This is a genomic window from Prosthecobacter sp., assembly GCF_044226605.1.
Classification (GTDB): Bacteria; Verrucomicrobiota; Verrucomicrobiia; order Verrucomicrobiales; family Verrucomicrobiaceae; genus Prosthecobacter.
Genome location: NZ_JBGAGS010000004.1, coordinates 1 through 115,343, shown reverse-complemented (window position 1 = coordinate 115,343; position 115,343 = coordinate 1). Strand labels below are relative to the sequence as shown.

64 protein-coding genes, 1 tRNA gene and 2 pseudogenes (1 of these 67 running past the window's edge) are annotated in these 115,343 nt (G+C 60.5%); 27 read left to right on the top strand and 40 right to left on the bottom strand.

Annotation, left to right across the window (positions count from 1 at the left end; genetic code table 11):
• Together ACILSO_RS06540 and ACILSO_RS06535 are read right to left on the bottom strand one after the other, a co-directional pair.
• Positions 1 to 1,313: the 5' portion of an aldehyde dehydrogenase family protein gene (locus tag ACILSO_RS06540; RefSeq protein ID WP_395736571.1), read on the bottom strand. Its footprint begins 118 nt before the window's first position; only the first 1,313 of its 1,431 coding nucleotides appear in the window; the start codon lies at positions 1,311 to 1,313; its stop codon lies off the left edge, out of view.
• A gap of 87 nt (positions 1,314 to 1,400) precedes the next feature.
• Complete coding sequence (locus ACILSO_RS06535; RefSeq protein WP_395736570.1) at positions 1,401 to 2,426, bottom strand: lysophospholipid acyltransferase family protein; 1,026 nt, start codon at positions 2,424 to 2,426, stop codon at positions 1,401 to 1,403.
• 177 nt (positions 2,427 to 2,603) lie between these two features.
• Between ACILSO_RS06535 and ACILSO_RS06530 the strand changes: the two genes are divergently transcribed.
• Together ACILSO_RS06530 and leuS are read left to right on the top strand one after the other, a co-directional pair.
• The gene (locus ACILSO_RS06530; RefSeq protein WP_395736569.1) at positions 2,604 to 3,605 is read left to right on the top strand and encodes a M20/M25/M40 family metallo-hydrolase; all 1,002 of its coding nucleotides are present in this window, start codon (positions 2,604 to 2,606) and stop codon (positions 3,603 to 3,605) included.
• Between the two features lie 126 nt (positions 3,606 to 3,731).
• Positions 3,732 to 6,299 carry a leucine--tRNA ligase gene (gene leuS / locus ACILSO_RS06525; RefSeq protein ID WP_395736568.1) on the top strand — a complete coding sequence of 856 codons (2,568 nt, stop codon included), beginning with the start codon at positions 3,732 to 3,734 and terminating at the stop codon, positions 6,297 to 6,299.
• A gap of 258 nt (positions 6,300 to 6,557) precedes the next feature.
• Here leuS and ACILSO_RS06520 read toward each other — a convergent pair whose 3' ends face one another.
• A complete protein-coding gene (locus tag ACILSO_RS06520) occupies positions 6,558 to 7,043 on the bottom strand; it encodes a hypothetical protein (protein ID WP_395736567.1) in 486 nt (161 codons plus the stop codon).
• A gap of 182 nt (positions 7,044 to 7,225) precedes the next feature.
• Between ACILSO_RS06520 and ACILSO_RS06515 the strand changes: the two genes are divergently transcribed.
• The 4 genes from ACILSO_RS06515 (at position 7,226) to ACILSO_RS06500 (ending at position 13,250) form a co-directional block, all read left to right on the top strand.
• A complete protein-coding gene (locus ACILSO_RS06515) occupies positions 7,226 to 8,200 on the top strand; it encodes a glycosyltransferase family 4 protein (protein ID WP_395736566.1) in 975 nt (324 codons plus the stop codon).
• A 203-nt stretch (positions 8,201 to 8,403) separates the two neighbouring features.
• Entirely contained in the window at positions 8,404 to 9,198 is a 795-nt protein-coding gene (locus tag ACILSO_RS06510; protein WP_395736565.1) for a hypothetical protein, read from the top strand.
• Between the two features lie 183 nt (positions 9,199 to 9,381).
• Positions 9,382 to 11,553 carry a 1,4-alpha-glucan branching protein GlgB gene (gene glgB / locus ACILSO_RS06505; RefSeq protein WP_395736564.1) on the top strand — a complete coding sequence of 724 codons (2,172 nt, stop codon included), beginning with the start codon at positions 9,382 to 9,384 and terminating at the stop codon, positions 11,551 to 11,553.
• A 152-nt stretch (positions 11,554 to 11,705) separates the two neighbouring features.
• Positions 11,706 to 13,250, top strand: a complete 1,545-nt coding sequence (locus tag ACILSO_RS06500; RefSeq protein ID WP_395736563.1) for a beta strand repeat-containing protein — start codon at positions 11,706 to 11,708, stop codon at positions 13,248 to 13,250.
• 33 nt (positions 13,251 to 13,283) lie between these two features.
• On the opposite strand, the gene ACILSO_RS06495 is transcribed toward ACILSO_RS06500, so the two are convergent.
• Positions 13,284 to 15,074 (bottom strand): serine/threonine-protein kinase, encoded by a 1,791-nt coding sequence (locus ACILSO_RS06495; protein WP_395736562.1) that lies wholly within the window; start codon positions 15,072 to 15,074, stop codon positions 13,284 to 13,286.
• A gap of 196 nt (positions 15,075 to 15,270) precedes the next feature.
• Between ACILSO_RS06495 and ACILSO_RS06490 the strand changes: the two genes are divergently transcribed.
• Entirely contained in the window at positions 15,271 to 15,822 is a 552-nt protein-coding gene (locus ACILSO_RS06490) for a glutathione peroxidase (RefSeq protein WP_395736561.1), read from the top strand.
• Between the two features lie 110 nt (positions 15,823 to 15,932).
• On the opposite strand, the gene ACILSO_RS06485 is transcribed toward ACILSO_RS06490, so the two are convergent.
• The 7 genes from ACILSO_RS06485 to ACILSO_RS06455 form a co-directional block, all read right to left on the bottom strand.
• Positions 15,933 to 17,219, bottom strand: coding sequence for a PDZ domain-containing protein (locus ACILSO_RS06485; protein ID WP_395736560.1), 1,287 nt, complete (start codon positions 17,217 to 17,219; stop codon positions 15,933 to 15,935).
• A 39-nt stretch (positions 17,220 to 17,258) separates the two neighbouring features.
• Positions 17,259 to 17,732, bottom strand: coding sequence for a hypothetical protein (locus ACILSO_RS06480; protein ID WP_395736559.1), 474 nt, complete (start codon positions 17,730 to 17,732; stop codon positions 17,259 to 17,261).
• The gene (locus tag ACILSO_RS06475; protein ID WP_395736558.1) at positions 17,729 to 18,304 is read right to left on the bottom strand and encodes an RNA polymerase sigma factor; all 576 of its coding nucleotides are present in this window, start codon (positions 18,302 to 18,304) and stop codon (positions 17,729 to 17,731) included. The genes ACILSO_RS06480 and ACILSO_RS06475 overlap by 4 nt, the downstream gene beginning before the upstream one ends.
• 100 nt (positions 18,305 to 18,404) lie before the next feature.
• Positions 18,405 to 19,373: a prolipoprotein diacylglyceryl transferase gene (gene lgt, locus ACILSO_RS06470; RefSeq protein WP_395736557.1), complete on the bottom strand. Its 969-nt coding sequence runs from the start codon at positions 19,371 to 19,373 to the stop codon at positions 18,405 to 18,407.
• 111 nt (positions 19,374 to 19,484) lie between these two features.
• Positions 19,485 to 20,354: a D-hexose-6-phosphate mutarotase gene (locus ACILSO_RS06465; protein ID WP_395736556.1), complete on the bottom strand. Its 870-nt coding sequence runs from the start codon at positions 20,352 to 20,354 to the stop codon at positions 19,485 to 19,487.
• 10 nt (positions 20,355 to 20,364) lie between these two features.
• A complete protein-coding gene (gene cdd, locus ACILSO_RS06460) occupies positions 20,365 to 20,751 on the bottom strand; it encodes a cytidine deaminase (protein ID WP_395736555.1) in 387 nt (128 codons plus the stop codon).
• Between the two features lie 59 nt (positions 20,752 to 20,810).
• Positions 20,811 to 23,396: a CehA/McbA family metallohydrolase gene (locus ACILSO_RS06455; RefSeq protein ID WP_395736554.1), complete on the bottom strand. Its 2,586-nt coding sequence runs from the start codon at positions 23,394 to 23,396 to the stop codon at positions 20,811 to 20,813.
• A 91-nt stretch (positions 23,397 to 23,487) separates the two neighbouring features.
• On the opposite strand from ACILSO_RS06455, the gene ACILSO_RS06450 reads away from it, so the two are divergent.
• Complete coding sequence (locus ACILSO_RS06450) at positions 23,488 to 24,498, top strand: heparan-alpha-glucosaminide N-acetyltransferase domain-containing protein (RefSeq protein WP_395736553.1); 1,011 nt, start codon at positions 23,488 to 23,490, stop codon at positions 24,496 to 24,498.
• A 178-nt stretch (positions 24,499 to 24,676) separates the two neighbouring features.
• Here the strand turns inward: ACILSO_RS06450 and ACILSO_RS06445 are convergent, their stop codons facing one another.
• On the bottom strand, positions 24,677 to 27,787 hold the full coding sequence (locus ACILSO_RS06445; RefSeq protein ID WP_395736552.1) for a PVC-type heme-binding CxxCH protein: 3,111 nt from the start codon (positions 27,785 to 27,787) through the stop codon (positions 24,677 to 24,679).
• A gap of 136 nt (positions 27,788 to 27,923) precedes the next feature.
• Here ACILSO_RS06445 and ACILSO_RS06440 point away from each other — a divergent pair, with 136 nt between their 5' ends.
• Positions 27,924 to 28,442 carry a hypothetical protein gene (locus tag ACILSO_RS06440; protein ID WP_395736551.1) on the top strand — a complete coding sequence of 173 codons (519 nt, stop codon included), beginning with the start codon at positions 27,924 to 27,926 and terminating at the stop codon, positions 28,440 to 28,442.
• 45 nt (positions 28,443 to 28,487) lie between these two features.
• Here ACILSO_RS06440 and ACILSO_RS06435 read toward each other — a convergent pair whose 3' ends face one another.
• From ACILSO_RS06435 to ACILSO_RS06420, 4 genes are all read right to left on the bottom strand, one after another.
• Positions 28,488 to 30,662: a CHASE2 domain-containing protein gene (locus tag ACILSO_RS06435; RefSeq protein WP_395736550.1), complete on the bottom strand. Its 2,175-nt coding sequence runs from the start codon at positions 30,660 to 30,662 to the stop codon at positions 28,488 to 28,490.
• Positions 30,663 to 30,873: 211 nt separating this feature from the next.
• Positions 30,874 to 32,628, bottom strand: a complete 1,755-nt coding sequence (locus tag ACILSO_RS06430) for a ShlB/FhaC/HecB family hemolysin secretion/activation protein (protein WP_395736549.1) — start codon at positions 32,626 to 32,628, stop codon at positions 30,874 to 30,876.
• 28 nt (positions 32,629 to 32,656) lie between these two features.
• On the bottom strand, positions 32,657 to 37,939 hold the full coding sequence (locus ACILSO_RS06425; RefSeq protein ID WP_395736548.1) for a beta strand repeat-containing protein: 5,283 nt from the start codon (positions 37,937 to 37,939) through the stop codon (positions 32,657 to 32,659).
• 38 nt (positions 37,940 to 37,977) lie between these two features.
• Positions 37,978 to 38,934, bottom strand: coding sequence for a FecR domain-containing protein (locus tag ACILSO_RS06420; protein WP_395736547.1), 957 nt, complete (start codon positions 38,932 to 38,934; stop codon positions 37,978 to 37,980).
• A gap of 249 nt (positions 38,935 to 39,183) precedes the next feature.
• On the opposite strand from ACILSO_RS06420, the gene ACILSO_RS06415 reads away from it, so the two are divergent.
• From ACILSO_RS06415 to ACILSO_RS06380, 8 genes are all read left to right on the top strand, one after another.
• Entirely contained in the window at positions 39,184 to 40,980 is a 1,797-nt protein-coding gene (locus ACILSO_RS06415) for an ArnT family glycosyltransferase (RefSeq protein WP_395736546.1), read from the top strand.
• Positions 40,981 to 41,205: 225 nt separating this feature from the next.
• Entirely contained in the window at positions 41,206 to 42,339 is a 1,134-nt protein-coding gene (locus ACILSO_RS06410) for a tetratricopeptide repeat protein (RefSeq protein ID WP_395736545.1), read from the top strand.
• Between the two features lie 224 nt (positions 42,340 to 42,563).
• Positions 42,564 to 43,727, top strand: coding sequence for a hypothetical protein (locus tag ACILSO_RS06405; RefSeq protein WP_395736544.1), 1,164 nt, complete (start codon positions 42,564 to 42,566; stop codon positions 43,725 to 43,727).
• 264 nt (positions 43,728 to 43,991) lie between these two features.
• The gene (locus ACILSO_RS06400; RefSeq protein WP_395736543.1) at positions 43,992 to 46,490 is read left to right on the top strand and encodes a DUF1592 domain-containing protein; all 2,499 of its coding nucleotides are present in this window, start codon (positions 43,992 to 43,994) and stop codon (positions 46,488 to 46,490) included.
• Positions 46,491 to 46,510: 20 nt separating this feature from the next.
• Entirely contained in the window at positions 46,511 to 47,101 is a 591-nt protein-coding gene (locus ACILSO_RS06395) for a hypothetical protein (protein WP_395736542.1), read from the top strand.
• An 88-nt stretch (positions 47,102 to 47,189) separates the two neighbouring features.
• Positions 47,190 to 48,449 (top strand): DUF1552 domain-containing protein, encoded by a 1,260-nt coding sequence (locus ACILSO_RS06390; protein ID WP_395736541.1) that lies wholly within the window; start codon positions 47,190 to 47,192, stop codon positions 48,447 to 48,449.
• 42 nt (positions 48,450 to 48,491) lie between these two features.
• The gene (locus ACILSO_RS06385; RefSeq protein WP_395736540.1) at positions 48,492 to 48,758 is read left to right on the top strand and encodes a hypothetical protein; all 267 of its coding nucleotides are present in this window, start codon (positions 48,492 to 48,494) and stop codon (positions 48,756 to 48,758) included.
• Between the two features lie 33 nt (positions 48,759 to 48,791).
• Positions 48,792 to 49,166, top strand: coding sequence for a hypothetical protein (locus ACILSO_RS06380; protein ID WP_395736539.1), 375 nt, complete (start codon positions 48,792 to 48,794; stop codon positions 49,164 to 49,166).
• A gap of 54 nt (positions 49,167 to 49,220) precedes the next feature.
• Here the strand turns inward: ACILSO_RS06380 and ACILSO_RS06375 are convergent, their stop codons facing one another.
• Together ACILSO_RS06375 and ACILSO_RS06370 are read right to left on the bottom strand one after the other, a co-directional pair.
• Positions 49,221 to 50,474 (bottom strand): MFS transporter, encoded by a 1,254-nt coding sequence (locus ACILSO_RS06375; protein WP_395736538.1) that lies wholly within the window; start codon positions 50,472 to 50,474, stop codon positions 49,221 to 49,223.
• Between the two features lie 151 nt (positions 50,475 to 50,625).
• On the bottom strand, positions 50,626 to 52,041 hold the full coding sequence (locus tag ACILSO_RS06370; protein WP_395736537.1) for a tetratricopeptide repeat protein: 1,416 nt from the start codon (positions 52,039 to 52,041) through the stop codon (positions 50,626 to 50,628).
• 604 nt (positions 52,042 to 52,645) lie between these two features.
• Between ACILSO_RS06370 and ACILSO_RS06365 the strand changes: the two genes are divergently transcribed.
• Positions 52,646 to 73,888, top strand: coding sequence for an autotransporter-associated beta strand repeat-containing protein (locus ACILSO_RS06365; protein ID WP_395736536.1), 21,243 nt, complete (start codon positions 52,646 to 52,648; stop codon positions 73,886 to 73,888).
• 67 nt (positions 73,889 to 73,955) lie between these two features.
• Here ACILSO_RS06365 and ACILSO_RS06360 read toward each other — a convergent pair.
• Both ACILSO_RS06360 and ACILSO_RS06355 read right to left on the bottom strand, forming a co-directional pair.
• Positions 73,956 to 74,030 (bottom strand) — tRNA-Arg (locus ACILSO_RS06360).
• Between the two features lie 74 nt (positions 74,031 to 74,104).
• Positions 74,105 to 75,004, bottom strand: a complete 900-nt coding sequence (locus ACILSO_RS06355) for a sterol desaturase family protein (RefSeq protein WP_395736535.1) — start codon at positions 75,002 to 75,004, stop codon at positions 74,105 to 74,107.
• 211 nt (positions 75,005 to 75,215) lie between these two features.
• Between ACILSO_RS06355 and ACILSO_RS06350 the strand changes: the two genes are divergently transcribed.
• The 6 genes from ACILSO_RS06350 to ACILSO_RS06325 all read left to right on the top strand — a co-directional run bounded on the left by ACILSO_RS06350 (position 75,216) and on the right by ACILSO_RS06325 (position 82,349).
• Positions 75,216 to 76,613 (top strand): hypothetical protein, encoded by a 1,398-nt coding sequence (locus tag ACILSO_RS06350; protein ID WP_395736534.1) that lies wholly within the window; start codon positions 75,216 to 75,218, stop codon positions 76,611 to 76,613.
• 83 nt (positions 76,614 to 76,696) lie between these two features.
• Entirely contained in the window at positions 76,697 to 78,109 is a 1,413-nt protein-coding gene (locus tag ACILSO_RS06345; RefSeq protein ID WP_395736533.1) for a hypothetical protein, read from the top strand.
• A gap of 162 nt (positions 78,110 to 78,271) precedes the next feature.
• Positions 78,272 to 79,315, top strand: a complete 1,044-nt coding sequence (locus tag ACILSO_RS06340; protein ID WP_395736532.1) for a zinc-binding dehydrogenase — start codon at positions 78,272 to 78,274, stop codon at positions 79,313 to 79,315.
• A gap of 9 nt (positions 79,316 to 79,324) precedes the next feature.
• A complete protein-coding gene (locus tag ACILSO_RS06335; protein ID WP_395736531.1) occupies positions 79,325 to 80,509 on the top strand; it encodes a GNAT family N-acetyltransferase in 1,185 nt (394 codons plus the stop codon).
• Positions 80,506 to 81,684 (top strand): hypothetical protein, encoded by a 1,179-nt coding sequence (locus tag ACILSO_RS06330; RefSeq protein ID WP_395736530.1) that lies wholly within the window; start codon positions 80,506 to 80,508, stop codon positions 81,682 to 81,684. Before ACILSO_RS06335 ends, ACILSO_RS06330 begins: the two co-directional genes overlap by 4 nt.
• 107 nt (positions 81,685 to 81,791) lie before the next feature.
• Entirely contained in the window at positions 81,792 to 82,349 is a 558-nt protein-coding gene (locus ACILSO_RS06325; RefSeq protein WP_395736529.1) for a GNAT family N-acyltransferase, read from the top strand.
• Here the strand turns inward: ACILSO_RS06325 and ACILSO_RS06320 are convergent.
• The 11 genes and pseudogenes from ACILSO_RS06320 to ACILSO_RS06270 all read right to left on the bottom strand — a co-directional run bounded on the left by ACILSO_RS06320 (position 82,274) and on the right by ACILSO_RS06270 (position 103,582).
• Positions 82,274 to 82,717 carry a hypothetical protein gene (locus ACILSO_RS06320; RefSeq protein ID WP_395736528.1) on the bottom strand — a complete coding sequence of 148 codons (444 nt, stop codon included), beginning with the start codon at positions 82,715 to 82,717 and terminating at the stop codon, positions 82,274 to 82,276. The genes ACILSO_RS06325 and ACILSO_RS06320 overlap by 76 nt on opposite strands.
• A 185-nt stretch (positions 82,718 to 82,902) precedes the next feature.
• Positions 82,903 to 83,424: a hypothetical protein gene (locus ACILSO_RS06315; protein WP_395736527.1), complete on the bottom strand. Its 522-nt coding sequence runs from the start codon at positions 83,422 to 83,424 to the stop codon at positions 82,903 to 82,905.
• A 151-nt stretch (positions 83,425 to 83,575) separates the two neighbouring features.
• Entirely contained in the window at positions 83,576 to 84,631 is a 1,056-nt protein-coding gene (locus ACILSO_RS06310; RefSeq protein WP_395736526.1) for a Gfo/Idh/MocA family protein, read from the bottom strand.
• Between the two features lie 157 nt (positions 84,632 to 84,788).
• Entirely contained in the window at positions 84,789 to 99,305 is a 14,517-nt protein-coding gene (locus tag ACILSO_RS06305) for a choice-of-anchor tandem repeat GloVer-containing protein (RefSeq protein ID WP_395736525.1), read from the bottom strand.
• A gap of 484 nt (positions 99,306 to 99,789) precedes the next feature.
• Positions 99,790 to 100,281: a 50S ribosomal protein L9 gene (gene rplI, locus ACILSO_RS06300; RefSeq protein ID WP_395736524.1), complete on the bottom strand. Its 492-nt coding sequence runs from the start codon at positions 100,279 to 100,281 to the stop codon at positions 99,790 to 99,792.
• 146 nt (positions 100,282 to 100,427) lie between these two features.
• Positions 100,428 to 100,679 carry a DUF4404 family protein gene (locus ACILSO_RS06295; RefSeq protein ID WP_395736523.1) on the bottom strand — a complete coding sequence of 84 codons (252 nt, stop codon included), beginning with the start codon at positions 100,677 to 100,679 and terminating at the stop codon, positions 100,428 to 100,430.
• 145 nt (positions 100,680 to 100,824) lie between these two features.
• Positions 100,825 to 101,169, bottom strand: a complete 345-nt coding sequence (locus tag ACILSO_RS06290) for a response regulator transcription factor (RefSeq protein WP_395736828.1) — start codon at positions 101,167 to 101,169, stop codon at positions 100,825 to 100,827.
• Positions 101,170 to 101,262: 93 nt separating this feature from the next.
• Positions 101,263 to 101,604 (bottom strand): annotated as a pseudogene (locus tag ACILSO_RS06285) (adenylyl-sulfate kinase); the annotation flags it as partial.
• A gap of 170 nt (positions 101,605 to 101,774) precedes the next feature.
• Positions 101,775 to 102,332 (bottom strand): NUDIX domain-containing protein, encoded by a 558-nt coding sequence (locus ACILSO_RS06280; RefSeq protein ID WP_395736522.1) that lies wholly within the window; start codon positions 102,330 to 102,332, stop codon positions 101,775 to 101,777.
• 101 nt (positions 102,333 to 102,433) lie between these two features.
• Positions 102,434 to 103,096 (bottom strand): hypothetical protein, encoded by a 663-nt coding sequence (locus tag ACILSO_RS06275; RefSeq protein WP_395736521.1) that lies wholly within the window; start codon positions 103,094 to 103,096, stop codon positions 102,434 to 102,436.
• 117 nt (positions 103,097 to 103,213) lie between these two features.
• Positions 103,214 to 103,582, bottom strand: a complete 369-nt coding sequence (locus ACILSO_RS06270) for a hypothetical protein (RefSeq protein WP_395736520.1) — start codon at positions 103,580 to 103,582, stop codon at positions 103,214 to 103,216.
• Between the two features lie 127 nt (positions 103,583 to 103,709).
• Here ACILSO_RS06270 and ACILSO_RS06265 point away from each other — a divergent pair, with 127 nt between their 5' ends.
• Positions 103,710 to 103,880 carry a hypothetical protein gene (locus ACILSO_RS06265; protein WP_395736829.1) on the top strand — a complete coding sequence of 57 codons (171 nt, stop codon included), beginning with the start codon at positions 103,710 to 103,712 and terminating at the stop codon, positions 103,878 to 103,880.
• Between the two features lie 32 nt (positions 103,881 to 103,912).
• Here ACILSO_RS06265 and ACILSO_RS06260 read toward each other — a convergent pair.
• A pseudogene (locus tag ACILSO_RS06260) lies at positions 103,913 to 104,002 on the bottom strand (DUF2752 domain-containing protein); the annotation flags it as partial.
• Between the two features lie 159 nt (positions 104,003 to 104,161).
• Entirely contained in the window at positions 104,162 to 104,674 is a 513-nt protein-coding gene (gene aroQ / locus ACILSO_RS06255; RefSeq protein WP_395736519.1) for a gamma subclass chorismate mutase AroQ, read from the bottom strand.
• 195 nt (positions 104,675 to 104,869) lie between these two features.
• On the opposite strand from aroQ, the gene mnmA reads away from it, so the two are divergent.
• On the top strand, positions 104,870 to 105,991 hold the full coding sequence (mnmA, locus tag ACILSO_RS06250; RefSeq protein WP_395736518.1) for a tRNA 2-thiouridine(34) synthase MnmA: 1,122 nt from the start codon (positions 104,870 to 104,872) through the stop codon (positions 105,989 to 105,991).
• Positions 105,992 to 106,050: 59 nt separating this feature from the next.
• On the opposite strand, the gene ACILSO_RS06245 is transcribed toward mnmA, so the two are convergent.
• Positions 106,051 to 107,034 (bottom strand): tetratricopeptide repeat protein, encoded by a 984-nt coding sequence (locus ACILSO_RS06245; protein WP_395736517.1) that lies wholly within the window; start codon positions 107,032 to 107,034, stop codon positions 106,051 to 106,053.
• Between ACILSO_RS06245 and ACILSO_RS06240 the strand changes: the two genes are divergently transcribed.
• On the top strand, positions 107,017 to 108,291 hold the full coding sequence (locus ACILSO_RS06240; protein ID WP_395736516.1) for an NAD(P)/FAD-dependent oxidoreductase: 1,275 nt from the start codon (positions 107,017 to 107,019) through the stop codon (positions 108,289 to 108,291). The two genes, ACILSO_RS06245 and ACILSO_RS06240, sit on opposite strands and share 18 nt — an antisense overlap.
• A 278-nt stretch (positions 108,292 to 108,569) precedes the next feature.
• On the opposite strand, the gene ACILSO_RS06235 is transcribed toward ACILSO_RS06240, so the two are convergent.
• From ACILSO_RS06235 to ACILSO_RS06210, 6 genes are all read right to left on the bottom strand, one after another.
• Positions 108,570 to 109,349, bottom strand: coding sequence for a hypothetical protein (locus ACILSO_RS06235; RefSeq protein ID WP_395736515.1), 780 nt, complete (start codon positions 109,347 to 109,349; stop codon positions 108,570 to 108,572).
• A 250-nt stretch (positions 109,350 to 109,599) separates the two neighbouring features.
• Positions 109,600 to 110,058, bottom strand: a complete 459-nt coding sequence (locus ACILSO_RS06230) for a VOC family protein (RefSeq protein ID WP_395736514.1) — start codon at positions 110,056 to 110,058, stop codon at positions 109,600 to 109,602.
• Positions 110,059 to 110,169: 111 nt separating this feature from the next.
• The gene (locus ACILSO_RS06225) at positions 110,170 to 111,117 is read right to left on the bottom strand and encodes a helix-turn-helix transcriptional regulator (RefSeq protein ID WP_395736513.1); all 948 of its coding nucleotides are present in this window, start codon (positions 111,115 to 111,117) and stop codon (positions 110,170 to 110,172) included.
• Complete coding sequence (locus tag ACILSO_RS06220; protein ID WP_395736512.1) at positions 111,114 to 111,674, bottom strand: hypothetical protein; 561 nt, start codon at positions 111,672 to 111,674, stop codon at positions 111,114 to 111,116. Before ACILSO_RS06220 ends, ACILSO_RS06225 begins: the two co-directional genes overlap by 4 nt.
• A gap of 18 nt (positions 111,675 to 111,692) precedes the next feature.
• A complete protein-coding gene (locus ACILSO_RS06215; RefSeq protein WP_395736511.1) occupies positions 111,693 to 113,387 on the bottom strand; it encodes an ABC transporter permease in 1,695 nt (564 codons plus the stop codon).
• An 11-nt stretch (positions 113,388 to 113,398) separates the two neighbouring features.
• Positions 113,399 to 115,072, bottom strand: a complete 1,674-nt coding sequence (locus tag ACILSO_RS06210) for an ABC transporter substrate-binding protein (RefSeq protein WP_395736510.1) — start codon at positions 115,070 to 115,072, stop codon at positions 113,399 to 113,401.
• Positions 115,073 to 115,343 lie beyond the last annotated feature (271 nt).

Below are 115,343 nucleotides of genomic sequence, written 5' to 3'. Positions count from 1 at the left end.
CCGCACTCAAGAAGGTCGCTGATGAAAGCAGGATCCTGCGTGATGGCGGTGACGATGAGCGAGTAGCCGATGCGGCCCAGCACTTCGCTCTGCGGCATTTCGAGCACGCTGGCGTAAGGGCAGAGGAACTCGCGGTTGGCGAGCGGGTGCTTGTTGTCAGAGCACCAGATGATGGAGGGGCGCAGGAAGGTGCCGCCTTCATACTCCACTTTGCGCGGGCCGTCGCGGAACTTGGCGGTCATGTCCTCGGCACCGGGAATCTGCAGGTCGCTGTCGATGGCGCTGTCGATGTAGTCGGCCATCTTCACATTCGCAAAACCGGAGAGGCGGGCGTTTTCATCGTCCGAGGAAGTGGGCTTCACAGGCCCCAGGCGCTCGGCCAGGGCGGTGGCGATTTCCTTGCCGTACTTCGGCACGATGACGGCGGAGGCGTTGATGCAGGAGCGGCCGCCGTTGTCGCTGATGGAGGCGACCATGACATCGAGGTAGTCCTTCCAGTTTTCGATCTTGTCCTCGCCAATGATGATCTTGCTCCAGCCCGGGCCATGCACCTGCACGGCGGGATTGCCTTCGTACATCTTGGCCATGTTCACATCGCCGAAGACGAGGTTGCGGCCGCTGAGCTTGACGACTTCGCCACTGCCTTCGTGGTCGGTGGGGTAGAAGCCGAAGGCCTCAGGAGGAGCGCCGGCGGCGATAAAGGCCTGGATCAAACGATACGGCGTCCATGGCTCCTCACGGCCTGGCTTGATGACCACGGGGATCTTCAGCGCGATGGCGGGCAGCCAGAGGGAATTCACCGCCGGGGAGTTGCTCGGCATCACCAGGCCGAGGGACTTGGTGGTTGGGAAGTAGGACACGGGGCAGCCGGACTGCGTGCCAAAGCCACGATCGATCACACTGAGATCCAGGCCGCGGGTGAGGCCGTTGAGGATCACCTTCATGTTGGTCAGCGCGTAGTGCAGCTTGGCCATGTTGCGCTTCACCATGATGTGCGGCAGGCCGCTGGTGCGGGAAAGCGTGGCGATGTATTCCTGAGGGGTCTGCGTGTGGCCTTTGTCGCCAAGGGGAAGGGTGCCATTGAGGAAAAGCTCGCCCGCCTTGGCGGTGATCTCGATCAACTGCTCGACGGTGAACTTCTTCAGCGCAGCACGGGCCTCGCCGATCCGCGCCAGATCTTTGCGCACGATGCCGGCATTCACCTGGCTGATTTCGGCGCAGACCTCGCCGGTTTTGTGGTCTTTGACCTGTACCTTGTCGAGCGACTCATAAGGGCGGCCTTTGCGAAGAGCAGGGAGATGGGGGATGGACATTGGCAGGTTGATTTTAGGGAGGCGTGAGGATTACGAGCACCACTCACGCGGAGCAATGGAAAAAACTGGCATCTGCGGCGAAGTCTTTCAGGCGTCTGCTTTACGTGACGGAGCACCCGTTGAAGCGGCGGACGCCACATCCTCCTGCGGCAGGAGTTCGGGCGGCACCATCTGCACCAGCGCTTTGGAGTAGTTTGAATAGAAGGGATAGTCAGGGTGCGGCACGCCCGGCTTGCCCACGGGGCGGTAGCGCCACTGCTTGTACATCCAGAGCCAGCACTCCGGGTGTTTGCGGATCTCCTGCTCAAAGATGTCCCAGATGCGCTGAGTAACCTCGCGTGTGTCATCCTCGGGCTTGGGCTCGATGGCCTCAAACAGGTGCGCCTCATAGCGGCCGTCCGGCAGCGGGCGGCAAACGCCGGTGATGATCGAAAGCCCCAGGCGCTTGGCCAGCTCCACGTGCAGGGTGGGCACGGACGTCCACAGGCCGTAGCACTGGATGGCCGTGGCCGCCCGGCCCGGAGTGATGCTCAGGTCTGTTAGCAGGCCCGCGTGCCCTTTGCGCTTGAGGGCCTTCATCAGTTTGATCATGGCATTGTCCTGCGAGATGAAGGTGTGCCCGGACTGCTCGCGCAGCCTTTTAAAGAGATGCGTGATGGCCGGGTTTTTGAAGTCCTGCGCCACCACGGTGAAGGGGAAGCCACGAAAGCCCCAGACCTGGCTGACGAGCTCGAAGTTGCCGAAATGCGGCGTCACCCAGACTCCGCCGTTCTGGCGCGCTTTTTCTTCAGACGGCAGATCCGTGATGATGTCGAAATGCTGCTGCCATGTCTCCGCCGTAAGGCTGGGGGACCAGAACAAATCCACAAAGGTGCGGGCGAAAACCTCATAGGAGCCGCGAGCGATGCGCCGCCGCTCCGCCGGAGAGTATTCATCTCCAAAGGCGCAGCGCAGATTGTCGAGGGCCGTGGCACGGCCGCGTGCGTCCAGCCAGAAGGCCAGCGTGCCGAGTACACGTGCCAGCACCATGAGCAGATGACGGGGCAGGCGCGGCAGCAGCCAGACGGCCAGGTCCAGCAGCTGAATCTCAAAAAAGTATCGGAGCTTTTTCACGGATTGAATGGAAAAGAGTCTTCCCGTGTTACGACGGCGCATGGCCGCGTTCAACTTGAATAGCAGCGCTCCATGCGGCTCTCACCCGGCGGATTTTGGCACGATTTCCCCCGCAAGAAATATGGGCGCTCCTTCACGTGGCATTTGGTGTTTGCATAAAATGCGTTACGATGACGCATGCCTTCCCCCAACCTTAGCAGCATTCTCAAGCGACTTCTCAAACAGCCGACGGCTCCATTCCATGAATACCATGTGCGTGCGGAGATCGAAGCGCTGCTCAAGGACTGCCCGAACGTGAAGCTGAAACACGACAAATTTGGCAATCTGCTTGCCACCTATAAGAACGGCAAATCCAAGAGCAAACCCACCTGGGTGTTTGGCGCGCACATGGATCACCCGGCCTTCATCAAGCCTCCTGGCAGCACGAAACGTGATGAGTGGGATTTTCTGGGTGGTGTGGGCAAGTCCGAGGTCGACGCCGGCGTGAAGCGTGGCCTGCGCAAAGTCAAAGGCCAGATCGCCACCTGGAACTTTCCGGTGAACATCACCAACACACGCATTGAGGCCACCGCCTGCGACGACATCATCGGCTGTGCTGCGATCGTGATGACGTTTCTCGAGCTCGCCCGCCTGAACATCCAGACCACGGTGCATGCGGCCTTCACGCGTGCGGAGGAAGTGGGATGGCTCGGCGCCTGGCATCTGGCCCAGAACTGGCCTTTCGGCCCCGACAGCGTGTTTCTCTCCCTCGAAACCAGCCGGCCCGTCAATGGCGCTGTCATGGGTGGCGGACCGATTCTGCGCGTGGGTGACCGCGTCTCCATTTTTGACAATGAGGCCATGGCAGTGCTCATCACCACCGCCAAGGAGCAGGGCATCCGCGTGCAGCGCTGTCTGCTGGACGCTGGTGCCTGCGAAGCCACTGCTACGCAGGCCTCCGGAGTCCGCAGCGTGGGCATCTCCCTGCCTCTGGGCAACTACCACAACCTGAACGACGCCCGCCAGATCGTGCCTGAATTTGTGATGATGGACGACCTGAAGTCGATGATCGACCTCCTGAAAGCCCTGGTGGCCACGAAGCACGACGGCATCGGTGAACGCACGATCCGCGAGCGCGTGGAACTGCGCATGCAGGAGCATGAGGCGCACCTGAAGGCGGGATCGAAGCTGTTTAAGTAGGAGGGGAAAAGTACTCGTGGGCTCTAGCTCGCTCCGGATTTGGGGGAAAGCGCCCCCAGAATGAGCTAAAGCTCATGAGTACTTTATTTGACCTCTCCCCGACCCTCGCCTTGTTTCGCGCCCCCTATGAGCAGCGAGCAGCGCAAAGCCTTTCCATTCTCCGAGTTTGAACCGAAGTGGCAGGACGTGTGGGAGGCCAAGAAAGCCTTCCGCACGCCGAACCCCGGCGATGCCGATTTCGACGCCTCGAAGCCGAAGTACTTCGTGCTCGACATGTTCCCCTATCCCAGCGGCGCGGGTCTGCATGTGGGCCATCCGGAAGGCTACACCGCCACGGACATCATCGGCCGCTTCAAGAAGATGTCCGGCTACAATGTGCTGCACCCCATGGGCTGGGATGCCTTTGGCCTGCCTGCGGAGCAGTATGCCATCAAGACCGGCACGCATCCGCGTGTGACCACGGAGAAGAACGTGGCCAACTTCACCAAGCAGCTCAAGAGCCTTGGCTTTGCCTATGACTGGGACCGCGAGGTGAACACCACCGATCCCGGCTATTTCAAATGGACGCAGTGGATCTTCCTGAAGCTCTACAACTCCTATGTGGGAGATGACGGCAAGGCGCATCCGATTTCCGAACTGGAAGCCAAGGGCCTGAGCCGCGAGGAGATCGACTCGCGTCGTCTGGCTTACGTGTCTTCCGCGCCGGTGAACTGGTGCCCGGAGCTGGGCACGGTGCTGGCCAATGAAGAAGTGGTGGATGGCAAGAGCGAGGTCGGCGGCTTCCCTGTGGAGCGCCGCCCCATGCGCCAGTGGATGCTGCGCATCACCGCGTATGCCCAGCGCCTCATTGATGAACTGGACGGCCTCGACTGGCCGGAGAGCATCAAGCTGCTGCAGCGCAACTGGATCGGCCGCAGCGAAGGTGCCGAAGTGAAATTCAAGGTGGCCGGCAGTGAGGAGACGATCACCGTTTTCACCACACGCCCGGACACGCTGTTTGGAGCCACCTACATGGTGCTGGCGCCGGAGCATCGCCTCGTGGACTCGCTGGTCTCAGAAGAGCAGGGGACCGAGGTGGAGAAATACCGCGAGAAGGCCGCCCGAAAGAGCGACCTGGAGCGCACCGAACTGGCCAAGGAAAAGAGCGGCGTCTTCACCGGCGCGTATGCCATCAATCCCGTCAACGGCGAGCAGATCCCCATCTGGATCGCCGACTACGTCCTCATGGGCTACGGCACCGGCGCCATTATGGCCGTGCCTGCGCATGACGAGCGTGACTTTGAATTTGCGCAGAAGTTTGAGCTGCCAATCAAGCAGGTGGTGCAGCCACCGGAAGGCAAGGACTGGCAGGGCTTTACCGAGCATGGCATCGCCGTGAACAGCGGTTTCCTGGACGGCCTGACCACACCCGAAGCCAAGAAGAAGATCGCCGCATGGCTGGAAGAAAAGGGGCTGGGCAAAGGCACCATCAATTTCAAGCTGCGCGACTGGCTCTTCAGCCGTCAGCGCTACTGGGGCGAGCCCTTCCCGATCGTGTGGGAAGACGGCAGCCACCGCAGCATTCCTGAAAGCGAACTGCCGCTGATGCCGCCGGACCTGGAAGATTTCAAGCCCACCGGCACGCCGGAGCCGCCTCTTTCCAAAGCCACCGACTGGGTGCAGTACTCCGCCACCGCCAAGCGCGAGCTGAACACCATGCCGCAGTGGGCCGGTTCCTGCTGGTATTACCTGCGTTACTGCGATTCCAAGAACAGCGAACGCTTTGTCGGCGAGGCTGCAGAGAGCTACTGGATGGGCGGTGGCAAGCCCGGTGGCGTGGACCTCTACGTGGGTGGCACCGAGCACGCCGTGCTGCACCTGCTGTATGCGCGCTTCTGGCACAAGGTGCTGTTTGATCTTGGTTATGTCACCACACCCGAGCCCTTCCAGCGTCTGGTGAACCAAGGCCTCATCCTGGGCGAAGACGGTCAGAAGATGTCCAAGTCTCGTGGCAACGTGGTCAATCCCGATGACGTCGTGCGCGACTACGGCGCCGATGCACTGCGTCTGTATGAGATGTTCATGGGCCCGCTGGAGCAAGTGAAGCCCTGGAGCATGAAGGGCGTGGAAGGCGTGTATCGCTTCCTGGCCCGCGTGTGGCGTCTGGTCATGGAAGTGGATGACGAAGGCGTGTGGAGCGTCTCCGCCGCGCTGCAGGATGTGCCCGCCAACAAGCAGCTTACCAAAGCGCTGCACGAGACCATCAAGAAGTGCGGTGAGGATATTGAGAAGCTCAGCTTCAACACCGCCATCAGTACGATGATGATCTGCACCAACGCTTTCGTCGGCGCGGAAGTAAAACCCGCTGCTGCTATCGTCACCTTCCTCAAGGTGCTGAGCCCCTTTGCTCCGCATCTGGCGGAAGAACTGAATGCCCGCATCGCCAGCAAGTTCCCGGCTCTGGCCGTGCAGGGCCTGCTCAGCGACGCCACCTGGCCCGTGTATGATCCCGCCGCCCTCATCGAGGACGAGGTGGAAATCGTCTTCCAGGTGAATGGCAAGCTGCGCGACAAAGCCCGCGTGCCCGTTCAGGCCACGAAGGAGGAGATCGAAAAGACCGCTCTGGCCAGCTCCCGCGTGCAGGAGTTCATGGAAGGCAAGCCGCCGAAGAAGATCATCGTCGTTCCCGGCAAACTGGTGAACATTGTGGTTTGATACCATGCCCCAGAAAGCCGGTTCTGCCTGCAGGTTGCAGCAGACCGGTTTTCAAACATGCACAGCCCTCCGGTCGTAGGTCGGTCGTGTTTGGCGTCGAAGTTATTCCATCCTCCACCGCTCCCTCCGCCAAACCGCCCGACTGCGAGGACGTTCGTACGCCTCAGAGATTGCAGCGAGCTCGCAGACGGGCGGGCTTACGCCACGACCGCCCTACGTCCAAGCCTGCGCTGCTCAGGCCATGCTCTCAATCCTGCACTATCTCAACTTCGGCTGTCCAATCCCCAGCGCCTTCAGCTCCGCGCGCACGGCATCCAAGTCCTCTGGAGATACCATCAGCATGGTGTAGGTGCCGCTGGCACTGCAAACAATGAAGGCGGGCTGGAGGCCGGTCTTCACCACGGAGTTGAGCTGGGCATCCATGTCCTTTTCGTTGGCGAAAGTGAATTGAGAACAGGGGCCCTTCAGCTTGACCTTGCTTGAATAGATGCCGCGGGACTTTCCGCCCTCATTTTCAAAGTAAATGATCTGTTCGCCCTTGCGCTGCATCGCCGCTGTGTGAGCACCAAACTCCGCGAAGGGCATCCATGGAGAGAAAAGCTTCTCGCGCTCTTTGCCCTTGGAGCCCTCCACCTTGGAAGGGTAGGTCATGTGAACATCATCCTTGTCTTTGGCATGCGTGCTGGGCAGCACGACGAGCGCCATAGAAAGTACAATCCGGACAACAGAGGTCGTTGCGTTCATGGTGGGTAGTCATAAGTGATTGGCCGGAATCTTGTCAAGCACCCCGGGGAACTATTGCCGCCAGAAACGGGCCTCGTGCGGTGAACTTCCCAGATATTACACTCTGTGTTGAAGCATGAAGAGCAGCCACTTAAGCATTCCTGCATTTGCGCAGAGGTGGCATTCGCGCTCCTGTACCCGGCATGCGCATCGCCATCCTTCATTATTCAAAACCGCCCGTCATCGGCGGAGTGGAGAGGGTCATTGGTGAGCAGGCGGCAGCACTGCGAACGCAGGGACACGACGTGGAGATTTGCACCCGCGCGGACTGGTGTGTGGATGGCTGGGAGGCGGTGATCGTGCACAATGTCTTCACCATGCCTTTTGACCTGGCTTGGACGAAGGAATTAATCAAGCTCACCCGGTCTCGGCCAGACATTCGGTGGATCAATTGGGTGCATGATGTGCGGTGGTCGGCCCAGGTTCCGAAAGCGGCGCACGTGGCGGTTTCGGAGCATCGGCGGCGGGATTATGCGAAAGTCACGAAGGAGCCGATCCATGTCATTCCCAATGGCTGCGACTCCAGCGCCGTGCTGGGGCTCACCGATCGGGTGCGTGACTTAAAGCTCGAACACGAAGGCCTGGTGCTGCTGCAGCCCACCCGCTTTGTACGGCGGAAAAACATTGAGTGCGGGCTGCGGCTTCTCACAGAGCTGCCGGAGGCGGTTTACCTCGTCACGGCAGCGCCGGATCCGCATCAGAAGGATGGATTGAAGTATTTCCGTGAACTGAAGGGACTGGCCAAAGAACTCGGTGTGCACCGGCAGGTTCGCTTTCTCGGTGAGACGAAAACTCTCACCGATCACGATGTACGCAGCCTCTACCACATGTCAGACCTGCTGTTTTTTCCCAGCATCGAGGAAGGCTACGGACTGCCCCTGATCGAGGCCGCACTGCATGGAGTGCCTGTGTTTTGTTCGCACATTCCTGCGCACCGGGAAGTTGCAGTGGGGGCCACTTTTTTCAAACTCACTGCCGAACCCAAAGGTCTGGCGCGGAAGATCAAAGCTCATCCTGGCGTGAAAGTCCGGCAGCAGCAGCGACAAATGATGGTGCGGCTGGCGTGGCCACGAATCGTGAAGGAAATGCTGGAGCCATTGCTTTTTTCCAAGGGATAAAACGATTCCGAGCGGAAGGCCTCCCGGCATCTGTGTTATAGCGGTTTTCGCTCGTTGATCGGAATGGAGGCTTCAGAACAAAAAGCTCCTGTTACCCCGATAGCGGGCGAAGCCTACTTAGGGCAAAAACATTCGGTGTGAAAAAGGACGGTTTCATATCCAATACGACTGCTCAATTCCACAGGCAGCAATCAGCGCGGTGCGTGCAAAACGCCGTCTCCATTTACACAACCGCCTCGAATTATGTCCGAAACACCCGGACGGGCAACCCACGAATTCACCTCTACTCGCTGAGGCCGAGCCACTTTACGGAAGAGCAGAAGGTCCTGACAACCACCCAGTCGGTGTCCCAATCTTTGGACGGCCCCGCGGTGGTGGGTGGAGAGACCACCGATTTTTCCAAATTTGTCATTTCCAGCAAATCTATCCGGGAACAACTGCCGGTGCTTGTGGGGAACAAAGCAGTGGCCAGCACCACGCCAGACCCCACCTTTGACGGCGTCATTCCCAATTCATCGCAGACGCGGGTGAACGACATCCTGCGCAAGAAGGGATTGCTTTACGAAGTTGGAACCTTTGGCACCTGGGCTTCCGCTTTCCTGAAGGGGCGCAGCCTGGCGGATCAGGCCAAGGGAGCGGACCCAGACAAGGACATGCTGAACAATTTTGCAGAGTATGCATTCAATCTGAACCCGAACGCTTCGAGTGCTCTGAAGCATTACCAGGTGAGCCAGCTCGCAACCAATGTCGCGGACGGAAAGAATTATCTTCAGCTTTCATTCACACGCCGAATTGTTAGAACCGAGATCAGTTATATTGTTGCTGTCTCGGATAATCTCTCGACCTGGGACAGAACGCAGCTTCAAGTTCAGCAGGTCGGGGCGCCGCAGTCCAATGCCGACGGCATTACCGAAGTGGTGACCTATCGCTTGCTGGCGCTGCCTGAGGTCACCGCTCGTAAATTCATGCGTATCGAGATCACTGATCTCGCCCCTTGAGGGGTCTCCATGTTCGATCATTCAGGAGGATGGGGACGCTTCCATCCTCCGAATTTTTTGAATTGGCGGCGGCTGAGCGCCCGAGGTCTGTGCTCACGCTGATCCGGCTGCCTTGGTCATGAATTGTAGCTGGGACGCTAGAGCCGTTGCTTTCTGGCCGAAACGCTCCATGAATGAACATAAATGAGCCCCCATTCCAATAAAACTGAGATCGAATCCGTGCTGTCTGCACGACATCAAAATGTGTTCGCCTTTTTAGGTGCGCACGACATTGGAGAGGGCAGGCAGGTGGTGCGCATCTTGCAGCCCCACGCCAGGGAAGTCGCGGTGTTTGCCGGCAATGAACGCGTGACGGCCGAAAAGTTGCACAAGGACGGCTACTTTGAGGCGGTCACCCCCAAGGGGCTGTATGAGCTGGAAGTGACACCTTTTGAGGGCGAAACCACCCGCGTGAGTGATCCTTATTCCTTTGGCCTGCTGCTGGGAGAGCAGGACATGTACTACTTCCGTGAAGGCACGCACCAGCGCCTTTGGGAGGTGCTGGGAGCACGACTGAAAACCATCCATGGGGTTTCAGGCTGCCAGTTTGCTGTGTGGGCGCCGAATGCTCAGCGTGTGTCCGTCGTGGGCGACTGGAACCGCTGGGACGGCCGTGTGAATGTGATGCGCAACCGCATTGAAGCCGGCATTTGGGAAATCTTCATTCCCGGTGTCTCCGAGCTGACGCACTACAAGTTTGAACTGGTGGACAAGAATGGACACCTCGTCTTGAAAAGCGATCCCTATGCGGTCTTCGCCCAGCATGGCACGCAGACTTCCAGCCTCGTTTTCGATCTTGAGCGCTATCGCTGGTCCGACAATGATTGGATGCAGGCCCGGCCCAAGCATGAACTCTACCACTCGCCCATGAGCGTCTACGAGGTTCATTTCGGCTCATGGAAGCGCAAAGCAGAGCAGGGGAACCGCTGGATGTCGTATACAGAACTGGCGGACGAACTGATCCCGTACGTCAAAAACCTGGGATTCACCCACATTGAGATCATGGGCATTGCCGAGCATCCATTTGACGGATCGTGGGGATATCAGGTCACCGGCTATTTCGCACCAACCAGCCGTTTTGGAAACCCGGATGAATTTCGCGAGTTTGTGGACCGCTGCCATCAGGCCGGACTGGGCGTCATCCTCGACTGGGTACCAGGACATTTCCCGAAGGACTCCCATGGTCTGGCCAAATTTGATGGCACCGCGTTGTACGAGCATGAAGATCCGCGCCTCGGAGAGCACCAGGACTGGGGTACGCTCATCTTCAACTATGGCCGGCATGAGGTGAAAAATTTTCTCATTTCCAACGCCCTCTACTGGCTGGAACAGTTCCACATCGATGGTCTGCGGGTGGATGCGGTGGCATCCATGCTCTACCTCGACTATTCACGCGAGCCGGGGCAGTGGGTGCCAAATCACCTCGGAGGACGGGAAAATCTGGAGGCCATCTCCTTCCTGCGCGAGCTGAACACCGTGTGCTATGCCAAGCACCCTGGAACTTCGATCATTGCGGAGGAAAGCACGGCATGGCCGGGAGTTTCAAAGCCTGTGAGCACTGGAGGCCTGGGTTTCGGATTCAAATGGAACATGGGCTGGATGAACGACAGCCTGCGTTACATGGCGCACGAGCCGGTGCATCGGAAGTACCACCACGGAGAGGCCACCTTCTCCATGATTTACGCCTTCGATGAGAATTTTATCCTCGTGCTCAGCCACGACGAAGTGGTGCATGGCAAGGGCTCCCTCATCAACAAGATGCCAGGAGACCGCTGGCAGAAGTTTGCCAATTTGCGCATGTTCCTCTCGTGGATGTGGATGCACCCGGGCAAAAAGCTTCTTTTCATGGGCGGTGAGTTTGGCCAGTGGAATGAGTGGCGGCATGATGGCAGCCTGGACTGGCATCTTTTCCTTGGGGAGGAGCACAGCGGTCTGCAGAAACTGGTCAAAGACCTGAACCACCTCTACACCAGCCGCCACGCTCTCCACGCAAAAGATCATGAGCCCGGAGGCTTCCATTGGCTCGATGCCAACGATGCTGACAACAGCATCTTCGCTTTCGTCCGCACTTCGCCTGATGGGGACAAAGTGACGGTGCTCGTCAATGCCACACCGGTGAGCCGGATCGGCTACCGGGTGGGAATGGCCGAGGCAGGCACCTACCGTGAACTCCTCAACAGCGATGCGGCCAATTACGCAGGTTCTGGCGTCAGCGCAGGCGCAGGGTTCCAAGCCCAAAATGTGGCGTGGCAGGGGCAGCCCTGGAGCGTCGTGGTCGATCTCCCGCCGCTTGGCACGCTGGTACTGGGCAGATGAGGCGGGAGGTTCTTTTCCAGCCGCTTTTGCATTTAAGTCTTGCCCCACGTGAGGCATTGGCGCTAGCATTGTAGATTCGCGTCCCTAATCAAGGATTCATGAGCTTAATCGCCGTCACCCATTCAGCATTCACGGTCTTGCCCTCCCGCGCCATGCGTATTGCCGTTTGCCTGCTCGGAGCAGGGATGTTGCTGCTGCCTGCTTCCTTGGTTCGAGCTCAAACCGCCACGTCGGATCCTTCCGACCCGACGACTTCGGGAGCCACGATCACCTTGAATAACACTTCGGGGATCGGACTCAATGGAACCATCCAGCTTGGCGGCACGCTTACGCTGACAAGCGGCAGTTTAAGCATTGGCACGGTCGCAACGGCAGCAAATACGACGACCACAAACGCGCAGCAGGTCATTGATCCGTTGTCCGCTGGGGGAGTGCTGACGGTGAACAGCGGAACGGTCGCAGTGGCCAGCACGACGACAAACACACTGAGCGTGATTGATCCGCTGACCCTTGGCGGCACGCTGACTTTGGCGAACGGCACTGGCGTCTCCACGACCACGGCGACGTCCGGCACTCTGCAGGTTGCCAGCGGATTGACTCTGACCGGAGCCACGACCATTTCAGGCATCAACAACGCCACGATCGGGACCGCTGGCACTTTCAGTGGCACCAGCTCGCTCACCAGCAGCGTCAACCTGGGCATGCTCACTTTGAGTTCCGCGACAACCGCCTCGTCCATCGTGGTCAATGGCTCCACGCTGGGAACAATGACCTCCGGCACGCTCACGCTGAACAGTGGTGGAGTCGTGGATCTCACCAGTCTCTATGCTTCGGGACTTAACCTGACGATGGGACTGATCAGTGGCGGCTCCAGCGTCCTCACGCTCGCGACCACGAGTTCGGGAGTTTCCATTGGCATCGGCGGCACTTCGACGACTGCAGGAAGCGGAGGCGTCACCGTGACCGCCCTGGGCAGCCTCCCCGCGGGGAACACTCCCACCAGCGCCACATTCACCACGCCTGCGGTCTCTCTCATCGGGGTCGGCAATCTAGGTGCACAGAGCATCGCTGAGCGCGGGGTGATCTACTCCCTGACTTCGACCAGCAGCACGCCGACATTGGGCGGGGCCGGCGTGGTGAAGGTCGTGCATACCGGTACCGCTACGAGCGGCGGCAGCTTCAGCCTCACAGCGGCAGGACTTGCGGCCAGCACCACCTACACCTACCGAGTTTACGCCACGGACAGCAGCGGTGGCACCTATCTTTCGCAGCCTGCCACCTTCACCACTCCCAGCGTGCTGCAAAACTGGCGGCAGACCTACTTTGGCACTACCAAGGGGGCTGACCATGCTGCCGATAACGCCGATCCCGACGGCGATGGACTGCCCAATTTGATGGAATTCGCGACGGGTAAAAACCCTACCACGGCGCAAAACACGGCGTCTCCGGGCTCCACTTCGGTGAATGCTGGCGCCCTCGAATACACCTACACGCGCAGCCTGGATGCCGTGGCCTCTGGCGCCACCTTTACCGTCGAGTGGAATGACACCCTCAATCCCGCCGATTGGAGCAGCTCAGGTGTCACGGAAAGTGTTCTTGCAGACAATGGTGTCGTGCAGCAGGTGAAAGCCACCCTGCCAGCCAGCGCCACGGGCAGACGGTTCGTGCGGCTGACAGTGCTGCCACCAGCGCAGTGAGTCCGTGCTGCTTTTCTTCCCGGTGCTCAGGGTTCAATCCAGCTTCAAGGTGTTCACCAGTTCTTCCGCGTCACCTTCGGAGACAAGCACTTCCACATTGCGCAGGACGACGTTGTTGGGAGAAAGCTTGATGGCTCCCTCCGTCAAAGTGGCGTCCTCGATGGCATCGACCACCTTGCCATTCCAGACGGTAGTGATGCGCTTGCCGACGGCCCACAACTCCAGGCGGCACGGCGGGTCGAAATTGACCCTCGTCTTGGGGTAGCTGCTGAGGGTGCGCCGCTGCTGATTTTCGAACTGTATCCACTGAATGCCTCGGGAGGTGAGAAGCACGCCACCTGAGTTTTTGTCTGGCAGGGCCACCAAGTAATAGCCGCCGTTTTCAGGAGTGTCTCTCACCGTCAGCAGGGGCCACTCGCGTGAGCCAGGGCGCAGCTCACAGCGGATGGCGCAGTCGGTCAGGCCAGCCCCCACCTGAAGCACCTGCGTGCCCTGAATCCAGCCGTCCGGGTCTTCCCAGTCTTGGAACACCCGTTTCCACACATGCGCCGGAGGAGCCTGGGGAAGGGGACGTTCGGGTGCGGCAGGTGATTGCGCGGAGGCACCGCCAAGGTGGAAGCCACCCCGATGGAACGCCATGAAGACACCGATGCCCAGACCGATGCATGCGATGCCCATCACTGTGATGGTGGAGAACAGCCGCGGCCTTCGCGCGGTGCCCCGTTCGCGATCCTTCGGTGTTTCACGTCGTGCCACGGGTGCCATCGATTCTTTAGCGGCGGCTGGTGCGGGGGCGGCACGAGGGCTGCCGCTGCGTTTGTCAGGCACCCGAGACTGCTCCACGCGCACCTTTTCGACATCCGTCTTGATCTCGATGGCGCTGTTGTAGCGAAGTTCGCGGTCAGTCTGCATCGCTTTGTCCACGATGGCGTCAAAGCGGCGGTCCACCTGCGGCAGCAGGCTGCTTGGCAGCATGAAACGACCGCGCGGGATCTTGCCGGTGAGCATCTGGTACAGCATCACGCCCACGGCGTAGAGATCCGCGCGCTGATCGATCTTCATGCCTGGAATCCATGCTTCCGGCGCGATGAAATCGGGAGTGCCCATGGCCATGTGCGTGCCGGTATGCAGCGTGGTGTCCTTGTGCACCGACTTGGCCAGCCCAAAGTCCGCGACCTTCACACGGCCGCGTTTGTCGATCATGATGTTGGAGGGCTTGATGTCCCGGTGGATGATGCCTTCCTCATGGGCGAAGGCCAGGGCCTCACAAACAGCCACGATGATGTCGATGGCGCGCTGAGGCTCCAGCAAACCTTCACTGGCAATGAGGTGGGCCACGTCCGTGCCCTCCACAAACTCCATGACGAAGTACAGCAGGCCGCCCTCGGTCTCCCCGGCATCATAGACCGGCACGATGTTGGGGTGGGAGAGGCGAGCCATGGCCTCGGCCTCATGTTTGAAGCGTTCGGAAAACTGAAGGTCCCTCACTTCGGCCTCCCGCGGCAGCACCTTGATGGCCACCGGGCGTTTCAGGGTTCTTTGAATGCCTTGATACACCGCGCCCATGCCACCGCGGGCGATGAACTGGCTCACTTCATACTGCGGGAGCGTCTGCTGCAGGATCTCCACACTGGGCGGCACCCAGTCCCGCGATGGTGCCGGTGTGTCGTTGTCGATCCTCCTGGGGCCTGGTGCCGGAGGAGCCACAGGAATGGTGTCAGCCAGCATCGGCTGGGCCATTTCCGCGGGCTTGGCGATGGCGCGATTTTTCAACGCGGCCAGCGGAGAGATCTTCTTGGGTTTGGCGTCGGGAGAGTCTGGCATGATCGTCGCGCGCGGCGTCAGCGGAGCTTTACAGCCTCCTTTCGGTGCATGGCAATGGATTCATGAGTTTTGGAGGAGGAAACCTGCAAGTTCGAATCGCGAGGAGGGATTGCGGAAAGGGACGCCTGTTGTCCACTCCACTGGAAAAACAAAGTTGCCGCAAAAGAAGCAGGGGCGGCGGCGTTGGTTTCGGCCCATGAAACTTCTCACCCTCGCCTCCACGCTTCTCCTTGCTGTCGCCCTCAGTGCGGCAGACGCCCCGAAATCTGTGTACGATGTGCCGTTGAAGGACATCGACGGCAAAAACACCTCCCTGAAGGACTACAAAGGCAAGGTGATGCTGATCGTGAACGTCGCTTCCAAGTGCGGCAACACGCCGCAGTACAAGCAGCTCGAAGCACTCAACCAGGAATTCAAGAAGGACGGCCTGGCAGTCCTCGGCTTCCCCTGCAACGACTTCGGCGGCCAGGAGCCGGGAACCAATGACCAGATCAAGGAATTCTGCTCCTCCAAGTACAAGGTGACCTTCCCGATGTTTGACAAAGTGGCGGTCAAAGGCGCCAACAAGTGCGAGCTCTATCAGGTGCTCAGCGGCCCGACCTCTCCATTTCCTGGAGATGTGAAATGGAATTTCGGCAAGTTCCTCGTCGGCAAGGATGGCAAAATCCTGAAGCGCTTTGAACCCAAGGTGCAGCCCGATTCCCCTGAAGTGACCAGCGCCATCAAAGAGGCACTGGCAGCGAAGTAGGCATCCTTTCGCGACGGAAATCCGTCGCACACGATCTAAACAAAAACGGCGGCAGCTCACTGAGCTGCCGCCGTTTTATTTGAAGGAAGAGCTGCAGGCTCCGCTCCAACTCAGGCCGAAGTGGTCTTGGCTTTCACCTGCGGAGAGACCGACTTCTGCGGGACGCCGCCAGGCGCGGCAGGGGTGGGATTGCCGGGAATGTTCAGGCCCTGGCCAGGATTGATTTCAATATGGATGCCGCTGGTGGCACCGTTCATCGAGCGCAGCTTGTCGCGAAAGCCCTGTGGGACGGCGTTGCGTTCGTCATCTGTGTTCACGGGCCAGCTCTGTTCCGGGCCGTTGGCAGGACGAACGGTGAAGGTGGACTTGCCGTTTTCCGTCTTCAGCGTGTACTCGCCGGAGTCATCTCGCTGAGTGACGTTGGAACTGGACTGGCTGAAACTGAACTGCGAACTGTTGCCGCCGGGTATCACGGTGACGCCGACTTGGGGCATGGGAATGTTGTGTGGCGGCATTGGGTTGCCGTTGTTGGGCTGGATTGGCTGCTGCGCACCAGCTCCAGGAAGGTTCCAAACGGGAGGCTGTGGCATCGGGCCTCTCTGCCCGCCAGATTTCGTCCAATCCTGCAGGCGCTGCTGATAGTCGCGCATCTGCTCCTGAAACCGCTGCGCCTGCTCTCGCATGGCATTGCCTTGCTGCTGCAGCCCGCGCTGATCATGGCCATGGAACATTTCGCCATGGGGGAAGGGATTGCCGTTCGGCGGAGGCGTCCGGCCATTGAAGGTGTGCTGCTGCTGAGGAGGCTGGTGCTGCCGGGGATTATTCGGGGCGATCATGTGCTCGCCCAAGGTGACGGATACCTGGGTTTCCTTGCCGCCGGAGATGACACCCATCTGCACCACATCGCCCTTCTTCTTGGCGTGCACCAGGGACATCAACTGGTCCATGTTCACCAGCTTCTGGTCTTCAAACTTCACCAGCACATCGTACTTCTTCAAACCCGCCGCCTGAGCAGGCGAGTCCGTGATGACTTCATCGACCATCAGACCAAAACCGTCTGCCAGGGAAAACTGGGCACGGAGCTCCGGCGGGACATCGCTCGTGAGCACACCGAGGTAGGCCACCGGCTTCTGATTTTGATTCTGCGCCTGCCCTTGCCCTTCCTGCGGCATGCCGTGCTTGTTGTGGCCTTGATGACGGTCCGCCCGGGAATTCCAAACCTGGGTCTCGGTTTTCGTCGTGCCGTTGGAGTTGCCTGTGGCCGTGGCGTTTCCGCTGGCACTGGCGTTTCCTGAGGCTGCAGCGTTCTTTTGAACTTCTGCCGTGGGATCCGCCTGCTGGGCACACAACGGTGCCGCACTGAGACAGGCGATCATAAACGTATGTGGTAGTTTCATGGCTGGGCGAACGGGGCTGGCTTGCTGACGTCGGGCGTGTTATCTAAAGGATGCAGGAAGGAAAAGCTGAGGCTGGCTTTGGATGTCCATGGTCGTCTCTGCGGCATAACGCGGATCCACCCAAGTCTGGAGTTCACGGGAGATCACGAGGGCACGCTTCTCGTTGCCACGGTTGCGGCTGTGATAAACGCCGCTGTCTCTGACGTCATCCAGTTCATGGGACGTAGTAACGACGGGCGCCTCGGCCGGAGTCACCGAGGCCAGAGCGCCGGCGCTGCCCTGCTGCTGCGGCATGTAGCTCATGATGGCGATGGCAGCGGCGGCCCCCATGGCAGCCCAGCTGGCAGATGTGACCCAGCGCGGCAGCCGCCTGGACTGACGCCGGGTGCTGAGCCAGCTCATGTCGAGCTTCAGCTCTTCATCGACACGTTGCCGAAGGGCGGGGGATGCTTGTGCAGGGGAAATTCCGCGCAGCAAGTTTTCGAGTTGGGCTTCGTCTATATCGTTGTTCATGAGAGTGCCTGGGTGGGTGTGGAAAAGGGGATGATGTTGACGGCGGGGGCAGTGGAACTGCCGAGAAGATCGACCTTGAGATGGGCGAGCTTTTTGTGCAGTGCCTGCAAGGCGTAGCGGTAGCGGCCAGCCACGGTGTTGATGGAGTCACCTGTCATGGCGGCGATTTCATTGAAGGTCAGGTCACCCCAGAGCTTGAGCGTGACGACTTCCCGCTGGTCTTCAGGCAGGGCTTGCAGCGCCTTCTCGACGATGGCAGCGGCTTCCTTCTGTTCGGGCAGGGGGTCAAAGGTGGGGGTATTTTCTCCCGCCACAGCAATCTCCGACTTGGCCTCCCGGTTCACCCGGCGGTGGTCGGAGCGGCGCTGATCCAGCGCGATGGTGCGGACGGCGGCATACAGAAGCGGGATGTGCGCGGAGTCTCCCTCCGGAAAACGCCGCCACCAGCGTACAAACGCCTGCTGCACCACGTCTTCCGCATCGGCCTTCGAGTCCACGAGCTGGCGCGCATACAGCACCAGCTGCGGTGCAAGCTGCTCAAAGGTTTGTTTCCAGTCAAAGACAGGTTCCATGCAGGGTGGGGGAAAGGCGGGCAGGGACGGCTGAAGATGCGCTCTTCAACCTGCCTAACGCCGCCGGGCTTATTTTTTGGGGTTTAAAAAACAAAAAAGTTCAGCTCTGGGCTGCCGCCGCAGGGCCGGGGGGGCTTTTGCCCCACTTCAAACCATAGCCTATAAACAGGCCTCCCACAATGAACATGAAGGTGGAGAAGAACTGCCCCTTGGTCAGTCCCAGCACCAAAGCAGAACCGCTGTCTGGCTCCCGCACGAACTCCAGTGCGATGCGCGCGATGGCGTAAAGGAAGAAGAACAGGCCGGTGATGATTCCCTGACGAAGGCGTGGGAAACGCAGGCGGAGGAAGATAAGGATGGCACTGAGAAGCAGGCCCTCCCCAAGCGCCTCATACAGCTGGGAAGGATGGCGTGGGTGCAGAACGGTCTCCAAGTCAGGAAGCCGGTCACTGTTTTGCTCAAAGTAAGCGATGATGTCCGGGCTGTGCTGCAGACCACGGTTCCGGATTTCATCCAGCAAGGCCTGGCTGCCGCCCTGAGCCACGAAATCCTCATGCGTCAGCTCCGTCGGAAACTTCCACGCCCAAGGCACCGTGGTCACCCGGCCGAACAGCTCTCCGTTGATGAAATTGGCGATGCGGCCCAGAAAAATGCCCAGAGGCGCGCCGCACACGATGGAGTCGCCGATGCCGGCCCAGGAAATCTTGTGTTTCCACGCGTACCAACCGCAGAACAGAGTGGTGCCTGCGATGCCGCCATGGCTGGCCATGCCGCCCTGGTTGATCAGGAAAAACGTCCAGGGCTCATGAATGAACCCGTCAAAATTATACAGCAGCATGTAGCCCAACCGCCCGCCCAGCACGAGGCCAAACAGCGACACCATTGTGATGAAGTCCGCCACGGCATCCGGCTTGATCTCGGAGAGACCGCGCTTCGCGAGAAAATACATGACCCGGTAGGTGAGGTAAAATCCCAGCACATAAGCGAGTCCGTACCAGTGGATGGCGATGCGGTCTGTGAAGCGGATCACAAACGGACTGAGGTCGTGCAGATAGTAGGCGAAAAACATGGATGGAAAGGCATGAACGGGAGTGGCTTCAGCACAAGGAGCAAAAGCACGGCAGGGCCAGCCTGCCGATTCCTTTACCCGGGCTGAGACGAGTGCTTCGCGTGGAGGCTTTTAGAGCTTGCGCACTTCGATGCGCTGCATCAGCAGATGCTCCTGGCCGGGCTCGATGGTGACGACGTCCTCCCCGGCATTGGCCGCTTCGATGCATAGAAACATGGGATAGGCCTCGTCGGGCAGATCGCTAAGGCGCTTGGATTTTTCGATCCACGGATTCCACACCACGGTGGCCAGGCTGCCTGCTTTTTCGAGCACCAGTTCGCGACCCCAGACGGGATCGTGCACGATGACCGTCGCATCGGAGATGTACATGCGGTCCACTTCCTGATCGATGACAACGGTGCCCTGCTGCGGGCGCTTTTCCGGAGACAGGCGCCCTTCGACGTAATGCGTGCCATGAAGCCCGTGGACGGCGATTTTGGTGACGTCCTCCACGTTTAGGTAGGTGTGCAGCGCGCCGGTCATGCTCCAAGGGCTGCTGCCAGTATTCGTGGCCTGCAGCGTGACCTGGAGAGATGCCCCCAGGTGGACGTGCAGGCGCAGGGCAAAGGAATGGGGCCAAAGTGCCTTTGATTCCGAGGAATCTGAAAGCTTGAGCACAATATCCACCCCGGCTGTCGTTTCACGGGCCACATCCACCTCCCACATCTGGGTGCGGACAAAACCATGGGCAGGCTTGCTGCTGTCGGTGGGATGCGGTCCAAACCACGGCCAGCAGATGGGAATGCCGCCACGAATCGGCTTTCCCGGCTCCAAGACAGCCTCGGCGCTCATGTAGAGCACGGGGTCATGCCCGTCGGGAATCCAGTCGGTCACGTGCGCACCATTCAGGGCGATGCGGCCTGTCACGGCAGAGTGCTCGATGACGAGGATGGGGTAGCCAGCGGGTTCTTCTATGAGAGTAACGGAGGGAGGAAGTGTCATGCGCGGGCATTCATAACCTGAAGCTCGCCGGCAGCAACTCCGCCATCGTCAGGCAGACCGGTTTTCCATCCCGCAAGAACCACACCGGGGTGTCCGCCGCGGCGAATTCGCAGATCACCTGCCGGCAGGCGCCGCAGGGGGGGAACTCCGCCCCCAGCGCGATCACCGCCAGTTCCGCGATCCGCATGCCCGGTCCTTCCGCCGCGACAGCCTGGAAGATGGTGCCGCGCTCCGCGCAGATGGTCAGGCCGTAGCTGGCATTCTCTACATTGCAGCCCGTGAAGAGACGTCCCTGGGCCGTGACGAGAGCGCACCCCACCTGGAAATTTGAATAAGGGGCATACGCTTTCGCAGCAGCGGCAGTGGCGTGGGTGAGCAGTTCGGGGAATGCGGGCATGCAGCCCCATTCAAACCATTCAGCCGACGTTGTCGCGTTCGATTTTGCCCCCTTGGCCCTCAGTCCTTTTTTTTCTTTTTCCCCACGGTCTTGTGCTCGACTTTGGTTTCAGGAGCGGCCGCTTTCGGCTCGTCTTTGATCACACCGGCACGCATGAGCTTTTCTTTGACCTGGTCCACCTTGAGGCCGCCCACGGGCAGTTCAAAACCCAGCGTGTCGCCGTTGGGGGTGAAGCCTTGTCCGTCGGCATCCACGTAGATGGGGTTGTTGTAGGCGCAGGGGCGCATTTTGGCGTAGTCGCTGGTGCCATAGCAGGTCTGTTGATTGCCGTCTTCATCGATGGCGACCACGATGAGCTGGGCGTCGTGCTCCAGCGGAACGTGGATCTTTTCCTCAAACTTCACCACGCCGTCCTTGAACATCTGCGGGTGCGTAGCACGGGTGAAGTTCAGCTTGGGATCCGGGCGGCTGTTGACCAGCACCTGCACGCGGTCGATGTCCATCCAGTCGGTGCATTGCACGCGTACTTTCAAATCGATGCCACCTGTGGCGCGGTCATCGTCTCCGGCGATCTTGCCGTTTTGAGTGGTCACTTCAAGGAAGGGGCCGGTGCTCAGCACGAGGTGGCCAGCTTTCGCATGCGGGGCCAGTTCCGCCCAGTCGATTTTGGCGGGTTCATCGGTGCTGCTGGGCAGGTAGCAGCGCCAGCAGCCGACACCATTGCCATAGACGGAATGCGCATCCGCCACCCCCACTGCGGTGACTCTCAGCCCTTGATTCAAAAGCTGACGCCACACAAACTCGCGTACCGGATTGACCTTCATGGCCAGGGAGCCTGCCGGACGACTCAGGCGGAACGGTGAATCTGCCAGGATGTCGGTGCCGGGGCCGTTTTCAGACTCCGCGCCATCGATCATCCCGCCCACGCCGACAAAGCCACCGTCCTGGATGCCGTCGCTGTCGCGGTCGATGAACATGTTGGAAAGGTCGGGATGATTGAACTGGATCCAGCGGTCCGCACGCTCGCCCTGCCAGCGGCGCAACGTCAGCACGGTGATGCGCGGGTCATCGTTCCAATCCGGTGCGCCGCCGTTTTGCTTGAGCGGCTCGGGCTCAAAGGGGAAGGCGTTGACATGCTGGCGGCTGCCGGTGAGCTCGATGCCTTTGACGGTCTTGATATAGGGTTCAAGTCCCAGCGCCTTGATGGTGGGCTCCCAGTCGTAGAAACGGTTGTGCTCCGTGGTGGGGGTGAATTCGAGATTCTCCGCGGCTATGTTGATGAGGCGGCCATCCGTGTCGCACACGTTGTCTCCGCTAGGGGTGCTGTGATTGTGGAAGTCGGCGCTGATCCAGCCCTTGGTGTCCACCACGCGCTTGAGCGTGCCTTTGAAGACGTGCTCCTTGCCGGCCTCGACGGTGATTTCCTGCTCAAGATGGGAATACTCAGGACCACGAACCACCACGACGTGATATTTGCCCGGCGGGAGCTGCTGGGTGAACTGGCCGTTCTCGCTCATGTACTGATCCACGCAGCCGTGCGCGCGCCACTTGGGGCCGAGATCGAGTTTCGGTGCGTCTTTGTCCAGCGGTGCAAAGTGCGCCTTGCACGGGATGGGTTTGCCGGATTCGTCGGTGATGTCAAAACGGATGCGTGAGGCGGAGGCGACGTAGATTTTTGGAGTCACCAGACCGTCTGCGGTTACCGCGAAGGCGAGCTTGCTCGGCTCGCGCCCCAGGTCTTCCACGATGATCTCAGTCTGGCCCTCGGGCAGCTTGAGATTGAACTTGCCTTCGGCATCGGGATAAGCGGGGATCGTTTTTTTCTCGCCGTCAGGCACCAGGATCCTTGCGGTGGAGACGCCCTTGTCGCCTTTATCAAAGATCTGCCCCGAGATGACGCCTTGCTTAGCGCCCTTGACCGCGCGCACTTCTCCGACCGCCTGTGCAGGCGAAGTGCCCACGGCAAAGAAACGGGAGATGACCACTTCCTGCTGCGCTTTCAGCTCGATGCTGTCCTCCAGCTTTTCGATGCCCGTCAGGTTCAGTGTGCCAAGCGCGTAGCCGCATTTGTGGGCAGGATTGATGGCGTCCGTCCAGAAAATGCCGTCCGTCGTGGTGCCCGTGGAATCAAAGCGGGTGAAGTCGGACTTGGTAAAAGTCTTCTGCGGCTTGTCGGTTTCGTTGCGCAGGGTGGTGGTGATAAAAATGCCCTGCACGCCGTCTTTGACGCGGTATTCATGGCGCTTAAAAACACCGCCGTTTTTCGCGGCCGTGGTCACGGACTCCACCGCGGCGCTGCCTTCTTCCTGGGTGGGGATGGATTTCACAAAGCTCACCGGTCCGTGCCCGCAGGGGCCATAGACCACGAGCTGGTCGTTGTTGGCACCGCGCAGCGTGAAGTCGTAGAGGCAGCCAGGAGTCACACCGTCCTCGCCGTAGAAGGTGCTCATGTTGGCCTTGCGATTCGGCGAGTTCTGCGAGATCACGGCCTCCACTTTGTCGCTGCGCAGCACGAAGTCGCCGAGAATGCCGTCGGCCTCCTTGCCCTTCGGCAGTTCGGCTTCACGACCGAGCGCGGCTTCAAATACTTCGGCGGCAGGCATGGAGCTTGCGATGAGCAGGGAGAGGAGGAGAACTGGCTTCATGGATCGGTAACAGAAAGAAGAAGAGAGCTGTAACAAACGGAAGCCGGAGCGCCATCTTGTGATTGGAAACAATTTAGTTAATCTCCGCCGCGTGCCCTCTCCCAACCATCGCCTTCTCTGGCTCGATCTGTTTCGCGGTCTGGCCGTGCTCGGCATGGTGTGGACGCATGCCGCCAACACCTTTCTGGACGCAGGCCTGCAGACCACGCCTTGGTTCCATGAGCTGACCTACTACCATGGGCTGATCGCCCCGGCGTTTTTCTGGATCGCGGGATTTGTGTTCGAGCACGTCACTGGGGAAAGGCACAAGCCAGCGCGGCCTGCTTTGAAAAGACTGCTTATGGTTCTGCTGATCGCCTACCTGATGTATGTGCCATGGCTGGACCTGCTGAATGCTCAGGCTTGGCGCGCGGTATACACGGTGAATGTGCTGCACTGTCTGGCTGTCAGCGGCATGCTCATGCTGGTGGCACAGCGCTGCGGGCGCTGGCGGCATGCCGTGGTGGGTGCACTGCTGCTCTTTTTCGTGGGCTTGGAAAAATCGGCGCAGGGCTGGCACACGGGCGCCCTGTTCATCGACCAATATCTCAATCGCAATCAAGGCTCATTCTTTGCGCTTTTTCCCTGGGTGGGCTTTGGGCTGGCGGGTTTTCTAACTCGCGGCCTGTGGGATGGCGGCACGGACCGACGTGCGGCGTTGGTGTTTGTGCTCGGTGCGCTGCTGGCATTCGCGCAGCCCTGGTCTCCCTGGCCGGGCGGGCTGCCAGAGTTCTTTTTAGAGCGACTGGGCTGGGTGCTCATGGCCGCCGTGCTGGTGGCCTGCGTGGCGGAGCGCGTGAACTCCTTCACCGGCTGGCTGCGACTCGCAGGCAGGGAATCTCTCCTGCTGTATGTGGCTCACCTGATGCTCATCCATGCGGTGCCACTGCCGCGTCAGCCCCTTCAGTTTGCGATCGGCAAGACGCAGCCGCTGTGGGGAGTGGCGGTGATCTTTGTGGTGCTATTTGCCGTTTCACTCCTGCTCGGCTGGCTGAACGAAAAGCGCAAGCTCCGCCAAAAAAGTACTGGTGAGTTTCAGCTCACTCCGGAAAACCTCCGCTAGAAAATATGAGTCCGAGTTCACTCCGAAATTCAAAACAATGCAGTTCCTATTGGAATTCTGCACATGACGGCAGACCGAAGGCGATCCCCCATCTTTTGAGCTGGGGGATCGGCATATCAGTGCGAGTTGAGGTGGCGCTTTCCAGAGCGGGCTGAAGCGCGCAAGTACTTTTCCAGAATCAGAGACTCTTCAAATAAGCCACGATGTCGCTGATGGACTGCGGAGTCAGACCCAGCTGCTGGGGCTGATACATGAGGGAGCGCTCCATCTTTTTCATGCTGGAGATGCGCTCCTTGGGCACGGTCTGCACGAGGCCGCCCATGCACTTGATCATGACAGGATCGCCGCTGGAAAGCACCATGCCGGTGATGGTGAGTCCGTCCTTGGTTTTGATCTCGCTGCCTTCATAACCGTGCGAGATGTCGGCCGAGGGATGGGCAATGGCCTGGGCGATGACTTCGCCCGGCTGCTGCTTGCCGAATGTGCTGAGGTCGGGACCGAACTCGACGCCGCCCTGGCCCACCTTGTGGCAGGTGAAGCAGACGGCGATGGCGGCCTGGCCGCGCTTCGCATCGCCGGGGAGCTTGGCGATCTCTGCTCCGCTGGGCAGCGTGGGCGCGTCTTTGACTTCAGGGGGCATCTCTACGGCAACGAGTTTCACCTTGGCGGGATCATACAACCCGAGCGCCTTCATGCCGCTCTCCACATCGTAATCCTTCCAGTCGTTGCCCTTGCGGTTCAGCAACCACCACTTCGCCAGTTCCTTCAGCGGGAAGTCCTTGTTGTTTGCCAGTTCGATCATCGCACCTGCGGCCTCACGGCTTTTCACAAAGGCCAGCCCGGTGAGCATGAGCTTGCGCTGCTCCTCAGTCAGCGCGCCATCGAGAGCACGGGCTTTGAAGGACTCGACGGCTTCAGGTGGGTGCATGCGCCAGGCGATCCAGGCCTGCGCATCGCTCCACGCAGTGGGTTTGTCCCGGCAGATGGCTTCGTAAATGTTCGATTCCATGCCTTCGCAGCCCAAGCCAATTGCCTCAAGATATGCACGGTCTTTGCCGTCAAACTGCTGAGCGAGTAAAAACAGCAGATCGCCGCCAATGCGGTGAGGCACGTGCCCCAGAATAAGCGCCAGTTCCCGACGCACGGCTGCCGAGGGATCCTGGACCATCTTCCCAACCTCGGATATCGAAAGCGCACCTGCACGTGCCAGAGCACGCAGCGCTACCACGCGCTTCTGTTCGTCCTTGGACTCCAGCCACGTCTTCATCTGCTCAATGCCTTTCGGCCCCATCTGCGCCAGCAACCACGCGGCGCGTGCGGCGATGTATGCGTTGTCGTCTTTGAGCAAAGCGGCCACGGCAGGCACCGCTTTCGCGCCCTGCGCCTTCAGCGCGGTAAAGCCGCTGTAGCGCACATTCGGCGCGGGGCTTTTCAGCGCGGCGATCTGGCCTTCCGTTGTGTCCAGCTTGAGCGCAGGCACCTTGGAAACAAAGCCCTTCGGCGCGATGCGGTAGATCGTTCCGGTGTAGCGCTCGTCCAGCGTGCCGTGGCCGCCCACGCGAGCGTCGAACCAGTCGGCGACGTAGATCGCGCCATCGGGCCCCACGGTCACATCGCTGGGGCGGAAGCGGGTTTTGAGTTCACCGGTGGGTTTGCCGCCGAGGAAATCGGAACCGGCAAATTCCTTCTCCTTGTTGGAGGTCATGAAGTCAAAGCGCTCCATCTTCCAGCCTGCGCCATCCAGTTTCGGCAGATACCCAAAGACGACGTTCTTGCCCGCTTCGCATGCGAGCAGCAGGCCGTTCCACTTTGCATCCAGCGCACCGTTTTCATAGAAACCCACGCCGGTGGGCGAGCCGCCGCCATACACATCGCCTGCGGGCATGGTGCCGGGATCTTCCTGACGCCACTCGGCGGTGGGCGTGTCCTGGCCGGGGCGCTTGTCGGCCCCCCAGGAGCGCAGGCCGTCGGCAGAAGCAAAGCCTGCATTGCCGCCTTCCATCACAGGAGTCACGCGGCAGGCGGGCGGGTCATCGTTGTCGCTTTGGAAGACATCGCCAAAGGAGGTGACGGTTTGCTCGTAGCTGTTGCGGTAGTTGTGGCCGATGATGGTGACGTTTGTGCCGTCGGGATTCATGCGCGCACCGAAACCGCCGATCCACACGTGGCCGTCATCGCTCTTCTGACCGGCGATGTCCTGCATCATGTAGGGGCTGCCCATGCGGAAGGTTTTGCCGGAGTGATCGGTGAACTTCGCGCCCGTGTTTCCCTGGTTCCAATACCACTGTCCGTCCGGACCAGCGGTGACGCTGTGCAGGCTGTGGTCGTGCTGGCGGCCGCCGAAGCCGGTGAGGAGGACATCGCGCTTGTCGACTGCAGGATCAAATTTGCCGTCGCCATTGGTGTCGGTGTAAACCAGCATGTCCGGTGGCTGCGAGACGACGATCTTGTCTCCCAAAACAGCGACGCCGAGTGGTGCGGCGAGAGCAGGCTCCTGCACAAATACGATGCTCTTGTTTGCCTTGCCGGAGCCGGTGGTATCTTCGAGCACGACGATGCGGTCGCCCTCGGGCCTGCGGCTGCCCTTGCTGCGGTAGTTCACACCTTCCGCGACCCAGAGCCGGCCTTGGGCATCGAAGTCGATGTTGGTGGGATTGTACAAGTCGGGCGAGGTGGCCCAGACGGTGACTTCCAGGCCTTCAGGCACGGTGAAGAGTTCGGCGGGCACAGTGGTCCTGCCATCGTCCACGACCGGTGGAGCGGGCTTGGGAGCATTTGGCGGCGCCTCGGTGTAGACCTGGAATTTCACACTGGCGTTGCTGGCCTTGCCGCCGCGCTCCATGCCGCCGTCGTCAATGGCTGCCTGTGCGGTGAATCGTGCGACGCCGGGTGGCAGATCATAGACGATGACGGAGCGCGCGTGGGTGCCGATGCCATTGGCGTACTTCTGGCCACCGACCAGGAGCGAGTCTGCCAGTGCGGATTTGCCTACGCGCGTGCCACCGGAGCCCTGGCTGGAGGCTTTCCATTTCAGCGTGGTCAGATCTTTGCTGCTGCCGTCTGCCATGATCAGTTTTGGCTCCAGCCAGTCCGCCCAGTCGCAACTGATGCCGTCCTCATCCGAGACGACGAGGTAAAGTTCCCTGGCACCTTTGAGAGGCGCATCCACCTGAACGAGACGAGGCTTGCTGGCGGTGGTGATCTTCGGGCTTTCGAAAACAGGGGCGGCAGCAGTGGCGCATGCAGCAGCAGCCAGCAGCGCGAGGAAGGAAAGGGGGCGGGACGTCATGGGGAAGGGGCGGGAGCTGAGGCTCGGTTAGAAGGCTTGGCAGGGAGTGGCACTTTTCCAGAGCGAGCTGAACCTCTCAACTACTTTGCACAACACGGCTTGCGGTGCGGCAATGCTTCTCCACATTCGCGGCACCATGAAATCTCTCCTGCTTTTGCTGCTCCCGCTCGTGCTGCTGTCCTCCTGCCAGACCACCTCGGATGAGTACAGTGTCGGCAGCGTGGCCGAGGCGAAAGCTTTTGCGCGGCGGGCGGTCGAAGTGGGCTACATCCATCAGGGTGGCGAGGCTGCGCTGGTGGCGGAAAAGTCTGTCGGCAGGCCGCTAGAGGGCAAATGGAGCCCGCAAAAAATGGACGCCTTTCTGTACAGGTATGCAGACGAGCATCCGCGCCTGATGGAGATCAACAAAGCCGCCACCACTGGCAAGATCAGCGAGAAGGAACGCGTGGTGCTGGTGAATGTGCTGCGCGGCCAGGAAGAACGCATGGCGGAAGCCAAGCTGGCCGAAAAACAGGATGCCTTGGACGACCTCAATCAATCAGCCCTGATGATCAATCAAAGCTCGTCGTACCGGCAAAACTCCGCGCTGATGCAAAACACCCCGACTTCAGGCTATTCCGGTTACGGTACAGGTTTTGGCGGTAGGAGTTATTGATCCGTCAAAGCAGCCTTGCGACATGCTGCGCTGCTTTGCCCATGCTCATTTCGTCTTCATGACATGCACGCCGTCCCAGTCGGCGCCGGGTGGATGCGCTTTCATGTACTCGCAGCGTTCGAGCAGAAGCTTGGACGGGTTGAAATCGGAGTGGATTTCGAGTTTGTCGGAGCGCTGGAACAGGGCAGTTGCTTCGTCCCACTTCTGCGCCAGATAGGCGTCGATGCCTTGCTGGAAGAGGGAGAGGCACTCCTTGGTTTTCATGGACAGCTCGTCCTTAAAGCCGACGACTTCGTACATCTCGGCGGGCGTGCCGCGGCCTTTGACGACGGTGCGCTCCATGAAACGAAAGGCAATGTCGTCCTTGTGCTGTTCGGAGAGTGCTTTGGTCTCGCCGGTGGTCATGATGAAGACGCCGTAGCTCTTGGCTCCGCTCTCGCTACGAGCGGCGAGATTTACGGTGTCCCCCATCATGGTGTAGCTGAAGCGCTGGGTGGAGCCCATGTTGCCGACGACGGCCATGCCAGAGTTCAGGCCGATGCGGGTCTGCATTTCAAAAACGATGCCCGGCCAGCCGGGTTCTTTGCGCCATTTTTCACGCAGTTCCAACTGGCGCTGCTGGATGAGCAGCGCGGCACGGCATCCAAAATAGGCGTGCCCTTTCATAGACCGGGGCGCGCCAAACATGGCCACGATGGCATCGCCGATGTACTTGTCCACCAAGGCGCCATTGGCCAGCAGGATGTCCGTCATGTTCGTGAGGTAATCGTTCATGAGCGTGACGAGCTGCTCGGGTGTGAGCTTTTCCGAGAAGGTGGAAAAACCGGCGATGTCGCTGAAGAAGGCGGTGATCTCGGCCTCATGACCACCAAGCCGGGGATCTTCGCCGGAAGCGACCATTTGATCAACGAGCTTGGGAGAGAGGTACGTGCCGAACATGCCCTTGATGCGGCTTTTGTTTCGCAGCTCGATGACAAGGCGGTGCAGGATGGAGCCGCCTTCCACGAGCGTGAATCCAAGAACAGGCCATGCGAGGGGCAGGTGGAGACTTTGCTTCTGGAAGAAATAGAATGCGGCGAAAACATAAGCGCCTGTCAAAATCGCAGGCACCAGCACGGCCATCCAGATGCGGCCAAAGCGAACGGGGATGATGGTGAGCAATGCGATGAGAGACCAGATGCCGATCACCTGCGTGAAGTCGGGCTTTTGAATGTAATCGCCACTGAGGATGTTGCTCATGGCGTTGGCATGCACCATGACGAGGCCGACAAGCGGCTGGAGCGGAGTGGGTCCGAAATCGGAGAGCCCCTCGGCCATCTGGCCGATGAAGAGCGTCTGGCCGGTGATGGGCGGGATCCCTTTGGGCCATTCCCGGCCCTGATTGTCACGCAACTTGCTTGCGAGCTTCGGATAGGAAACGGCGGAAAAAGTGTCGGTATGGCGGTAGTTGACCGTCATCCGACCACGATCATCGATGGGAATGCGCCATGGATGGTTCCTGCCCTTGATGCGGACGCAGTCGCCCAGAATCACTTCCACGGCGTCGCTTTCCACTCCTTCGCGAGTGAGCAGGGCCTGCAGCACAAGACTGGGAAAGACATGGGTGCCGCAACGAACGACCAGCGGCAGCTGACGCCGTACGCCATCCGGCCCTGGAGGGGCATTGACGAATCCGACCTTTGAGCTTTCGCCAATGATCCCAACCGGAAGTAATCCGGTGTCGTGCCCGACGAGGCGGCGGATGTCTCCTTTGATGCTGGTGATGGCCTTGGTGTTGCCAGCGATATCCATCTCGAATTTCTTCTTGTTATCGATCGGCTCGGCAGCCGCACCGGTGATAGAAGCGGTGGTCAGGACGAGGGCCTCGCCAAACATTTCATCTTGCTTGGGATCAGGGCTGGGTTCCGTGAAGAGCAGATCGAAGGCCACAGCGGCGGGCGGACGTGTGGAGAGCAGCTGCATGAACTGCGCGTGGACCTCGCGCGACCACGGCCAGCGTCCGAGCTGAGCCAGTGCGTCCTCATCAATGCCGACGACAAGCACCTCGGGCGATGCGGGCGGGTCCGAAGGGGCACGGGCTTTGAAGCGCCAGTCCAGTGTGAGGTTCTCCAGTTCCTCACCAAGCTGTGTGAGGCTGAAACCAAGTGCGAGCAGAAGCACAAGAGGCAGCAGAAGGCACTCGAAGCGCAGGCTGCGGAGCTGGCGTTGGCGTTTGGTCATGCGGGAAGGGGATCAACTGACGAAACCAGAATGAGAAATGACAATGAATGAAGTGGGTGTGAGGGAAGAGGCCTCTATTGGAAGCAGACCTGTGCTTGCAAACGTCAGCTCATGCAGCCTCTTTTAAATGTTCACGATGCAATGCCGATGCGCGCGAATATCCGCGAATTTTCATGAATGGCGCTTGCCTAGCTTCGGGATCATTCGTCATTCAATACTTCACGTTCATCCCGAAGTGCAAGCGTCCCGAGGGAGCATTTGGCAGGCCGGCGTGCTGAAGGGTCCAGCCGTAGGCGAGGCGGAGGTCGAGGTTGTTGTTGAGGCTGTAACGCAGCCCCAGCCCCGTGCTTTGCAGGCTGAGATTGGGCTCGGTGGCATAATTGCCAACGCTCTCCAGATAGGCGATGTCGTAGAAGGCGAAGGTGTTGAGGTTGTCCGCTTTTTTGGCTCCCAGGGAGATGAGATGCAGCAGGGGAAAATTCAGCTCCATGTTGGCGATGATGCCACGATCTCCGCGCGCGGAGCTTTCATTAAAGCCGCGCACGGTCTGGTAGCCACCGGCCAGCATCTGTTCGGTGGGCAGCAGGCGGGCGTCCGTGTACTGTCCGGCGGCATGCAGCAGCGCGGAGAATCCGAGCGGAAGGCGGACGAGGCGGTCAAGTTCGGCCTTGGCATACCAATACTTGGCCTGCGAGGCGGCGCGAAGGCTGTCAAAGGCGGCGTAGTTGTTGTGGCCAAGGACATTGCCGGGGCTGTAAATGGCGGACATGCCAAAACGTGTGTAGCCCAGGGGATCGTTGATGGTAAGATTGTACCCGGCGCGCAGCTGGAACACCTCGGCGGTCGTTTGGGAGAAAGTGGAGCCGCCGAAGATGATGTCTGAAGAGGTGCTCTTGTAGTCGAGCGCCACGGTGGCCTTGTGAGTCATCTTGCTCCAGGCGCTGGCAAGCGGAATGGTGTAGGCGGCAGTGAGCTGGCGGTTTTTCCCATTGACGCCGAGCATGCCGGCGGCCTGGCCAGACTGTGTGGCGCTGTCCACATACACACCGAGAAGCTGCAGGCGATGCCGCCAAGGGAAGGGGATGTCCCACACCAGCGCATGAGCTTTAAGATGGTCAAGCTCCTGATTGCCGGTGAAGTTGTAGCTCAGGGACTGCTCCGTGCCGAAAAGCTGGTACATGCTGACGCCGCCGGAGATCTGATTCAGGCCGGTGGAGCGCAGGCCAGAGTTCGCATATCCCAGGTAGGCTTTCACAGGATTGGTCTCCGTGGTCTTCAAGACGACGTCGCTGGAACCTTCCTTTTTGCCGCGCTCGTAGATGACGTTGACGTTGCGGATGGGGTTTTCATTGAGCCACGCAACATCTCCCGCGATCTTCTTGGTATTGATGCGCTCGCCAGGCTGCACGCTTACCTGGCCTGCCATGTAATTCGGATTCGAGTGCTTGGCCCCCTCCACCTTCACCTCTCCCAGCACGGCCTCGCGCACGATCACGCTGACGTGGCCTTTGGTGATGTCCTGCTCGGGCAAATAAGCGTCCACCAGCGGGAAGTCGGTTTCCTGGTAGGCTTTGTTGATTTTCTTCACCACGCGGTTGAGGAAGGCCATGCTCATGGACTGGCCCACAAACTCCTGCTGGAGGGAGTCCACAAGGCTGGCAGGCAGGTGCAGAGCCGGATCCACCGTGAGGCCGCGCTGCTGGTATTTTGTCGAACCCTTCGCGGGCTTGGTGGCAACGAGGTGCAGACCCTGAAGACGCACACCGAGGGGCTTGGTGTCGCCTTCGCTCTTGTCGGCCTCGGCTTTCTTCGGAGCTTCACTGGCGGCTTCATCCACGTAGGGCCTTGCTCGCGGGGCTTGGATCTTGTCTGTCAGTGTGCCGGCACCGGTGGCAGATGGGAACTCCTGGGCGATGCCGCTGAAGCGCAGACCGAGAAAGGTCAGCAACAGCAGCAAGATCGGCATGTGAGAGGATGAGTGCATAAAAGGAATATCAGCGCAGGGCGTGGTCGAGCTCCGCCTGGCCTTCGGCAGTGATGGCGTTCTGCAGTTTGAGGGAAACAAAAGGACCCGCAGGCGCGCCATCCAGCATGAGGCTGACCATGCCATCCCACGACACCACCAGTGCACCGCCATCTTCTCCGAGGGCGAGGGAAAGCCCCAGCGCGCCGGGCGCGGAAAGCAGCGTGCGGATGGCCGCCTGCACCTCCGGCGTGGCGGCGGTGCCGGTCGCATCCATGAGGGCGATGCCATTGATCTCGCTGATGCGATATTCGCCGATGCCGCCAAGCGCGTGGGCAAGCTCCCCGAAGGCACCAGGGGAAATGCTGGCCATGAGCGTGCCCTCCACGCTGGAGGGCACGGGCCGGTCATTGACCTCCATGGTGATGCTGCCGGAGAGGAATTCGAGGTGTGCAGTGCCATCGCCACCGAGGGACTGGAACATCTGGCTGAAGGCCTGCGGGCTCGCGGCTTGATTGAGAAACTGCTGCACATTCAGGGAGGGCAGGGGATCGCCCAAAGTGATGGACTGAGCGCCTGCCTGCACCGTGAGCGGCACCTCCCCACGACCAATGGCGCCGATGGCGAGCTCACTCTGCGCCAGCAGGCTGATGCCTGCCGCGAGCTGCGAAGTGGAGGCCGTGCTGGGAGCGCCAGCACCGGGATCAATGCCCAGCAGGCCGCCCGCATTTTGCAGGCGCACGGTGCCGTCGCCTCCCAGGCTCATGTTCAGCTCTCGCTCTGCCGTGGCGGAGGTGGACGAATTCAAATTCGACTGCGTGCCGAGGCTGGCAGGGCCGCCGCCGTTCATGGAGCCAGCCCCCCCGCCGCCAACCGTCTGGCCGAGGAACGCAGCGGCGGAGGTCGCACCGGCAAGCCCTGCGCCGCTGGCCACGGCACCAGCCGCAGCCTGCGCACCAATGCCTCCGATGCCGCCCAAGCCTGCTGTAGATGTGGAGTTGAAATTGTTCGTCTGCGAGCCGTCGGAGCCTCCCGGTCCCGCACCAGGCGTGAAGTTTTGCAGGAAGACATTCGTCACCGGACCGATGACCGTGCTGGTGGAAAAGCCCACGGTGGTGATGGTGCCAAAGCCAGGTTTGGTCAGCGGCGTGGTCACCACTTTCACGCCATCCACAAAGAGCTGGTCCGTGCCGCCGCCGCCGTTGAGATTCTGCACAAAAGTGTAAAAGCTCGTGGCCGTGTTGTCATTCCCGCTGCCGAGATTCAGCCCCAGAGTACCGACTCCCTGAAAGGCATAGCTGCGCCCCGCCACGCTGACCAAGGATGCGCCTATGGTGTACTCCTGGCCGGCCTGCAAATTGCTGTCATTGATCAGCACCACGGCCTGCGGATTCCCGAGGCCATCGACCCTGCCGGAGAGCGTGGCCTGGTTAAAAAACACAAACTGATTGCTCCCTGTGCTGCTGCCGGTGAGGTTTTCGATGGAGCTGAAGTGCAAGGTACCGAGCGTGCCCGCATTGCTGGAAGTAACGTTAAACACATTGCCGCCCGAAGCTCCGACGAGCGTGTCTGCAAAGCTCGAGCCGATGAGATTTTCGATGCTGGTGAAACTCGCGGCGCTAATGCTTGACGCGCCCGTGGCTGCGGCAAACGACACGGTGTCCGTTCCGCCTGCGCCATTGACCAGCAAAATGGCGGGAACCTGCTGCAGAAGGATGATGTCATTCCCTGCGCCTCCGGTAACGCTGATGCTGGCGGCGGCCACGTGCGTGAGGTCCAAGTTACCCCCGGCGGTGATCTGAAAGCTGCGCGTGGCGATGTCCGGTGCACCCGCCAGCGATCCTGCGGTGATAACCACCGAGTGAAACGCCACCGGATGCCCGACCGCCCCCTGCAGGGCGACATCTCCCGCGAGCCCGGCACTGAGGGTGAGATCGGGGCCGCTGCTGTTGTCCACGAAATTGTGGTTCAATGGGCCGCCGAGAGTGATGCCCGCGCCATTGATCACGGAGCCGCCGTTGGTGGTGTCCAGCATGGCGCTGGCGGCGAGTGTGACGGGACTGCTGACGAGGATCTCGCCGCCTGCGGTGGTGATGCCGGCAAACAGAACGACGTTGGATCCGCTCAAAGTTACGGGACCGCCGAGGTCAATGAGCTGCTCGCTGACGGTGATCTCTCCCAATGTGAGGATGGTCAAAGGCGCCCGCCAGGTCGCCGCGCGGATCTCGACTGCACCCGAAGTGGGAGCGCCGATGGTGACGTGACTGAGCGTCGGCGCGATGGCGCCGATGCCCGCGGAATTGATGAGCAGCGAGCCCGCCGCGCCATCGCCCAGCCCGATGGCGGTGCCTGCCGCGACGGTGCGGAGGTATAAGCTGCCCGTGCCACCGATCGCCGCCGCGCCCGCAATGCTGATGGTGTCGGTATTGATGATCATCGCGCCATTCCCTGTGATGGCGGTGTTTGCGGCCAGATCCACGCCGGTGTTGTTCGTTCCGGTGCCCGTGCCGCTGCCGGTGATCGTGACCGACCCTGCCGCGCTGGTGATGGCGCTGCCGGCATCCTGCAGGGCCACGCCATGATTGCCGCTGCCACCACCGCCCGCCACGCCGAGCAGAGAGATGCTGCCTGCGAGCGAAGAGGTGGAAGTGCTGTGAATGGTGGAACCGCTTTGCAGAAGAATGCCGGTGTTGCCATCGCCGCTATCTCCGCCATGCCCGTTCAGCTCGATGGCTCCCTTGCCGCTGGTTGTGAGGGTCGCATTGCTGAGCAAGATGCCGGCAAAGTTTCCGCCGGTAAGGTGCAGCAGATCCTGATTGGCATTGATTACCATTTTGCCATCAACCACGGACAGAACCGCGCCGGAGTTCACATTCACCTCCCGCATGGCAGTGAGGTAGAGCGTGCCGGTGCCGGTGTTGGAAACACGGCTGCCATTCACCTCAATCCCAAACCCTTCCAAGGTGATCACGCCGCCCTGCGAGGAGAGGTCTTTGTTGACGCGGATGTGGTCCGTGCTGGTGGTGATGATGCTGACGTCCCGATAGGCGCTGAAACCGCTGTCAGTGCCGACGGTGCCTATGGTGAGGCCGAGGGTGTTGATCAGCTGCAAGGAGCCGATGGTGCCGTGAGTGGTGAGCGTCTGCACCGCATTGCCAGTATTGGCGAGGTAAAAATCGCCGCCGCCAGCGAGCACCAGGCCCCAGGAAGCAAGCGTGCCGTTGCCCACCATGCTGCCGCCGGCGTTGCGCAGAGTAACCACGCCGAATCCGCCTGCATTCAGCACGCCACATTTGTCCAGCAGCATCGCCACCGTGCCTGCCGCGCCGCCATTCATGGCCGAGAGGGAGATGCTGCCGGTGTCTGTGATGATCTGCCCGCCAATGTACAGGGCCTGGTCAATCGGATCCACAAACGCGGCTGCGTTGGCCCCTGCGGCAAGGGTGACATTGCCAGAATGCGTGAGAATCTGCGCACCGGAAAGGATCTCCACGGCTCGTCCTGCGGTGATGTCCACGCTGCCGTCGCCCAAGGCCTGGATGAGGCTGGTGTTTGCGCCGTTCTGCGTGGTCATGATGAAGTCGCGGTCGGCACGGATGGTCAATGTGGCGCTGGAGCTCCATTGGATGGTGCCCTGCAGGGTAATATTGCCCACGCCACCGCCCGCGGCGCTGTCGGTCTGAATGACGAGGCTGCCGCTGTTTGCCTCCAGCCAGGCGGAGATGTCGCAGGCCCTCAGCGTGCTGGCCATCGCGGGATTCGTGATGGTATCTCCTGCCACGCTGTCAGAGATCAGGATATCGTTCGGGTCCAGCAGCAGCGTGCCCGCTCGGCCCTGCGGCGCACTGAGATCGATGTGGCCGGTGAGCGATTCGATGATGAGAGACTGCTTGCCGGAAATCTCGGCCTGCCCGCCATTGCCACCGCTGGCTCCGCCACGCGCCTGCACAGCACCCAGGAAGCTCATGGCATCGCTGGCAAAAGCCACCACCGTGCCGCCATTCCCGCTGCGGGTGGCATTGGCCGCAAGGACAGCCCCCTGCTGAATCTGCACCTTCGTGGCATTTGTTATGCCCGCGTCCAGACCCTGTGCCCCGCCGCCGGCAAAGATGCTGCCGCCGCCTTTGGCGCCGCTGGCGCTGATGAGTGCCGTGTCTCCAAGTGTCAATGAAGCGCCGCCCAGTCGGATGACTCCGCCGCTGCCATTCGCGGAGTCTGCATGAATGTTGCCTTCGATCACGGTGCTGAGCATCTGCTCAACGCCCTGCGCTGTGGCATTGATTTCGATCTGTCCGCCCGCAGTTTCACCGTCTGCAGTCACCGGAATGGCGCGGCGCACGGTCACCTCCCCACCGCTCACGGCGATGTTTCCGCCTTTGCCTGTGGTGCCATTGGCGTCCACGCGCCCGCCGCTGAGGTTCACCCGGCCCTTGCTGCCAGCATTGATCCTGATCTGCCCGCCATTGCCCGCAGGTCCGCGTGCCACCAGAGTGCCACGGTTTTCAATAGTCCCGCCATTGGCGCTCAGAATGATGCGCCCGCCCTGCCGCGTCACGGCCGTGGCGGCGATCCGACCGGTATTCCGAATGGCCAGCGCATAGACGTTTCCGCCATGCGCCTTCAGTTCCGCCACATTGGCCTCGATGAGGCCGCTGTTACTCACGCCGGTACGGCGCTGCGGGCCTGCAGCATTGCGCACGATCACACGCTCGTCGCCGACGGCGCGGATGAGCACGTCCGTGCCTGCGGCCAGCCCCACGGTGCCGTTGGGCGCGCGAATGCTGCCGGAGTTGTTCACCTGGAAACCGATGAGGAAAACATCGCCGCCGGATTTGATGGAGCCCGCGTTCGTCACTCCCGCCGTGCTGCTACCAGAAAATACCATGTCTACCCCGGCCATGAAGGAACGGTTTCCCACGTCCAGCGTGGAGGCGGTGAGCCCCGCCACATCCACCACCGAGCCACGGCCGAAAACGATGCCGCTGGCATTGATGAGAAAGACCTGTCCATTTGAGGTGAGCGTGCCATCAAGGAGGGAAGGGCCGCCATTCAGCACCCGGTTCAGCGTGGCGGAGGTCACGTCTGGCACGATGAACTGCGTCTTCTCCCCGCTGCCGATGTTGAACGTGCTCCAGTCAATAACCGCGCGGTCCGTCTGCTGATGGATCGTCGTCAAACCGGGTACACTGCTCTGGATCTGCGCATCTCCCAGCACCACGACACCACCAGTCGGATTCGCGCTGATTTGAGCCACTGGTCCGAGCAGCAAAATCCATAACGCACCACCCCAGACGAGGGCGCGAGCAGTCCTCAATGATGGACATCCCAAAGCCATTCAGTGCAATTCAGGAGTTATTGCTGGGGCTTGGGGCCGGCGGGAGTGGCGGAGACTGTCTCCAGCGGGACTATGACGACTTCGCCGTCTTTCGTCTGCACATAGCCCTTGCCGTTCTCAACAGACACGGAATAGAAAGCCCCCTTGGCCACGGCGATGCCGCTGGGCGTCTTGATCTTGAAGTCCATCTTGCCCGATGTCTCCGGCTTTACCAGAGCACCCACGGTGCCGTTCTTCAGGTCCAGCAGAACCTTGGGTGCTTCCTTGGACTCCACAATTTCGGCCACCACCGCCTCCGAATCCGGCCCGAGGCGGATGGCGGAGGTCGAGGTCATGGTGATGGTGGCGTGGGAATCTGCGCCAGTCTTCAGCGTGCTGCCAACCGCAACGATGTCGCCTTGTTTCAAAACGTGCTCGGCTTGTCCGGCCGGCGTTTCGGTGACCTTGCCGCTGAGGATGGTCACCTTTCCCATCTGTGGAGCCTGCTTCTTCACATTGGCCGGAGTAACATCCACCTTGCCATGCTCCACTTTCACAAATCCCTTCCCATCTTCCACTGCAACGGCGAACATCGTACCGCGCGCCGCGGCGATTCCGCTGGGGGTCTTCACCTTAAAGTCCATCGTGGACTGCGCCTGCGGCTGAATCAGTGCGCCCAGGCTGCCAGATTGCAGATCTACCAACACCTTCGGCGCGGTGTCTGAATCCACCAGTTCCGTGAACACTGCCTGCGAGTTTTCCGCGATGCGCACCGCCGACTGCTTCGTCGTCTTGATGACCGCCCGAGAAGCCGCACCGGTCTTCACCGTGGATCCGATGGGCACTGCATCTCCAACTTTAAGAGTTACCTCAGCACCACCGCCGAGCGGGAGGAGGGTCACCTTGCCCACAGCCACGGCAACCGTGCCGGTGGACTCCGCCGCCAAGCAGTGCCCCATAAAGGCAAAGACCATGATGGCAGCTAGTAGTTTCATCGTGTCAAACGTGTCTTGATACATAGGGAAGTCAAAGTGTTAAAACGGGCACCACTCAGCAATGCATCGCTATTTTGCGGCATTCTCAAGATTTACTATAACATCCATTTCTCGGAATAGGCTTGTAAGAACCTCGTAAGGTATTGGGGTGGGTTGGAAAGGGGAATAATGCGGAATTCTCTTCCCGAACAGCGGGAAGCACCCGCCGTGCCATTCAGTGCCGTGCTTTCAAAATGAGCAAACTATTGGATGGACCGCGCCCCAGGCGAATGCGATCGAACGAACGCTGGAATCGAAGTGAAGTACGTTAGCCCAGAACGCCGACGATTTGACATTTTTCTTGAGGCATCGTGGAAAAAATCATCAGTCTTGACCAATCTTTGCTTTGCATGCCAAGGTGCCAACTGCTTTGAAAAGCACCCTCGGATGTTCAACCATCACCCCCCCTCTAAACCGGACTCAACCGTTGCAGTCAGACTCGCAGTGCTGGTCATCTGCACCCTTTTTACTCTGGCTTACACTTACAGAGCAGGAGGGTTTGCGTCAGATTTGGGCGGCGACCCCGATGAAGCCGCGCATGCGGTCACCTCGCTCATGCTGCATGACTATGTGGACAGCGGCCTCGGTCAGCATCCAATGCGTTTCGCCAAGGCCTACTACGCTGATTTTCCTCGCGTCGCTCTGGGGCATTATCCCCCGATGTACTATGTTTTGGCGGTCCCGCTTTTACTGGTGCACACCAGTGTGAACACACTGCTTATCTTTCAGGCGCTGACCCTGTCTCTTCTGGCCATGCTGACTTTTCAGGTTGGCTGTCGTTTTTTAAAGCCATTGACTGCCGCCATCGCCAGCTTTTCGGTCGTTCTTCTGCCGATCGCGTTGAAGCTGACCCTGCATGTGATGTCGGACATTCTGCTGGCGCTTTTTTGTCTCTGGGCAGCACTTCTGTGGGCATGGTACCTGCGTGCACCTTCCGTCAAGCGTGCCTTGGTGTGGGGGGGAGTGGCGACGGCGGCCATTCTGACAAAAGGGTCCGGTATGGGATTGTGCCTGGTTCCGCCCGTTGCCACATTGCTTTGCGGCAAATGGCGGCTCGCCCTTGGCTGGTCCTGGTGGTGTGCGGCCCTCCCGGTGGTTCTGTTTGCGGGCCCTTGGATGCTCTACTCCACCGGTATCTCAAAAGAAGGCATGACTCAGCTCGGGCCTTGGCAGTATTTCCTGCAGGCGGTTCCATTTCACCTTGCCGCAATGCCGGCTGTCTTTGGCTGGCCCTTCACCCTTCTCTGCGCAGGAGGGATTGTGCGTGCCATCATTAACAGCAGGCGGGATGAAGCCCTTCTGCCGGAAACGGCCTCTCTTGCCGGCATGGTACTCGGCATGAGCTTGGTGTTGCTGCTGGTGCCTGTGGGACTGAGCACCCGTTACATGCTCACCTTAGCCCCGGTCGTTATGCTTGCCGCGGCGTATGGTCTGGAGGCCGTCCCATGGCCAAGGTCGGTCCGCCCGGCTTTTGGCGCATGTCTTCACTTGGTTTTTCTGGCCCTCTTTCTCTTTGAAAGAGGACTGCCTGTCAAAGAAGTACTTGGGTTCACCCAGGCCGTGGAAAAATTGGGCGTGCCTAAAGCTGGCGACTCCAAGCAAAACTGGCTGATCGCCTCTGACCCGCGCGGGGAAGGAGCAGTCATTGCTGCTGCAGCCTTCCATTGTCCGCAACGGTCCCCATCGCTGCTTCGCATATACCGTGGTAGCAAGGAACTGGCATCGAGCGACTGGATGGGCCGTGACTATCAGTCTCAATTTGCGGATGAAGCAGCGCTTCTCAGGCACCTCGACGAACTGCAGATCACACGTGTGATGGTAGATTTGTCTGTGCCGGCGGCAAAACGCATGAAGCACGAGCAGCTACTCGGCGCTGCCATGCAGTCGGCGCCAGGCCTCTGGACGCTTGATTTTGAGCAGTCCATCACCAGGCAACCAGGCGAAACTGGCCGATTGCAGGCTTACAAAAGATCCGTCTCATCAACCACTGGCAAGGCCCCGGATTGAACGGTTCGCGATTTGCTAAGGGTCTGCGCTTCCGCCCCTCCTGCGATAAGCGCCGAAGCTCCTGAGACCTTCCGCTGCCAAACCACCTGATCGCACAGGGGGGGGGCTGGAATGATGGGTTCGCGGCTTTTTGCGAGGAGTATCGGGGAAAGGTCTTGAGCTTTCATCTGGCTCTCTGAGATATGGTGTCGTTGTACCATGAGCTTCCAGATGCCGATTTTCTCCATGCAGACACCTCCCGGGCCTTTGGCGGAGAGGCGGATGAATATCTTGGAACAGATTCCAGCGGCCAGTGCCGAGGAGCAGGAGAAAATGCTGGGTGCGCTGCTGGTGGAGGCGGAGATTCTGGCCAATGACGAGCATGCGTGGAGCAGCCTGGCGCTGGGTTACTTCCATGCGCGGCGTTTTGAAGAGGCGCGGGATTTATACCAGCAACTGGTGGACGCCTTTCCGCAGCGCGATGTGCATCGGCTGAACCTGGCCACAAGCCTGAGCCAGATGGGGCAGCTGGAACTGTGCATTCGCCAGCTGGAGCACGTGCGCGACGAGGGTCATGACGAGAGCGACATGCGGGATGCTGCGGAGATGCTGGAGGGGCTGCTGGAATGGCTGGGGCGGAGCCAGGCGCAGAAGCAGGCTGCGGATGGCAGGAGGGCAGCACTGCACGAGAGCATCACTACCGGCAGTGCGGCACCGGAGGAGTATGTGGAGCTGGCACGTCTCTACCTGCGCCAGCGCGCCCAGGCCGGGGACCTTGCAGAGGCGGAGGCCGCCACGTCCAGTGCACGGGAGGTTTTGGAGCAGGGGGAGCGCCGCTTTCCCGAGTTCACCGGCATCCTTGAACATCTCGCGCTGGTGTATTTTCAGACGCAGGGCGCGGAGGATGTACTAGAGGTCGTGCTGGAAAAGCTCCAGCGCATCGCGCCAGAGTCGCCGGTGCTGGCCGCGTGCCAGACGGCGGCGGAGAGCGATGGCGAGGCCTTCAGCGAACGCATGCGCGCTCGTGCCTATGAGCTGATGCGCACCTGCCAGAGCGATGATGAGAAGCTGGTGAATGCCGCGCTGCAGGACCTGCAAAAAATGGTGGTCACGTATGCGCAGTCTCCTGAGTATCGCAAAACCTACGCCATGGCGCTGCTGATGGCCGGCCACAAGCCGGAGGCCCTGCGCGAGGCTGAGATCCTGGAGTCTCTCGAGATTGACTCCCACGACATGCACTTTCATCTGGGCCAGCTCTTCTCCCTCTGCGGAGATCCCGCCAAAGGTCTGCACTATCTGGAGCATGCCCTGCAGTCTGCCCCCACGGAGGAAGACCGCAAGATGACGCAGGAGCTGATCGACCGCTTGGGACAGAGATAGAAGGAGGGTGATCCTCTTGATCCCTGGTTTGGGAGCGGTGGGTGTGGCGCAGCCTGCGGGCTCAAGATGATCCCGCTCTTGTGCCGGCGTGGTGTGCGCTGGTAGTGGCCCTGCTCTGCGTTGTGACTTTGCTCCAAGGCACAGGCTGGCGGCCTGGGTCACGTTTCAGCATTGCCCTTGCCATTCTCTCGCGACCTCCATACTCTGCCGCGCATTTTCATTCCATGAACGGTACTCCAACTGGGACACGGGCTTTCCTTGCGGCGCTGGGGTGGATGTTTGCTGTTGTGGTGGCATCTCCAGCCTGCGCGGCGGTGTTTGAGGTCATTGATCGCAAGCCGGTGGCGCATGGGGCGGAGGTGGTGCTGGAACTGGTGAAGGATGATGGTCCTGCCACCTACTACCAGTATTCCTACCGAACTCCTGCCGGCATCGACTGGCCGTTTTATCGCATGATGGTGCGATTTAAAAAGGAAGATGACAGAATTCTCTTCGAGAAGAATTGGATCGCGAACAAAATCGACGACCTCCAGTTTGATGAAAACCGTGTGAGTCTGTTCCACCCGGATTTTTATGATTGTGTCGTAGTGACCCTGGAGATCGATCCCGCAGCGCCCAAGGTATATATGAACCGATTTCTGAACTCCTACGGCTTTGGAAACAACCACGCCAAGCTGCTGAGCGTGGATGAACTGGAGATCACCGACGCAGAGGAGCGGTGGTTTTCACCGAGGAAGCTGAGGCGAAATCATGAGGGCACCTGGGAGTTTGCGGGTCTCCCCTATTTGAAAAAGATGCAGTCCAGTGATTCCGCCGTTCCACTGCCTTCCATGCAGGAGCAGATAAGGAAGCATGAGAAGGCTGATGCTGCCAAAGCAGATGCGGCGGCAGCGGCAGGGGAACGATTTAAGCGCATGCCAGATTTCGGCTCCACCTCCCACGTCTTCAAGAATCAGGCGGAATGGTCCATGACCTTTTATGATTTTGGAATCTTTCCGCATATCTTCCCCAAACGAGATCGGCTGACGGTGGTGCGCGGTCTCTTTTCCCAATTCATGGCGGAGCATGCACTTAAATCCACACTGGCGGGCGGACCGCTGCAGCCGCTGCCTCCGATGAGACGGGCTTTGGAGCACTATTACAATGGCATTGAATGGGGATACTTGACGCCGTTTTGCACTGCAGCGCCTGACCCGATCACCGGTGAGGACTTGAACCTGCCCTGTTTCGCCACGGACTATGACAAGATCTTCGAAGCGCTCTATGCATTCTACGCTCTCTGCCAAAGGCATTACGGCGAACGCCTCGAGAACTCCGTGCAGGGCAACGACGATGCGGCCTTCTCGGTGATCTTCGCGTGGGAGCTGAGCCGGGCGGGGTTATACTGACGCAACAAGATGGACGCACCCCGTCCTCCCCATTCCTTGATCCGAAGGCGAGCGGGCGGCAGCGATCATCCCGACGCCGATGATCAGGGAAAATCAGGCTGTAAGCGCGCCTGCTTTTTGGGGGATCTTGGATTCGGGACAAGTCTGTTGGGAGGTGAAAAAGTACTTTCGAATTGGGCCGCTTTTTGAGAGAATATGGCGAAGTTTCACTGGGAGTGATGAGCAAAGAATCCTCCGCCTCACGCGTTCATTTCCTCCGCCTGCATGCTGCTTCTCCGCTTCACTTCCGCCGCTTTCCTCATCCTCGCCCTGGGCGCGCATGGCGCTGCACCGGATTTCGCCACCCAAGTGAGACCGCTGCTCGATCAGCACTGCTTTGACTGCCACGGAGAGGACGCACAGAAAGGCGGCCTGAGGCTGGACACGCTGGGCACCGACCTCCACGACCCTTCCGCGGTCAGGAAATGGGCACAGGTGTTTGACAAGATGGTCTCCGGCGAGATGCCGCCGAAGAAGCGCGAGCGCCCGCCGCAGGCGGCACTCGCGGGTGCCACGACCTTTCTGCAGGCGCAGCTTCATGCCGCCTCGCTGGAGCATCAGCAGAAGCAGGGCCGCGTGATGGTGCGGCGGCTCAACAGCACGGAGTTTGAGAATACGTTGCGCGATCTGCTCGGCACCAATGCAATGCTGAAGGACCTCCTGCCGGAGGACAGCACCACGGCGGGCTTTGACAATGTGAGCACCGGACTGGACATCTCGGCCACTCATTTCCTGCGCTACCAGGAGGCTGCGGCGCGCGCGGTGCAGTCGGTCATTCCCATCAGTCCGCCCATCCCTTTCAGCGATCGGCGCACGGCGGAAGTGATCGTGAAGAAGGGGCCGAATTTTCAGCAAACACTGACGCGCAGCGCACGCATGCAGGACGGTGCGCTCGTTTTTTACAGCAAGCTGCCGCGCTATGGCCTGTGCGCCACTTCGGCGGTGAAAATGGCCGGGCGTTATAAGGTGACGATGTCGGCATGCGCTGTCGGCGGAGAGGGCAGGGCGGTGCCCGCTGGCTTCATGGTGGTGAATCAAAGCGGTCGCGAGGGCCCCGTGCTGCGGGAGGTGCGCGAGATCCCGCACGGCACGCCGCAGGTGATCGAGTACGAGGTCGAGCTGGGGACGAACCAGGCCTTTGTGCTGAACCTGCTCACCACCTGGGACATCCGCATTTTCAAAAAGCCCATCGAGGAATACACCGGCCCCGGCCTGAAGGTGGAGTGGATGCAGATCGACGGGCCGCTGGATGCCTTCCCACCGCCAGCCTACACCGCGCTGTATGGAGACGTGCCGCTCAAAGCACGCTCCGTGGTGAAGGCGGAGATGACTGGCGCACGCGTGCCCGTCATCAGCCCTCAGCGCACCGAGTCCCAGTGGCTCGGCGATCCGCTGGTGCCGGCCTCGGCGAATTCGCAGGCGGATGCCGAACGCATCCTGCGCGCCTTCCTGCCGCGAGCCTTCCGCCGCCCCGTCAGCGAGGAGGTGCAGCAGCATTACATCAGCAAAGTGAAGCAGCGGCTGGAGCAGCAGCACAGCTTTCACGATGCGATGATGTATGGCTTCAAGCTCATCCTCTCCTCGCCGGATTTCCTGTTCCTGATGGACGCGGAAAGCGCGCAGGCCAATGAGCAGGGAGAGCTGGTTTCCACTCGGCTGGATGACTTCTCTCTGGCGGAGCGGCTCACGTATTTCCTGTGGTCCTCCGCGCCGGATGCGGAGCTCACCGCGCTGGCTGCAAAGAACACGCTGCACCAGCCCGCCGTGCTGCGCGCGCAGGTGGAGCGCCTGCTGCAGCATCCGCGTGCAGAGCGCTTCACCACCAACTTCACCGGCCAGTGGCTGGACCTGCGCAAGATCGACTTCACCATCCCTGATCCACAGCTCTACGCGGACTTCGACTCCCTTCTACTGGATGCCATGCCACGCGAGACGCAGTTCTTCTTTGCCGAGGTGCTGCGGCAGGATTTGTCGTTGCTCAATTTCATCGACTCCGACTGGTCCATGCTCAATGAACGCCTCGCAGCGCTTTATGGCATTCCCGGCGTCCAGGGAAATGATTTCCGCAAGGTGAAACTGCCCGCAGAGTCGCATCGCGGTGGCGTGATGACGCAGGGCAGCGTGCTGAAGGTCACCGCCGATGGCACGCGCACATCTCCCGTGCTGCGCGGCACGTGGGTGCTGAACCGCATCCTCGGCAAGCCGCCCGCACCTCCGCCGCCGGATGTACCCACCATCGAGCCTGACATCCGCGGTGCCACCACCATCCGCCAGCAGCTTGACAAGCACCGCCACACACCCGCCTGCGCCACCTGCCACAATCACATCGACCCGCCCGGTTTCGCGCTGGAGAAGTTTGACCCCATCGGCAACTACCGCGACTTTTATCGTGGCACCGAGCGCACCCGCGCCTACCCCATGCCGCTCTTTCCCACCAGCGGCCGCGCCATCTTTCGCGGGGCGGATGTGGAGCAGGGCGGCACCACGCCTGAGGGCAAGGCCTTCAAAGACATCTCCGACTACAAGCGACTGCTGCTGGAAGACAAGGACCAGCTCGCCCGCAGCCTGACGCAGAAGCTCATCATCTATGCCACCGGTGCGGACATCCAGTTCGCCGATCGCGAGGCGGTGGAGCAGATCGTGGCCACGCTGCGCACGAAGAACTACGGCCTGCGCACCCTGGTGCATGAGATCGTGCAGAATCGAATATTCCTGAACAAGTGATCTCAGCAGCCACACGAAACATGAATAGCAAAGGACTCATTCAGTGCATCCTAGCTGGGATAGCTTGGCTTTCTCAGGGGAAGTCGATGGCGGCCGATGTCGATGTGCAATCGTGGGAGCATATCCGAGAATCGAGGCCTGAATTTTATGAGGCCTTGATGTTATCCTCATTCAAGGAGTTGAGAATGCAGCACCCAAAGGCTGTGAAGGTCACTCGTGTCGCGGCGGTGGGTGGGTGGGGGCCAAACTATGCATGCACGCTGTTCGAAGAAAAATCGGAAAAATCAGTGATGATGGAGGTCGTGTCTTATCTCCCATTGGAGACTTCGGACCGCATGCAGCCGACCTTGCTCCGCATCAAGCTTACCGAAGAGAAGGACATTCAAAAGGCCGTGTTGCTCATGACCCAGGCCCTTGGCCCCGTGAAGTGGGACAATGCTTTCGGCAAGAAGCCCCTCGGGGAAGACTCTAATGTGCTCATGTTTGAAAAATATGAACAGGACGTCGGTCATTACACCATCAACGCGTACTTGCCGGAGCCGTCCCGGAAAGCTCTGGCTGACCTCAAAAAGATGGCGATGCGATTCTCCCAATTCAAACAGGGCAAATGATATCCCACCTGATGATATGACTGCACCGGTGCATGAAATTGCGCAAAGTCGCGTGTTCTTGAACAAATAACCGTCACCTTCTACCGCCATGCCCGCTCCACGACTCGACCGCCGCACCTTTTTGCGCTCCTCCGGCATCGCCATTGGCCTGCCGTTTCTGGAGGCGATGATTCCTGCCTCGGCCACTGAAGCAAAGAAGGCGCTCAAGGCCCCGCCGCGGATGGTGCTGGCAGGCCAGCCGCTGGGCATGTATGGGCCGAATTTCTTCCCCGAGAAAGCGGGCAGGGACTACGTACCTAGCCGCTACCTGAAAGGCTTGCAGGAGCATCGCGATCAGTTCACCGTTTTCTCTGGCATGTCGCACCGCTATGCAGCGGGACATTTCGCAGAGGTGGGCATCTTCACTGGCGTGGCACCGGAGCGCATCCGCGACAAAGACATCAAAAACGGCATTTCGCTCGATCAGGAAGTTGCCTCGCATCTCGGCAATCAGACGCGCTTTTCCTCCCTCATCCTCGGTGGTGGCGATGTGGCCTGGAACCGCCGGGGCGTGCGCATTCCCTCCGAGCAGCGCGCCACCTCTGTGTTTAAAAAACTCTTCATTGCCGGCACGCCGGAGGAGGAGGCGCGGGAGCTGCAGCGCGTGAAGGACGGCCAGAGCATCCTGGATGACGTGGGCTCTCAAATCAAAGCGCTGAACCGCCGCGTGAGCAGCACGGACCGCGACCGCCTGGACCTCTTTCTTTCCTCCGTGCGCGAGGCCGAGCAGACGCTTCAACAGGACGAGCATTGGAGCACCACGCCGAAGCCGCACGTGGACTTCGCCACGCCCACCACCGAGCCCAGCGGCCCGCAGCTCATGGAGCGCTCGCGCCTGTGGTACGACATCGTACACCTCGCGCTGCAGACGGATTCTACTCGTGTCGTTTCCTTGTGGATCGGCACACAGGAGCGCCCGGAGATCACGGGTGTGAACCTTGGCCACCACGATGCCTCCCACCACGGCCAGGACCCCGCAAAGCTGGAGCAGCTAGCCCTCATTGAAGAAGCCGAGATCAAAGTCTTCGGCGAGTTTTTGGAGAAACTGAAGCTCAGCCAGGAAGCCGGCCAGTCCCTGCTGGACCACACCGCCGTGCTCTACACCAGCAACCTGGGCAACTCTTCCTCCCACGACAACAACAACCTCCCCGTCATCCTCGCTGGCGGCACCTTCAAGCACCAGGGCCACCTGGCCTACGACACGAAAAACAACACGCTGATGTCGAATCTGTACGTCCGCATGCTCCACCACATGGGCATCGAAGCGCCGACGTTTGGCGCGAGCAACGGGGTGGTGAGCGAGGTGTAGGGGCGGAGACTCAAGAACTTTAGCTCATTCCAACAGCACAAGATGGACGATTTCGTTTGGATTTTTAACGGAGCAAAAGGCCGATTCCCTGGCGGAGTGTTCAGGTTGCGAGATCAGGCTGAAAGTTGGATCGCTGAACATTCACTGACAGGTGTCTTGACCCGGTATCCTGTGGATGTTGGAAGCTATGACTGGGCCGTGAAAAATGGTCATATCAAACCCAAGGATGAGCACGACTCGAATTTCATAGGTTCCTTCAGCTCAGCTTCGTTCGAGCATCATCACTATGAAAATGGCCTCCGTGATTGAAGGCTGAAATGGGTTGAGCCTATCAAACAAACCATGACCCACTCATTGCTGGCCACCACCTACCCAGGGGGAGCAGGTGCGTTGATAAGCGCCATCCTTTGGCTGCTTCTCACAGCCATGGCTGCGGTTGCTTTGGTCATTGGGTGCTTTGGCTTTTGGAGGCGTTTCAGCGGCTCTTCGGTTCCTCGCTCAAGTCTGAGGCTGGCTGTTTTGACGTCTCTCCTGGCCTTGGTGTTTCTTGTTCTGGAAGCAGGTTTTGTCGGGTGGGATGCTTTCTTTATTATAAGAGATACGTCGTTTTTTTATGAGCAGTTCCCGTCTCATTTCATCAGAGCATCATTGGATTTGGCCGCCTTGCTGCCCGCGTGGTTGGCCTTTCGAAAGATGAATCCACGAGTCAGCCAATAGAGCATAACTCCAGTTGTTTTGCTGTTTCAAGGCATACCCTGTCAGCGCAACGAGCTACTCAAAAATCTTCCGGTGCGGATTGATGAACACCCACGCCGCGGCTCCCACCAGGTAGAGAATGCCAATGAGGCAGACGGGCGCATTCCAATGGTAGTGCTCCTGCAGCCATATCACGATCAGCGGGCAGATCACGCTCCCGATTTGTCCACTCGTGTTCATCGCAGCGCCCACCACGCCGGTATGGCTGCCGCCAACGTCGATGACAGCGCCCCAGGACGCACCAAGCGTAAACATGCTTGCGGCCACGGCAGCCGCAATATACCAGGCTGCAAGTTCTGGATGTGTAGCTGTCGCTGCCATCAGCATCGCGACGCCTGCCACAATGTAGGACGCAGCTCCCACACCCACACGGCCGATGCGCAGTCCGAAACGCCGCACGGCGGCATCCGTGGCCAGCCCACCCAGCAGATCCGCCACCGGGCTCAGCAGCAGGGGCAGGCCAGTGAAAAAGCCCAGCCGCATCGAGTCAAAACCGTGCTGCTCCCGCAAGTAATCCGGCAGCCAGGTGATGCAGAAGTAGAAGCCAAAGCTGTTCGGAAAATACATGAGGCACAGCGGCAGGGTGTTGCGATGCAGCATTAACTGTCGCCAATAGGCCCAACCGGCATGATGCCCTGCACTCGCATCGCGCCCCGCCACGATCTTTTCCAGCTCCGCCGCATTAACTGCAGGATGCTCCTCCGGATCATCGCGGAACCATTTGAACCAGGCCAGTGCCCAAAGAAGGCCGGGAATGCCGAAGATCACAAAGGTCCAGCGCCATCCGCACATTCCCGCCACAGCCAGCGTGATCATGGGGGTCAGTCCGCCTGCGACATGCGCGGCGGAAAAGAAGACACCCTGAATGGTGCCGCGCTCCGAGCGGGGGATCCAGCGTGAGAAGGTGCGCGCCATGTTCGGCCACGCACCCGCTTCTCCGGCACCAAACAGAAAGCGGATGACCATCATGGATCCAAGGTTCCACGCAGCGGCGGTGGCCATGGTAAATACCGACCACCACGCCACGATGCGCGTGAGCACCCGCCGCGTCCCAATGCGATCCGCCCACCACGCTGTCGGAATCTCAAACGCTGCATACGCGATGGCAAAGGCGCTGAAGATCCAGCTCATCTGGTCCTTGCTCAGCCCAAGCTCGCTGCGAATGTCCGGCGAAAGCGTGGCGATGCACGCACGATCGAGATAAGTAAGCGCGCCAAGAGCCAGCATGAAGCCGACGACTTGGTAACGAACGTGGGTTGGGCGGAGCATCGGCAGTGAACGGGAGATTCCGTGGGATTCAATCAGTGGCCGAGAGCAGGGCGGGGAATAGCTGATTGGAGGGAAGGGGAGAAGGGGGGAATTCCCCTTCAATGGATGCTGGGAATATCCGCTGTCGATTTGCCACGACGACAATTCATCTTCAGTGCTTGTGGAGAAGGTCGAAAATCGCTCCCGCCTGCGGCTCAGAGGGCAGCGCTCCCTCGGCTCTGTGCGTCGTGAAAGCATCCACGGCTTGGACAAAGGGCCGCCAGCACGGGCGGTCAGAAGGCAGCACTGCGGCAAAAGCTGGCAGGAGGCCTGCGGCATGGGCCTGGCGCAGCAGCGCGCAGACCCGCTCGCGGTTCTGCCAGAGCATCCAATCCTCATGTGCTTGCAGGCCCTTGACCCATTCGTTCCAGAGGTATTGGGCCACGGGCCAATTCGCAGCCCAGACCTCCGCGGCAAGATAGACGAATACGTTGAGCGTGCCAGCCTTGGGTTCGGCAGCATGCGCACGGTCATACAAACGGCGTGTCTCCTCCACAGCTCCACGGCTGAGCAGCGCCACCCAGGCGAGTCCCCGCAGTGCAGGGGCGTAGGCGTCGTCACAAGCCAGGCTTTGCTGATAAGCGGCAGCAGCCTCTGCCCAGCGCCCTTGGGACTCACGCAAGTACCCCAGCGCCGTGTGTGGGCGGGGATTGGCGGGGTCTGCCGCGATGGCTTTGCGGTAGCACTCCTCCGCACGCAGCGGCTGTTGCAGATAGTCTTTGCAAAGAAGGCCCAGCATGCGGAGCGCGCAGGCATCGTGCGGCTGCAGGGTGATGGCCGCCAGGTAGCAGCCCTCGGCCAGCGTGGGCTGCTGAAGGTGGTAATGATACACCTGCCCCAGGCCGACGTGAGACTGAGCATTCGAGGGAGAAAGTTCCAGGACGCGGCGGTAATGCTTCTCCGCAGCGGCGTATCGATGCAACTGGCGCTGGTAAAGATAACCGAGCTGGCGATGCGGATACCAGTATGTGGCATCCAGCTCAATGGCGCGGAGGTAGTGAGGTTCCGCACGCTCAGGCTGGTCCAGCGGCCCCTGGTAAAGATCGGCCAGACCGATATGGGGGCAGGAGGACTGCGGGCGTAGCTCCATGGCCCGCCTGTAACACTCCTCCGCACGCTGCGGCTCACGCAGATGGCGGTGGTAGAGGTTTCCCAGATTGTCGCAGCACTCAGCTTTGCGGCAGTTCAGGGCCAGTGCATGCTCATAGGCACTGGCCGCCATGATGGCCAGATCCGGCTGCTGCGCTAGCGTCTCCTGTCCCCGGAGCATCCAGCCGATGGAAAACCATGCTTCCCCCGCAGCTGCAATCTGCGCCGGAGATTTCGGGCGCGCACTCATCGTGGCGCGCAGCAACTGCTGGTGGGCCGACAAAGCCACTCCCACCAGCGCGGGCGATCTGGCTCCGTGCAGCGTGCAGGTGCCTAAAAAGGTCAGCGCAGTCGTCTCGTCGTCCGTCCAATCAGCACCGATGGAAAAATCCGCCTCAGCAGGAGACGATTGAAAAGCTGGCTGAGAGTCATCAGGCATGGAGGCGATGCGGGTTGAGCAATCAGGCGCGCGAATGCCGCGAAGTCCAGCTGTGGTATTATGATGGCTCGCCAACTAGTCACGCTGAAAAAGGTTAAACACCCACGGTGCAAATTCTGAGTCACGTTTCGTCAAGGGGCGACTCCGCTGGGACAAAAGCGGGCGAGTTCTACACCCCGGCGGAGGCCTGCCGGGGCATCATGGAGATTCCGCCCCTCCTCCGGCGGCCGGCACGAGCGTGTATGCCCCGACCTCTGATTCGGGCGGTATGCTCATTCACACGCGGATCTGCGTTTGCAAGCCCGGTCGAAATCGCCGTGACCTCACACTTGGCGGTCAGCATACTCCCGGATTTGTGCAGTGGTTTGTTCATAATCCGGCATTTTAACAAGGTAAAACAAGCAGACCAACAAGGTAAATTATTGTATTACTTCTGCGTCAGTAAAAGCTTTGATGGATTGTCATGTTTTGCATTTGTCGATTGCCATCATGGCCTTGATTGCACATGCTCAGATGTTCCCAACTGTGCCCCTGTATGCCTCTTTGCAACCAACCGAGTCTGACGTCAAATCTTCGCCGCCACCGCACCCTTCTGGGGTGGTTGATGACCTGCCTGATGGTGGTGGTGCTGCCTGGAAATACGCTGCGGGGTGCAACGTTCATTTTCGACTCGGACGGCAATGGTGCCAATGGCGTAACGGAGGCTGCAGGAACCTTTAGCTGGAACCCCGGCGCGAGCTTTATTTTTTATAACGGCACTGCGACCGATGTCGCTGGGACCTCGAGCGATATCTACCAGTTTGGCAATAACAGCGCGGTGTCGGCTTATGCGGACACCATCAATATCACGGCGGGCAGCATTAACGGGCTGATTTTCGGCCAGGATCTCGGCACCTACACCCTGACCAGCACGGCGGGGAATGCGCTGTTGATCTTCGGCGGCGGTATTCAGGTCAACTCAGGTGCGCAGGCCGTCACCATCGGCAGCACCAACCTGACTCTGACCCTCATGGCAGCGCAGTCTTACACGAACAACTCATCGAACCTGCTGACCATCGGCGGCGCTGTCACGAACAGCGGCAATCTGCTGACGCTGAATGGTTCTGGAAACATCACGGTGAGCGGCGTCATCGGCGGCCTCGGCGGACTTACCGCAAGTGGCACTGGCACAGACATTCTCACGGCGGTGAACACCTACACCGGGGCTACCACCGTGGCGTCGGGAGCCACCCTGCAGCTGGGCAATCAGTCCACCAACAATCTGATCCTCGCCTCAGGCAGTGCGATCACGGACAACGGCACGCTGATCTTTGCGCCGGGCACCACGAGCCTCAACTATGCCAACGTCATCAGCGGCACGGGGAACATCACGCTGAACGGCTCGGCCTCTGGCACTCCGGCCAATCTCACTTTATCGGCCACTACCAGCACCTTCTCCGGCACCTACACGCTGAATCAGGGCCGCGTCACCGTCACTGCCAACACGAATCTGGGCACCAGCGGCACCAATGCCATCACCGTGAACGGCAGTTCCAGCGGGCTCACCGGCGGGCAGATTTTCATGAACACCAATGCGTTCACGATGACCAACCCCGTGACGCTGAATGGCTACGGCCCGTCGGAGGCTGTCGGCAATCTGGGCGCGATCCGCTTGAACGTGGCGGCCGACGTTTACTCCGGCACCATCACGCTGGGCAGCAATGCATCGATCAATTCGCAGAACACCGCCGTCACCGTTTCTGGCCAGATCCTCGGTGGGGCAGGAGCGCAGCTCATGATCGGTGCGCCGATCACCGGCACCGGTGCGGGGAACAACGGCGGCACCGTAACCATCAGCAATGTGGCCAACACCTACAGCGGCGGCACCCTGATCAGCGGGGAGACGGCTGCATTGGGCGCAGTGGGTGCGCTGGGCACCGGCGCGGTTCAGGTGGGCATCAATACCACGCAGACGAACTCGGGCCTGACGGAGTCCGTCGCCAATGCCCTCACCGGCACCAATTCGCTGACCGTCAATGCGGGCACGGCCACGCTGAGTTTTGCCAACAACTACACCGGCGCCACCGTCGTCTCTGGCGGCACGCTGACGCTCACCGCCTCAGGCGCAATCGCGAACACAGCATCGCTAACGGTGAGCAGCGGCACGCTGAATGCCAATGTGGCCAATGCCATCAGCGCCGGGATAAACACGGTCAATCTGGTGCAGACCGGTGGCACGGTGGCGCAGAGCGTGGCCAATGCGTTCAGCGGCCAGATGGCCCTGAACCTCTCCGGCGGGGCGACCAATCTCAGCCTGGCAAACTCCAACACGGGCGGGGTGAATATCAGCGGCACCAATGTGACCACAGCCTCGGCCGCGGGCGCGCTGAATGGCATCACCACCATGACGGGGGGCACCTTGATTTCCTCCATCGCCACCGGTGCCGCCAACAACGGCTCTGTCGTGATCAATGGCGGCCTGCTTTCGAGTGCGGCGGCTGGCGGCCAGTTTCAGAATGTGACGCTCAATTCGGGCGGTCTGATCAATCCCGGCGGAGTGGGCGTGAACAGCAGCGGCGCGCTGATCCTGAACGGCCTGACGACCACTGCGGGTGGCAAGCTGCAGTTTGATATTTTGACCCCCGGTTTGTTCGACCAGATCACGTCCACCGGCGCGCTGCAGGTAGGTGCTGGCACCCTGATTGACTTTTCCAGCACGGGCTCTCCCACGCAGGCGGGCAGCTACAAGCTCATCCGCTACACCGGCGTCGCGCCGACGCTGAGCAATTTCACACTGCCCACAGCGCCGACTGGACTGACCTACAGCCTGAGCACCGCCACGGACGCCGGGTTCATCGACCTTCTCATCACCGGCAGCTACTCTCCCATCAGCGGCAGCTGGCTGCCTACGGCGGCAGGTACCTTCAGCTGGAACAGTGCTGGAAACTGGAGCGGTGGAGGGGTGCCCCGCATCGCTGGAGACACCGCCAGCTTCAGCTCCGCCCTCGCCGGCGCAGAGACGGTCACCGTGGATGGTCTGCAGCACGTCGGCACGCTGACGCTGAATCCGAGCACCGCCTTTTCCTACACCATCGCCACCGGCACCACAGGCAGCCTGCTCTACCTGGACAACGGCCCCGGTGCCGCCGCCATCAACAACCTGGCCAGGAACAACGTCATCAGCGCCAATGCGACGCTGGTCAGCGCCAACACCAATGTCAATGTGGCCACCGGCACGCAGCTCACGCTCAGCGGCACTCTCAGTGGCGCGGGGGGGCTGACCCTCACCGGCCCTGGCACCCTGCTCATGAATGGAGTGGGCGCTTATACCGGAGGCACGACGATCAGTTCCGGCACGCTCCTCATCAGTGCAGTCGATGCCGCAGGTGTGACGCAGCTCAACAACGGCGGGGTCGGCACCACCACGCTCAATGGCGGCACTCTCAGCTTTTCCAATACCGCCGGCACCACCGCCGCCCCTACCTCGGGCTTCCTCATCGCCGTGGGGCCTGCCGGTGGCACGCTCAATTTGGGCGGCACCACCAGTGGCACCGGTGGCAAGCTGAACGTGCAGCAGCCCAGCGGCTTTCTCTCCGGCAGCGGCACCCTCACCAAGACCGGTGGCGGAGACTTGCAGATCGGCAGCCCCAGCATCGCCTTCACCGGCAATGTGGTGCTCGCCAGCAACGGCCTCATTGAAGATCAAAACGTCGCCGGGCTCGGCTTCGGCACCACAACCGGTTTCAACGGCGGCACGGTCACGATCAACGGCCCCTCTGGGACCAATGCGCCGGAACTCGTCGCCAGCGGCGTGCAGATCTTTAATCCGATCTTCCTCAATGGCGGCACCCTCAGCGCCAACAGCACGAATAACGGCATCTTCAACAGCACCGTCACCGTCACGGCCGCATCCATCCTGCGTGCCAGCCAGTTCCAGGGCCAGACCACCGCACAAAACTTCGCCATCAACACCCTCGCGGGCAGCGGCAACCTGGCCGTGAACGGCAGCACGACGGCCAACGCCATCGGCATGGTCACGCTGGGCAGCATCGGCACTTACACAGGGGCGATCACCATCGGTGGCAATGCGGCTCTGGGCATTCCCAGCGGGCTGTCCGCCTCCGTGCCAGCCATCTCAGCTTCTGCGACCACTTCCGGCCTCGGTCTGGTGGCCGATGGCGATGGCACCGGCACCCCGCAGACGATCAGTTTCACGCTGCCCGTCAATGCCACCACCTTCATCGCAGCGAACACCACCGGTTACATCGTGGGCAAGCAGGGCGCGAATACGCAGTTCAACCAGGCCGCCAACAAGACCATCAGCCTGGCTGCCGCTCTCCCGCTTAACAATGCCGCCGGCAATACTCTCAACGTGCAGGCCATCAACGGCTACGGCCTCCTGCTCACCGCGCAGCCCGCGCTCACCGCCACCACCACCTTCGGCGTCGGCACCGTTGGGAGCGTCGGCGGTACCGCTCCCACAGCGCAGGCTTCGAACGTGGTGGCCGCGTTGACCCTGCAAAATCTGACGGGTGCCTTCAACATCGTGAAGACTGGCGTCAGCACCCTGCAGCTCGGCATCAACGCCGCGGATGCCACCAACACTTTCGGCACCGGCGTCGCCAGTTCCATCGACATCCAGGGCGGCATCCTCTCCGCCTACAGCGATGCCAACCTCGGCGCTTCAGGCAATGGCATCCGCCTTAACAGCACCACGCTCGCGGAATTCCTCGCCCTCGGCACTTTTGCCACCAGCCGCATCATCACCCTGAACACCGCCACTGGAGACACCATCGGTGTGGCGGGAGGGCAGACGCTCACGCTGAACAGCGGCCTCGCCTATGCCGCCGTGGGCAACGTGCTCAACAAGGTTGAAAACGGCACCTTAGTGCTGACCGCCGCCGCGACGGGTTCGCCCACCAGTGCCACCAGCATCAATGCCGGCTCCCTGGCGCTCACTGCTTCCAATCAGGTCGGCTCCGGACAGATCACCGTTGCCAACAGCATTGGGGCTGCGCTGCAAATCAGCGGCGGCGGCACCTTCACACAGGCGCTCTCCTTGAGCAGCTATGGCATTCAGGGCAAAGGCGCGCTCGAAAACACCACCGGAGCCAGCATCTGGAACACCGGCGTGATCACCATGGCCAACGCCGGAGCCATCGGCAACGATGACACGGCGAACACGCTGACGATCAACAGCTCCATCACCGCCACCGGCTCGGTGGGTTTTGTCGGACCGGGGAACATCACCATCAACACCGCGCTGACCGGAGCTGGTTCAGTGACGCAGTATGGCAGCGGCACGCTGACCTTCAATGCCACCGGCGTCACTTACGGGAATCTCAGCGTGGACGCTGGCATTCTCAAAATGGCGGGCACTGCCACCGCGGGAGTCGGCACCACCAACGTCAATTACGGCGGCACGTTGACCATCGATGACACCACGACAAACACCCCCAACCGTCTGGCCACTCACTCGTTTGCCACCATCGGCGGCGGCACCTTCAATCTGCTGGGCAGCAGTACAGGCGCGACCAATGAAGCCTTTCTGGGGGCTAACAGTTATGGTCGTGGTGAGTTCACCATTGCCATCACTCCCGGCACCGGCCAGCAGGCCAACCTGACGCTGGAATCCACCGGCGGCACCTTCACCCGCTCAGCCCATTCCAGTGTGATGTATCAGGGCCCCGGCCTCGGCAGTGCTGCAGGCGCAAACATTGCCACGGTGAATGAAGGCGTGGTGGCCAACACCGGTTTTCAGGGCGCTTTTGTGACTGGGGGTATGCCCAATCAGCAGGTCCAGCCCTGGGCTCTGGTTTGGAATACCAGCAATGCTTCAAACACCATCACCTTTGCCACCGCCAGTGCCGCCACCGGGGCCCTCTACCGGCCGCTGGCGGCGGCTGAATCACTTGGCTCGCTGGTCAACTTCAACGGCTACAGCGGCAGCACCTTGGGAACGGCAGCCACGAACAGCGGCTCCACAACAGTCACTGTCAGCAGCACCGCAGGTCTGACTGCGGGTGAACTCGTGAGTGGCAGCGGCATCGCTGCTGGCACTTACATCACCAGCATTACCAATGGCAACACCTACGTGCTTTCGGCGAATGCCACGGCAACGGCCGCTGCTGCCGTGCTGACCTACTCCAGCGGCGGGACCAACATCACCGCGACTTCCGCCATCTCCACCAATTTCACCACAGCGGGCACGCTGGCCCCTGCCATCAATTCCCTCACGCTCGCCACCGGTGGCAGCCTGACTCTGGGCAACACCCAGACGCTCACTATCGGCGGCACCAATGGTGGCGGTATCCTGGCCACGGACACCAGCACCACCCTGCCGACCGCGCCGGTCAACAGCATCTCCGGCCCCGGCATCCTCACCGCGGGAGTAAACGAACTGGACATTCACACGATTGGAAATCTCACCATCAGCAGCACCATCACCGGCGGCACGGCCGGTGCGGCGGGTCTCGTCAAGGACAACAGCGGCACCCTGACACTCAGCGCGACCTCCTTCAACATCGGCCAGACTGTCGTCAACAACGGCACGCTGGTGCTGAACAAAGGCAACAATACCCTGCAGTTTGCCAATATCGCCGCGCTCGGTTCCGGGGCCGTCTTAAATCTCAATGGCAACAATCAGATAGTCTCTAATCTCCTGAGCGACTCCGTCGCCGTGGCGGGGCTTGGCACCGTGGGCGCCAATTCATCCGTCACCAGCACGGGAGGCATCCTGACTCTGAAACAGGACAACACCGCGCGCAGTTACACGGGTGTGATCAGCGGCGGGATGGGCCTCGTCGTTTCCGGCCAGAACACCTGGACGCTCACTCAGGCGCAGACCTACACCGGCCCGACTTTGATCAACACGGCTGCAGGCACGGTGACGCTGCAAAACAACGCCACCCTGCTGAACACCAGCGCCCTGACTATCAACCGCTCCGCCCTCGCGCTGGACAACACCGGCTCCATTGATGTGGCAAACCGTCTGCCAACCGGGCTGGCGATCTCCCTGGGCGGTGGCGGGATCAGTTACTTAGGCCGCGCGCAGTACACCTCCGCGGAAACGCTGGGCGCCATCACCGTCACTGAAGGCAGCAGCACCATCAATGTGACCAACAACGCCACCGGCATCAGCAGTGCGCAGCTCACGCTGAGCAGCCTGAGCCTCACCAACAATTCCACGGTCACCTTCACCAACTCCGGCGGCACGCTCGGCACCATCGGTTCGAATCCGATGATCTTCATCACCGGACAGTCCAGCACCAGCGCCACCGGCACCACCTCCATCCTCGGCGGCGGCTACATCGTCAACGGCACCGACTTTGCCGCCTACAATGCCACCTACGGCGTTGGCGCTCTCAATGCCACCGGCTTCGCAGGCTATTCCCCGCTCCTCATCAACAATGCGGCGGCCACCGACAACGTCTCCATCAGCGTCACTCCCGCCCTCGCCATTGGCACGCAGACCGTCAATTCTATGCGCGTCACCGGCACCACCGTCCTCACCCAGAACACCGGCACCACGCTGACGCTGGCCACCGGCGGGCTGCTGGACAGCAGCGCAGCCTTCACCCTCGGCAGCGTGGTAAACCAGGGCAGCCTCACCTCCGCCACGAGCCAGTTGTTCCTCTACAACAACGGCACCGGGGCCATCACTCTGAACAGCGCCGTCACTGGCAGCGGCATGGCGTTGATCAAATCCGGTGGCAGCAGCGGCGCCACCACGCTCAATGGCACCAACACCTACACCGGCGGCACCTATGTGAACCAGGGCACGCTCACACTGGGCAATGCCGGCAGCCTTGCCACCGGCTCGGGCACGGGTGGCACTGGCGGTCTTACGACATTGGGCAGCGGCGGCATTTTCCTCTATGGCGGCAATCTTACCCAGATCGCAGGGAGCAGCCTGTTCCCGGCAGCCAGCGGTGCGGCCTACTACACCTCCACCACTGGCGCGCAGGCCGCCACCATAACCGGTAGCAGTACACTGACGCTGAGCTCCAGCCTCTCTTATGCTGGCAGTGTTACCACGACAGATTCAAACACCATCACGCTGACCAGTACCGCTGGCATCGCGGTGGGACAGCTTGTCACCGGCACGGGCATTCCGGGCAGTGAGTACGTCACGTCGGTGAATCCGGCCAATAACACCATCACCATCACCAGCGGTCCCGGGGTTCTGGCAGGAACCAACACGCTGGCCTTCACTGTGAACAACACCCTCTCCAGTCTGACCTACAACAACGACGGCGGCTCCAGCCCGACGGTCGCTGTCACAGGCCTGCTCAAGATTGCCAGCGGCACCATCACAGCCTCATCCAACAATGTGGGCGGGGCTTCGACCGCCTCCGTCAACACGCTCAGTGGCGGCAACGTGGATCTGAACAATGTCGCCACTCCCACCATCACCGTCAATCCGATCAGCTTCAACAGCCAGAGCCTCGCGCCTCTCCAGCCCACGCTGGTCATCAGCTCCGCTTTGCAGAACGCCAGCAATCCCGTCTCGGTAACCGGTGGCGGCAATCTCCAGGTCAGTGGTGCCAGCACCTTTACCGGCGGCGTCACGCTGGCCACTGGCACCAGTTTGACAATCGGTGCGAACAGCACCAATCAGGCCAGCGGCAGACCGCTGACCGGTCCGCTGGGGCAGGGGACGCTGACGCTGGCAGGCAGCAACACGCTTTACAGCACCGGCACATTCACCGTGGGGAACAGCGTGGTGTTCGGCAGCAGAAGCCTCACCTTTGACGCTCCCAGCGCCACCGCAGCCTCCCTGACCCTGGGGGCCAATACCAGCACCATCGCCCTGCAGGCCGGAGGGGCCACGACGGTGACGGTGAACGCGCCCAACATGACCGGAGCCTTCGGAGGCTCCGTCACCGGCGCGGGATCCAGCATCATCAAGGCGGGTCTGGGCACGTTGCAGTTGAGTAACGGCGTCGGCGGTCAGAGCACCTTCAGCGGTGGAGTCTTCGTCAATGCAGGCACGCTGCTGGTCAGCGGCGTGGGGGCATCCGCCACTGGCCTTGGCACGGGAGCGGTCACCCTCAGCGGCGGTGTGCTGCAGCTACGCCACAACGGCCAGGGCAGCAATGGCTTCATCAACTTCAGCAACAACGTCCAGATCGACACCGCGCAGGCCAACGCTTACATTGACATCAGCAATGTCAGCGCCAACACCGGCAACACCATCGTCATGGGCAGCCTGGATTACGGCACCGTCAGCGGCACCACCTTTACCAGCACCGTGGCTGGCAATGCGGCCCCCGCAACGATCCTCAACGTGACCGGCGCGGCGGCCAATGCCTACAGGCTGCTGTTTGCCAGCACCACCCTGACCAGCGCCACGAGTTCCCCGGTCTTCAATGTCGCCTCCGGCATCAGCCTCATCCTGCCCGGCGGCTTCACCGTCGGCACCAATCTGCCGACCAACATCGGCGCCGGCACTCTGATCTACAGCGGCAGCAACGGTGGCACGGCCCCGACCCTCAGCGCCGCCACGCAGGTGATCATCGGTGCGGCGCAGAGCAGCACCCCGCTCGGCACCGGCACGCTCACCCTGGCCACGGGTTCGACATTGCAGATCACACCCGTTTATACCAGCTCGGTTAGCGCCGCCGGCTACACCTCGGGCGGCATGACGGCCAAATATTTCTCCACCGGTCTGACTACCATGGCCAACGCTGCCAGCAGCGGCATTGCCCCCGGCGCCACTCTGCTCGGCGTGCTGCCGAATGATTCGCAGCTGCGGCAGGAGCCCCTGGGAGTCAGCGCCGCATCCAGCGCCAATACCCTCATCCTTTACCAGGGCCTGCTGAAAGTCACCACCGGTGGCACCTACTACTTTGGCGGTGGCTCGGACGACCAGTTGCAGATCGTGGTGGACGGTGAGCTGCTGCAAACCGACGTCGGTAGTGGCCACGCAATCAATCAACTGGGGCTGCAAGGCATCAATCTGGCCGCCGGTCAGCACATGGTGACAGTCCGTGTGCTGAACGCGGGCAGTGGTGGTGCGTTGCAGGTGCTCTATGGCGGACCGGACACCGCAGGCAACAGCATGGCCGGCCTCGCCGCTGTCAACAACCTGCAGGTGCTGCCGCTCAGCGCCCTGTCCTATGCGGCGAATTATTCCGCCGCCAACGGCTATCAGAACGCCGCCATTTTGAACAATGACATCGCGGTGTCCGCCGCAGCTTCGGTCACCATCGACGGCCTCGGCACCGATTTGAACTATGCGGTCTCCAGCCTCACCCTTGGCAGTGGTGCGACTTTGAATGTGGCCAATGGCACAGGCACGGCGGTAGGCTCCCTTGGCAATGGGGCCTTCATCGTCACTGGCACGACCTCGCTCGGCACGGGTGGCATCCTCAATCCCACCACCGGCACTCTGGTGCTCGCGGGCGGCGTTAGCGATGGCGGCAACGGGCTAACCAAAACGGGGCAGGGCAATGTGATTTTCGGTGCCAGCGCAGGCACCTTCACGGGAGCTTTGAACATCAATGGCGGTTTCATCCAGCTGGCCGCTGCAAATGCACTGACCACTGGCACCACCACCATCGGTGTGGCCGTCACCACTCCTGCCACGCTCGACTTGAACGGGCAGGCCGTCAGCACCACCGGCAACATCATTCTCAATGGTGGCGCAGGTCCGGCCGCCAAGAGCAGCAGCGTCCCAGCGGGCCTTTACAACAGCACCTTTACCACGGCCTCCCTGCCTGCCGGCGGGACGCTCTCCATCGGCGCGGCAATCAGCACTGTGAATGCCAGCATCGGCGGTCCGGGCAGCATCAACCTCCTTGGGACGGTGCAGGATTCAGTGGCCGGTTCGGCGCTGGACAAGGTGGGCGCCGGCACTCTCATTCTGAGCAACACCAACACCTTCACGGGCCAGTTCAACATCAAGGCCGGCATGGTCCAGCTCACGGGCGCCACTGGCTTCACCAGCAGCGTGACCAATGGTGTGGTGGAGAGCGCGGGCACCACGGTGGATCTCAATGGTCAGGCCGTCACCACCTTGAAGACCTTGACGCTCAATGGCGTGGGCCTGACCGGCCTCGGCATCGCCAATCAGCTCGGCGCCCTCATCAACAGCAGTGCCACCAATGCCAGCTATGCAGGCAACATCACCCTGGCGGCGGCAAGCAGCATCGGTAGCCCCAGCCAGTTCGCCGGAACCAATGGCAGCATCACCCTCGGTGGGTCGATCACCGGCGCATTCAGCATCGTTAAAGTCGGTGCCAACAATCTGACGCTCACCGCCAGCGGTGGAACGGAAACCCTCCTGGATGTGCAGGCGGGCAGTGTGACGCTAAGCGGCAGCGGCAGCATGACCAGCCAGTCTCAGGCCAACCTCGTGCGTCAAGGCGCCACCCTCACGCTGGACAACAGCACCACGCCCATCAGCCAGCGTCTGGGCAATCGCGGTATGTTCCTCTCCGGCAACTTCGTGGTCAATGGTAACACCGGCACGGCCGTCGCCGAGAGCATCACCCAGGGAGCCAACAATTTTAATATCGGGGGTACCTTCGCCAACGGCTACGGCGGGGCGACAATCACTCTCAACGCCGCAGGCACACCCGGGGTGAACATCTCCGTGGCCTCCACCGCGACTTCCATCTTCACACGTGTGGCTGGCAACACCGCGCTGATCCGTGGTGACAATTTGGGCAACGCACAGGGCAGCGGTGTGGCCTCGATCTTTGGCAACGCCACCAGCCTCGGCCTCGCCACGACCAACCTGCAAAACATCGGGCAGGCTGGTGCCTGGAATGCGCCTAACGCCAGCATCTATCCCTGGGCGGTGGCCGATCAGTCGGCATCCGGCATCGGCACGGGGTTTGCCAGCTACAGCACCTTCGGTGGCACCGCAAACTTCGGCACTGCCAACACCGGCGGCATCGCTCCGCTCAGCCTGGACACCAACAACTACCTCACCTCGGTGCCCACCTTGAGCACCATCACCGGTACCACCGTGCAGCCGAATGCGAACGTCACCAGCGGGAACAATATCATCACCGTGGCCAGCACAGCAGGCTTGCAGGTCGGCCAGCTCGTCGTCGGCAGCGGTGTGGCCGCCAATGCGGTGATCACCTCCATCACCAACGCCACGACGTTTACCGTGTCCGCCAACTCCACCGCCACCAGCAATACCCCGCTGGTGATCTATGCCAATCCGGTCACGACTTTTGCAAACGTCACCACCACTGCCTCGACCACCGTCACCGTGCCCAGCACTGCAGGTCTGTACGTGGGTGAGGTGGTCACCGGTGTCTCCTCGCTCACGGGTGCCACGTCGGGCTTCATCACCACCACCAGCACCATCGCCTCCATCGTCAGTGGCACACAGATCACGCTGAGCGCCGCCGCCACCGCAGGTACAAATCCGCTGCTCGTCTTTGGCCTGCCCGGTTATGCCAACATCGTTTCCACCGCAGGCACCATCACTCTTGGGAACGCCAGCGTCCCGCAGGAAATCAACTCCCTCACCCTGAACAACGTCAGCGGCTCCACGGCCACGATCAACACCGCGCTGCAGCTCGACTCCGGCGGCATTCTGGTCCTCGGCACCAATGGCGCGCCCAACACCACCAGTTACACGATTCAAGGCGGCACACTGACGGGCACCAATTCGCTAAACCGCGAGCTCGTCTTCCACACCGTCGGCACCGGCACCACGCTGACGGTCAATGCGCCGATCTTCGTCAATGGCGGCGGACTCACCAAGGCCGATGGCGGCACGCTGGTGCTGGGCTCCGCAGAAACTTACACGGGGGACACCGTGATCAATGGTGGCACCCTGCAGCTGGCAGGCGGCCAGAACACGATCTTCAAAGTGTACAGCGCCCCTCTCGCGGCTGGCAATCCTGGCACAACGATCAATGGTCAGAACCTGACGGTTGATTTCGGCGGCACTCTGGACCTCAACGGCACCACGCAAACGGTGGCAAACCTGCGCAGTGGCAGCGGCACCGACATGGCCGGCGGCACTATCTTGAACAGCAACGCCAGCACCGCAGCCACCCTCCTCATCGTCACCAGTGCCAGCCAGACCTGGTCTGGAAACATGAGCAACACTGGCGCAGGCGTGCTGAATTTTGTCCGTGATGGCGGCATCTCCTCCGGCACCAACACGTTCACCATCAACTCTCCCCAGACGCTCTCCGGCACCTTCACCACCACCGGTGGCGCCACCACACTGACGGATCTGGGCAGCATCAGCAATGTCAGTGCGGTCAATGTACTGCGTTCCGCACTTATCTGGAGTGACACGGGTGTGCAGGCCGTGGCGAATCGCATTTCAGCCAGCACGCCGATCAATCTGACCGGCGGTGGTTTTCAATTTGTGTCACGTGCGGGTTCAGGTTCCACACCGGTGGACGCCATTTCTCTTGGCACCGTGAATCTTGGCATCGGGTCCAGCTCCATCAGCTCCACCACCGTCAGTCAGGGCGGCGCTTCGCAGATCACCTTTGCCGGCATCGGCACCCGTGCCCTGGGCTCTACTTTGAACTTTGCTTCTGGCACCGGGATCATGGGGGACAATCCCCGCATCATATTCACCGCTGCTCCAGCTCTGACCAACGGCATGATTGGCGCCTGGGCCACGGTGACCGGGGCGAGCGGGCAGGCTGGCGCAGCGTTTGCCACCTACGACCCGGAGTCGGGTGTTCGTGGCATTCAGTATCAGCCGACGGGCACTTATGGTGCTGGAGTGAACGCGCTGGTCTCGGCAAACGCCACCATTCCGGCGCCGCTGATGACGCCGACCGTGACCGTCGTCAATTCTCTCACTGCCGGAAACACCATCCTGAGCTTTACCAATCCCGATGACACGCTGCAGGTCACTTCCGGGGGCGTCCTGATCTACGGTTCAGCCGGCGGCGGAGCCAACATCGGCAACGTCGGCGCTCCGGGGCAGTTGCAGTCTGGCAGTGGTAACGATCTCTACATTCACCAACTCACTGGCACCTTCCTCAACCTCTTTGCCAAAATTATCGATGGCCCCAGTGGTGGCACCAACGTCATCGTGGACGGTATGAGCGGCACCGGCGCACAGGTGTTCTTCATCAATGCGAACACCTATGGCGGCACGACCTACGTCAGCAATGCCCAGCTCTTTGGAGCCAGCGTGGTTGGGCCTGCCATCCCGGGAGATCTGGTGCTTTCTGGTGGCAATGTCTCCGGCACGGACTCTGCCTCAGACATCCAGTCATCCTTCAATTGGAACGTGTCTGACCAGATCGTCTCCACGGGCAGCGTGATCATGAACGGCTCCAGCCGTCTGAACCTGGGCAGCGGCGTGATATCCGCAGCAGTGGCACCCAACACCCAGACCCTCGCCAATCTCACCATCAACAACGATGCTGGAACAGGCGCACTGGATGGCCCCACCGTCTTGACCGGTGCAGGCACGCTCACTCTCACTGGCCTGCTGCTTTCCACCAATAACACCGAGGTGGCCACCATTCCGACCATCTCCGGTTTCCTGGCGCTCACCAATGCCACGCCAACGATTCAGGTCGATCCCAATCAATATATTAGCAATCAAGTGGGCCTGGCCCTCAATGCCAACATCACGGCCTCCAGCCTGACCAAGACCGGTCTCGGCTGGCTCAGCATCGGCGGGCAGAGCATCAATCTGACAGGCACCACCTTCAGCCTCAATCAAGGCGGCCTTACATTCAGTCCATTGAGCGGCCTCAGTGGTGCCATCCTCGGCAGCACCGTCGTGATGGCGGCCAGCACCACCTTCGACACCCGTGGCAGCGCTGGAGTCGTCGGCTCCATCTCCTCAGCCCAATCCTCGGCCATCATCATGAATGGCATTCAGGGCACCGCAGGCACACTGACCACAGGACTGGACAACAGCAGCACCTCGTATGCGGGCACCTTCCAGAGCCCTTATCCGACCGGGCTGCTTAATGTGACAAAGATCGGCACTGGCACCTTCACCGTCAGCGCGGACAACACATCCTTCAGCCCTTCTGGCACCTTGCTGGTCGGCAATGGCATCGTTGATGACACGGGCAAATTGAACTTCCAGGCTTACACCCTGACAGCAGGCGGCACACTGCTGCTGGACAACGCCGCTGCTGTCAGCAGCAACCGTCTGGGCGGAACGACTTACACCACCATCGGCACCCTGGCTCCTGTGGTGCGAGCCATCAACATGCAGGGTGGCAGCCTCGTCATCGGCGGCAACTCCGGCACTGTCGTCAATGAATCCCTGGGCACGCTGGCCTCCCTCAATGGTGGCGGCGTCATCACGCTGAATGCCACCGGCACCGCAGGCATCAATGTGACGCTCGCGGGTGCTGTTGGACAAGGTAACACCTCGTCCTTGCTCATCCGTGGCACCGGTCTGGGCACGGCGGCTGGTGCTGGCATTGCCACCCTCCAGTTCAACACCGCAGGCGCGGCCGGCACTGCTGGCGGCATGACCCTTCTGGGTAGCAATGGTGCCAACAACACCACCACCAAATCGATTCGTCCCGACATCCTCGTGGACGCCAGTGCCACCGGAAATGGCACCAGCTTCCTGACTCTGGACAGCGCGAGCGGTCTGGTCCGTCCGCTGAATCCTGCGACGGAATTGCTCGCCAACTGGACCACCGCCATCACCAACACCACCAACGTCGGTCTCAGCACGGTGGCCTTTGGCGGCGCATCTGCCAACACCCTTGCCACCGGCGCGTTCTCAGCGAACTTGACCGCGAACAGCCTCACTCTGAACAGTGGTGGCGGTGTCAATCTGGCGATTATCAGCGGCAATAGCTGGGGGGCCAATGGTGCGCTCCTGAATGTAAACATTCAATCCTCAGGCGGTCTGCTGGCGCTGGCAGGCAACAGCGGCATCACTTCAGGCCAGTATCAGTCGAGCGGCAATGTAACACTCGACTTCCAGGTGCCCGCTGGATCTTCCTTCACGCTCAACGCCCTCATCAACAGCCAAAACGGCTGGGTCAAGGCAGGCGCAGGCACCTTGGTGCTCAACCAGGGCTACTTCACCAATGCTGGAGCGGCCAGCACGGTCACCATCAATGGCGGCACGGTACAGCTTGGCGCAACGGCTGGCGCCAATGCGCTCTTTGTGCTGCCAACGGCTACCGTTCCTTCGGCCACAAACCTGAATCTGAACAACGGCACCTTGGACCTGAATGGCAACAGCCAGCTGGTGGGCACTATGACCAGCAGCAGTGTCCTGCCCTATGGCGGCGGCACAGCACTCGCTCCGAACAACGTCATCACCAACACCAGCGCCACCGCCGCGACTTTCTACACCAATGCCGCAGCCACCGTCTTCAGCGGCGAGATCAACGGCAACCTGAGCTTCGACAAATCCGGCAACACGGCGATGAAACTCAGCAGCCCTTCAAGCTACATCGGCGCCACCACCATCCGCGGCGGCAGCCTCACGCTGCAGGACAGCGGAGTACTCACCGGCACTTCGTCGATCACACTCAACTATGCCGAATTGATCCTCGACAACTCGGGCCTCAGCGAGAACACGGCACGCATCAGCGCCACCGTGCCACTGAACTTCAATGGCGGCACCCTACGCGTGAACACCAGCTCGCTGGTGGATTCACAAAATCTAGGCACCATCAGCCTGAATGGCGGCTCCAACCTGTTCTTCATCACCGAGTATGGTGGCACCACCGTTTCCAACACGGCTTCCCCCACATTCAATGTGGCCAATCTGGTGCAGACCAACAATGCCGCACTGCTCATTGAAGCTCCTTACGGTGGTTATCTGGGCAGTTTTGCCAACGCCAATGCGCGCATTTTCGTCAACTCCATGAACGGCGTTGCCTTCAATGCCTCCAGCATGGTCAATGGCATCGTGGCTCCCTGGCTGCTGGTGGCCAATACCGGCAACACCGTCAACTTCGCGAGCTACTCCAACACGACAGGTCTCAACGGCACTCCTGGCCAGGCCGGCTCGGCCGCCCTGACCACCTTCACCGCAGCGGGTGCAGGCCAAACCACCAATGACACCATCATCGCGACCACGCTCGCCGCCACGGCGCAGACCATCAATACGCTGACCTTCACGGCCCCGGCTGCGGCCACGGTTCTCGGCATGAACGGCCCTCTCGATCAGCTTACCCTGTTCGCTGGCGGCCTGCTGATCAATGACAGCGGCAACAAGGGCGTGTCCATTCAGGGTGGCAGCCTCTCCGCGGGCCTGCCAAACACGGCTTCCACCCTCTATCTGCACAACTACGGTTCGACGGTGGCGTCCGTCATCAACTCGCCTATTGTCAACAATGGCACGGGAGCCCTCACTCTGGTCCGCGACGGCAACACGACCACGACCTTCACGCCACAAGTGTATGAAACCGTGTCGATCCCTGCCTCCGCCAGCACTTCATTGACGGTCCCGAATGCCACCGGGTTGGTGGTGGGCATGGGCGTGAGTGGTGCAGTGGCCAGCGGTGCCAGCATCACCGCAGGCACCACGATCACCGCCATCGCCGGCAACGTGCTCACTCTTTCGACCGCCACGACCGCAGGCACTACTGGCACTGTGGAAGTTGCCTTTGCCCCGGTGTCCACCACCACCGCCAACGCCAGCGTTACCAGCGCCAGCACGACGGTGACCGTGGCCCAGGCTTCACTGCCCACCAATTTCACACCCACTGCAGGCATGGCCATTGGCAATGCGGCCAACATTGTAGGTGGCACGACCATCAGTGGCACGCCGGTGCTGAATGCCGGTGTCTGGACCATCACGCTGTCCCAGCCTGCTATTTCCACTTCCAGCACTGCAGCGCTGACTTTCGGCGCTATTTCCAATACTTATACTGGCGGCACCTTCATCAATGCGAGCAACGATGGCTACGCTGGCGGCACGACCAACCTCAGCGGTCTCCCAGGGTCCATCGTCATTCCAGGGAACCTGACCATCAGCGGCGGTGCCGTCGTGACGATGAACACCAATCAGGGGCAGATCGCCGCCACCAGCAATGTCACCTTCAATGGCAGCGGCACCTTGACCCTCGTGGGAACGAACACGCTCAACAGCGTCACCTTCAACAATTCCGGTGGCAATGCCACTCCGACCCTGGCCACGGGCACGCTCCTGAACCTCAGTTCCCTCACTCCGATCACCGTGCAGAATGACAACTTGGGATTCACGCCGACCGTCAGCGGCACGGCCCTGAACTTTGCCGGTGCCAGCGCCACCATCACCACCTCCGGCCTCTCTCCGGACGACCTGATCATCAGCGCCACGAGCATCACTTCAGCGGGCACCATCACCAAGGCTGGCAGCGGCTCCCTCGTCCTGCCAAATGCGCAGGCCGCATCCTTGGCTTGGAATCTCAGTGCAGGCTCGCTGATCCTGAACAATGCCACGGCTCTGGGAGCCAATGCAGGCAGCACCTTGTCCATCACTGGCAGTGGCACCCTGCTGGCAGGCACCGCAGCGCTCACCGTCGCCACTCCCATCACCATCAATGGTGGCAGCCTCACCTTTGGTGGCACCTCCACAGTCAACAACCTCACCCTCAGCGGCGGCATCAATCTCGGCGGTGCGACCACTCCGGTGGTCTTCACCGTCACCAATCCCGTTGTGACCGGCACCATCTCGACCGCCGCCATCAGCAATGGCACGGGCGGCATCACCAAAGCGGGTTTGGGCATCTTGAGCCTGAACTTCGCCAGCACCTTCACCGGCCCCGTGAACGTCACCGGCGGTCTGCTCAAGCAGGGCGTGGCCAATGCCTTCGGCTCAACCAACACGGGGGCGGATTTCACCGTGGCCGCAGGGGCTGAAATGGACATCAACAACATCGCTCTGCAGACTGGCTCTCTCAGCGGCGGCGGCATTGTCACCAACTCCGGTGCCACCGTAGGCACCCTGCTGACCATCGGTGCGGGGTCCAATGCGACGAACGCCACCTTCAGCGGTTCCCTCGTGGCTGCTACCGCGGCCAATCTGGCGCTGACCAAAACCGGCACCAACAATCAGACCCTGAGCGGCCAGAGCTACTACACCGGAGCCACCACCGTCTCCGGCGGCACACTGACGCTCAAGAACGGCAGCACCGCCGCTGCGACTCCGACGCTGGCGAATACGGCCATCACCGTGGCAAGCCTGCAAACTCTCGCCATCAGCGCCGCGGGTGCGGACATCGGCACTCTGAATACCGTGACCGTGGGCAACAACACGACCACTGCCGCTGGCGCCGCGCTCACGCTGAGCCCAGGCACCAGCACCAATGCTGGCGCGAACTTCACCATGGCAGACGGCCTCATCGGCACCTTCAATCTCGTGCAAGGCGCGACCTTTGCCGGCAACGCGCTCACGATTGGTGGAACAGGCACCGCCGGCGTCAACGCCCCCGTGCTGACCTTCGACCTGAACGCAACGCAGATCGATACCCTGGTTGTGACCAAGGCTGTCTCCGTGGGTGCGAGCGGTGGCAAGCTGGCCTTCAACATTCTGCCCGGCACGACTTCGCTGGCACCGTCCTACACCTTCATCACGGCGGCCAGCGGTCTTGGCGTCGCCGGTCTCACCCAGGTCACCACCAGCTACTCCGTCGGCGGGCATACCTACAATGGCAGCCTGGCCACCTCGACAGCGACAACAGAAACCGTGACCTTCACCCAGACCTCCACTTTGGCGAATGCCTACTGGGGCTCCGGTGTTGGCAGCAGCGCGGGCACCCTGTTGTGGAATGCCTACACCGCAGGCGTGACCAACTGGTCCAACACACAGCCAACGTACACCGAAGCTGGCGTGCTCCCCGCCTTCAGCACCAATGTCAGCTTCAGCGTCGCTGGCACAGCCAATCTGTCCACTGTCCTCGGCGAGAACTTCACCATCGAAAGCCTCACCTTCCTTGCCAGCAACACCGCCGCCACCAGCATCGGCGGCACGAATTCGCTGACTCTGAACGCAGCGGGCGTCAATGGCAACGCCGCAGGCAACGGCATCACGGTGCAGTCCGGTGCCGGAGCCGTGACCCTGAGCACCAATGTGGTGCTGGGCGGCAGCCAGACCTGGACCAACAATAGCCCCACCAATCTCCTCACGGTCAGCGGCACCACCATCACCGGCACAGGAAACAACCTCACCATTGCAGGCGCGGGCAGCACGGCGATCAGCGCGGCCATCCAGACTGGCACAAGTTCGCTGACGATGGCTGGCACCGGCACTCTGACCTTGAGCGGTGCCAGCACCTTCACGGGCATCACCACCATCAACTCCGGTACCGTGAGCGTCGCGAATGATGCGAATCTCGGCACTGCTCCAGGAGCACCCGTTTCAAACCAGCTCACCCTGAACGGCGGTACCCTTGCCACCACAGCCTCTCTGACACTGAATGCCAATCGCGGTGTCACACTGGGGGCCGGCGGTGGCACCTTTGACACTGCAGCCGCCACCACCGCCCTCCTCAGCGGTCCCATTACCGGCAGCGGCAGCCTCACCAAGGTCGATGCCGGCACCCTCGTGCTGGCCAGCAGCAACAACTACACTGGCACCACCTCCATCACTGGCGGCACCGTCAGCATCGCCGCAGACAGCAGCCTGGGCACTGCGCCTGCCAGCGCCGTGGCCAGCCAGCTCACTCTCGATGGCGGCACCCTTGCCACGACCGCAACGGTGTCACTGGACTCGAAGCGTGGCGTGACCTTGGGTGCCGGCGGAGGCACCTTCAGCACCGCGCCTGCCTCCACCACGACCATCAATGGGGTGGTCACTGGCAGTGGCAATCTGAGCGCCGCCGGCTCTGGCGCCCTCGTGCTGGCCCCTGGCAACACCTACACCGGCACCACGACCATCAGCGGTGGCACCGTCAGCATCGCCGCAGACAGCAGCCTCGGAACAGCGCCAGCCACCGCCGTGGCCAGCCAGCTGATTCTTGATGGCGGCACTCTCGCTGCCACGGCCACCGTCTCTCTCGCGGCCACTCGCGGTGTCACCTTGGGCGGAGGCAATGGCCAGATCAGTACGGTCTCAGGCCAGACGACGACCATCAACGGCGCTGTCACGGGCGCTGGCAGTTTGTCCACCGCAGGAGGCGGCACCGTGCTGCTCACCGCCGCCAGCAACTACACCGGCACTACCACCGTCGTAGGTGGCACGTTACAGGTGGGCACCAGCGCCTCCGCCACGGCCAGCACCGGCACCGGCAGCGTAACGGTCAATGCCGGAGCCAGCCTCGCGGGTACCGGCTTGATCAGCAGCGCCACCGGAACCACCACCATCACCAGCGGCGCCTTCCTCACCCCCGGAGACCTCAGCGCCCCCACCAACAACGCCACCCTGACCATTGGCGGCGATCTTATCACCCTGGCAGGCGGCAGCCTCAACGGCCAGATCGGTTTGAAGATCACCGCGCCCACCGTCGCGGCAGACGCAGGATTCTCGAACTACTTTGTCGCCAATGGCGGCACCAAAACTGCCTTGGACTACTACAACAGCCTGCTGCCTGCGAACCAGGCCGCCTTGCTGGCCAGCTGGGACAAAGCTCCCGCCGGCACGACGCAGGGCTACGACTTCCTCAGCATCGGTGGCACGCTCACTCTCACCCATGGCAGCATCGGCGCTCCCACCATCCAAGTCATCAACAACAACTATAGCTCCGCCGGCCTAGGCGATGTCTTCAACCTGATGGATTGGAGCACACTCACCTCCAAAGACTCCGCCAGCGGTTTTGCCGGAGCCTTTAACGCCAGTTCCCTGAGCGACCTCAGCCTGCCCACACTTGGCAGTGGGTTGAACTGGGATGTCACCCTCTTCAACAGCACCGGCATCCTCGTCGTCATCCCTGAGCCCAGCCGCTTCCTGCTCCTCCTGCTCGGCTTTTTCGCCTTGTTTGGCCGCCGCCGTCGTCGCTTGGTGTGAGACGGAAAAAGGCGGCGCCTGCCATTGCCAAACTCCTAGTTTAAAAGGGTTCCAGTCGTTTTTCGACTGGTGCGCCCGTCAGGAATCGAACCTGAATCTGCGGCTTCGGAGACCACCATTCTATCCGTTGAACTACGGGCGCTTTGTTTCGGGCCCGATGCTTCGCATGCGCACGGCGGGGCATCAAGTCGTTTTCAGCGGCATCTGACGCCCTTTTTACAGCAACTCCCGTTTGTGGGTGCCTTCTTTGGCCGCCGCTTGAAATTTGTGCCACCGGAAGGGTTCCACCACCTGTCCCCAGAAGGACTTGGGCATGGCGGACTTGATGCCGATTTCCAGAGGCGGGCGGCGGTTGGTGTCGTCGTAGTAGGTGCCGAAGATGAGGTCCCACAGCATGAGGTTTTCGCCGTAGTTTTTGTTGCCTTCGCGCAGGTCCTTGGAGTGGTGCCAGCGGTGGAGGGCAGGGGTGTTGAAGATGTAGTTCAGCCAGCCAAAGCGCATCTGAATGTTGCAGTGCGTGAGGAAGCCGATGTAGGCGGTGGTGGCTCCAAACCACAGCACCACGTCCTTCGGAGCCCCCACCAGCGCCAGCAGTGGCGCGGAGAAGATCATGCTCTTGAGCGTGTCCACGATGTGGAAGCGACCGGTGTTGAAAAACCACAGCTTTTTGCTGCTGTGATGCACGGCGTGGAAGTGCCACAGCGGCATCCACTCATGGGCGATGCGGTGCGCCCAGTAGAGCCCGAACTCCGCCACCACCAGGCCCAGCACCACTTGGCAAAACATGGGCCAGTGATTCGGCCACCATCCCGTGCCCTGATCTCCGCCCACCACATCGGCCAGGCCAACCACGCTGGCGGAAATGATGAGAAGCTGCACAAACGATTTGGTGAACGCCGTGTGCGCAAAGTCGGGAAACTCCTGCCCGTCTGAATGCAGCCATTCCTTTTCATGCGGGAACTTGCGCTCCAGGAAGTACAGCAGCGCTGCCAGGCTGAAGTAGGTGATGTTGAACGCCATCGGCCCTTGCTTGTGCGCGATGCCGATCCCGGTTGGGATCAGGGCGGCAACAAGGATGAGGGGCCAGAGCAGGTATTCGAAAAGCTTGCGGAGCATGGGCGGCCTCTTTTCAAAGCAAGAATCGGGCGCATTTCCAGCGCGTAAATAGGGAGATCATGCGCGGGAATTGCGCCTTTGCTGGGCTGGCACCAAAATGCACGCCTCAGCCGGGTGCACTTGAGAGGCGGTTCTAAAGGAGCTAAGCTCCAGATCACTTTGTCCTGATCTTTTTTGACTCCTGCCTCAGCGCATGACAAAAGCATGGGGCATGAGCCGCCTCCTCAATATCCTCCGCGCTCGCAAGGAGGTCAAAACAGCCCACCTCATGAGCCGCGGGGACCTGCTGAAGTTGCAGGAGCGGCGCTGGCGGGACATGGCGCGGTATGCACTCGATGTAAGCCCCTTTTACCGGAGGCACCTCGCTGGCATCGATGTGGAGCGCTGCCGGTTCACCGACATCCCTCCGCTCACTAAAGAGCTGCTGGTGGCACACTGGGACGAGATCGTGCCTGATCCTCGACTGCGGCGGGCGGAGCTGGAAGAGTTCCTGAGCGATCCCGGGAACTGGGGCACGCTGTATCATGGACGCTGGATGGTGAGCATGACCTCCGGCACCACCGGCGCGGCGCTGGCCATCCCGCATGATCTTGCAGCGGTGGACTGGGGCCACGCCTCACAGAACCTGCGGAACTCCGCCTCTCCCCACAGCTCACGGCAGCCCTCGCTCTTTCGTCGCCGACTGCGTGCGGCCGCGTTCATCACGGCCACCGCGCCGTCCATCTCCGGCGCGCTATATGCCACACGTCCCTGGATCGGCGCGCTGTTTTGCCAATACCACCGCATCAATGTCACTGCGCCTTGGGAGGAGATTTTGGCAGAGGTGCAGCGCATCCAGCCGGATGTGATGATGGGATACGCCTCCCTGTTTGGCAGACTTGCGCAGGCCCAGCTCAGCGGAGAGCTGAAGCTGCACCCCTCGCCGGAGCGCGGCTGCATCTGGGCGGGCGGAGATGCCGTGACGCCCGGTATCCGCGATCTATGTCGGCGAGCCTTTGGTATTGATCCCTTCAGCATGTATGGCTGCGGCGAGACGCTCAGCATCGCCCGCCAGTGGCGCGGCATGCGGCACCTCGTGTGCCATGATGACGTGATGGTCTTTGAGGCTGTGGATGCTCAGGACCAGCCAGTGCCCGAGGGCGTGCTCTCCGATCACGCGCTGGCCACACCGCTGCTGAACAAGGCGCTGCCGCTGCTGCGCTACCGCATCAATGACCGCGTGAAAATGGGCCCTGTCGATGCGGAGTGGCCCTTCCAGACCATCACGCAGATTCATGGCCGCAGCACCATGACCTATGTATTTCGCACGCCGGAGCGGCACGTCTTTGTAGGCACGCGTTTCCTCTTTGTGATGGAGCACCGCATGGATGTAGCGGCCTACCAGTTCCGCCAAACCGCCCCCGATGCCGTGGAGTGCATCCTCATTCCCCAGCCCGGGGCCGATGAAGCGCTGCTGCTGCGTGAACTGCCCGCCGCCATGCAGCACAGCCTGCAGGAAGGCGGCTGCCCCGGTGTCAAAACTTCTGCCCGCGTGGTGCCTCAGCTCCAGCCCGACCCGCGCACAGGCAAGGTGGAGCAGAACGTCCCTCTGCGGGATGAGATGGCATAGACAGGACGCTCTCATGAGGCGAATTTGTCGCCTCCCAGCCACGCCCGCCTTGACCCACTGCCGCCGCTTCGCAAAGGAGTGCCGTGATGTTCCGCACCCTGAACCTTATCCGCACCTCCAGGCTGGCCCGCAAGGCCCAGCTCTTGAGTCGCGCCGATCTCCTCAAGCTGCAGGAGCAGCGCTGGCGCGCCATGGCGCGGCACGCGCTGGAGGTTAGTCCCTTTTATCGCAGACATCTGAAAGGGATCGATGTGGAGCGCTGCCAGCTCACCGACATCCCCCCGATAACGAAGGAGCTCATGCTGGAGAACTGGGATGAGATTGTGGCAGATCCGCGTCTGCGCCGTGCCGCGCTGGATGCCTATCTCAAAGACCCAAAGAACTGGAACAGGCTCTACCATGGCCGTTGGATGGTCAGCACCACCGCTGGCACCTCGGCTTTAGTCACCCCGACGGTGCATGACGTCAATGCGGTGGACTGGATCTACGCCACCGCCAATGTGCGCCACTCCGCCTCCCCACGCTGCAGCGCCGATGCAGCGGAGGAGCCAAGCTCTCCAGGCCTTCGCAGGCGGCTCAAAGTCATCGCCTTCGTCACAGATGCCTCACCCGCCATCTCGGCCATCATGTATCGCACACGGCCCCGTGTTGGCGCGCTGTTTTCCCGCTACCACGCCATCAGCATCACCACTCCGTGGCCCGAGATCTTGGCGCAGGTGCAGCGCATTCAGCCAGACGCGATGATGGGCTATGCGTCGCTGCTCGGCCGCTTGGCGCAGGCGCAGCTCCGCGGAGAGCTGAACATCCGCATGCCGCAGGGCAGGGGCTACCTCTCCGCGGGCGGAGACGCCACCACGCCTGGCATCCGCGACCTGTGCCGCCGCGCTTTCGGCATCGAGCCCCACAGCACCTACGGCTGCGGGGAGACCCTCGGAATTGCCCGCCAATGGTCCGGCATGCAGCACATGCTCTGCCACGATGACCTGCTGGCCTTTGAAGCCGTGGACGCTCAGGACCAGCCGGTTCCCGAGGGCACGCTCTCCGACCACGCGCTGGCCACCCCGCTGATGAACAAGGCCCTGCCGCTGCTGCGCTACCGCATCAATGACCGCGTGAAGCTCGGCCCCGTGGACTCCGAGTGGCCCTTCCGCCGCATCGAGCAGCTCATCGGCCGCAGTTCCACAAACTACGCCTTCAAAACGCCCGAAATCCTCGTCTTCACCGGCATGCTGTTTCTGTTTAAAATGGATGAACGGGACGACGTGGCCGCGTATCAGTTTCGGCAGACGGCACCGGATGCCGTGGAGGCGCTGCTCGTTCCTTCTCCCGGAGCCGATGAAACCCGTCTCGTACGCGGGATGGAGGAGCAGATGCGCCACAGTCTGGACCAGGCTGGCTGCAACGCCGTGAAAGTCAGCGCCCGCATCGTGTCCCAGATTCTCCCCAATCCCCGCACTGGGAAGGTGGAGCAAAATGTGCCGCTGCCGGAGGAATGAAAGAGCGCTGACACCTTCATGCTGCCCGGTTTTTCAATTTGCATGGACGGCATTGGGCAGGTGATGACGTTCTCCAGAGCGAGCTAAAGCTCTGGACTACTTTTCATTGTCTCCACGCTTGCACTCGCATGCGCCGCGTGTTCGGATGCGCTTCCCACCATCATGAAGTCTGTCATCGCTGTTTCACCTGGCGAACTCGCCATTCTCGACACCCCGCAGCCCAAGCCCGGCCCCTATCAGGCTCTGGTGCGCACCGAGTGCGCCTGCCTGTGCAACCGCACTGACTCCGAACTCCTCGGCGGCACCTTCCCAGGGATGGAGGACAAGTTCCCGTTCGCGCTCGGCCATGAGAGCGTGGGCATCGTCACCGCCGTGGGAGACAAAGTGAAGAACTTCAAAGTCGGTGATCGCGCAGTCGGCGGCCTCGTCTTTGATCTGCAAAGCGAAGGCGTCGATTCCGGCTGGGGCGGCTTTGGCGAATACACCCTAGCCAATGATCATGACGCGATGGTGGCCGATGGAGTGGCCGATGAGGCCCACGGCTGGGTGGAGGTCTTCGAAATCCAGACCCGTGTGGATGCAGACATCCCACCGGAGCAGGCCGTGCTGCTCTGCACCTGGCGCGAGGTGCTGGGTGCCTTCCGCGATTTCCATCTGCAGCCCGGCGATGATGTGCTCATCTACGGTGCTGGTCCCGTGGGGCTGAGCTTTGTCAAACTCGGCCGGCTCTTCGGCCTCGGCTGGATCGGCATCGTCGATCGCCATGCGGACAAGCAGGCCAAGGCATTGGCCTTTGGTGCCGATGCCGCCTTCGCCCCCGGCGATCTCGAGATCGGCGAACTGGCCAAGATTCGCGGCAAAAAGCTCGATGCCGTGATCGATGCCGTCGGTCACCCGGACATCCTGCAGCAGGGCCTGCCACTCCTGCGCCGCGGCGGCTCCCACTGCATCTACGGCGTGCTCACCCATGGCGTGCTGCACATCGACAAAGCGAAGGCGGATTTTAACTTCAACCTCTTCGTGCATCAGTGGCCTACACGCCGGTATGAAAAGGAATCGCAGGCCGCCCTGTGCCAGTGGATTCGTGAAGGCCGGCTGACCTCCGCCGACTTCATCACGCATCGTTTTCCCATGGGGGAAATCGCTGCCGCGTTCAAGGCTGTGAGCGAACGCAAAGTCATCAAAGCTCTGCTGGAGTATGCCTGACCGACCTGCATGGTGCTGATTCTTCAAACCTGGATGCGCTGGCTCATGCGCATCGTTCTGCCGGTTTCCAGATGGCGGGTGCCGGTGGTGCTGCTGCGCGGGCCGGACCGTGCCTCCGGGCGGGTGGTGCATCTGCTGAGCGCGGGCTGGAGCTACGACTTTATCCGGGAGCGCTTTTTCGCTTCAGAGCCCGCCGTGGTGCGCACTTTGACGGTGCCCGTATGGCGGCTGGAGCGCGTGCTGGGGGAGTGGCGTGCGCAGGCGGATCTCACCGTCATCGGGATCGATCGTATCTCCTCGCGTGTGTTTTTGCGCCGGCGCTACCTGGCAGTGCCCATGTCCGTGGGATGCTGGATGGAAGTTCCAGAGGACATGAAGGCCTTTGCACGCCAGCGCCAAAACTGCGCGGCAGACATACGCCGTGTCCGCATCCGCAAGCTGGATGTTCACTTCAGCCGGGATGAAGAAGACTTTGATCTGTTTTACGACAGATACTACAAGCCCCACGTCTCCCGCCGCCACGGCTCCCTTGCGGTGGTGGGCGCCCGCGCTCGCATACGGCTGATTTTCAAATCAGGCATGCTGCTTTGGATCGTGCGAGATGGCGAACGACTGGCGGCGAGCATCGAAATCGTCAGAGGCACAGATTACCACAGAATGGTGAATGGCGTCATGGACGGGCGCGCAGACCTCCTTGCTGAAGGCGTGCTGACCGCCACCTACGTTCACAGCATCGAGAAAGCTCGGGAACTGGGTTGCACGCGGATTCACATGGGTGGCAACGAACCCTCTCCGCATGACGGCGTGTTTCGCTACAAAAACAAGTGGGCCACCGGCATCAGTCTTAATGACAGCATTCTTGGCGGCAACTGCATCCTGCTGCTGGACTGGAATCAGCTGGCGGGCCCGGTGGCGGATTTTCTCAGTCATACCTCGCTGTTTCATCATGACATGGGCGGCTTCTCCGCGTTGTGGTCGTTTCCCCACTCAGAGCCGCTGACGGCGGAAAACCTGGAGCGCCACTACAGGAGGCTCAAGACGCATGGGCTGCACAGCTTCCACATTCTGCTGCCCGGTGGCGTGCCGGTGGATTTCGTCTGCCCTACGGAGGTGCATCTCATCCCGTTGCCGGTGGTAAACACGGGCGGCCCTGAAGGGCTGACCTCCTATTTGCGTGGGAAAAGACGCGCATGATGGTGTCCTTCGCCAAGGCGTTATTTCGCTGGGGCATGCGACTGCTGCTGCCCTTCCTCGGTTGGCGCGTGCCAGTGCGCCTCCTGCACGGGGTGGCACGCGGGTCCGGCCGCAAGGTGACGCTGCAGGCGGCAGGCCGGCAGCAGTGGAGCAAGTATGTCTCGGAGCGTTGGTTTGCCGAGGAGCCGCAAGTGCAAAGCACTGTTCATGTTCCCGTCTGGCGTTTGCAGAGGTATCTGCACCAGCAGCGGCTGGCGGCGGATCTCACGCTGGTGGGGATCGATCTCGTCTCAGCGCGCCTGTTTCTGGAGACAGACTACCTTGCCGTGCCGCCCCTTGTCTCCTGCTGGATGGCCGTCCCGCAGGATCCGGAGGTACTCGGACGCGAATCCTGGAAGGGGGAGTCGGACTTCCGCCGTGTGAGAAAACGGGGCTACGAAAGCCACCTCTCACGGGTGCCAGCAGACTTCGACACCTTTTATGATCACTTCTACACCCCCTACCTCGCCGCGCGCCATGCGGCGAAGCTGCCCAGCGCGCCTCGCTGGATGCTGCGGCTGTCCTTTCGCTTCGGCTGGATACTCTGGATCACAGAGGGAGGAAAGAAGATCGCTGGAGACCTCCTGGCCAGGCAGGGCAAGACCCTGGTGCCCTTGGTGACCGGTGTGCTGGAAGGACGCCAGGATATTCTTCAGCGTGGAGGGCTGGCCGCCCTGTATGTCCTCTCCATCACGCATGCCATGGCGCTGGGCTGCACGCGCATCCTCATGGGCGGCAGCCAGCCCGTGCTGCAGGACGGTGTGCTGCGCTACAAGAGCAAATGGCTGGACGGTCTCTCCGCCCATGACGGCCTCCTTTCCGGCAATCACGCTCTCTTCCTGCGCTGGAACCGCTTGGACGGTCCCATCACCGAACTCCTCAGCCACACGGCGCTCATTCACCACGAGCAGGGCGGCGGCTTCTCCGCGCTCTGGGCCTATCCTGCACATCTCCCCCTTACGGCAGAGTCTCTGCAGCGGGAGGTGCGTGCGCTGCGCATTCGAGGCCTCCACCGCTTCCGTGTTCTTCTGCCTGGCGGGGTTCCGAAGGACTTTGATGGCTCGCCCGAATTGAGCTGCACCTCCATAGAGGATGCTGAACGTGCCGGAGCTGGGGGCATCTGCTCACTCGGTTGAGGCGTAGTCGTTGATTATGGATTCTTAACCTTTATTTAGGCAGAATTCATTGCTTTGCCTACCATGCTGTGTCCTTAGAAACGTCCTCCTTCGTTCTCTCCACACCCATGATTCGACCGATTTCGTTCCACGAGCACCGCGACACTATCGCCCGCCTACGGCGCGAGGTGTACACCAGCGGTTTGCTGCGTGACATCGACGAATTTGACGAAGTGGCCCATCATTTCGGACTCTTTAACTCCAACGAGGAGATCACCGGCGTGGTCCGGGTGCTGCGCAGCGATGAGGTGCCCAAACTGGAGTTGCAGAGCGAGTCCGATGCGCAGGACCTCGTCTATCCCACGGAGGGTCTCATCATGGAAGTCTCCCGCGGCTGCGCCTGTAAAAACCTCACCGGCATGCCGCTGATGAAGCTGGCCGTAGCCATGCAGGACTACGCCAGACAGCTCAACGCCGCGCATGTCGTCACCAAATCCGGCACCCGCCTGCTGCCGTTGTATAAAATGCTGGGCTTCCGCGTCTTTGGCAGGCCGTTCTACTCCGATTACTTCGACGACCGTCGCACCGGCCTCATGAGCATCCCCATCATCTACGATTTCGTCAAACCTGCGAAGGCGCCTGCCGTGCCAGCGGCGCAGGAGGAAGAGGAAGTGCTGGTCTGGTAGTGGCTGGGAGCGGGAGCTGAAGTGCGCAGAGCTTTTTTCTTCCCGTTCATGAACACCCCGCAGGCCATCAGACCCAGAACGGCCATGATGTGGGCGGGCACCAGCATCTCCACTCGGCTGCCTTTGCCAAACACAAGGCACATGCACAGGTAGATAAGGCCAGTGCCGGCAAATACCTCCAGGCCGATTAGCAGTGGAGTGCCCGTACACCACGACAGGAGCGCCACCGTAGCGGCCAGACCGCCGACAAGGAACCCCGTAAACCAAGGCTCCCGATCACCCACAAGCTTGTGAGCGATGAAGGCATAGCCCAGTCCGCCCAAGAGAAAAAGCGGCACACACAGCAGGATCAGGACAATCTTTTTCATCGGCAATCGCACAGACATTCTGCGGCCCAACGCCTTTATACCTCAGCGCGGCTGTTCACGTCCATCAGATCTTCGTTTCCGCTCACTCTCTTATTACGATGCAAAACAAACGCCCGCCTCAAGGCGAGGCGGGCGTTTGTGGAAGAAGGCTCTAATTTTATGATCCGGAAAAGGACCGTCCGTTCTTAACGGAAGCTGTGGTGTCCATTCCAGCTGCCGCTGCCGGACCAGCCACCGTGGTGGCTGCTGTTGCTGCTGCCACCGCCGTTCCACTGGTGGCCGCCGCTGCTGCCAGCACCGCTGGGAGGACTCCAGTTTTGCGGGAAAGAATGGCTCACCTGCGAGTGGAAATTCGAAGGGTGGCTGTTGAAGTTGAATGGCACAGAATGCGAAGCCTGGATTGTCGAATGAGAGTAGCCGGGCAGACGCGGGCCTGACATCCAGTTGTTTCCGCTCAGGTAGTGGTACTGCTGGGTGGGGCGGTGGTAGTAGGCCCCGTAACGCGGATAGTACGAGTAGTTGTAGGAGTTTCCGACCGGAATGAATGTGGAAAGGCTGGCCGGATACCCGTAGCCTCCATACCCCCCGTTTCCATACCCTCCTCCATAGCCATAGCCCATGTAGGGATCGCAGCTGGAGAGAGTAAACATTGCAGTGGCCAGGAGGAGTCCGGCTTTGCCGGACGACAGCAGTGTGGTTGTGCTCATGCGGATGAATCCATCACAACTGCCAAATTATGCAACCAGCACTGGCTGAGCGTAGCGCCTATCAGGGAATTACCTGACAGGCGCATCATCTTATGCTCAGCGAGTGCGGAGGTCCTTGCCCTGCAACGCGCGAATGAGGCTTCGTGTTCGCTTAGTCGAGATCGGCGATACGCACAGGCTTGCCGCCTTGCTCGGCGCTTTTGTCAGAGGCAAAGATGACCTCAAAGCTGCGCAGCGCCTCAGGGAAGCTGGTCAGCGGCATGTCCTTGCCCTCGTCCAAGGCGTCAAAGAAGGCCTGGAACTGCGTCTCATAGGGGTGGTCGCTCACATCGCCGGAGTCCAGCATCTTCATGGAGAGCTTGCTCCAGGCATGCTTGTCCGTGTGCAGCTTCATCGAGTGGAATTTGTCGTCCAGGAGGCTGCCCTGGCTGCCGCACAGGTGGGTGTGGAAGTAATAAGGCTGCAGGCAGTCTACCACGGCGGCGGACTTGCCCACGGCACCGTTTTTGAAGTGGATTAGCGTCACGCTGGTGGTGTCGTATTCGTAGGGCTTGAAAATCTCGCTCTGTGTCTTGGTGGAGAAGCTGGTGACGCTCTCGACCTCGCCGCCCATGACCATGAGCAAGGCGTCCAGCGCGTGACAGCCGGCGGTGAGCAGTGCACTGCCGCCGTCCTTTTTACCGGTGTTCCAACGGAACTGGCCGTACCAAGGGCCGATGCCATGGTAGTAGTCCACCTCGCCGTAGTGCAGACTGCCAAGCAGTCCTTCGTCGATCAGTGCCTTGGTCACCTGAAACTGGTTGGAGAAGCGGCACTCAAAGCACACGCAGCCCTTCACGCCATTGGCCTTTGCCGCTGCGGCAATCTCCCGCACTTCCTGCAGCGAGTTGGCCATCGGCTTTTCGAGAATGATGTGCTTCCTGGCATTGGCCGCCTTCACTGCCTGATCCCGGTGCTGGCTCGGATAGCTGGAAATATCCACCACATGAATCTCTGGATTGGCCAGCATTTCATCCAGGTTCTGATAGCTCTTGATCGGTGTGCCGTGCTTGGCGCTCAGTTCGGCATCGTCCAGCTTGCGGGAGGAATAAATCGCAGTGACCTGCCCCTGCTTGGTTTTATTGATGGCGTCAATGTGCGCGCTGGCGGCCCAGCCGTATCCGATGATCCCGACGTTGTATTTCTTCATGGTATTGAGTGCTGCCATGCTCCAAACCGGAGGCACGATTGTCAATACCAATACCCGGTACGGAAGTGTCTCTTTCGTGTGTTTTTGATGCAGAAGCGGGGCAGACGTTAGGCAGCGCACAAAGAGCACCTGCGCTTACCACCCTCCCGACCCGCCAGTTGATGGGAGCGGCAGATCACGGCGAGGTAATCCGCAGGCGCACGTAACGACGTGTGGTGGTGCTGCTTGCGGCCGGACCGATGCGCACCGTGACAGTCTCGGTAACGCCATCGCCATTGGGGGTGGCCCCCACCTCGGTGATATCGCCGGGCGGAGTTCCCCAGCTGCCAGCGCTGAGATCCGGCGAAGTTTGCACGGTGTAGGTAAGGTCGCTGGCGGCAATGCGGCGCGGATACACAAACATGAGATACTTTTGCCCGTCTCCAGGATTGATGGCCATGGAGTTGCTATAGGGCAGGCGGTTGGTGCCATGAGGGTCAAGATTGAAAGCGTATTCCGCCAGGTTGGGGATGCCGTCCCCGTCGTCATCACCGGAGAGATTTGCAGCGCCATTGGCTTCCTGCCAGTCTTGCAGCAGCGTCCGGCGGGTGACGGTGACGGTGTATGTTTTGATCGTCACGGTATCGGAGGCGGTGACGCGTACGTCGATCGTGTTCGCGCCGACGCCAAGCGGCAGAGCATTGCTGGCCGCACCGGAAGTCAGCGCGGTGAACGCGCCGGCATTGAGCCTTATCTGAAGCGTCGCGCCCGCGTCAGCCGCCGTGGCGGTGACCGTGGTGTTTGCAATGCTGTTGCTCACGCTGCTTGAGTAGGAGGTAGTCGACGTCGAGAAAGCCGGGGTGAGCATACCGGTGTCCAGGATGAGGTCGCTGAGATTGGCGCTCAGCGTTGTGAAGGTGAGATCATTCCCGGTGCTGGTGCCGCCCGAGTTTGTGCCGCTGGCGCGGAAATGATACGTTGTCCCCGGGATCAAACCGGTAAGTGTGGTGCTGATGTTCTGCGGCGTCGTGCCATTCGAAGGACTGAGCGACACAACGGTATCGACACCGTAGCTGGTGCTCACACCGGATTGAAACTTCGCGGTCGTGGTAAAGCCGTTTGGATTGATGCTGCCATTGAGCGTGGCGCTGGTGGTGCCCACGGTGGTGGCGGCGAGCGTCGCCACGACAGGCGGAGGAGCGTTGAAAGACTGCGCGGCCATGTCGGAGGACTGGAAGTAAGAGTCCCCGGGCTGCCAGGCCAGGACCGTGATGAGGCCGGGGCCGTTCACAGTGAGGCGGCTGCCATTAAGCGTTCCTGGACCGCTGATGAGATAGCTCACCGGCAGGCCGCTGCTGCTCGCAGCACCGAGGGTGAGGGTGGCGCCCACGGCCATGTTTGGAATGGACGGAAAACTCATCGTTTGCGGCGGACTGAGCGCTGGCAGCACGAGTTCTGGCGCCAGCTGGTTACGCCAGGCGTAACCCGTATGCCCGTAGGGCGTGTAGCCGCAGCCCCAAAGGCTGCTGTCAGAACTGCTTGCGAGAGTATGGTAGCCCAGGGTCTTGTAAACAACGCCCCAGCCCGTGCTGGTTCCGACACGCGTGGGACTGTTTCGAGTGGTCGTTCCTCCATCCCCCAGCTGATTGTAAAAATTGTAGCCCCAGGACCAGAGCGAGCCATCGGACCTGCTGGCGTAGGAATGATAGGAGCCGCAACCAACGCTTTGCCAGGTGGTGGCGGAACCGATTTGCACAGGAGCAGTGCGCTGGGTGGTGCTGCCGTCGCCGATTTGACTTTCGATGTTTCGTCCCCAGGTCCAAAGCGTGCCGTCATTGCGTGTGGCGATGCTGTGATACATGCCAGCAGAAAGACTGCGCCAGGTGGTCGCGGTTCCCACCTGCACCGGTGTCGTCTGAACGGAAGTGTTGCCAACACCGATCTGACCGTAACCGTTGTAGCCCCAGCCCCATAGAGATCCTCCCTGCTTGATGGCCAGAACGTGGTAACCGCCGCAGACGACCGCGTTCCAATCGCTGGCGCTGCCGACCTGAACGGGCGAGAACTGCCCTGCGGAACCGGTGGTTCCGTTGCCCATCTGTCCATCGCTGTTGTATCCCCATGCCCACAGGGTGCCGTCCGTGCGCAAGGCTACGGTGAAGTAATTACCGCAGGAAACACTGGCCCAGTTCGTGTTTGTGCCGACCTGCACGGCGCTGGTGCGTGTCGTGGTGGTGCCATCGCCCACTTGTCCGTAATTGTTATATCCCCAGGTCCAGAGCGTTCCGTCGCTGCGAACAGCGGCGCTATGATAGCCGCCGGCGGCGGCACTGATCCACTGCGTGCCCGGCTGAGGCTGGACCATGACCTGGTGCTCGGCGCTGTCGTTTGTGCCAATTCCCAACTGCCCGTTCGAATTGCCACCGGCGGTCCAAAGCGTTCCATCTGACTTGAGCACTACGGAGTGATAAAAACCGGATGATGCTGACGAGACCGCTCCAAATTGTGCTGCGAAGGGAAGGAGAAGCCTGTTGTTCGTTGAGTATCCAAGCTCGTTGACAGAGTCATTGCCCCAGGACCAGGTCGTACCATCCGAGCGTGTCGCCACCGTGTGGTCGAAACCGGGAGCGAGCAGTGCCCAGTTGTTCGCCGTGCCGACTTGAGCCGGCACGTTCGGCCGTGGAGTGACATCGGCGAATCCCTGTCCGAGCTGCCCGTAAAGATTTTGGCCCCAGGTCCACAGAGAGTTGTCTTGTTTTATAGCGGTGGAGTAATAGCCGCCCGCTATCACACTTTTCCAATTCGTGGCGGTTCCCACCTGCAAAGGACTTTGACGTTGGACCAGCGTAGCGTCGCCAATTTGACCTTCGACATTTCTTCCCCAAGCCCAAAGCGTGCCGTCTGAGCGGACTCCGAGGCTGTGATAATAGCCGCCCGACAAGCTGGTCCAGTTCGTCGCAGTGCCAATTTGCACCGGAGCAACACCATTGGTGGTTGATCCAGTTCCCAGCTGGCCGTTGACATTGTAGCCCCATGCCCAAAGCGTGCCATCCGTACGGGTGGCCAGCAGATGATAATTGCCGGAGACAACGCTCGACCATGTTGCAACGCTTCCCACCTGCACCAAAGACGTGTGCGTCGTCAACGAGTCGGATGTGCCCTGGCCAAGTTCTCCATCAGCATTGTATCCACAGGCCCAGAGCGTTCCGTCGGTCTTGAGAGCAACCGTGTGATACACGCCGGCGGCAACAGCGGCCCACGTCGTCAATGCACCCACCTGGACCGGGGAGTTGCGCTGGGTGTTGGTGCCATCGCCAATAGCACCGTAGGTATTGGCACCCCAGGCCCAGAGAGTGCCATCAGTCTTCACCGCGAGGACGTGATAACCACCGACGCTGATATATTTCCAGTTCGTCGCGGTGCCCACCTGCGTCGGAGCATACGAGGTATTGGTGGTGCCATTGCCAAGCTGACCATATCCATTGTAGCCCCAGCCCCAAAGGGTGCCATCAGCCTTGATGCCGAGCGTGGCGTAATTGAGCTTGCTGCTCGAAAGCTGCACAAAGGGCGAACCGGACACCACGATGAAAGTCCGTGTCACCGCGAGTGCCGGCCCATACGTGCCACCATCTCCGGCCTGCGTGGCCGTGACACTGACCGCACCCGGAGTGCCGGTCAATGTGACGGTGTTTCCGCTGATCGAGGCCGATGCAGCACCGCTGGTAATGGCGTAGCTGACCGGCAGACCGCTCGTGGCAGTGGCATTCAGGGTGTAAGGCACGTCCGTCGTGAGCTTGTTGGGAAGCGCAGGAAAGTTGATGGACTGCGTAACCAGCGTGAGCGTGATGTCGTTGCCGTCGCCACCGCTGTAGCTGATGACGAACGTGTAATTTTGAGCCCCAAAGCTGGCGGTGACGGTGGCGCCGCCGGGCAGATTGTTGAAGGTGCCGTTGACGGGTATGAAGCCGTTGTTGTCCACAAGCTTCAGGATGGTCCCCGGCGTGGGTGCGAACCCGAGCACGACGTTTAGCTGCATCCCTGTGGCATCATAACCGGTGGCGACGACCGGCACATCTGAAGCAGTGTTGAAGGTGGCGGTCGAAGACGTGGTGAAGGTTTGGTCCGGACTGTCAAAATTACCAAACGGAGTGACTGCCGAAAAACGGTAATGATAAGTTTGCAGCGGCTGAAGTCCCGTCAGGGCCGCGGACGGCGTGTCGGGGGTGGTGCTTGCGTCAAATGGCTCATCCTCCGTAATAAAACCGTATGCCGAGGTGGCCCCATATTGGAAATGCACAAATCCTACGTAGTTGTTTCCGGTGATGGAGCCGTTGATCGTTGCGGTCGTGTCGGTGACATCGGTGGCTGGCAACGCGAGCACGACCGGTGGCGGGTTGACTTTGTAGATGCCCGTGGAATTTCCGCCGTACAAGAATCCGTCGCTTGCCAGCAAAAGACCGAGGTTCGGCGTGATGCCATCATTGCGCCCCGTGAATGAATAGATGTATGACACGACACCATCAGGGGTGACTCTGAAGAGAGTACCGAGGTTGTACGTTCCTCCTCCGATTGTAACTCCATACAAACAGCCATCAGGCCCGGCGAAGAGCCCCCCGGTCGGTGATGAACCCAGCAGACTGCCAGTGGTGCCGGTGAAGCTTGCCAGGTTGGTGAATACACCGGCGGCGGTCATTTTGAAGACTGTGCCCAAGTTGCTCAGGCCACCGCTGCTCGTGACACCATAGTAGGCGCCATCCGCTCCCTGCGCCAAGACCCCAGTTGGGGAAGTACCAAGAACTGCCCCCGTGGTTCCGGTGAAGTTGACGAGATTGGAAAACACTCCGCCAGACGTGACCTTGAACACCGTGCCAAAACCACCGCCGCTGCCTCCGGAAGTCGTTGTTCCGTAGTAGGTGTTGTCACTGCCCTGGATCAGCGGTCCCTGCGGACTGCTGCCGAGGGTGGCACCCGTGGTTCCTGTGAATGTGGCGAGGATGGTCTGCGTTCCAGCCGGAGTCATCATGAACACATTTCCGGCGCTGCTGGTTCCGCCGCTGGCGTTGGTGCCATAGAAATTACCATCGGAACCGGCAACGAGTGCCGCCAGCGGACTCGAACCAGGATTGGCGCCGCTGGTGCCCGTGAAACTGATGAGCGTTGTATAAACGCCCGCTGGCGTGAGCTTGAAGACAGAACCGTTGTTGAGCAGTCCACCGGTCTGGGTCGTGCCATAGTAGTTTCCATCCGCCCCCAGGACGAGGCCCGCTCTCGCATTTAAAGCAGTGGTGCCGGACACTGGCGCCAGGGTGGCAAGCGTCTGGGGCGCACCCGCAGTCGGAGCGGAGAAAAGGGTGCCGTAGCCATTAGCACCGCCAGCGCCCAACGTCGCGCCGTAGAGCTGGGCACCGCCTCCCTGAATGAGACGTCCCACGGATGGCGCCGCAGTGAAGTTTACCAACGTGGTAAACAACCCTGCGCTCGAGCATTTGAAGATCGTCCCTGCATTGTTGAGGCCACCGGTGTTCGTGGTGCCATACATCGAACCGTCCGTACCGGTGACGAGCGCACCCTGCGGGGTCGCGCCAAGCGCGCTGCCAGTAGCACCGGTCAAGTTTACCAGCGTATTGAGGACGCCGGCAGGCGTTATCTGGAAAATGGTGCCAAAGTTGTTCAAGCCGCCGGTTTGTGTAGTACCGTAAAGGTTGCTGTCAGAGAGCTGCACGAGCGCGCCTTTTGGCAGGGAGCCGAGCACGCTTCCCGTCGTGCCGGAAAACGCCGTGAGCGAGGTGAAGGTCGCGGTTGTAGTGACCTTGAAAACGGTGCCCAGATTGTTTGCGCCACCCAGGCTCGTGGTGCCGTAGAGCACTCCGTCCGTCCCCTGCACAAGCGCCGCCAGGGGCGTGGAGCCAGGGTAAGTGCCCGAGGTGCCGGTGAACTGCACCAGCGTGGTCAGCACGCCTGCAGGAGTCATCTTGAAGATGGTCCCAGAGCCGCCACTCCCGCCCGATGCGGTGGTGCCGTAGAAGTTTCCATCCACGCCGAGGGTAAGAGCGGCACGCGGACTGGAGCCGAGATAAGAACCCGTGCTGCCAGTGAAACTGACGAGGGTGGTGAACGTCCCGCCCGTCGTGATTTTAAAAATGGTGCCGGAAGATCCGGTGCCTCCGTTCTGCGTCACGCCATAGAGTGCCCCGTCAGGCCCGACGGTGAGCGATGCCACAGGATCGGAACCATAGGGATAGCCAGTGTTGTTGAATGTGACCATCACCGAGACATCGCCCGCCGGGGTCATGCGGAAGACGCAGCCGTAGTTGCTGGACGTGCCGCCGTCCACGGTGGTTCCGTAGAAGTTTCCGTCAGGGGCACTCACAAGCGTCGCCTGAGGATTGTAGCCGGTGAAGCTGTTGTTGGCCGTGCCATACAGGTTTGCCAGCGTCGTCATAGTTCCGCCCTGGGAAACACGGAAGATGGCACCGCCAGTTCCGAACGTTCCGCCTGTGGCAGTGGTGCCGTAAAAGTAACCGTCACTTCCCTTGAACAGCGGTGCCAGCGGTGTTGTGCCAGTGCTCAGATACTGCGAGATCGTCTGCAGCGTGTTTGTCCCGAATGTGGCCGCCGCCGCCGCGCCCGTTGCCCACTCATCCCAGTTGATGTTGCCCTCCTCGAATTCTTCCATCTCTTCATCACCCAGCGTGGTGGTAAATGCGTCGGGCGTTTTTATGATCTGGTCGTCGCCATAACTGATGCCGAAGCTGTTGGCCGCCACCAGACGCACATGATACGTTGTGCCGGGGAGCAGATCATTCACCGTCACGCTCACGGGCAATGCCGCGATGCCGCTGCCAGCATTCTGCACCGTGGTTTGCTCGCCATAGCTCGTGTCTTCGCCATACTCGAAGTAATAGGTCGTGGCCGTGCCCAGAGGATTGACCACCCCGTCCAACGAAAAGCCGGTCTGCGCGGCATTTGGGAATGAGCCGGTGATCACCTGCGGTGCACCGGTCGTCGCGAAGGTTTGATCCGCGCTGTAAAACGTACCCTGCGGGGTCACCGTGGCAAGGCGGTAGTGGTACACCACTCCGGGCAGCAAGCCCGTGAGCGCCGCAGTCACCGGCGTGAAGGCAGTTCCCACGCCGAGATTTTGTGACGCCGTCTGCGAACCGTAGTTCGTGTTCAGCCCGTATTGGAAGGACGCCGTCGCGAGGTCTTGGTTCGGTATCACGCTTGCGCTCAAAGTGGCGCCTGTCGGCGTGAGCCCCGTCACGGAGATGGTCTGCGCCGCAGGCTGCTGATGCACACGGAAGACCGATGATCCATTCACCCCGTAGAGGTAGCCATCCGAGCCTGCCACGAGACGGTAGGCATCTGGGTAAAGATTTGAGCCGTTTATGTTCGGCGAGCCGCCGTCGTTGTTGCTGCCAAATGCATAGAGGCTTTGGAAGCTGCCGGTGGAGCTGACGCGGAACACCGTTCCTATTCCATAGAGACCGCCCGAGGAGGTCGTTCCATAAAAAAAGCCATCAGCCCCCTGCCGCAGCGTGCCGTGCGGAGAAGTGCCGGGCACGGTGCCTGTGGTGCCGGTGAAGCTCGTCAGAGCAGTGAAAACTCCTCCGGGTGTGATTTTGAAGACCGTGCCGAAGCCGCCGCCCGAGCCCCCGCCCGTCGTAGTGCCGTAGATGTTTCCGTCGCTGCCCTGCACCAGGTTGGTCGAAGGTGCGTTGCCAAGGAATGAGCCGCTCGTATTCGTGAAGCTCACCAGCGAAGTAAACACTCCCGTGCCGTCCGCAGTGAGCTTGAAAAGGGTGCCAAATCCACCAGTGCCTCCGCTGGTGGTGGTGCCATAGAAGTTGCCATCGCCCGCCAGCAGCAGGGTCGTGTTTGGATTGGTTCCGGGAAAGCTGCCGGTGGTGCCGGTGAACTGAACGACGTTAGTGAAAACACCGGCGGCGCTGATTTTGTAGATCGTGCCCAAACCACCTGTTCCTCCATTGGTAGTCGTTCCATAATAGGCCCCATCCGTCCCCTTCACGAGTCGCGAGGGGGGCGAGTTTCCCACGGCCGCTCCAGAAGTGTTGGTAAACGACGCCAGGGAAGTAAACGTTCCTCCTGTGGTCACCTTGTAGGCCGTGCCGAAGCCCCCGCCAGTGCCACCCGAAGACGTGGTGCCAAACAGAGTGCCATCGGTGTCCTGCATCAGTCCCGTGATGGGAGCGCTGCCCGGAAACGAACCTGAAGTATTGGTGAACGACACAAGGGTCGTCTTGGAACCGCTTGTGGTCAGCTTGAACAACTGGCCGTAGGTGCCTTCCGTTGGCACAGCCCCGTAAAGATTTCCATCGGCGCCCTGAAGCAGGTAGGGAGCGGCAAAACTGTTGGAAGTGAACGACGCGAGCGTGGTCAAGACGCCGGCCGGTGTGAGCTTGAAAACGCTGTTGAAGCCGGCGTTTCCATTCGCGGTGCCGCCGTAAAAATTCCCATCGCTGGCTTGAATGAGGTTTTTGAAATAAGCAGGACTGACCACAAAACTATACAAACGGGTGAAGGTGCTGCTCGTCGGGTTATAGCTGAACACACTTCCGCGAGACTGGGTGCTGCCGCTGTTGCAAATACCGTAGAAGTTGCCGTCACTGTGCAATTTCAGGGCCCCGATGGGAGTGGAACCGTCCGAGCTGGAGACCAGGCTGCGAATACTCGTGAATGTTCCAGATGTGGTCGTCTTGAACAATGTGCCGACGCTGTTTGTGCCGCCACCGGATGTGCTGCCCCACAGCGTGCCATCGCTCGCCTGCACCAGCGCTGCCTGCGGACTCGACCCCAGGAAGGAGCCGGTGGTACCGGTAAAGCTGAACAAACTCGTAAACACCCCGGCGGTCGTAATTTTGAAGACGGAGCCTAGAGACGTGCCGCTGCCGCCCGCACTTGTGGTACCGTACAAGTTTCCGTCGCTGCCCTGCACCAAGGCTGCCAGCGGCGTGGCACCGATGACGGTGCCAGTGGTGCCGGTGAACGAAGCCAGAGACGTGAAGGTTCCACTGGTGGTCACTTTGAATACCGTGCCATTGCCACCACCGCTGCCGCCAGTGGAAGTCACACCATAGAGATTTCCATCCACCCCCTGGATCAGTCCTGCCTGACAGGAAGAACCATAAGCCGTGCTGGTGGTTCCCGTGAAATTTACCAGCACCGAAAGCACCCCTGAGGGCGTCATCTTGAAGATCGTGCCAAAACTGCTGCTGCCGCCACCGCTGGTTGTGCCGTAGAAGTTGCCATCTGCCGCTTGCAGCAGCGGAGCACGCGGAGCGGTGCCGCTGGTGGTCGTCAGATGCACCAGCGTGGTTAGTACTCCCCCTGGAGTCATCTTGAAAACGGTGCCCAGGTTGTTCACACCGCCGGAAGTGGTGGTGCCGTAGTAGTTGCCGTCACTTCCCAAAATGAGTCCGGCATTGGGCTGCATCCCGTTCGCACCATAAAAGTTCACCAATGTGGTGATGACTCCTGACGTCGTCATTTTATAGACGCTGCCCTGGTTGCTGTTGCCGCCGGAAACGGTGGTGCCATAGAAGTTGCTATCTGCGCCGGTGATCAGTTGCGCACGCGGATTCTGCCCCACGCTCAAGCTCACGGGTGTCAACGGTTCCACCACCGTCAGAACGTTTACCGGATTGATGATGTCGAATGCATTGCTCGATCCGGAATGTCCCAAACCGTCGCTGACGGACAGAGTCACATTGGTGTCCGTGATGAACGCCGTCACCTGTCCGGTCCATACACCGTTGATGAAACCACTCGCATTGCCCGGAGAGATGGCGTTCGCGCCCCCAGTGCCCGTCGCCGTGAGCGTTGGCGTGCCGTTGTATGTGGCGATCACATTGTTGCCGAGCTCGTAAGCCGTGATGCTTACGCTGAAGCCGACGCCCTTCGTCTGGGGCGATGGAATGCTGGCAAAGCCGTAATGATGCACGTCATTGTCGAGCACGGTCGTATTCGCATTCGCACCGGTGTAGCCGTTGGCCGAGGCCGTCACATTGACCGGCGCGCTGCCATCTGTGAGCGCATTGTCCACGCCGGTCACAGTGAACGTCGCTGAAGACGATCCGGCCAGGATCGTGGCCGTGGCAGGCACGGTAAGGCGAGAAGTCGTGTTTGAGGCCAGCGAGACTACCAGATCATTTGCCACAGCGCCCGAGGCGGAAACAGTCCCGGTGGCCGTCGATCCTTCAGTCACAGCCCCAGGAAGAAACAAGGCCAGGGCGAGTGTTTCATTATCCAGCACGTTGATGTTCGCTGTCGCATCCGTCCAGTTCGACAGATGGGCGGTGATGGTGGCCACCTGCGTGCCGTCGATGTTCAAATCGTCCACCAGCGTAATCGAGAACGTCGCGCTGGTTTGCCCTGCCAAAATCGTAACCGTCGCAGGCACCGTCGCAGCGGTGATGTCACTGCTCGTAAGTGCAACGACCAGATTCCCCGCAGGCGGAGATGACACGGTGACTGTCCCTGTCACCGGCGGGTTGTTCTCCGGGGCGCTGGAAGGCACGCTCAAGGAAAGCGTCCCGGTAACGTCGAACGAGGAGCTGTCTCCGGTATGGCTTGATCCATCATCCGCGCGCAGCTTCATCTGGCTGGCGATCTGGTTCACCGTGAGATTGCCCGTCCAGACACCCGACGAGAAACTGCCGCTAACCGTTGGATTTACCTGAACTGCCAGCGTCGAGGATGGAAACGGGATTGTCAGTCCTGAGTTTAATGTTCCGATGCCCGGCGCTGCCGTCGTCCAGTTTGCGGAAGTGTTTAAGTCAGAGCTGCCCGTACGCACGTAGCTGAAGCTTGGATCAGAAGGCGCAGCCACGGGAGCTCCTGACCATTGGGTCGTCGGAATGGTGACGGGCGATGTGATGCTGGAGGCTGTCAGGCCCGCCGCACACATGAAGTCCGTGATCCCGCCACTCGCGTCCCGCAGCATCACCCCCACATTGTCAGTTGTGCCAGAAGTCCAGTTGATGTTTGCCCCGGTGTAGAACTGCGGGAAAGTGCCGGGTGATGTGCCAAATTCTGTGAGCCGGAATATCTGTCCTGCTCCAAGTGTCGTGCCGGCAGGGATCGTGAACGACTTGGAAGCCGTTGCAGCTGTATCGTAGTCCCAGTATACAATGGTCCAGCCGCCGATGCTCACCGGAGTGAGCCCCACATTGGTGAACTCAATTTCATCAGGGGTGTTCGTGTTGACCTCTGAAATCACCACGGACGAGCCCGCCGGGTTGGCTGCCAGGCCGCTCAATGCCACGGTGCCTGCGAAACTCGTAACGGTATTGTTGCCGGCGTCCTGCGCCGTGATCGTGGCACTCGCAGGTGTGTTTACCCCACGTGCACTTTGCGTGTTCCAGGAAAAGTGATGCAATGGGCCGGTGGACACGTTGAAGGCATTGCTGCTTCCTGTATGTCCCGAGCCATCGTTTGCCGTCAGCACCACATTGGTGTCGAAACTGTTTACCGTGATGCTGCCCGTCCAAGTGCCAGCCACAAAAGCCGTCGTCGTGGTGGGCGAGATCAAATCAGCGCCGCTCGTCCCATTGGCTGTCAGCGCGGCCGTGCCTGTGTAGCTGGAGATGTTTAAGTTGTCGATGGACTGCGCCGTGATCGTTGCCGTAAAGGGAACGCCGCGCCCCTGGGGCGACCCGACGGTGTTCCAAACATAATGATGAACGTCGTTGTCGAGGACAGTCGTTGTTCCCGACCCGCTGGTAAAACCAGATGCCGTCGCAGTCACCGTCACCGTGGCACTGCCATCGAGCAGCGAGTTGTTCACTCCCGTCGCTGTGAACGTCGCCGAAGTACTGCCCGCTGCAATGGTGACAGCGGAAGGCACCGTGAGTCGCGATGTGATGTTTGATGAGAGCGAAACCGTCAGCCCGGTGGTCAAGGTACCAGGAATGGAGACGGTGCCCGTCCCCGTGCCGCCCTCCAGCACCGTGGCCGGCAGTGAAACACTGAGGGTCGTCGTTTCATTGTCCAGCACCGCGATGGAGGCGCTCCCGGTTGTCCAGTTCGCCACACTCGCAGAGATGGTCGCGTTCTGGGTGCCGTCGATCTTGTTGTCATCGACAATTGTAATCGTAAATGTGCCAGAAGTCTGGCCTGCCGCGATGGTCATGGTCGCGGGCACCGTGGCCGCGGTGCTGTCATTCGACGCGAGGCTGACAGTCACCTGACTGTCAGCAGGAGCGCTCATCGTCACCGTGCCCTGCACGGTTCCTGACCCTTCCGTAGCGCTTGCGGGCATGCTCACCGTCAGGGTTGCTGTTTCATTGTCCTGCACCGTCAGCGTGTTCGTTCCACCAAAGTAACCCGTTGCGCTCGCGGAGAGCGTGGCGGTCTGCGTGCCGTCGAGCAGCGCATCATCCAGCACGGTCGCTGCAAAGCTGGCGCTGGATTGATTGGCCAGGATCGTCACTGTCGCGGGAACCTGCACTTCCGAAATGTCGTTCGAAGTCAGCGACACCGTCAGGTCGCTCGTGGGCGTCGGCACAGCCGTGACCATGGCCGTCAGAGGTGCATCGCCTTCGGTGGCCGTGTTGCTCGTCAGGGAGATGGTCAGGTAGTTGAGCGGTGTTGTTTGAATCGGAAGCTTCCAGACGCTGCGTCCCAGCGTGCCGACCACGAGCACACTGTCAGCCACGCTGTAGGTCATGTCGAAGCAGATCGCGTTAGGAAAGCCCGTGCCAAGCTTCTGCCACACACCCAGATTATTCACGAATGAGACATACAGGCCCAGGTCTGTTCCCACGGCCACGCAGTCCGTTCCGTAGAGTTTGAAAAACTCCAGCGTACGCGTCACGCCGACACCTGTCAGATCGCCCGTGATATTGATCCACGTCGCGCCCGAGTCCGGGCTGTGATAAACCGAGGACGTCCCGGCCACAAACACATGACGGTAGTCATTGCGATCCAAAACAATGTCCTGCACCGTTCCGCCGGGGAATGCGGCTGCCGTGCTCGAAACCGCGCCTCCGGAAGTCGTGCGGATCTTAACAGTCGAGCCCGAGCCATAGTAAAGGATGTCCGGATTGGGTGTTCCATTGAGCCAGCCACCATAGGCGACAGGACCGCCCGTGCTGCTCGATCCGTTCACACTGGAGGTCGGGGAAAGCGCTGTCACCGTGTCACCGCGGTTGAGCGACTCGTACGCAGCGTTGCTGGCGCCGATGATCAGACGTGTGGCATCCACCTTGTTCAACTGGATCGGCGTGGAGAAAGATCCGCTGATCGCCGGCCCGCCGTTCAATACCGTCAAAGCCGGGCTGACGGTACTTTGCAGCACATTGGATGCATTGTACGTTTTGCGATAAAATCCGCCCAAGTTTTGAGAGCTGCCGTAGCGGATCGAGGTGTTCGCCGTGCTCGTGTCGTCAATCGCCACCGCTCCACCGTCACCTCCGCTGATCCATTGCCACACGGTGTTCGTGCTCGAAAGCTGGATGTGGCAGCCATTGTCCTGAGCGCCGAGCATGGCGATGTGATTGACCGCATCATAGGCCACGTTATGGGCCTCAAAGCAGGCGAGGTTACCGTTGGCCGAATTCCAGGCACTCGTGTTATTCGTCGGATTTGGACGACGATAAATGCCGCCATCACTCGTTTCCACCAGCGTGCCGTCCGGAGAGCAGAACATCTCGCGCGAGTCCGCGTGCGGTGTCGTGCTGCTGGAATTCGGCGAGTGCAGGCTCGTCAGCTGCGAGCCCGCCGCTGCAGTCGCATCCCCGCGATAACGGCCGCTCTGGCCGCCGACATACACATACTTGGGATCGTTGCGGTCTGTCGCGATGGAGAAGTGCACATTCGTCTGTCCGCCCGTGCTCGGCGTGTCCATCTGGGTCCAGGTCGTGCCGAGCGTTGTGGAGCGCCAGAGACTTAACGGCGCGCTCGAGCCCAGCAGAGCAATGTAAAGCGCAGAGTTGGTGCCGTTGTTAAACAAGGCCATCTCCGACTTCACAACACTGGTGGAGAATCCAGTGATGTTGCCGGTCACGTTAGTCCACGTTGCGCCAGTGTCATCACTTCGGAAGACCCCCACGGTACGCACCACGGCAAAGAATCGGCTGGGATTTGAGGGATCTCCGATCAGATCGCTGATCGGCCCGGCAGGCAGTCCGTTGGTGCCCGAAACCAGCGTGAATGATGCTCCTGTACTCGTGCTGCGGAAGAGACCGCTGCCGTTGGCCGGGAAAAAGCCGGAAGTATAATCGGTATCCGACGCCGTCAGAATGACCGTTCCACGTGCCGCCACGCTGCTGAGGTTCTCATTTACAAACAAGCTTGTGCTAAGAACCGACCACGTGGCTCCGCCATCTGTCGTGCGCAATACGCCGATACGGCCGCCGCCCTGGCCTCCCAGACTGCTCTCTCGTGCACTGCTTGCCACCAACGTTTGATAGGTAGCGTCGGTCGGGTCAAATTCCAGCGCGCCCATGTTAAGCGACTGCACCGTGTCCATCAGCGGTGTCCAAGATGGACTCGTTGCAGTACCGTTTGTCGTCTTCCAGACGCCGCCATTTACCGTCGCGACATACATGATGTCCGGATTCGTGGGGTGAATGGCCACGGACTGCACCGCCCCACCGATTTCATTGTTTGGCGGGACTGTTACCTGTCCTCCAATGGTGGCCGCCGGTCCGATGGGAATCCATGCAGGACCAATCTGTCCAGCAGGAGCCATGTCGGGCGCTATGGCTGCCTGAGGAATGGCTTGTAAGGGGAGAAGTCCAGATGTCTCGCTCCGCGCATCGGGTGGAGCGATGACAGGAACGGGGGAGGGAGGCTGCGCCGTAACGGGGCAGGTGAGCGCGAGCCACGTTGCACAAAGGTGGAACGCTCCCAGATAAGGAGAGCGTGGAAATGCTGCGTCTTTCATGGTAAAGAAATTCCTAACCACGGTTTAGACGACTTTAGTTAATTTGACAATGGATTTAGTCGAACGCTTTGTAGCGTTTAACGCCGGGGGAGTGATACCTAAAACTCCGAAATAGGCGCTAAGCCTATTCTCTTAAAGGGCGCAAGATCATGTGGGTCAAAGCCAGACACTCAGGGTGGGTGCCGGGGCCACGCCGACGGCAGAGCACGGTCGAGGCTGGTTCCTGAGCACAACAAAAAGCCGCTTGGTTTTACACCAAGCGGCTTTCCGTTTAATATTTTGACCGTTCTTACGCTGCGGCGTCTTCTTCCGCAGGGGCGGCTTCGCCAGCGGCGGAAACCGTGAGCTTGACGGTGGCGGTGATTTCGTGGCCAAGTTTGACCTGAACTTCGAAGCTGCCGGTGTTCTTGATCGGCTTCTCCAGCACAATCATGTGGCGATCGATGTCGATCTTGGATTCTTCGGAGAGCGCCTTGGCGATGTCGATCGTGGTGATGGATCCGAAAGCCTTGCCACCCTGACCGGTGGAAAGGGTGAGCTTGAGCTTCACCTTCTTCAGCTTGGAGGCCAGCTTCTCAGCTTCGGCAACTTCCTTGGCCTCACGCTCGGCACGCACGGCTTTGAGGCGTTCGGTGTGGCGAAGGTTGCCCTTGGTGGCTTCATAGGCCTTGCCCTGGGGAAGCAGGAAATTGCGCGCAAAACCGCGCTTCACGCTGACGACATCAGCTTCGGCTCCGAGGCCTTTGATTTGTTCTTTGAGAATGACTTGTGTGTTTGGCATGGCGACGTTCCTCTGGGGAAAGGGGGCGCGATACTACACGCCTCCTAAGTGCTGTCAAAGCCGGATTACAGTTCTTTTAAGGGAAGGGGGATTTTTCGGCCACTCCAGCCCTTTAAAACCCAATCCATCCTGCCCAAAAACCCGGCTCAAATGCCCATGTTTGCCAGGGTCGTGGCCAGACGTCCCATAAAGGAGGTTGCCTCCGGGTGTGCAGCCTCAAACTCCTCGACGGAGGAAAGGAGCTTTCCCTGCACCTCCGAAGCTCCCTCCGGCTGGGAAGATTCCACCTCCGCCTCCTGCTGCCCCAGTATTTCCAGTAGCCTGACCTTTGCCGCCTCAGGCAGATCGCCCGCTTCTTCCACCATTGCCTTCAGTTGCTTCAGTTGCTCGTTGTTCATGCGGTCTTACTCTGACACTCGGCGGCGGCGAGGACAAGGGTTTTGCTTGCCGGATAATGCGGGTGGGGCAGGGGATGAACAATGGTGCAGGCAGGATGCAGCACGCTGGCTTTGCAGCGCATATTTAATATAGCGGCCGCTTTTCTCAGCGCTTCCCTTCCTCTTTTGCCACCTTCTGCCCCATCGCCGCAAAACGTGCCACAGCCTCGGTGCGGGAGCTGGCGGACAGCTTGCGGCATGCGCGCTCGATGTGCGTACGCACCGTCGTGGTGGAGATGCCCAGGCGCTCGGCCACCTCTTTGTGCCGCAGCCCTTGAATCAGCAGGCCCAGCACTTCGCTCTCACGGACCGAGAGTTCTTTTTTGTCCACTTCTGTGTCGGTGGTTTTGGGGCTGGCACCTCTGCTTGCAGCGCCCGAGGAGTCTGGAGCAGTGACCTTGCAAAGTGCCAGCAGTGCCGAGATGGCGGCCCGGCTGTGCGTGGATATCACGGCATCAGCCTCCGCAGGGACCTCAAACGTTCTCCCATCTTCCTCTAAGCGTGAAGTTCGCGACTTCTTGCCAGAACAAACTTTGCAACCCTTCACCGTGCAGCGCACATAGATCATGCAGACGCGGTCTCCCAATATTTTGCGCACCATTTCACGATGCTTTTCTTGCGGAGTTCGGAAGGAGCAGATGACTGCATTTCCACCGGCGGCATGGGATTCCGCCAGGTAGGCGCCGCGGCGTACTTTTTCGAGTTGGTCTGCTTCGGAGGAACCCAGATCCCGGCACAATCCTTCACTGAGTTCTCCGCCGTCCAGGCACGTGGCCGGGCAGCCACACGAGCGCAGGTGAGATTGCAATGCTTTCGCCAGTTGGGACCTGCCAGCCTCGGGTGGACCAAACAACCAAAAGATTCGCGGAGGGATGGCGGACGTCATTCAAAGGTAGCCTTTAGACTTTTATAAGCCTGTTGAGTATCCAAAACCGCCCTCGCTGGCAAGCTGCAATCATGGAGCGTGCCGTCCTCATTTTCGAGGACACCAATGGCGCAGTGCTCTAAATAATGATTCTCTCATCCTCTGCTCGCACAGCTGGCGGCGTCTCCGACCTATACGGGCCGCCCCGCCACCGAGAGAAGGGCCAGCACGCTCACACTGTCCCGAATCCGGCCGTCGCGGGCCATTTGCACGGCTTCGCTTAGGGGAAGCCGCAGCACTTCAAGCTGCTCAGTGTCTTCCGGCTGGGCTTCGCCGTGAGATAGTTCCGTCGCCACAAAAATGTCGCACACCTCGTTGGTGGTGGAATTCGAGAGCTGAATGCCTCTGAGAAGCGGCTCGATTTTCCCGGCTGTGATGCCCGTCTCCTCTTTCAGTTCACGCCGTGCGGTCTCCGCCGGAGATTCTCCCGCCGGGCAGCCGCCTTCCGGGATCTCCCATTCGTAGCGCCCATGGCAGTACCGCCACTGGCCGACCAGCCACGTATATCCTTCGTCATCGATGGGAACGACCCCGACGGCGATGTTTTTATACTCCACCACTCCGTAGATGCCCGGTCCGCCCGTCGGTTTGATCACCTGATCCTCCCGGACGCGGATCCACGGGTTGGCATAAGTCTCCAGGGTGGAAACGGTCTGCCAGGGATTGGGGTGCTGGGGAAGGGTGGTCATGGTGCGCCCCCAAGAGGTCAAAGGAAGGTCATGAAGTCAAGGCGCTCCGCTGAGGCAAATCGACCGCAGCCGAACCGTCTCCTTCCATTTGAGCGATGGTCTCACTTTTCTGTCGAAACCACCACACCATCGCTTTCCACCTTGACCTTCTTGATCGCCTTCAGCACCGGGCTGGTCGTAGCGTCATTCTGGTAGGGACCGAGCCAGCCATACATTGCCATGCCTTTGACCATCTCCTCCAGCACCGTCTTGCCGGGCACACGGATGGCCACAGGCTTTGCGTCCGGCCCCATTTCAGTCATCTCCAAGGCAAAATCGATCTCGCCTACAAGGTAGCGTTTGCTGCCATCCGTGAAGTTTTTGGTGTTCATGGGCATGCTGGTGTCGGTGGTGATCACCTGCTTCCCGGCATTGAAGGATTTCACCCGCAGCATGTCTTTGTAGCTGCCATTGGCCTCGGAAGGTGCCATCAGGACCAGGGCGTTGAGATCTGCCACGGAAAGCTTCAGCGCGGCCGGCTTGCCCGCAGTGGCTTGGGCGGCAAACTCGGTGAGCCTGGCCTGCAGGTCAGGCACGGGCGTTATCTCGGCCAGCTTGACCGGAGTTTTTTGCGTAAACTCGTCGATGGCCGCATTCATCGTGTTCAGCGTGTAGTAGCTCCACCAGACAATGAAGCCAAAGACGACAACGACTGCGCTCATGATGATGCAGCCGTAGCCGGAGTGGAACTCGCCAGTGGGGACTTTCTGAATCTTTTCTTCCATCCCTCATCTGAATGCAGCGCTGGCAAAGATCAAGCCGGGGTTCTGCGCCGGCCCAAGCAAAACGCCATCCCCGCGAAGGAATGGCGTCTGCACAGACAACTTACGATGTTGTTCCGATCAGTTCGGCTGCTGCATCCTCTGCTGTTCGCGGATCTGGCGCTGGCCGTCTTCCCAGCCTTTCTTGAATTCGGGACTTTCGATTAAACTCTTGGCGGCAAAGCCCCAGACGCCAATAAAAGCCACGAAGGCAAGCGTCCACACGATCATGGTTCCCTTCAGACCATGCTGACCGCTTTTAACCCAGCCCCAGATGAACGCGAAAATATTGCAAAAAATGCCCAGTATACCCAAGCCCGCTCCCGCATTCTTGAAGAGGGCGATGAGCACCTTGATCCAGCAAACAAGGCAGATGAGCCCCAGCACCATAAGAGCGATGGAAGACATGCCTAAACTGGCTGCGGCAGACGAGGGGACGGTGGGTTCCATAAGATGAGTGAGTAAGGGGTGGGTTGGTCGATATTAATTTCCTGCTTTATCCGCCGGAGACACTGCAGGTCTCGTCAAAAAGCGACCTGAGAAATTCCCGACTTCTGGCTGATACCAGAATCCCACCATGCGCAGCAAGCCAAAACAAAGCACCGCCACCAAAAAGATCGCAGCCAGTTTAGTGCGTCTTTCGATGCTCTCCACGCTGGCGGCGATGCTCGCGACCCACTTTGCCGGTAACAATGCCCCCGCAGCCACAAACATGCCCCCGAACAAAAAGCCGGCTGCAAAGGGATGAAAACGCCAAGAACTCCGCCACTCCCCATGCAGCAGAGCAGACGTAGCCCGCGTGAGTCCGCAGCCGGGGCAGGGAAGGCCGGTGAATTCCGCAAAGGTGCAGGGCCAGAGCGGCCACCGCATCCACGCAGCCACGGTCAGCACCGCGACCGCCACCAGTAGCGCACGGCACAGTCCCCGCTGTCGCATCAGCCGCGCCAGCCAGGGTTTCCCAAGAGCTTCCATCAGTCGCATCCTTCCGTGTGTGCCAGTCCAGCCACAGAAAGTCAATGCCAGCCTGGCCTACTCCTGCAATCCTTCCCGCAGGCCTTTCAGTGCCGCCTGCTTGACCGCCTCCGAATATCCCGCCTTCGTCAGCCCCCGCTTTGCCTTGCGGACGACCGCAGCCTTCCCTTCAGCCGTGCGTGGCTTTGCGAGCTGAGCGATCATTTTTGTGCTAATCTCGTCCAAGGCCGGGCGCACTGTCTGGGTGAGACTGGGCACCTTCACAGAGGATGCCACGCCCTGCGGGTGCTTTCGCAGCCACTCTTCCTGCACCACTTTCGCCGCCAGCATCTGCCCGGTGAAAAAGCCACGCACTTGTGTCTCCTGCAGGCCCGCCGCCACACCGCGCTGCGTCATCGCATTCAGCAGTTCCGTCTCGCGCTTCGGGTCTGTAATGGGCAGCTTCTGAAGCTGCTTTGCCATTGCCACCTCATCCATCCAGGCCAGTCGCTTCACCATCAGCGCAGGGAGGGAGTTGCGGGAGGAGCAGGAGGAAAGCAGGAGGGCAAAAGCTAGCACGGACCCAAGCATGGAAGTTCTCATCCACGCCATTAGACGCACTGATCCGATGTCGCAAAGCACTTCCATTTTGCCATCCAAGTATTCGCGGCTCAAAATGCCGCAGTGGAGCCTGTGCGCGCGCTTCCGTAGCGAGCTGAATTTCTCGAATATATTTCCCACGCGCCTCTCCATTGACGCCACGCCGCAGCCGCCGATTCTCAGCGGATGAAGATTCTCGCAGCCATGTCCGGAGGCGTGGACAGCAGCGTGGCGGCCGCCATGCTCGTCCGCGCCGGGCATGACGTGTCCGGTGTGTACATGAAGAACTGGATCAACGAGGAGAACATCATCGGCCACTGCCCCTGGGAGGAGGACATCACCGATGCCGAGGCCGTGGCCAAACAGCTTGGCATCCCGTTCCGCGTGGTCAATCTCATGACCGAATACCGTGAAAAGGTTGTGAAATACCTTCTCGAAGGCTACCAGGCCGGCATCACCCCCAACCCCGACGTGATGTGCAACCGCGAGATGAAATTCGGCGTGCTCTGGGACTGGGCCCAGGAGCACGGCTTCGAGGCCATCGCCACCGGTCACTATGCGCGGAAACTAGAGGCCGGATCCTCGGTGCTAGATGATCCAGCATCCAGCATTCTTCGCGGTGCCGACCCCAACAAAGACCAGACCTACTTCCTGGCCATGATGCAGCCGCAGCAGGTGCGCATCGCCCAGTTTCCCATCGGTCATCTGCTGAAGCCGGAGCTCCGGGCACATGCTCGCGAGTTTGGCCTCAAGACGGCGGAGAAAAAAGACAGCCAGGGGATCTGCTTCATCGGTCAGGTGAAAATGGAGGACTTTCTCCGGACATTCGTCCCAGACAAACCCGGCCCCATTGTGAACCTGGAAGGCAAGGTGATGGGCGAGCACCGGGGGCTGCATCTCTACACGCTGGGGCAGCGCAAGGGGCACGGCGTCGCCAGCCCTGTCCACAAGCAGGCCTACGTCGTGGTGGCCAAACGCCCGGCTGCCAATGAACTTGTGGTCGCCATCGAAAACCCGGACACCCCGTTGCTTTGGGCCCGCAAAGCCACGCTGCATTCCATCTCCTCCACCGGAGCTCCATTGACCGAAGAACGCCTGCTGCAAGCCCAGCCACGCTACCGCTGCCCGGCAGGCAATGCGATTTTTCGCCCCCTGGGCGGTGGCCGTGCAGAACTCGAATATGCGGAACCACAGCGTGCGCTGACACCCGGGCAAATCTGCGCCCTCTACGAGGGCGAACGCCTGCTTGGCGGGGCCGTCTTTGAGAGCGTGGTGCACGAAGGCAGCCCAAGCAGTACAGAACTCTAGCTCGATCTGGGAAACGCAGCAACCGCCCAAAGCCGAGGCAGTCGATCTTAACGACTTGATCACCGATCTCCCTGCGCTTGAGTCTCCACCTCTGCCAGGTGGTTCTTGATCTCCTGCGGTTTCAGTCCGTCCGCCACGAGGATGGAATGATACAGTTCCTTGACACGGTCATAGTAAAAAAAGCGGGCGCGATTGCTCTCGTCCCGCGATGCCAGGCGCGTCAGGCAAAGACGACCGGCAAGCCGCGCTTTGCCCAGCTGTCTGCTGTCACGAAAAAACTCCGCCTGGCGCCGCAGGAGTGAGGTGGCGTTGGGAAGCTTGAGGACGTCCGTGTTTTGCACCATGGCGAAGGCCTTGTCCATCAGCGCAGCGGCCTCCGGCCTCTTCTTTCCCATATGAAGGCAGTAGGCCAGATGGGTCATGAAAAAGCAGATGTCCGTGTGCTCCTGGCCCAGGCAGGTTTGCGCCGCAGCCAGCGCCTGGCGATGGTGCCTCTCCGCCTCCTCCGTGCGACCGAGCAGCATCAAAAGATCGGCCAGCCGCGTGCGGGCGCTGGCGGAAAAGTAACTGTCCGCCCCGTGCTTTTCCACCAGGCATGCAAGGTTCCGAGCATAGACAGGCTCGGCCTCGGTCAGGCGCCCGTTGTTTTTCAAAAGGAAGGCCAGATGAGCCAAGACTTCGCTGGTAATGGGATCCTCTGCTCCAAGAGAGGCCTCACATGCTTTCACCATTTCTCGCGCACGCAGCACCGCTTCAGCCTTCTTTCCCAGCAGATTGAGGGTATGGCAGACGTTGTACTGGGCGGTGAGCCAGCAGATGGGGATGGCGTCAATCCGCGCTTCAGCCACAGCATTCTCGAATTGCGCGAGCGCCGTTGGGTAGTCCTTGGACTCCAGCGCCTGTAGTCCGCGGGAAAATGCGGTCGCCTTGGGAGGCTGTCCTGCCGCACTCAGACCAGGCAGCGTGGTCAGACGAGCCTGTAGATCACGCTCCGCAGCCTTGGCCCACGTGAGCAATACCGCCAGATGAACTGCGACCAGCAAGATTTTGATATTCCTGTTGTTCCCGAATGTCATGTAATGTGCGTGAAGGCAGTCTCGCCCGTAGCCAGCCTAAAGGATATGAATATGCCCCATACTTCAACTCTTCTCGTCCTTGGAGGCGGCTGCTTTGGGCTCGCCGCCGCCTTGGAATTGCGTAAACGCGGCTGGGAGATCACTCTTATCGACCAAGGTTCACTGCCTCACCCAGACGCCGCCTCCACGGACATAAGCAAAGTGGTCCGCATGGATTATGCTCAGGATGAACAACATACGACCATGGGCGAACTCAGCATCCGACGCTGGCGTGAATGGAATGCGCGGTGGGGAGAGGAGCTGTATCACGAAGCAGGCTTCCTTGTGATGTCGCGTTATTCCTTACAAGAAGTGGGATTTGAACACGACAGCCATTCCTTTATTTCGCAGCGCGGCCATCCTCTCCGCCGCACCCCAGCTGGGACGCTCCGCGAGTTGCACCCGGCTTGGAACCATGCCGTTTATCGGGACGGCTATTTCAATCCTACGGGAGGTTGGGTGGAAAGCGGGAGGGTCATTGCTCGTCTCGCCGCCGAAGCCCGCGCCGCCGGGGTGGCCATCCACTCCAATGTGTCGAAGCCCCGGCCATTGTTCGAGGGCGGCCGTTGCACGGGCGTCACATCCGACACCGGTCACACCTGGCGAGCCAATGCCACTCTGGTGGCAGCCGGTGCCTGGACGCCCGCCCTGCTGCCGCAGCTGCAGAGCGTGATGTGGGCGACGGCCCAGACCGTCTTCCATTTCAAGCCGGAGGATCCGCGCCCATTCACGCCCCCGCAGTTTCCAGTTTGGGGGGCGGATATCGGCCGAACCGGGTGGTATGGATTTCCGGCAAATGCCGATGGTCTTGTCAAAGTGGCCAATCACGGACCGGGCCGGCGGGTGAATGCAGGTGATCCCCGAACTCTTCCGCCAGGAGAGGAGGATCGCTACCGCGCTTTCCTCAGCGAAACCTTTCCGAGCCTCGCCATGGCTCCGCTGCACTCCACCCGAGTCTGTTTGTATTGCGACACCTTTGACGGGTCTTTTTGGATCGATCACGACCCCAACCATCCCGGACTGATCGTTGCTGCTGGAGATTCCGGCCATGCTTTCAAATTCACCCCCGTTCTCGGCGAGGTCATTGCCGATGTGGTGGAACGCAAATCGAACCCATGGGCAGCCCGCTACAGGTGGCGTGAGAAAATCGCAGGTATCTCCGACGGTGCCCGTGCAACAGAGTAAGGTATCTTTGGTTTCATCAACGGAGCACTCACCTCCGTATCTGGCACATTGATATTAAATATTTGTTAATCAAAATAGAAGGCAGCATTTCTACGCGCTGACGCACCTACCTCCGTCACCTGAGATCAGCTTAGAACACCCGATTTTTTTAACGCTTGCTCCGTTACGATATCGGGATCCGCGAGGCATTCGGCTATACCGCCAGCCGCGCTACTGTTTCCGAAGAAGTAACGTCTAGAGAGTTTCCAACCGAAACTCCATCCTGCACACCCAGCGTTTTAGAACAACATCGGTTGATCCTCCGACTCAACTGCAGACTTAGAGCGCCGCTTCTTAGGTGCTACTTCCTCAACCTGTAGAGCTGCCAGGGCCTCTTGCGGCGTAAGCAGAGTTTCGATAATGTCGGCTCCTGTTTCAATGGTGGAACCTTCAGCTATCGTTACGTCCACAAGACTCTCCAGCTCTTGAATTGAGATACTCTCTTCTTTAGTTTCGAGAGTTTTATCTTCTAAAATTACGTTTTTGACATAACCTGAAGGTATCGAATCATCAGTCCATTTTGGTGTGTCAACATGTGTATCAGGAAGTGATCGAACCGTTACAATTTCGTTAGGAACAGGTTTCTTCGTCTTCGATTTACTTTTTGCCTTCGGGGCCGTCGCTGGCGATTGCGGTAACGGATCAGAAGTTTCACCTTCTTGAGCTTCCGCCCTCCTCAATCGGTGCCTAGCGACTCTTTTAGCGGTCAAGGCCTTGTTCTGTGCCACGGGACTGTTGTGACGTTTGAAGTTACGAAACGAAAGTTTCTCATTCGTTTCCATCAGCCACCCCGTTTGGGCAAGCGCTGCGGCGAACCCTTTTCGCCCCACCAGCTTATCGATGAACTCTTTGGTAACGCCAATGTCGTTAGGATTGATTCGGTTTAACTCTGCCCAGGACCAAAGCCGAACGAGTTTTCCCACCACAGTGTCCTCGTCCATTTTCATCTGGGTGGCGAGGCTGCAGATTTCTGGCTTGTCCGGCGTGCAGGTTTCGATCTTGATCCAAGGGCGTCTCATGGCCCGCATTCTCATCGGAATAACACCGTTACGTCAAGAAAACGTTATTAACGTTACATTGGTGAACTGTGAATAACCCCACGGACTCAAATACACGTCAATCCATCGTTACTTCTTCGTTTCAAAAGAATCGGATTCCAGGAGTGGAATTCAAAACGAAGCGTCGGGAGTGAAGTTGTGTCAGAGATCGCAGCCGGGCTTTTTCCAGTCGGGCACTCTGCACAACCACACTCCAGAACGAACCCTTGGCCTATTTGGCCCCCTCGCTCATAAACGCCTGCGCCCGTTTGAGCAGCTCCTCTGGTGGCACATCTTCAAGATGCTGGTTGAGGCTCCACCGGTAGCCAAAAGGATCCTTCACCATGGCGGTGCGTTTGCCCCAGAACTGATCCCGGGACTGACTCAGCGGGGAGCCGCCGGCGGCGAGAGCGCGGGCGAAGGCTTGATCGCAGTCATCGACCTGAATCGAAAATACGCAGGGTGCCAGACCACCCTCAGGAATGGCGTGGGCATGCCCCTGTGGATACTCATCGGAGATGTTGATGCGGGTGTTGCCGATCATGAATTCGGCATGCGGCACCACACCTGGGGCAGGGGAGAGGCGGTACAGCTCAACCGCCCCGAAGGCGCGGGCATAAAAATCCAGCGCAGCGGCGGCACTTTTGCAGGTAAGGGAGAAGGAAACGGTTGGTTCGGGAAGCGGGTTCATAGGTGGATGGAAGTAGGTTTGTGAATGCGGATCGCGCTGTTGTTTTGCGACCACCCGCCATTCATCGCACCGGCCACTGACAGCCCTATGTCAGGAGTGTTTTGAGGCCCGTCACTTTTTCTGATGATGCTTTGCCGTGGCCAGCGCCAAATCACCCACCCGGACCCGCAGTGCCTCTGGGAAAAGGATATCGGCATCCGTCCCCAGGCTGAGCAACCAGCGGGCGGTGTAGTCCAATCCTTCGGCCCGGAAGGCAAAGCGTACTTGTGCCCGCCTGCCGGTGATTTGTTCCTCCACAATCGTCGGCCCCCAGAAGCGGCGCACCGTTTCGAGGAGGTATTCAGGGACTTCGATGACGGCAAACTCGCAGCGCTCCGGCACCACGCACCTGGCCAAATGTTCCTGGAGATTGAACCCCGGGTGTGGCGGTATCGGCTCCGGCAGCGTCTCACAGCGGACGATGCGGTCAACGCGGAAGTCCCGCATGTCTCCACGCAGCCGGCACCAGGCGATGAGGTGCCAATGGTCCATGTAAAAGACCAGCCCCAGCGGCTCCACCAGACGCTCGGTAGGTGCTCCACGTGCCGCTCCGAGGTAATTCAGCCGCAATACACAACCCTCCGCCATGGCACGCTGGACGGTGGTCAGAGGCACGCTGCCTTTGGTTGGAGCACGAGCCCCGATCACCATGGTCTTGCGCAGGCGGTCCACGCGCCCCTGCAATCCCGACGGCAATACCGCTGTGACCTTGCCCATGGCGGAACGGATCGCATCGCGCATGGAGGCATCCGTCATGCGCTCCACCAGCAGCCCGCCAGTCACGAAAGCAAAGGCTTCCTCCGGCGAAAACATCACCGGCGGCAGGCAGTAGCCGCTCATCAGACTGTAGCCCACCCCCGGCTCTCCCACGATGGGAACTCCGCCCTCACCCAGCGCCGCCAGATCGCGATACACCGTGCGCTCGGTGATCTCGAAATGCCCCGCCAGTTGCGCCGCTGTGATGACCCGGCGTGATTGCAGCAGCATGACCATGGCCACAAGCCGGTCCGTGCGGTTCATTCCTCCCCCCCTCCGATGTCCGGATACTGCTCCCCAAAAGGCAGCCAGGTGTCGCGTTTCAGCCCCGGCTCATTTGAGCGCGTGATGTTGAGAGTCACCTGCAGCTCCACCAGCGCACCATCCACCTTGCTCTTGCTAAGGGTTCCCGAAGGAGACAGCGCCTTGCGCAATTCCGCCGTGGTGTGCGGCTCGCTGCGGATCAACTCATAGGCCCGCCGTGCCAAGGGGCTGCAGGTGGAAATCTTGCGATGATGCGCCGGGTAATGAACCTCCCGCAAATGCTCGATGCTCATCAGCATCGCCAGCCCGCCCGGCAGTTTGCCGTAAAAGATCTCATCGGGAAATTGCGCCGGCAGCTCGTTCTTCCAACCCCAGACGGCCTCCACTTTCTCGCCCCATCCCGGCTGCCCGGGCTGTCGGCCTGGCAGATCCACGACATCCCATAGGCTGGGGAGGTCGGAGGCCTTCGAGCCAAAGATGAGGCAGGTCTTCACCTTCAAGACGAACTTGCAGGCCTGCTCGAAGGTTTTGATTTTGACGGGGCGCTTGGGTTTCATGCAGAGCGTGTGGGTAGCCTATCCCCGAAACAACGCCCCCAGTTTCTTCCCCAAGATCACGCCGGCGCCGAGGATCGTTACCGCGAGGAAGAGCATGGCCCAGACACCGAGGGCTGAGGCGAGGTTGGGACCGCTGCCGAGGGCGAGTACGAGGGAGTAGATGGCCTTGGTGATGGGGAAGTGAGCCGCCTGCTGGGCAAGGATCATCGAGTCGCTCACCTCGAGCATGGCAAAAGAGAAGGCCAGCAAGCCACCGGCGACAAGATTGGGCGCGACGAGGGGCAGGGTGATGCGCCACAGGGCTTTCTCCGGGCGTGCGCCGAGGTTTTGCGCGGCCTCTTCCAAGGTGGGGCTGACCTGCTGGAAACCCGCAGCCGCAGAGCGCACCACGTACGGCAGGCGCCGAACCGCATACGCGATGACGAGCAGCAGCAGGGGGTCTTCCCCCAGCATCAGCCAATGAAAGGGCTGCCCCTCCCGCGTCATGGCCAGATAGCCGAATGCCATGACGATTCCAGGAACTGCCAGCGGCAGCATCGCCATGGCGTCCAGGATTTGCCGCCCCCAGATGCGGGTGCGCACAGACACATAGGCCACGCCGATGCCCAGCAGCAGCGCCACCACCATCGCCAGCGCGGAGTATTTCAAACTGTTGGCGATGGAGGAGAGAGTGAGCTCATGTCCCAGCGCATCGTGGTAATGCTGCAGTGTGAATGATTGTGGCAGGACAGTGTTGTACCAGTCTTTGGAAACAGAAAGCAGCACCACGCCGAGGTGCGGCAGCACCGCCAGGAAGGTCACGCCGGCAAAGAACGCGGTGCAGAGCCAGCCGAGACCGGTGGGCAGGGTGATCGCCTCCCGCCCGGTCGTTGCACGCCCGCCGCCGCCGGCACTGGCGCTGCCAAAGAAGAGTTTGCTCGTCAGGTAAAACAGCGTGCTGAAGACCAGCATCACCGCCACCAGCGCGTAGGGGAAGGGGTTCCCGCTGAGGTCATTGATGCTGCGGAAAATCTGCACCGCTGTGACGCGGTCGTAGTCAAACAGCAGTGGCACGCCCATCTCGGTGAAGGCCCACACAAACACGATGGTCCCCCCTGCAAACACCCCCGGCATGATGAGCGGGAGCGTCACGCGGCAGAAGCGGCTCCACGCAGTGCAGCCCATGTTGGCCGCCGCCTCCTCCAGAGCCGGGTCCAGGTTCGACAACGCCGCAGCAACATTCAGATAAATGATGGGATACAGGTGCAGCACCTCCATGATGATGATGCCCAGCATGCGGTGCTGCCCCAGCCAGTCCGTCGGGTGTGCTGCATCCATGAGGCCAAAGCTGATGAGCAGGCTGTTCAGGGCGCCCGCCTGCCCAAGCATCGCCTTGATGCCAATCGCTCCGACAAAGGGCGGCAGGATCATGGGCATGAGCACCAGCGAGTTCAGCAGTGCACGCCCCGGAAAGGCAAAGCGCACGTAGCACACCGCCAGCGGCAGCGCCAGGCACAGGGCACCCAGCGTCGTCCACACCGCGATGATGAACGAATTCCACAGCCCCTCGCGATAGAGTTCATTCATGAATACCTCTAACACATACTCGAGCGTGAACTGATGATTCGCCCCCCGAAACGCCGCCTCCAGCGCCGCCCAGATCGGGTAGGCGAAGAAGCAGGCGAAGAACGTCGTCATCGCCAGAAAGATCAGAAAAGAGAGGAGTTTGGACATGGATCAGGTTTTCACAGCCCTCGCTGCGCCATCGTTCTGGCTTTGATGTATTGATTCCGAAACGCATCTCCCAGCTCACGTGCCAGGCGGGTTTCCTGCACTTTGTCGCGGGCGGAGAGGGTCTTCGAGATCGTGCCCATGGCGGCCTCGTATTTCACGCGCGTCATGTCTTCCAGCACCTGCACAGCGCGCTCGGGCATGCCATGGTCAATGATTTCTTTCCACGCGGCGTGGAGTTCATTGTGCGAGTCCACGCAGATCACACGCACGATGAAACGGATGGCGCTGAAGGCGGCGGCGGTGCGTTCCGGGTGGTAGATGAAGGCCTCGGCTTTCTCAAAAGGGGCCTCCTTGCCATCGCTCATGCGGGCGATGTTTTCAGGGGTGTAAAGATCGTGCCGCACCGGCAGGCGGCGCAAGGCCAGGTGCTGCGGGCCGCCCGGCTCTCCGGTGCGAAAGCTCCACAGCTTCTGCCCGGCGTCTCCCAGAACGAACTCGATGAAGGCGGTGGCCAGTTCCGGATTGGGCGCGCCACGCAGCATGCCGATGGGATCCACGCTGACGGAGGTGCCGCCCATTGGGGCGATGAAGCCCACACGCGAACTTCCGTCTGGCTTGCGCACGTTCTCTTCGGCCGAGCGACCGTAGAAGTCGATGCACATGCCCGCAGCAGCATCGCCCTGAGCAACTTCAAGGGGGATTTTGGTGGAGAAGTCGGTGAAGTAGCGCGCATTGGCGCTGATGCGCACGATCAGCCTCAACCCCTCGCTCCAGCCTTCCGCCACGGCCTGCGTCTCCAGTTGTTCCGGAGTCAGCTTGGACTTCGGCACGGCTTTCAGGCGCTCATACGCCAGCTGCATCTGCTGCTGGATGAGCATTTCCAGCGCCTTCGTCACTGAACCGCTTTTGCCTGGATCGCTCAGAGCGATCTGCCCGTAGTAACGCGGGTCCGCAAGGTCGCTCCAAGCAGTAGGATCTTCGGCGATGCCGGTGCGCCGCAGCACATCTCGATTGAAAACAATGCCGCTGCTGGAGAGGCAGGTGCCGCACCAGCGAGACTGCGGATCGCGAAAGGGTTCGCCGCTCAGTTTTTCAGGAATGCCGGCATCGCCAAACCACTCGGGATGCAATTTTGCCAGAGCGCTGATGCCCGTCGTTTCACCATCGCCTGCCACCAGCGTGCCCGCCTTGGCCTGCTGCTCAAAGTCATACGCGCCCCCACCAAAGAAGACATCCATACCTGTGCCCACATTCGAAGCGAGATAAGCCTTCCGTGCGGCATTGTCCGGTGCGGCCTTGGGGTTCAGGCAGTCCTGCGCCACGGCGGGAGTCCAGGTCTGGTTCAGCTTCTTCTCCCAGTGCTGTTGAAAAGCGGCCAGGGCCTCGCTCTTAATAAGCATGGCGATCTCCGAAGTGCCGCCCGGAACGCGCCAGTCGATGAAGAGAGTCTCCCCATGCGTGGCTTTCCAATTCTTCGCAAACGCCTGCCCGAATTCCGCGCGGATACGGTCATTGTGCGGTGAGATGATGACCAGCCGGCGGTCGTAGTGAGTCGGTGCGGTGCTTTCTTTGGGCTTCAGCAGAAACGGACCTGCCAGTGTAGCGAGCATGGCGACGGCGACAGCGAGTTCTTTGCGCCAGACATGCATCCACGCCAGCGCGGCTTGGGTGCGGGGATGGTCCATAAGTGCCTTCATAGCTCTACGGCCCTCCCAATAATCTTCCTCTTCCTCCTACTCTTACCCCTCCTCCCAGCCGGAAACGCACAGGAGGTTACAGCGCGGCTCCGGCTCGAACATGCGTTGTGCTCCGGCGACGGCGGGCTGGGGACACAGGCTGTGTGAAAACTATTTCACCGGTTTGACCGGGGGCGTTCATGCGCAACAAGATGGGCATGAGCCACCTTCGAGGAACTGATCGCAGCGAACTGCAGATGCTGCCGCCATGCCTGGATGA

Bases quoted from the DNA above. Each gene is read 5' to 3' on its own strand.
- ACILSO_RS06410 (WP_395736545.1), top strand. From the start codon at position 41,206: ATGCAGACACCTCCCGGGCCTTTGGCGGAGAGGCGGATGAATATCTTG.
- ACILSO_RS06280 (WP_395736522.1), bottom strand. From the start codon at position 102,332: ATGACCACCCTTCCCCAGCACCCCAATCCCTGGCAGACCGTTTCCACC.
- ACILSO_RS06440 (WP_395736551.1), top strand. From the start codon at position 27,924: ATGAAATCTCTCCTGCTTTTGCTGCTCCCGCTCGTGCTGCTGTCCTCC.
- ACILSO_RS06235 (WP_395736515.1), bottom strand. From the start codon at position 109,349: ATGAGACGCCCTTGGATCAAGATCGAAACCTGCACGCCGGACAAGCCA.
- ACILSO_RS06475 (WP_395736558.1), bottom strand. From the start codon at position 18,304: ATGGAACCTGTCTTTGACTGGAAACAAACCTTTGAGCAGCTTGCACCG.
- ACILSO_RS06295 (WP_395736523.1), bottom strand. From the start codon at position 100,679: ATGAACAACGAGCAACTGAAGCAACTGAAGGCAATGGTGGAAGAAGCG.
- ACILSO_RS06310 (WP_395736526.1), bottom strand. From the start codon at position 84,631: ATGGCAGCACTCAATACCATGAAGAAATACAACGTCGGGATCATCGGA.
- ACILSO_RS06430 (WP_395736549.1), bottom strand. From the start codon at position 32,628: ATGCCGATCTTGCTGCTGTTGCTGACCTTTCTCGGTCTGCGCTTCAGC.
- ACILSO_RS06215 (WP_395736511.1), bottom strand. From the start codon at position 113,387: ATGTCCAAACTCCTCTCTTTTCTGATCTTTCTGGCGATGACGACGTTC.
- ACILSO_RS06495 (WP_395736562.1), bottom strand. From the start codon at position 15,074: ATGCCAGACTCTCCCGACGCCAAACCCAAGAAGATCTCTCCGCTGGCC.
- ACILSO_RS06455 (WP_395736554.1), bottom strand. From the start codon at position 23,396: ATGAAGCCAGTTCTCCTCCTCTCCCTGCTCATCGCAAGCTCCATGCCT.
- ACILSO_RS06320 (WP_395736528.1), bottom strand. From the start codon at position 82,717: ATGAAAAAGATTGTCCTGATCCTGCTGTGTGTGCCGCTTTTTCTCTTG.
- ACILSO_RS06520 (WP_395736567.1), bottom strand. From the start codon at position 7,043: ATGAACGCAACGACCTCTGTTGTCCGGATTGTACTTTCTATGGCGCTC.
- ACILSO_RS06435 (WP_395736550.1), bottom strand. From the start codon at position 30,662: ATGACCAAACGCCAACGCCAGCTCCGCAGCCTGCGCTTCGAGTGCCTT.
- aroQ (WP_395736519.1), bottom strand. From the start codon at position 104,674: ATGCTTGGGTCCGTGCTAGCTTTTGCCCTCCTGCTTTCCTCCTGCTCC.
- ACILSO_RS06380 (WP_395736539.1), top strand. From the start codon at position 48,792: ATGACCCACTCATTGCTGGCCACCACCTACCCAGGGGGAGCAGGTGCG.
- ACILSO_RS06390 (WP_395736541.1), top strand. From the start codon at position 47,190: ATGCCCGCTCCACGACTCGACCGCCGCACCTTTTTGCGCTCCTCCGGC.
- ACILSO_RS06365 (WP_395736536.1), top strand. From the start codon at position 52,646: ATGACCTGCCTGATGGTGGTGGTGCTGCCTGGAAATACGCTGCGGGGT.
- glgB (WP_395736564.1), top strand. From the start codon at position 9,382: ATGAGCCCCCATTCCAATAAAACTGAGATCGAATCCGTGCTGTCTGCA.
- ACILSO_RS06420 (WP_395736547.1), bottom strand. From the start codon at position 38,934: ATGAAACTACTAGCTGCCATCATGGTCTTTGCCTTTATGGGGCACTGC.
- ACILSO_RS06240 (WP_395736516.1), top strand. From the start codon at position 107,017: ATGAACTGCGACCAGCAAGATTTTGATATTCCTGTTGTTCCCGAATGT.
- lgt (WP_395736557.1), bottom strand. From the start codon at position 19,373: ATGTTTTTCGCCTACTATCTGCACGACCTCAGTCCGTTTGTGATCCGC.
- ACILSO_RS06480 (WP_395736559.1), bottom strand. From the start codon at position 17,732: ATGAACAACGATATAGACGAAGCCCAACTCGAAAACTTGCTGCGCGGA.
- ACILSO_RS06445 (WP_395736552.1), bottom strand. From the start codon at position 27,787: ATGACGTCCCGCCCCCTTTCCTTCCTCGCGCTGCTGGCTGCTGCTGCA.
- ACILSO_RS06375 (WP_395736538.1), bottom strand. From the start codon at position 50,474: ATGCTCCGCCCAACCCACGTTCGTTACCAAGTCGTCGGCTTCATGCTG.
- ACILSO_RS06270 (WP_395736520.1), bottom strand. From the start codon at position 103,582: ATGGAACCCACCGTCCCCTCGTCTGCCGCAGCCAGTTTAGGCATGTCT.
- mnmA (WP_395736518.1), top strand. From the start codon at position 104,870: ATGAAGATTCTCGCAGCCATGTCCGGAGGCGTGGACAGCAGCGTGGCG.
- ACILSO_RS06315 (WP_395736527.1), bottom strand. From the start codon at position 83,424: ATGAGCACAACCACACTGCTGTCGTCCGGCAAAGCCGGACTCCTCCTG.
- ACILSO_RS06500 (WP_395736563.1), top strand. From the start codon at position 11,706: ATGCGTATTGCCGTTTGCCTGCTCGGAGCAGGGATGTTGCTGCTGCCT.
- cdd (WP_395736555.1), bottom strand. From the start codon at position 20,751: ATGCCCGCATTCCCCGAACTGCTCACCCACGCCACTGCCGCTGCTGCG.
- ACILSO_RS06405 (WP_395736544.1), top strand. From the start codon at position 42,564: ATGAACGGTACTCCAACTGGGACACGGGCTTTCCTTGCGGCGCTGGGG.
- ACILSO_RS06330 (WP_395736530.1), top strand. From the start codon at position 80,506: ATGATGGTGTCCTTCGCCAAGGCGTTATTTCGCTGGGGCATGCGACTG.
- ACILSO_RS06385 (WP_395736540.1), top strand. From the start codon at position 48,492: ATGGACGATTTCGTTTGGATTTTTAACGGAGCAAAAGGCCGATTCCCT.
- ACILSO_RS06530 (WP_395736569.1), top strand. From the start codon at position 2,604: ATGCCTTCCCCCAACCTTAGCAGCATTCTCAAGCGACTTCTCAAACAG.
- ACILSO_RS06465 (WP_395736556.1), bottom strand. From the start codon at position 20,354: ATGACACTTCCTCCCTCCGTTACTCTCATAGAAGAACCCGCTGGCTAC.
- ACILSO_RS06355 (WP_395736535.1), bottom strand. From the start codon at position 75,004: ATGCTCCGCAAGCTTTTCGAATACCTGCTCTGGCCCCTCATCCTTGTT.
- rplI (WP_395736524.1), bottom strand. From the start codon at position 100,281: ATGCCAAACACACAAGTCATTCTCAAAGAACAAATCAAAGGCCTCGGA.
- ACILSO_RS06335 (WP_395736531.1), top strand. From the start codon at position 79,325: ATGGTGCTGATTCTTCAAACCTGGATGCGCTGGCTCATGCGCATCGTT.
- ACILSO_RS06490 (WP_395736561.1), top strand. From the start codon at position 15,271: ATGAAACTTCTCACCCTCGCCTCCACGCTTCTCCTTGCTGTCGCCCTC.
- ACILSO_RS06400 (WP_395736543.1), top strand. From the start codon at position 43,992: ATGCTGCTTCTCCGCTTCACTTCCGCCGCTTTCCTCATCCTCGCCCTG.
- ACILSO_RS06515 (WP_395736566.1), top strand. From the start codon at position 7,226: ATGCGCATCGCCATCCTTCATTATTCAAAACCGCCCGTCATCGGCGGA.
- ACILSO_RS06485 (WP_395736560.1), bottom strand. From the start codon at position 17,219: ATGAAACTACCACATACGTTTATGATCGCCTGTCTCAGTGCGGCACCG.
- ACILSO_RS06350 (WP_395736534.1), top strand. From the start codon at position 75,216: ATGAGCCGCCTCCTCAATATCCTCCGCGCTCGCAAGGAGGTCAAAACA.
- ACILSO_RS06210 (WP_395736510.1), bottom strand. From the start codon at position 115,072: ATGGACCATCCCCGCACCCAAGCCGCGCTGGCGTGGATGCATGTCTGG.
- ACILSO_RS06395 (WP_395736542.1), top strand. From the start codon at position 46,511: ATGAATAGCAAAGGACTCATTCAGTGCATCCTAGCTGGGATAGCTTGG.
- ACILSO_RS06305 (WP_395736525.1), bottom strand. From the start codon at position 99,305: ATGGCTCCTGCTGGACAGATTGGTCCTGCATGGATTCCCATCGGACCG.
- ACILSO_RS06220 (WP_395736512.1), bottom strand. From the start codon at position 111,674: ATGAAACCCAAGCGCCCCGTCAAAATCAAAACCTTCGAGCAGGCCTGC.
- ACILSO_RS06370 (WP_395736537.1), bottom strand. From the start codon at position 52,041: ATGCCTGATGACTCTCAGCCAGCTTTTCAATCGTCTCCTGCTGAGGCG.
- leuS (WP_395736568.1), top strand. From the start codon at position 3,732: ATGAGCAGCGAGCAGCGCAAAGCCTTTCCATTCTCCGAGTTTGAACCG.
- ACILSO_RS06230 (WP_395736514.1), bottom strand. From the start codon at position 110,058: ATGAACCCGCTTCCCGAACCAACCGTTTCCTTCTCCCTTACCTGCAAA.
- ACILSO_RS06325 (WP_395736529.1), top strand. From the start codon at position 81,792: ATGATTCGACCGATTTCGTTCCACGAGCACCGCGACACTATCGCCCGC.
- ACILSO_RS06265 (WP_395736829.1), top strand. From the start codon at position 103,710: ATGCGCAGCAAGCCAAAACAAAGCACCGCCACCAAAAAGATCGCAGCC.
- ACILSO_RS06415 (WP_395736546.1), top strand. From the start codon at position 39,184: ATGGACCGCGCCCCAGGCGAATGCGATCGAACGAACGCTGGAATCGAA.
- ACILSO_RS06275 (WP_395736521.1), bottom strand. From the start codon at position 103,096: ATGGAAGAAAAGATTCAGAAAGTCCCCACTGGCGAGTTCCACTCCGGC.
- ACILSO_RS06340 (WP_395736532.1), top strand. From the start codon at position 78,272: ATGAAGTCTGTCATCGCTGTTTCACCTGGCGAACTCGCCATTCTCGAC.
- ACILSO_RS06225 (WP_395736513.1), bottom strand. From the start codon at position 111,117: ATGAACCGCACGGACCGGCTTGTGGCCATGGTCATGCTGCTGCAATCA.